General features: G+C 66.6%; 105 protein-coding genes (2 of these 105 cut by a window edge). 53 read left to right on the plus strand and 52 right to left on the minus strand.

Annotation, left to right across the window (positions count from 1 at the left end; genetic code table 11):
• From QE444_RS22525 to pilG, 7 genes are all read right to left on the minus strand, one after another.
• A protein-coding gene (locus QE444_RS22525) for a chemotaxis protein CheB (protein WP_273860884.1) crosses the window boundary here: on the minus strand, positions 1-623 show its 5' portion. It extends 397 nt beyond the left edge of the window; only the first 623 of its 1020 coding nucleotides appear in the window; its start codon is at positions 621-623; the stop codon falls past the left edge of the window.
• A complete protein-coding gene (locus QE444_RS22530; protein WP_309741770.1) occupies positions 616-7761 on the minus strand; it encodes an Hpt domain-containing protein in 7146 nt (2381 codons plus the stop codon). Before QE444_RS22530 ends, QE444_RS22525 begins: the two co-directional genes overlap by 8 nt.
• An 11-nt stretch (positions 7762-7772) precedes the next feature.
• Complete coding sequence (locus tag QE444_RS22535; RefSeq protein WP_273860886.1) at positions 7773-8621, minus strand: protein-glutamate O-methyltransferase CheR; 849 nt, start codon at positions 8619-8621, stop codon at positions 7773-7775.
• A gap of 61 nt (positions 8622-8682) precedes the next feature.
• Entirely contained in the window at positions 8683-10713 is a 2031-nt protein-coding gene (locus QE444_RS22540) for a methyl-accepting chemotaxis protein (protein ID WP_280308746.1), read from the minus strand.
• A 161-nt stretch (positions 10714-10874) separates the two neighbouring features.
• Positions 10875-11411 (minus strand): chemotaxis protein CheW, encoded by a 537-nt coding sequence (locus tag QE444_RS22545; RefSeq protein ID WP_273860888.1) that lies wholly within the window; start codon positions 11409-11411, stop codon positions 10875-10877.
• 49 nt (positions 11412-11460) lie between these two features.
• The gene (pilH, locus tag QE444_RS22550; RefSeq protein ID WP_007161680.1) at positions 11461-11826 is read right to left on the minus strand and encodes a twitching motility response regulator PilH; all 366 of its coding nucleotides are present in this window, start codon (positions 11824-11826) and stop codon (positions 11461-11463) included.
• 40 nt (positions 11827-11866) lie between these two features.
• Positions 11867-12274 (minus strand): twitching motility response regulator PilG, encoded by a 408-nt coding sequence (pilG, locus tag QE444_RS22555; protein WP_007161679.1) that lies wholly within the window; start codon positions 12272-12274, stop codon positions 11867-11869.
• Between the two features lie 220 nt (positions 12275-12494).
• Between pilG and gshB the strand changes: the two genes are divergently transcribed.
• From gshB to QE444_RS22590, 7 genes are all read left to right on the plus strand, one after another.
• Positions 12495-13445 carry a glutathione synthase gene (gene gshB / locus QE444_RS22560; protein ID WP_133861447.1) on the plus strand — a complete coding sequence of 317 codons (951 nt, stop codon included), beginning with the start codon at positions 12495-12497 and terminating at the stop codon, positions 13443-13445.
• Between the two features lie 103 nt (positions 13446-13548).
• Positions 13549-14427 carry an energy transducer TonB gene (locus QE444_RS22565; protein WP_187980360.1) on the plus strand — a complete coding sequence of 293 codons (879 nt, stop codon included), beginning with the start codon at positions 13549-13551 and terminating at the stop codon, positions 14425-14427.
• Positions 14428-14482: 55 nt separating this feature from the next.
• The gene (locus tag QE444_RS22570; protein ID WP_285387792.1) at positions 14483-15052 is read left to right on the plus strand and encodes a YqgE/AlgH family protein; all 570 of its coding nucleotides are present in this window, start codon (positions 14483-14485) and stop codon (positions 15050-15052) included.
• Positions 15049-15501, plus strand: a complete 453-nt coding sequence (gene ruvX, locus QE444_RS22575; RefSeq protein ID WP_133861450.1) for a Holliday junction resolvase RuvX — start codon at positions 15049-15051, stop codon at positions 15499-15501. The genes QE444_RS22570 and ruvX overlap by 4 nt, the downstream gene beginning before the upstream one ends.
• Positions 15502-15503: 2 nt before the next feature.
• Positions 15504-16013 carry a bifunctional pyr operon transcriptional regulator/uracil phosphoribosyltransferase PyrR gene (pyrR, locus tag QE444_RS22580; protein WP_133861451.1) on the plus strand — a complete coding sequence of 170 codons (510 nt, stop codon included), beginning with the start codon at positions 15504-15506 and terminating at the stop codon, positions 16011-16013.
• A gap of 15 nt (positions 16014-16028) precedes the next feature.
• A complete protein-coding gene (locus QE444_RS22585; protein ID WP_133861452.1) occupies positions 16029-17027 on the plus strand; it encodes an aspartate carbamoyltransferase catalytic subunit in 999 nt (332 codons plus the stop codon).
• Positions 17024-18301 (plus strand): dihydroorotase, encoded by a 1278-nt coding sequence (locus tag QE444_RS22590; protein WP_285387788.1) that lies wholly within the window; start codon positions 17024-17026, stop codon positions 18299-18301. Before QE444_RS22585 ends, QE444_RS22590 begins: the two co-directional genes overlap by 4 nt.
• A gap of 50 nt (positions 18302-18351) precedes the next feature.
• On the opposite strand, the gene QE444_RS22595 is transcribed toward QE444_RS22590, so the two are convergent.
• A complete protein-coding gene (locus QE444_RS22595) occupies positions 18352-18756 on the minus strand; it encodes a TM2 domain-containing protein (RefSeq protein WP_133861454.1) in 405 nt (134 codons plus the stop codon).
• A gap of 434 nt (positions 18757-19190) precedes the next feature.
• Here QE444_RS22595 and QE444_RS22600 point away from each other — a divergent pair, with 434 nt between their 5' ends.
• The 3 genes from QE444_RS22600 to QE444_RS22610 all read left to right on the plus strand — a co-directional run bounded on the left by QE444_RS22600 (position 19191) and on the right by QE444_RS22610 (position 22559).
• The gene (locus QE444_RS22600) at positions 19191-19748 is read left to right on the plus strand and encodes a C40 family peptidase (protein WP_133861455.1); all 558 of its coding nucleotides are present in this window, start codon (positions 19191-19193) and stop codon (positions 19746-19748) included.
• A gap of 132 nt (positions 19749-19880) precedes the next feature.
• Complete coding sequence (locus QE444_RS22605) at positions 19881-21092, plus strand: putative DNA modification/repair radical SAM protein (RefSeq protein WP_017640984.1); 1212 nt, start codon at positions 19881-19883, stop codon at positions 21090-21092.
• Positions 21093-22559, plus strand: a complete 1467-nt coding sequence (locus QE444_RS22610; RefSeq protein ID WP_309741784.1) for a UdgX family uracil-DNA binding protein — start codon at positions 21093-21095, stop codon at positions 22557-22559. It abuts the gene before it with no gap.
• Here QE444_RS22610 and QE444_RS22615 read toward each other — a convergent pair.
• Both QE444_RS22615 and pilT read right to left on the minus strand, forming a co-directional pair.
• Positions 22556-23698 (minus strand): PilT/PilU family type 4a pilus ATPase, encoded by a 1143-nt coding sequence (locus QE444_RS22615; protein WP_133861457.1) that lies wholly within the window; start codon positions 23696-23698, stop codon positions 22556-22558. The genes QE444_RS22610 and QE444_RS22615 overlap by 4 nt on opposite strands.
• Positions 23698-24732 carry a type IV pilus twitching motility protein PilT gene (gene pilT, locus QE444_RS22620; protein WP_007161666.1) on the minus strand — a complete coding sequence of 345 codons (1035 nt, stop codon included), beginning with the start codon at positions 24730-24732 and terminating at the stop codon, positions 23698-23700. Before pilT ends, QE444_RS22615 begins: the two co-directional genes overlap by 1 nt.
• 126 nt (positions 24733-24858) lie before the next feature.
• Between pilT and QE444_RS22625 the strand changes: the two genes are divergently transcribed.
• The 9 genes from QE444_RS22625 to QE444_RS22665 all read left to right on the plus strand — a co-directional run bounded on the left by QE444_RS22625 (position 24859) and on the right by QE444_RS22665 (position 33102).
• Positions 24859-25554 carry a YggS family pyridoxal phosphate-dependent enzyme gene (locus tag QE444_RS22625; RefSeq protein WP_187980364.1) on the plus strand — a complete coding sequence of 232 codons (696 nt, stop codon included), beginning with the start codon at positions 24859-24861 and terminating at the stop codon, positions 25552-25554.
• A 9-nt stretch (positions 25555-25563) separates the two neighbouring features.
• Positions 25564-26382: a pyrroline-5-carboxylate reductase gene (gene proC, locus QE444_RS22630; RefSeq protein ID WP_285387780.1), complete on the plus strand. Its 819-nt coding sequence runs from the start codon at positions 25564-25566 to the stop codon at positions 26380-26382.
• 9 nt (positions 26383-26391) lie between these two features.
• Entirely contained in the window at positions 26392-26985 is a 594-nt protein-coding gene (locus QE444_RS22635) for a YggT family protein (protein ID WP_017640989.1), read from the plus strand.
• Between the two features lie 118 nt (positions 26986-27103).
• Positions 27104-29062: a dynamin family protein gene (locus tag QE444_RS22640; protein WP_133861460.1), complete on the plus strand. Its 1959-nt coding sequence runs from the start codon at positions 27104-27106 to the stop codon at positions 29060-29062.
• A gap of 108 nt (positions 29063-29170) precedes the next feature.
• Entirely contained in the window at positions 29171-30310 is a 1140-nt protein-coding gene (locus tag QE444_RS22645; RefSeq protein ID WP_133861461.1) for a homoserine O-acetyltransferase, read from the plus strand.
• Between the two features lie 5 nt (positions 30311-30315).
• A complete protein-coding gene (gene metW / locus QE444_RS22650) occupies positions 30316-30936 on the plus strand; it encodes a methionine biosynthesis protein MetW (protein WP_133861462.1) in 621 nt (206 codons plus the stop codon).
• Positions 30937-31019: 83 nt separating this feature from the next.
• Positions 31020-31613 (plus strand): RdgB/HAM1 family non-canonical purine NTP pyrophosphatase, encoded by a 594-nt coding sequence (rdgB, locus tag QE444_RS22655; protein ID WP_285387776.1) that lies wholly within the window; start codon positions 31020-31022, stop codon positions 31611-31613.
• Positions 31610-32761 (plus strand): radical SAM family heme chaperone HemW, encoded by a 1152-nt coding sequence (gene hemW, locus QE444_RS22660; RefSeq protein ID WP_280308709.1) that lies wholly within the window; start codon positions 31610-31612, stop codon positions 32759-32761. Before rdgB ends, hemW begins: the two co-directional genes overlap by 4 nt.
• 14 nt (positions 32762-32775) lie before the next feature.
• On the plus strand, positions 32776-33102 hold the full coding sequence (locus QE444_RS22665; RefSeq protein WP_133861465.1) for a DUF3392 family protein: 327 nt from the start codon (positions 32776-32778) through the stop codon (positions 33100-33102).
• Here the strand turns inward: QE444_RS22665 and QE444_RS22670 are convergent.
• From QE444_RS22670 to QE444_RS22690, 5 genes are all read right to left on the minus strand, one after another.
• The gene (locus QE444_RS22670; protein ID WP_273860898.1) at positions 33099-34832 is read right to left on the minus strand and encodes a bifunctional diguanylate cyclase/phosphodiesterase; all 1734 of its coding nucleotides are present in this window, start codon (positions 34830-34832) and stop codon (positions 33099-33101) included. The two genes, QE444_RS22665 and QE444_RS22670, sit on opposite strands and share 4 nt — an antisense overlap.
• A 169-nt stretch (positions 34833-35001) precedes the next feature.
• On the minus strand, positions 35002-35712 hold the full coding sequence (gene trmB / locus QE444_RS22675; RefSeq protein WP_285387767.1) for a tRNA (guanosine(46)-N7)-methyltransferase TrmB: 711 nt from the start codon (positions 35710-35712) through the stop codon (positions 35002-35004).
• A gap of 68 nt (positions 35713-35780) precedes the next feature.
• Positions 35781-36563, minus strand: a complete 783-nt coding sequence (locus QE444_RS22680; protein ID WP_133861468.1) for a thiazole synthase — start codon at positions 36561-36563, stop codon at positions 35781-35783.
• A 19-nt stretch (positions 36564-36582) separates the two neighbouring features.
• Positions 36583-36783 carry a sulfur carrier protein ThiS gene (thiS, locus tag QE444_RS22685; RefSeq protein ID WP_017640999.1) on the minus strand — a complete coding sequence of 67 codons (201 nt, stop codon included), beginning with the start codon at positions 36781-36783 and terminating at the stop codon, positions 36583-36585.
• 93 nt (positions 36784-36876) lie between these two features.
• Positions 36877-37254, minus strand: a complete 378-nt coding sequence (locus tag QE444_RS22690) for a DUF423 domain-containing protein (protein WP_133861469.1) — start codon at positions 37252-37254, stop codon at positions 36877-36879.
• A 68-nt stretch (positions 37255-37322) separates the two neighbouring features.
• Here QE444_RS22690 and mtgA point away from each other — a divergent pair, with 68 nt between their 5' ends.
• The gene (gene mtgA / locus QE444_RS22695; RefSeq protein ID WP_285387761.1) at positions 37323-38024 is read left to right on the plus strand and encodes a monofunctional biosynthetic peptidoglycan transglycosylase; all 702 of its coding nucleotides are present in this window, start codon (positions 37323-37325) and stop codon (positions 38022-38024) included.
• A 174-nt stretch (positions 38025-38198) separates the two neighbouring features.
• Here the strand turns inward: mtgA and rpoH are convergent, their stop codons facing one another.
• From rpoH to ftsY, 4 genes are all read right to left on the minus strand, one after another.
• On the minus strand, positions 38199-39053 hold the full coding sequence (rpoH, locus tag QE444_RS22700) for an RNA polymerase sigma factor RpoH (protein ID WP_064309252.1): 855 nt from the start codon (positions 39051-39053) through the stop codon (positions 38199-38201).
• A 161-nt stretch (positions 39054-39214) separates the two neighbouring features.
• Positions 39215-40225: a permease-like cell division protein FtsX gene (gene ftsX / locus QE444_RS22705; protein ID WP_285387759.1), complete on the minus strand. Its 1011-nt coding sequence runs from the start codon at positions 40223-40225 to the stop codon at positions 39215-39217.
• A complete protein-coding gene (ftsE, locus tag QE444_RS22710) occupies positions 40222-40896 on the minus strand; it encodes a cell division ATP-binding protein FtsE (RefSeq protein ID WP_183633667.1) in 675 nt (224 codons plus the stop codon). The genes ftsX and ftsE overlap by 4 nt, the downstream gene beginning before the upstream one ends.
• Positions 40893-42347: a signal recognition particle-docking protein FtsY gene (gene ftsY / locus QE444_RS22715; protein ID WP_285387754.1), complete on the minus strand. Its 1455-nt coding sequence runs from the start codon at positions 42345-42347 to the stop codon at positions 40893-40895. Before ftsY ends, ftsE begins: the two co-directional genes overlap by 4 nt.
• Before the next feature lie 202 nt (positions 42348-42549).
• On the opposite strand from ftsY, the gene QE444_RS22720 reads away from it, so the two are divergent.
• The 6 genes from QE444_RS22720 (at position 42550) to QE444_RS22745 (ending at position 47855) form a co-directional block, all read left to right on the plus strand.
• Positions 42550-43911 (plus strand): pitrilysin family protein, encoded by a 1362-nt coding sequence (locus QE444_RS22720; protein ID WP_285387752.1) that lies wholly within the window; start codon positions 42550-42552, stop codon positions 43909-43911.
• The gene (locus QE444_RS22725) at positions 43908-45347 is read left to right on the plus strand and encodes a pitrilysin family protein (protein ID WP_285387750.1); all 1440 of its coding nucleotides are present in this window, start codon (positions 43908-43910) and stop codon (positions 45345-45347) included. Before QE444_RS22720 ends, QE444_RS22725 begins: the two co-directional genes overlap by 4 nt.
• Position 45348: 1 nt before the next feature.
• On the plus strand, positions 45349-45918 hold the full coding sequence (gene rsmD, locus QE444_RS22730) for a 16S rRNA (guanine(966)-N(2))-methyltransferase RsmD (RefSeq protein ID WP_187980370.1): 570 nt from the start codon (positions 45349-45351) through the stop codon (positions 45916-45918).
• The gene (locus QE444_RS22735; protein ID WP_285387748.1) at positions 45915-46919 is read left to right on the plus strand and encodes a hydrolase; all 1005 of its coding nucleotides are present in this window, start codon (positions 45915-45917) and stop codon (positions 46917-46919) included. The genes rsmD and QE444_RS22735 overlap by 4 nt, the downstream gene beginning before the upstream one ends.
• A 99-nt stretch (positions 46920-47018) precedes the next feature.
• The gene (gene coaD / locus QE444_RS22740) at positions 47019-47504 is read left to right on the plus strand and encodes a pantetheine-phosphate adenylyltransferase (protein ID WP_145007602.1); all 486 of its coding nucleotides are present in this window, start codon (positions 47019-47021) and stop codon (positions 47502-47504) included.
• A 99-nt stretch (positions 47505-47603) separates the two neighbouring features.
• Positions 47604-47855, plus strand: a complete 252-nt coding sequence (locus QE444_RS22745; protein WP_007161640.1) for a YfhL family 4Fe-4S dicluster ferredoxin — start codon at positions 47604-47606, stop codon at positions 47853-47855.
• 23 nt (positions 47856-47878) lie between these two features.
• Here QE444_RS22745 and QE444_RS22750 read toward each other — a convergent pair whose 3' ends face one another.
• The 18 genes from QE444_RS22750 to QE444_RS22835 all read right to left on the minus strand — a co-directional run bounded on the left by QE444_RS22750 (position 47879) and on the right by QE444_RS22835 (position 71829).
• The gene (locus QE444_RS22750; protein ID WP_133861480.1) at positions 47879-48235 is read right to left on the minus strand and encodes a multidrug transporter; all 357 of its coding nucleotides are present in this window, start codon (positions 48233-48235) and stop codon (positions 47879-47881) included.
• 85 nt (positions 48236-48320) lie between these two features.
• Positions 48321-49133 (minus strand): prolipoprotein diacylglyceryl transferase, encoded by an 813-nt coding sequence (gene lgt / locus QE444_RS22755; protein WP_280308684.1) that lies wholly within the window; start codon positions 49131-49133, stop codon positions 48321-48323.
• A gap of 19 nt (positions 49134-49152) precedes the next feature.
• Entirely contained in the window at positions 49153-49935 is a 783-nt protein-coding gene (locus QE444_RS22760; RefSeq protein WP_285387832.1) for a sulfite exporter TauE/SafE family protein, read from the minus strand.
• 76 nt (positions 49936-50011) lie between these two features.
• Positions 50012-52291: a phosphoenolpyruvate--protein phosphotransferase gene (gene ptsP, locus QE444_RS22765; RefSeq protein WP_133861481.1), complete on the minus strand. Its 2280-nt coding sequence runs from the start codon at positions 52289-52291 to the stop codon at positions 50012-50014.
• Between the two features lie 111 nt (positions 52292-52402).
• Positions 52403-52876 carry an RNA pyrophosphohydrolase gene (locus tag QE444_RS22770; protein ID WP_007161635.1) on the minus strand — a complete coding sequence of 158 codons (474 nt, stop codon included), beginning with the start codon at positions 52874-52876 and terminating at the stop codon, positions 52403-52405.
• Between the two features lie 191 nt (positions 52877-53067).
• On the minus strand, positions 53068-54591 hold the full coding sequence (locus QE444_RS22775; RefSeq protein ID WP_285387735.1) for an MFS transporter: 1524 nt from the start codon (positions 54589-54591) through the stop codon (positions 53068-53070).
• Between the two features lie 110 nt (positions 54592-54701).
• The gene (locus QE444_RS22780; protein WP_273861870.1) at positions 54702-55715 is read right to left on the minus strand and encodes an Ldh family oxidoreductase; all 1014 of its coding nucleotides are present in this window, start codon (positions 55713-55715) and stop codon (positions 54702-54704) included.
• A gap of 92 nt (positions 55716-55807) precedes the next feature.
• Positions 55808-56875: a uroporphyrinogen decarboxylase gene (gene hemE, locus QE444_RS22785; RefSeq protein ID WP_273861871.1), complete on the minus strand. Its 1068-nt coding sequence runs from the start codon at positions 56873-56875 to the stop codon at positions 55808-55810.
• Between the two features lie 421 nt (positions 56876-57296).
• The gene (locus QE444_RS22790) at positions 57297-58715 is read right to left on the minus strand and encodes an FAD-dependent oxidoreductase (protein WP_133861485.1); all 1419 of its coding nucleotides are present in this window, start codon (positions 58713-58715) and stop codon (positions 57297-57299) included.
• A 90-nt stretch (positions 58716-58805) separates the two neighbouring features.
• Positions 58806-63254 (minus strand): glutamate synthase large subunit, encoded by a 4449-nt coding sequence (gene gltB, locus QE444_RS22795; RefSeq protein ID WP_285387732.1) that lies wholly within the window; start codon positions 63252-63254, stop codon positions 58806-58808.
• 216 nt (positions 63255-63470) lie between these two features.
• The gene (locus QE444_RS22800; RefSeq protein WP_285387730.1) at positions 63471-65069 is read right to left on the minus strand and encodes an AAA family ATPase; all 1599 of its coding nucleotides are present in this window, start codon (positions 65067-65069) and stop codon (positions 63471-63473) included.
• 18 nt (positions 65070-65087) lie between these two features.
• Positions 65088-66182: a 3-dehydroquinate synthase gene (aroB, locus tag QE444_RS22805; RefSeq protein ID WP_285387728.1), complete on the minus strand. Its 1095-nt coding sequence runs from the start codon at positions 66180-66182 to the stop codon at positions 65088-65090.
• Between the two features lie 52 nt (positions 66183-66234).
• Entirely contained in the window at positions 66235-66753 is a 519-nt protein-coding gene (aroK, locus tag QE444_RS22810; protein WP_133861489.1) for a shikimate kinase AroK, read from the minus strand.
• 5 nt (positions 66754-66758) lie between these two features.
• Entirely contained in the window at positions 66759-69008 is a 2250-nt protein-coding gene (gene pilQ / locus QE444_RS22815) for a type IV pilus secretin PilQ (protein WP_285387725.1), read from the minus strand.
• On the minus strand, positions 69009-69527 hold the full coding sequence (locus QE444_RS22820; protein ID WP_133861491.1) for a pilus assembly protein PilP: 519 nt from the start codon (positions 69525-69527) through the stop codon (positions 69009-69011).
• Positions 69524-70177, minus strand: coding sequence for a type 4a pilus biogenesis protein PilO (gene pilO / locus QE444_RS22825; RefSeq protein ID WP_133861492.1), 654 nt, complete (start codon positions 70175-70177; stop codon positions 69524-69526). The genes QE444_RS22820 and pilO overlap by 4 nt, the downstream gene beginning before the upstream one ends.
• Positions 70174-70764, minus strand: coding sequence for a PilN domain-containing protein (locus QE444_RS22830; RefSeq protein ID WP_133861493.1), 591 nt, complete (start codon positions 70762-70764; stop codon positions 70174-70176). Before QE444_RS22830 ends, pilO begins: the two co-directional genes overlap by 4 nt.
• Complete coding sequence (locus QE444_RS22835) at positions 70765-71829, minus strand: pilus assembly protein PilM (protein WP_133861494.1); 1065 nt, start codon at positions 71827-71829, stop codon at positions 70765-70767.
• 167 nt (positions 71830-71996) lie between these two features.
• Between QE444_RS22835 and QE444_RS22840 the strand changes: the two genes are divergently transcribed.
• Positions 71997-74417 carry a penicillin-binding protein 1A gene (locus QE444_RS22840; protein WP_285387720.1) on the plus strand — a complete coding sequence of 807 codons (2421 nt, stop codon included), beginning with the start codon at positions 71997-71999 and terminating at the stop codon, positions 74415-74417.
• A gap of 52 nt (positions 74418-74469) precedes the next feature.
• On the opposite strand, the gene QE444_RS22845 is transcribed toward QE444_RS22840, so the two are convergent.
• The 3 genes from QE444_RS22845 to rpmE form a co-directional block, all read right to left on the minus strand.
• Complete coding sequence (locus tag QE444_RS22845) at positions 74470-75738, minus strand: malic enzyme-like NAD(P)-binding protein (RefSeq protein ID WP_133861496.1); 1269 nt, start codon at positions 75736-75738, stop codon at positions 74470-74472.
• A 112-nt stretch (positions 75739-75850) separates the two neighbouring features.
• Entirely contained in the window at positions 75851-76678 is an 828-nt protein-coding gene (locus QE444_RS22850) for a thermonuclease family protein (RefSeq protein ID WP_285387718.1), read from the minus strand.
• A complete protein-coding gene (rpmE, locus tag QE444_RS22855; RefSeq protein WP_133861498.1) occupies positions 76678-76893 on the minus strand; it encodes a 50S ribosomal protein L31 in 216 nt (71 codons plus the stop codon). Before rpmE ends, QE444_RS22850 begins: the two co-directional genes overlap by 1 nt.
• Positions 76894-77050: 157 nt before the next feature.
• Here rpmE and QE444_RS22860 point away from each other — a divergent pair, with 157 nt between their 5' ends.
• The 6 genes from QE444_RS22860 to QE444_RS22885 all read left to right on the plus strand — a co-directional run bounded on the left by QE444_RS22860 (position 77051) and on the right by QE444_RS22885 (position 84523).
• Positions 77051-79264, plus strand: a complete 2214-nt coding sequence (locus QE444_RS22860) for a primosomal protein N' (RefSeq protein WP_187980382.1) — start codon at positions 77051-77053, stop codon at positions 79262-79264.
• A 96-nt stretch (positions 79265-79360) separates the two neighbouring features.
• Positions 79361-81118 (plus strand): arginine--tRNA ligase, encoded by a 1758-nt coding sequence (gene argS / locus QE444_RS22865; protein WP_285387714.1) that lies wholly within the window; start codon positions 79361-79363, stop codon positions 81116-81118.
• A gap of 18 nt (positions 81119-81136) precedes the next feature.
• Positions 81137-81874, plus strand: a complete 738-nt coding sequence (locus tag QE444_RS22870) for an SPOR domain-containing protein (RefSeq protein ID WP_187980384.1) — start codon at positions 81137-81139, stop codon at positions 81872-81874.
• A 245-nt stretch (positions 81875-82119) separates the two neighbouring features.
• Positions 82120-82653 (plus strand): ATP-dependent protease subunit HslV, encoded by a 534-nt coding sequence (gene hslV, locus QE444_RS22875; protein ID WP_017641034.1) that lies wholly within the window; start codon positions 82120-82122, stop codon positions 82651-82653.
• Positions 82654-82672: 19 nt separating this feature from the next.
• Positions 82673-84022, plus strand: coding sequence for an ATP-dependent protease ATPase subunit HslU (gene hslU, locus QE444_RS22880; RefSeq protein ID WP_042136625.1), 1350 nt, complete (start codon positions 82673-82675; stop codon positions 84020-84022).
• A gap of 129 nt (positions 84023-84151) precedes the next feature.
• Positions 84152-84523: a gamma-butyrobetaine hydroxylase-like domain-containing protein gene (locus tag QE444_RS22885; RefSeq protein WP_133861502.1), complete on the plus strand. Its 372-nt coding sequence runs from the start codon at positions 84152-84154 to the stop codon at positions 84521-84523.
• A gap of 7 nt (positions 84524-84530) precedes the next feature.
• Here QE444_RS22885 and QE444_RS22890 read toward each other — a convergent pair whose 3' ends face one another.
• Positions 84531-84809 carry a polyhydroxyalkanoic acid system family protein gene (locus tag QE444_RS22890; protein ID WP_133861503.1) on the minus strand — a complete coding sequence of 93 codons (279 nt, stop codon included), beginning with the start codon at positions 84807-84809 and terminating at the stop codon, positions 84531-84533.
• A gap of 151 nt (positions 84810-84960) precedes the next feature.
• Between QE444_RS22890 and ubiE the strand changes: the two genes are divergently transcribed.
• From ubiE to QE444_RS22935, 9 genes are all read left to right on the plus strand, one after another.
• Positions 84961-85731: a bifunctional demethylmenaquinone methyltransferase/2-methoxy-6-polyprenyl-1,4-benzoquinol methylase UbiE gene (gene ubiE / locus QE444_RS22895; RefSeq protein WP_285387706.1), complete on the plus strand. Its 771-nt coding sequence runs from the start codon at positions 84961-84963 to the stop codon at positions 85729-85731.
• A complete protein-coding gene (locus tag QE444_RS22900) occupies positions 85731-86366 on the plus strand; it encodes an SCP2 domain-containing protein (RefSeq protein WP_285387702.1) in 636 nt (211 codons plus the stop codon). Before ubiE ends, QE444_RS22900 begins: the two co-directional genes overlap by 1 nt.
• Positions 86363-87961: a ubiquinone biosynthesis regulatory protein kinase UbiB gene (gene ubiB, locus QE444_RS22905; RefSeq protein ID WP_285387699.1), complete on the plus strand. Its 1599-nt coding sequence runs from the start codon at positions 86363-86365 to the stop codon at positions 87959-87961. The genes QE444_RS22900 and ubiB overlap by 4 nt, the downstream gene beginning before the upstream one ends.
• Positions 87962-88295: 334 nt before the next feature.
• Positions 88296-88697 (plus strand): phosphoribosyl-AMP cyclohydrolase, encoded by a 402-nt coding sequence (gene hisI / locus QE444_RS22910; protein ID WP_133861506.1) that lies wholly within the window; start codon positions 88296-88298, stop codon positions 88695-88697.
• Entirely contained in the window at positions 88690-89022 is a 333-nt protein-coding gene (locus tag QE444_RS22915; protein WP_007161606.1) for a phosphoribosyl-ATP diphosphatase, read from the plus strand. The genes hisI and QE444_RS22915 overlap by 8 nt, the downstream gene beginning before the upstream one ends.
• 27 nt (positions 89023-89049) lie before the next feature.
• Positions 89050-89316: a twin-arginine translocase TatA/TatE family subunit gene (locus tag QE444_RS22920; RefSeq protein WP_059230854.1), complete on the plus strand. Its 267-nt coding sequence runs from the start codon at positions 89050-89052 to the stop codon at positions 89314-89316.
• A 9-nt stretch (positions 89317-89325) separates the two neighbouring features.
• Positions 89326-89682: a Sec-independent protein translocase protein TatB gene (gene tatB / locus QE444_RS22925; RefSeq protein WP_208693831.1), complete on the plus strand. Its 357-nt coding sequence runs from the start codon at positions 89326-89328 to the stop codon at positions 89680-89682.
• On the plus strand, positions 89679-90476 hold the full coding sequence (tatC, locus tag QE444_RS22930; protein WP_187980386.1) for a twin-arginine translocase subunit TatC: 798 nt from the start codon (positions 89679-89681) through the stop codon (positions 90474-90476). Before tatB ends, tatC begins: the two co-directional genes overlap by 4 nt.
• Positions 90473-91183, plus strand: coding sequence for a 16S rRNA (uracil(1498)-N(3))-methyltransferase (locus QE444_RS22935; protein ID WP_187980387.1), 711 nt, complete (start codon positions 90473-90475; stop codon positions 91181-91183). The genes tatC and QE444_RS22935 overlap by 4 nt, the downstream gene beginning before the upstream one ends.
• A gap of 70 nt (positions 91184-91253) precedes the next feature.
• Here the strand turns inward: QE444_RS22935 and mdoH are convergent, their stop codons facing one another.
• From mdoH to pip, 4 genes are all read right to left on the minus strand, one after another.
• A complete protein-coding gene (gene mdoH, locus QE444_RS22940) occupies positions 91254-93851 on the minus strand; it encodes a glucans biosynthesis glucosyltransferase MdoH (protein ID WP_187980388.1) in 2598 nt (865 codons plus the stop codon).
• The gene (locus QE444_RS22945) at positions 93844-95349 is read right to left on the minus strand and encodes a glucan biosynthesis protein G (protein WP_273861917.1); all 1506 of its coding nucleotides are present in this window, start codon (positions 95347-95349) and stop codon (positions 93844-93846) included. Before QE444_RS22945 ends, mdoH begins: the two co-directional genes overlap by 8 nt.
• Before the next feature lie 228 nt (positions 95350-95577).
• The gene (gene dtd, locus QE444_RS22950) at positions 95578-96015 is read right to left on the minus strand and encodes a D-aminoacyl-tRNA deacylase (protein ID WP_133861513.1); all 438 of its coding nucleotides are present in this window, start codon (positions 96013-96015) and stop codon (positions 95578-95580) included.
• Positions 96012-96977, minus strand: coding sequence for a prolyl aminopeptidase (gene pip, locus QE444_RS22955; RefSeq protein WP_133861514.1), 966 nt, complete (start codon positions 96975-96977; stop codon positions 96012-96014). The genes dtd and pip overlap by 4 nt, the downstream gene beginning before the upstream one ends.
• A 131-nt stretch (positions 96978-97108) precedes the next feature.
• On the opposite strand from pip, the gene QE444_RS22960 reads away from it, so the two are divergent.
• A complete protein-coding gene (locus QE444_RS22960) occupies positions 97109-97912 on the plus strand; it encodes a hypothetical protein (RefSeq protein ID WP_285387686.1) in 804 nt (267 codons plus the stop codon).
• 17 nt (positions 97913-97929) lie between these two features.
• Here QE444_RS22960 and QE444_RS22965 read toward each other — a convergent pair whose 3' ends face one another.
• The 7 genes from QE444_RS22965 to QE444_RS22995 all read right to left on the minus strand — a co-directional run bounded on the left by QE444_RS22965 (position 97930) and on the right by QE444_RS22995 (position 103519).
• A complete protein-coding gene (locus tag QE444_RS22965) occupies positions 97930-98424 on the minus strand; it encodes a YbhB/YbcL family Raf kinase inhibitor-like protein (RefSeq protein WP_252977208.1) in 495 nt (164 codons plus the stop codon).
• Positions 98425-98441: 17 nt separating this feature from the next.
• Positions 98442-99005 carry a lipocalin family protein gene (locus QE444_RS22970; RefSeq protein WP_133861517.1) on the minus strand — a complete coding sequence of 188 codons (564 nt, stop codon included), beginning with the start codon at positions 99003-99005 and terminating at the stop codon, positions 98442-98444.
• Positions 99002-99256, minus strand: a complete 255-nt coding sequence (locus QE444_RS22975) for a hypothetical protein (protein WP_133861518.1) — start codon at positions 99254-99256, stop codon at positions 99002-99004. Before QE444_RS22975 ends, QE444_RS22970 begins: the two co-directional genes overlap by 4 nt.
• A gap of 207 nt (positions 99257-99463) precedes the next feature.
• The gene (gene speA, locus QE444_RS22980; RefSeq protein ID WP_133861519.1) at positions 99464-101377 is read right to left on the minus strand and encodes an arginine decarboxylase; all 1914 of its coding nucleotides are present in this window, start codon (positions 101375-101377) and stop codon (positions 99464-99466) included.
• A gap of 86 nt (positions 101378-101463) precedes the next feature.
• Complete coding sequence (locus QE444_RS22985) at positions 101464-101808, minus strand: translation initiation factor Sui1 (protein WP_285387828.1); 345 nt, start codon at positions 101806-101808, stop codon at positions 101464-101466.
• Positions 101809-101951: 143 nt separating this feature from the next.
• Entirely contained in the window at positions 101952-102503 is a 552-nt protein-coding gene (locus tag QE444_RS22990; protein ID WP_285387680.1) for an NUDIX hydrolase, read from the minus strand.
• Entirely contained in the window at positions 102503-103519 is a 1017-nt protein-coding gene (locus tag QE444_RS22995) for a DUF2333 family protein (RefSeq protein WP_133861522.1), read from the minus strand. The genes QE444_RS22990 and QE444_RS22995 overlap by 1 nt, the downstream gene beginning before the upstream one ends.
• 268 nt (positions 103520-103787) lie before the next feature.
• Here QE444_RS22995 and QE444_RS23000 point away from each other — a divergent pair, with 268 nt between their 5' ends.
• The 10 genes from QE444_RS23000 to purH form a co-directional block, all read left to right on the plus strand.
• Complete coding sequence (locus tag QE444_RS23000; RefSeq protein ID WP_133861523.1) at positions 103788-105401, plus strand: PleD family two-component system response regulator; 1614 nt, start codon at positions 103788-103790, stop codon at positions 105399-105401.
• Between the two features lie 56 nt (positions 105402-105457).
• Positions 105458-107221, plus strand: a complete 1764-nt coding sequence (gene dsbD, locus QE444_RS23005; protein ID WP_285387676.1) for a protein-disulfide reductase DsbD — start codon at positions 105458-105460, stop codon at positions 107219-107221.
• 116 nt (positions 107222-107337) lie between these two features.
• The gene (gene aroQ / locus QE444_RS23010) at positions 107338-107784 is read left to right on the plus strand and encodes a type II 3-dehydroquinate dehydratase (protein ID WP_017641056.1); all 447 of its coding nucleotides are present in this window, start codon (positions 107338-107340) and stop codon (positions 107782-107784) included.
• Between the two features lie 53 nt (positions 107785-107837).
• Complete coding sequence (gene accB / locus QE444_RS23015; protein ID WP_187980397.1) at positions 107838-108302, plus strand: acetyl-CoA carboxylase biotin carboxyl carrier protein; 465 nt, start codon at positions 107838-107840, stop codon at positions 108300-108302.
• Between the two features lie 16 nt (positions 108303-108318).
• The gene (accC, locus tag QE444_RS23020) at positions 108319-109665 is read left to right on the plus strand and encodes an acetyl-CoA carboxylase biotin carboxylase subunit (protein ID WP_187980398.1); all 1347 of its coding nucleotides are present in this window, start codon (positions 108319-108321) and stop codon (positions 109663-109665) included.
• Between the two features lie 239 nt (positions 109666-109904).
• Entirely contained in the window at positions 109905-110780 is an 876-nt protein-coding gene (gene prmA / locus QE444_RS23025; RefSeq protein ID WP_158890978.1) for a 50S ribosomal protein L11 methyltransferase, read from the plus strand.
• Positions 110781-110889: 109 nt separating this feature from the next.
• A complete protein-coding gene (locus QE444_RS23030; protein WP_309741841.1) occupies positions 110890-112329 on the plus strand; it encodes a DUF3426 domain-containing protein in 1440 nt (479 codons plus the stop codon).
• Between the two features lie 155 nt (positions 112330-112484).
• Positions 112485-113477: a tRNA dihydrouridine synthase DusB gene (gene dusB / locus QE444_RS23035; RefSeq protein ID WP_187980400.1), complete on the plus strand. Its 993-nt coding sequence runs from the start codon at positions 112485-112487 to the stop codon at positions 113475-113477.
• On the plus strand, positions 113474-113791 hold the full coding sequence (fis, locus tag QE444_RS23040) for a DNA-binding transcriptional regulator Fis (RefSeq protein WP_026083845.1): 318 nt from the start codon (positions 113474-113476) through the stop codon (positions 113789-113791). The genes dusB and fis overlap by 4 nt, the downstream gene beginning before the upstream one ends.
• A gap of 66 nt (positions 113792-113857) precedes the next feature.
• A protein-coding gene (purH, locus tag QE444_RS23045) for a bifunctional phosphoribosylaminoimidazolecarboxamide formyltransferase/IMP cyclohydrolase (RefSeq protein WP_187980401.1) crosses the window boundary here: on the plus strand, positions 113858-114435 show its 5' end (the start). The gene runs 1015 nt beyond the window's last position; the window shows 578 of its 1593 coding nt (coding positions 1-578); it begins with the start codon at positions 113858-113860; its stop codon lies beyond the right edge, outside the window.

A 114435-nucleotide genomic window follows, 5' to 3' on the forward strand; every position in this document is an offset into this window, starting at 1 on the left:
TGGATATGCCATTGGCTGTGCCGGCCGACCGCGCGCAGCAGGCTGGCGGCAAAGCCGTCGCCGATGTGCTGGGCATAGAGGAAGCCGACCGGCAGACCGCCCGGCAGGGCATCGAGAAAGGCCTTCACCGCCGCCGGACCGCCCAGGGACGCGGCCAGCAACCAGACCTCGGGGGCCGGATCGCCGGCTGGCAGCGGCAGATTGGCCAGGGGTTCCGGCAGGGTCAGGCGCGGCGGTCGCGGCTGGTCCTGCAGCAGGGTTTCCAGGGCCGGGCCGACCGCCGCCACCGGATCGCCGATCAGCCGCTTGAGCTTGCCGATCAGGCGCTTTTCCCACTGGGTGAAGGGGTCGGTGAAACGCTCGGGAGCCTGGCCTTCGCCGAACAGGATGGGCACCTCGGCCCCCTCCAGCAGCGCGTCCACCAGTGGCGACTCCTCCGTCTGGCTCAGGTCGATCAGCCACAGGTCGGTCGCGACCGTGGGCCAGGCCGCTTCGTCGAAGCGCTCCGGATCGCTGTTGAGGACGACGTGATAGCCATTGTCGGCCAGCACCTGCTGCAGCACGTGGCGCTGCAGCGGACTGTCGGCCAGGATGGCGACGCGGGCGGTGTGCATCTCAGTCATCTTGCCTGACCAACCGATGGATGTGGGCCAGGAGTTCGCTCTCCTGGTAGGGCTTGCCCAGGTATTCGTTCACGCCCAGGCTCAGCGCCCGCTCGCGGTGCTTTTCCCCGGTTCGGGAGGTGATCATCACGATCGGCAGGTCCTTGAGGCGCGGGTCATGGCGCACCAGGGTCGCCACCTCGAAGCCGTCCATGCGTGGCATCTCGATGTCCAGCAGCAGGATGTCCGGCTGCCGCTCCTGCAACTGGGCGATGGCATCCACCCCGTCCTTGGCGGTGAAGACTTCCATGCCGTGGCGTTCCAGCAGGCGGCTGGTGACCTTGCGCACCGTGACCGAATCGTCCACCACCATGACCAGCGCCGGCCGGGTGACCTCGGCCACCGTGGCCGGGCCCTGCGCCAGCCGGGCGAGCTCTTCGCCGCTGGCGCGCTGGCTGCGGATCATCGCCAGCAGGTCGAGAATCACCACCACGCGCCCGTCCCCCAGCAGGGTGGCACCGGACAGGCCCGGTACCCCGGCGAATTGCGGACCGAGGCTCTTCACCACGATCTCCCGCGAGCCGGCCACCGCATCCACCTGCACGGCGACCGCGTATTCGGCGGAACGCACCAGCACTACCGGCAGCGGCAGGCTCTGGCCGCTCAGCTTGGGCTGCTGGCCGTTGTTGAGCAGATGGCCCAGGTAGCGCAGGTCATAGTGCTGGCCGCCGTATTCGAAGGTCGTCGCCCCCGGGCGGTAATAGCGCTCGAGATCGGCCGCGGTCACCCGCACGATACCCTCGATGGTGTTCAGCGGCACGGCATAGAGGTCATCGCCGGCATGCACCATGAGCGCGCGGTTCACCGACACGGTGAACGGCAGGCGGATGGTGAAGCGCGTCCCCTCGCCCGCCACGCTGTGGATGTCCATGTTGCCGCCGAGTTGCTTCACCTCCTGGTGCACCACGTCCATGCCCACGCCCCGCCCGGAAATCTGGGTGACGGTCGGCGCCGTGGAGAAGCCGGATTCGAGGATGAACTGCAGCAGGTCCTGATCGGTGAGTTGCGCGTCCTCCGCCATCAGGCCGCGCTCGATGGCCTTGCGGCGCACCGCGGCCAGGTCGATGCCCCGGCCGTCATCGGCCAGGGTCAGGATGATGTCGCCGCCTTCACGGCGCAGATCCAGGCTGATCACGCCCTCGGCCGGTTTGCCGGCGCGCTGGCGCCCGGCGGCGTCCTCGACCCCGTGGTCGATGGCGTTGCGCAGCATGTGCTCCAGCGGCGGAATGATCCGCTCCAGCACCGTGCGGTCCAGCTCGCCTTCGGCGTTGTCGACGCGCAGCTCGATCGGCTTGTCCAGTTCGGCGCTGACCTGGCGTACCACCCGGTGCAGTCGCGGCACCATGCGCTCGAAAGGCACCATGCGGGTCTGCATGAGGCTTTCCTGCAACTCGGTGTTGACCCGCGCCTGTTGCAGCAGCAGGGTCTCGGCATCGCGATTGCGCTGGCCCAGGGTGTTCTTCAGATCCAGGAGGTCGGAAGCCGATTCGAACAGCGCCCGGGACAGCTGCTGCAGCTGGGAATAGCGATCCAGCTCCAGGGGGTCGAAATCCTCGTAGCCGGCGCGATCCACGTCTTCGTGGTGGCGACTGATGATCTGCGCCTGGGTCTCGGTATCCAGCCGGCGCAGCTGATCGCGGACCCGCTCGATGGTGGCTTCCATCTCGCCGAGGGTGGTACCGATGTCGCTGACCTGCTGTTCGACGCGGCCGCGGAAGATCGAGGTCTCGCCCGCCAGGTTGACCAGCTGTTCCAGCAACGCGGCCGGTACCCGCACCAGTTCCTGGGAAGAGCGCCGCTGCGCCGCCTGCTGGCGGACCTGCTGCAGGCGCTGCACGAACGGCAGCGGCGCAGCCGCTGGCGCAGGCGTCTCGGCCGCCACCATGACCGGTGCCGTGGTACTGGTCGGCTCAGGCGATGCGGCGAACGGGCTCGCGACGCCGGACTCGGCGTCTGGGCCTGGCGTCTCGTCATCCCCGGCCAGGTCCGCGGCCGCCGGCAGATCAGACTCGATCGCGACTTCGGCTTCGGCTTCGGCTTCGGCTTCGGCTTCGGCCGTCTCGACCGGCACCGGGGACGTACTCGCCGGAGCGGCGGCCGGTAGTGCCAGCTGGGCGACCGCCAGCTGCAGTCCGTCGACCCCCTGGGTCGCCAGGGCGCGTACCCGCTCGCGATCGTCCTCGCTCAATCCCACGGCGAGCGAGCGCAATTCCGCCAGTTGCTGTTCCAGCTCATGGGCCTGCTCACCCAGGCCGTGCAGACCGGCCAGGCGCGCACCACCCTTGAGGGTATGCAGGCAGCGCAGCAACTCGTCCACCGCCACGTCGGGCGCGGCCGGCCAGTTCGCCAGGGCCTCGTCCATGCTGACCAGCAGGTCCTGGGCTTCCTCCATGAAGATTTCGAGGATTTCCGCATCGGTGTCGGCGTCGAAGACCGGTGCGGCAACCACGGGCGCGGCCGTCACGCCGGCCGCCAGCGGCTCGCCGCGGTAGTCACGCAAGGCCTCGATCAGGTCGCCAGCCGGCGCCGAAGCCTGCCCCTGGGCCAGGGCTTCGAGTTGTTCGTGCAGACGATCGTGGCAGCGCTGCAGCAGACTGCCCAGGTCGGCACCGGGCTTGATCCTTCCCCGCGCCAGACCCTCGTAGAAGGCCTCCAGGGCATGGGCCAGATCGCCGATGGCATCCACCTCGGCCAGGCGCGCACCGCCCTTGAGGGTATGCAGGTCGCGCAGCAGGGATTCCAGTTCGAGACTGTTGTGCGGTTCGGCTTCCCAGGCGCGCAGCGAGTTCGCCATGCTGTCGAGCAGGTCGCGACTCTCTTCGATGTAGATGGCCAGCAACTCGGCGTCGGGTCCCTCGTCCGACTCCGGCGCGGCGGCCAGGGGCGTCGGCGCACACAGCGACGACTCCGCAGCCGTCGGCTGGTCCGCGATGGCTTCGCCGAGCTCAAACTCGCCTGGGGTAGACCCGGCGGCGTCCGACCCCAGCCGTTCATCGAGATGGCCGGTACGGATGCGCTGCAGGCGCTCGACCTGCTCGCCATGCTCACTGACCGGGTCACCCGCCGCCAGCTCTTCGAGCTGCGCGGCGAGGCAGCCATGGGCGTCACGCAGGGGGTTGCCCAGTTCGGCGCCACCGGCGAGACGGCCATCGAGCAGGCCTTCGTAGATGGCGTCCAGCTCCGTCGCCAGACGCGCGACCGGCATCACCCCGGCGAGATGGGCGCCGCCCTTGAGGGTATGCAGATCGCGCTGCAGGGTGCCAAGGTGGAAGCGCTGCTGCGGCTCCACCAGCCAACGCTTCAGGGCCCGGTCGGCGCTGTCCAGCAGATCCTGGGCTTCCTCGAGGAAGATCAGCTGCATCTCCGGATCGACGGGCTCGGCAGCCTCGGGCTCGACCTCGACGGCATCCGCCGGCTCGCTGTCCACCAAAGGTGGCAGCAGCTCTTCCGGCTGATCCAGCGACTCCAGCTCAGGCTCGGCTTCGGCTTCGGCTTCGGCTTCGGCTTCGGCTTCGGCTTCGGCTTCGGCTTCGGCTTCGGCTTCGGCGGGCAATTCGACGTCCAGCGCCAGCTCGGGTGCGACCAGCGTGGCCGTTGCCGGATCGAAAAGCTCTTCGGGTTCGGGCTCGGCCAGCAGGTTGGTGGCCGCCATGGGCAACCCGGCGAGAATGCCGGCCAGCAGGCCGCGCAGGCCCTGGATCCGCTCTTCGCTCGGCGTGGCCCGCATGCCACCGGCCAGTTGGTTGAGCATGCTGATCAGGGCTTCCTGGGCCTCTGCCGCTTCGCGGAAGAAGGCGTCGTCGGCGGGCAGCGAGCCGCTCGCCGCGGCGGCATAGACTACCTGTAGCGCTTCAGCAAGTTGCTCGACATCGGCCAGCCCGACCCGGGCGGCCCCATCGGCAAAGGTATTCAGCCGCTCGGCCAGCAGATCCGCGCAGGCCGCCTGGTCACCACCGGTCCGCCAGGCATGCAGGCGCTCATCGGCCTCCAGCAACAGGTCCATTCCGGGCATGAGGAAATCGGTCAGCCGCAGGATGTCACGCTGCTCCGGCAGCGGTGCCTCGGGCAGCGGCAACTGGGGATCCAGCTCCTCCAGCAGCGCTTCGCAGGACGAGATGACGTCCGGCGCGCCTGCCAGCGGCGTTGCCAGCGCCCCTTCGTCGAGTTCGCCCAGGCGCTGCTCCAGCAACTCGGCACCCCGGGCCAGCAAGGCGCACTCGGGTTCGGCGAAGGCGATATGGGCGAGCTTGTATTCCTTGGCCAGCCGTTCCAGCGCGGACGCCAGCTCGGCCATCGGCGAACTGCCCGCCATATGGGCACTGCCCTTGAGGGTGTGCAGGGCACGCAACAGATTGTCGGAGACCGGCTGGGCACTGCCGGCTTCGGACTGCTCGAGAAAGCGGCGCACGGTTTCCAGGTGCGCCTGGGCCTCGGTGCGGAAGATATCCAGCAGCTGGGTATCGGCTTCGGCGGCGACGGGTGCCGCGACCTCAGGCTCAAGCACCTCCGCTTCGGGGAGCGTCGCCGGCGCGGAGGCGGCTGCGCTGCCCGGTGAGGTACGCTCGGGCAAGGCTTCGTTACGGGCCAGCGCATGAGCGGCGTGGGCCAGCCAGTCGACGTCGTCGCGCTGCCGCTGACGATTTTCGGCGTACTCCTCGACCAGCTCCGGCAGCAGGGCGCAGGTCTGCTCGACCACCGTCTGCAGGGCGGTGCTGTGGGCGACGCTGTGGTCCAGCCGGCGATTGAACAGATTTTCCAGGGCCCAGGCCAATTCGCCGATGACCAGTGCCTGGACCATGCGGCCACTGCCCTTGAGGGTGTGAAAATTGCGCCGCAATTCACTCAGGGCGGTGCGCTGCTCGGGCTCGGCCTCCCAGATCGGCAGCAAGCGTTCCAGCTCCGCCTGGACCTCGCCGGCCTCTTCGATAAAGACCTCGCGCAGTTCGTCCTCGACCGGCTCGGCGTCGGCGGCGGGCGGCAGCAGCGCGTGCGGCACCTGCGCTGCCGGGGGGTTGATGGGACTGACCGGCGCGGCCAATACCTCGGCGATCACATCGGCATCGGCATCGGCGGTCGCCAGCGACAGGCTGTCCGCCTCGCTGTCGGCCAGCAGCGCCTCGGGTTCGTCATGCGCGGGCGCGGTCTCGCCGAGCGGCTCGTCATCCGCCCCCTCGGCCGCCGCGTCTGCCTCCAGAAGATCGGCGGTCAGCGGCGCTTCCGCTGCGATTGACTCGAACTCGGCCGGCGAAGCTTCGCCGGCGTATACATGTTCCTCGACCGGCAGCGCGGTAAATTCCAGCGCCTCTTCGGTCACCGGTTCGGCAACCAGGGGCTGGTCTTCCGGCAGATCCAGAGCCGGCGGCGCGACCTCACCGGAGGCCAGGGGCGCTGCCGCCGCCTCGCCGTCGCCAGCCGCCCTGGGCGGATAGCCGAGGGCGATGAGACTCTCGTCGGCGATGTCGAGGATCATGTCGTGGGGCGTGGAGGGATCTTCCGCCAGGCGCTCCAGGTAGTACTCGACGCTGGTGATGGCGTCGGCAAGGGTGTCCAGGCTCTGCCAGTCCGGCACGGCCTGCTTGCCCAGCAGCTGCTGGCAGATATAGTCGTTGGCCGCCTGCACCTGGGCCGCGGCCCGCTCCAGCGGGATCATCGCCAGGCCGCCGCGGACCTGGGTCAGCAACAGGGGCACCGACTCCAGGTGGACATGGTTCCACTGGGAGGCGATGAACTCGATGATGGCGTCCTTGGATTGCTCCAGGCCATTGCGCGCCTCGCGCACCACCACCCGATGCAGCTGATCGATATCGGTGGTGGGCAAGCGGCTCTCTTCGGCATCACCCACCTCGTTGCCGCTGACCATGCCGGCCAGGGTGGCTTCGACATAGAGCAGCGCCCCGGCGATATCCATCAAGGCGGCGTCGCTGGCCTCGCGCACGCCATCGGCCAGTTCGGCGACGGCTTCGTGCTGCTCGAGCACCACCTTGCGCGGCTGACCGAAGCCCAGCACCGCCAGGGTATCGGCGATCTGCTTGAGCGGCGCCAGCAGCCCGCGCAGGCTGGCGGGCTGCTGGCGATCGCTGCGCACGAACAGGTCCAGGCTGTCCTTGATCTGCACCAGCTCTTCGCACAGCGCAGTCACCACCGAGCGCATGGCTTCGCGATCCGGACCGACGATGCGCGAGCGCTCGAAGCCCACCAGCTCGGCATCCGGCAGGGCCTCGTCGAGGCGATAGTGCGCCTTGAGCGCGGCGATGCGCGGACTCTGCACCGGCGCCTTGGCCAGGTAGAACAGCAGATTCTTCAGCAGATCGGCCGGCGCCGGCTGGTTGAGGGTGGTCACCCCATCGCTGATGAGTCGCTTGAGTTCGCGATCCAGTTGCCGCAACAGGCCGCGGATCGAACTGCTGTTGTCCAGCTCGCCGGCCTGCAGCAATTCGGTGAGGCCTGCCGCCACCGGCCAGAGTGCGCCAAAGGGCGAACCGGCGCAGAGCTGGTCCAGGCGCTCGAACACCCGCAGCAGGTAATCCAGGTGCAGCTGGACATCGCGGTCGCGGAACAGCCCGACCTGGGCGCCCTGCAGCGCCTGGCGCAACTTGCGCAAGCGCGGCAGCCAGTCCGGCGCGGCGCGGTCGGCCAGTTCGGCGTCGCTCAGCGACAGCGGCGTGGCGGAGAGATCCGGAGAGAACAGGCTGGTCTCGGAGAGCAGCTTCTCGCCGCGCGCCGAACGCAGGTCGTTGAGGAGTGGCAGGATGGCCAGAGGCAGATCGCGGCGGGCTTCAAGAACCCGATCCAGATAGGGCGGTACCTGCAGGATGGCCTGCATCAGCACTTCCAGCGCCTCGTCGGAGCTGTTCACCCGCTCTTCATGGAGGGCCTGCAGCAACAGCTCCATCTCTTCGGCGAGCAGCGCGGCGCCGTAGAACTCCACCATCTGCAAGGTGCCGTAGACCTGATGCACATAGGTCCGACAAAAACCCAGGCGGCTACGGTCGTGCGGGTTGTCGACGAACGCCTCGAGCGCCTTGCGGGCCTGCTGCAAGGTTTCGGCGATCTCTCCCTTGACCCACTCGAGGGCTACGTAGTCGTGTCGATCGATCATCTCGGCTCCTGTCATGCCGGGTGGTCCAGCTGGCGGGTGAACGCCAGGACTTCGGGATGATCGACGGGTATCAGTTGCGGGTGGCTCCAATTGCTCACCTCACCGACACCCAGGACCAAGAGCCCACCCGGTGCAAGCCGCTGGACCAGCTGGTTGAGCAGGTCTCGACGCAGCCAGCGGCGGAAATAAATCAGCAAGTTCTGACAAAAAATGACGTTGAGCCCCTGCAAGGGGGCCTGGCCCAGTTCCAGCACATTGAGCCGGGCAAAGCACAGTCGCTCCATCAAGCCGGCGGCGACCTCGAAGTTGCCATCGCTGCGCGGACGAAAATACCGCTCGCGCAGGGCGGGCGGCACCCCGGCCAGGCGCTGCAGGCTGTAGGTGCCCTGCCGCGCCTGGCGCAGGGCTTCGCTGCTGATGTCGGTACCGGTCAGGGCGAACGTCAGCGGGCGCGTCTGCCGCGTGAGCACTTCGGCGGTGCTGATGGCCATCGAAAAGGCTTCCTCGCCACTGGCACACCCCAGGCTCCAGAGGGTCAGGCTATCGCCCTCGGCGGTCTTGGCGAACTCGTTCACATAGGTTTCCAGCAGCGCGAAGGACGGCGGATGGCGAAAGAAGCGGGTGGCCTGGATGGTCAGGCGGTCGAGCAGCCGAACCCATTCGATGCGCCCGCCGATGCCGGCGCAGACGACCTGGTAGTAGCTGTCGTAGTCCGCGATCGTCAGTTCGCGCATGCGCGCGGCCAGCTGGATCTGCAGAAAGCTGCGCTGGCGATCGTCCAGCACCATGCCGGCGCGGGTTTCCAGCAACTGTCGCCAACGCTCGAAGTCCGCATCCGGCAGCTCGGGAGCACGGCGCAACGCCCAACTCGACTCCCCCACCCCGTCTCCCCCTCGCCACACCACGATGTGGCCGCTGTGTTCAGCCCAGCGGCTGCTCGTTCGGCAGATTGAAGCCCGAAACCGAACGCCGCATCTCGCTGGCCAGCTTGGCCAGCTCGCCGATGCTGCGCGCGGTGGCGGTGGTACCGGTCGAGGTCTGCGAGGTGATCTCCTGAATCACGTTCATGGTGCTGGAGATGTGGCTGGCGGACGAGGACTGCTGGCGCGCGGCGTTGGAGATGTTCTGAATCAGCCCGGCCAGGCTCTGGGAAACCTTCTCGATCTCTTCCAGGGCCACACCGGCGTCCTGGGCCAGGGCGGCCCCGCGTACCACTTCCGAGGTGGTCTGCTCCATGGAGATGACCGCTTCGTTGGTGTCGGTCTGGATCGCCTTGACCAGGGCCTCGATCTGCTTGGTGGCGCCCGAGGAACGCTCGGCGAGGCGCTGGACCTCGTCGGCGACCACGGCGAAGCCGCGGCCGGCGTCACCGGCCATGGAGGCCTGGATGGCGGCGTTCAGGGCCAGGATGTTGGTCTGGTCGGCGATGTCGTTGATCAGGCCGACGATGTCGCCGATCTCCTGGGACGATTCGCCCAGGCGCTTGATCCGCTTGGCGGTGTCCTGGATCTGCTCGCGAATGCTGTCCATGCCGATGATGGTGTTGTGCACGACCTGGTTGCCCTTGTTGGCAATGGCCACGGAGCGCTCCGCCACCGCGGTGGATTCGGAGGCGTTGGTGGATACCTGGTCGATGGACACGGCCATCTCGTTGATCGCCGCGGAAGCCCCGGCGATTTCCTGGGCCTGGTGTTCCGAGGCCTCGGCCAGCACCGTGGCGGTGTCCTGGGACTCCTGGGCGGCGGCGGCCACCTGGACAGCGGTCTGGTTGATGGTTTCCACCAGTTCGCGCAGCTGGTCGATGGAGTAGTTGATGGAGTCGGCGATGGCGCCGGTGAAGTCTTCGGTCACCGTGGCCTGCACGGTCAGGTCACCGTCGGCCAGGTCGGCGATCTCGTCCAGCAGGCGCAGAATGGCGGTCTGGTTGCGCTGGTTCTTCTCGTCGGTCTCGGCCAGGCGGCGGCGGGTGTCGCGGACCAGGATATAGCCGATGCAGAGGATGGCGCCGAGGGCGATGAACACCAGCAGGTAGCTGCCCACGGTGTTGATCTTGCGGCTCTGGGCCAGGGAGGCATAACTGCCACTGAGGTCGGAGGCGGAACCGAGCAGCGCCTGGGAGCCGCGATAGATCAGGCCCACGGCGGAACGGATCTGCAGCAGCTCGGGTGAGGTGGCGAGAATCTCGTCGACGTTGCCGGAGACGAATTCGAACAGCTTGTTGGCTTCGTTGAGGCGGCCGACCGCCTCGGGGTCGGTGATCTTGGTGATGCCCATGGAGGCATTGCCTTCACGCATGGCCTTGAGCACCCGGCCGAACAGGCTGGCGTCGCGACCAAAGCTGTCGGCAGCCTGCACAGCGGCTTCGTCGCCGGTGAGGATCTTGTTGATGGCGCCGAGGATTCGCTCGGCGAGCAGTGCCTGACGCTGGGCCACCACCACCTGACTGGCGGGCGCGCCGCGCTCGATCAGGATGTCGACGATCTCTTCGTTCTCGACCTGCAATTGGGGAATGGTATCGGCCAGGGCGCCGGACAGCTGGTGCAGGGACAGCACGGTCTGCTCGCTGCCGAGCATGCTGTCGACCTGCTTGCGCTGGTTCTCCCACTGGGACTCCAGGGTATCCAGACGCGGACCGAGGATCGCCGGCGAAGGCGGCAGGCCGGTCTGCGGATCACCGCTGCGCAGGATGTTCAGGCGGCGCTCGAACTCGGCACGCGCCTGACGCAGGTCCTTGAAGGCCTCGGCCTTGCCGGTGGCGGCCTCACTGGCGCTCTTGGCCAGCTGCTGCGAGAGGATGCGCAGCTCGGTGGCCTGGCCCTGGTACTGGTTGTCGTAGTTGGTCTGGGTGCCCAGGTACGCGAAGTTGGCGAACAGCAGCACGATCGCGACGATCAGCACCACGAACATGCCCGCGACCCACGCGTTGAGTTTCCCGGTATTGAGTTTGTTCATCAGCGGCCCCCGCCTGGACCTTGGTTCCTTTAGTTCTATCCTTGTCGGACGCCAGACCGGTTCGCTTGAAGCCGGTGTTCGGCGCCCTACCCCCACCCGTCGGCGACGGCTCCTGCCATCCCGACCCCGATCCGCCTTGCAGCGTCCGGACGTCTGGCGACCTAGGCCGCGACGTCCATGAATTCGGGATGCTCGACCAAGGCGCGCGGGCTGCAGACCAGCCAGGGCACGTCGCGTTGGAAGACACCTTCCAGAAAGAAGTGCAGGCCCGACGGCACGCTGTCGGCGTGCTCGCGATAGGCCTCGATGTCGAAATGCTGCATACCCAGGACTTCGTCAACCGCCAATCCGACGAAGAGGTCGCCATGGTCGACGATCAGGATCCGCCGCTGTTTGCGCAGGGCCTGGATCTTCACGCCGAGGAACTGCCCCAGGTCGGCGATCGGCAGCAGGCGACCGCGCACATTGGCTACGCCCTTGAGCCATGGCTTGACGCCGGGCAGAGCGGTGAAACGCGGCTCCGGCAGAATCTCGCTGACCTCGCCCATGGGAATCACGAAGCGCAATTCACCGAGACGAAAGCCGATGCCACTCCAGCTGCGCTGGTTTTCCTGTTGCGCCGGCAGACCGGCTGCCCGCTCGCGGCAGCGCAGATCGATCAGGCGCAAGAGCTCGTAGGGCGTGGAGGCGTCGCTCATAGGATTCCCTGCCCAGTGGGGCGCTGCCGCGAGAAACGGACGAAAGACCTCAGCCTTGCAGGACACCCGCCAGGGTGCGCAACAGGGTGTCTTCGTCGATGGGCTTGGTGAGGTAGTCCTTGGCGCCCTGGCGCTTGCCCCAGACCTTGTCGGTTTCCTGGTCCTTGGTGGTGACGATGACCACCGGGATATGGCTGGTCTCGGCATCCTTGGTCAGCTGCCGGGTCGCCTGGAAGCCGTTGAGGCCGGGCATGACGATATCCATCAGGACCGCGTCGGGCTTCTCCTGGCGGGCCAGGGCGACGCCGTCGGCGCCGTTCTCGGCCTTGAGCACCTGATGACCATGCTTTTCCAGCATGGCGGTGAGCTTGTACATCTCGGTGGGAGAGTCGTCGACGATCAGAATTCGAGCCATGAAAATTTCCTACTAGATAGAATCGCCCGCCTCAGGACACTCAGGACGCTTGTTCGAGCGGAGTGAAACTGGGGACGTGGGTCTTGATCGCACCGATCAGCTCTTCTTTGCTGAAGGGTTTGGTGAGGTACTGGTCAGAGCCGACGATGCGGCCCTTGGCCTTGTCGAAGAGTCCGTCACGGGAAGAGAGCATGATGACGGGCGTCGCGCGGAAGGCGCTGTTGTTCTTGATCAGCGCGCAGGTCTGATAGCCATCCAGTCGCGGCATCATGATGTCCACGAAGATGATGTGGGGATGACTATCGGCGATCTTGGCGAGCGCATCGAATCCATCGATGGCAGTGATGACTTCGCAGCCAACTTTCTTGAGCAGGGTCTCGGCGGTCCGACGAATCGTCTTCGAGTCGTCGATCACCATGACCTTCAGCCCTTCCGAATACTGTTCCATGTTCAAGCTACCAGCTCATCGTCGATGCAACGTGAATGATGTCGATCCGGGCACTTTGGCGGCGCCTCTTTGTAGCACACAATACCGTGACGTACCACGCAGATCCCCTGGTGGCGGACCACCGGCCCGCCCACCACGACGATCGCGCAAGCATTGGCACTGAAGGGGATCGAAGGGCTATTCTGACGCCTTGCCCACGTAGAACCGAGGTCTAGCGTCAATGAGTATCCGTCTGGGGATCGTCATGGATCCCATCGAACGCATCTCCTATAAGAAGGACAGCTCCATGGCCATGCTGTGGGCGGCCAAGGCGCGCGGCTGGACCCTGCACTATTTCGAGATGCAGGACCTGTACCAGGTCGATGGCGAGGCCCGCGGTCGCGGTCGGCAGCTGGACGTGTTCCAGGATCCGGAGCGCTGGTTCGCCTTTGGCGAAGACGTCGACCTGCCGCTGCGCGAGCTGGACGTGATCCTGATGCGCAAGGATCCGCCCTTCGACAACGAATTCGTCTATGCCACCTACCTGCTGGAGCAGGCCGAGCGTGGCGGCACGCTGGTGGTCAACCGTCCCGCCAGCCTGCGCGACTGCAACGAGAAGTTCTTCGCCACCCTGTTCCCCGAGCTGGCGCCGCCAACCCTGGTCAGCCGCCGCGCCGACATCATCCGCGAATTCGCCCGCACCCACGGCGACGTCATTCTCAAGCCGCTGGACGGCATGGGTGGCAGCTCGGTGTTCCGTCACCGCGAAGGCGACCCGAATCTTTCGGTGATCCTCGAGACCCTGACCGCCCACGGTACCCAGCAGATCATCGCCCAGCGCTATCTGCCCGGTATCAAGGACGGTGACAAGCGCATCCTGATGATCGACGGCGAACCCGTGGACTATTGCCTGGCGCGCATTCCGGCCCAGGGCGAGACCCGCGGCAACCTGGCCGCCGGTGGCCGCGGCGTCGCCCAGCCGCTGTCGGCACGGGACCGCGAGATCGCCGCGACGGTGGGTCCGGAATTGCGCAAGCGCGGCCTGCTCTTCGTCGGTCTGGACGTGATCGGCGAGCACCTGACCGAGATCAACGTCACCAGCCCGACCTGCATCCGCGAGATCGATGCGGCCTACGACACCCGCATCGCCGAACGCCTGATGGACGTGATCGCGCAGCAACGCGCGGGCTGAGGCGCGCGTCCATGCCGCCCGCGGCGGCATGGACAACCGCGGATACAATCCGCAGACTGGCGCCAGCCCTGCCGCGCGTCCTCTGCCCTTGCCGACCCAGTCAATGCCCAGCACCGCCTCCTCCCCCGCCGCCCAGGTTCGTCCCGCCGACCGCCTGGGCTTCACGCTGCTCATCGCGACCCTGCTGCACGTCGTGCTGATTCTCGGCGTCGGCTTTTCGCTGCCCGAGCCTACCCAGATCAGTCGCACCCTGGAGGTGACGCTGGCCAGCTTCAAGAGCGACGAGGCGCCCAAGCAGGCCGACTTCCTGGCCCAGGAAAACCAGCAGGGCAGCGGTACGCTGGACAAGGCGGCGGCGCCGAGCACCCCGGTGCAGGCGCCTTTCCACGACAGCGAGATCCGCCAGGCCGCGCCTCCGGCTCGCCCGCCGGCGGCGGATCGCGCCCAGGCGCCCAAGGCCGCGGTGACCACCCGCGCCGCGCGGCCGACCAAGGCCGAACCCAGTCGCGAGACGCCGGAGCGGGAGCAGCGCGATGCGCCCAGCCCCGAGTCCGACAGCCAGGCCGCCGAACTCGCCAGCCTGGAAGCCCAGCTCGCCGAGGAACGCCAGCAATACGCCAAGCGGCCGAAGATCTGGCGGATCAATGCCGCCTCGACGCAAAAGGACAAGGGCGCCCGTTACAAGGAAGAATGGCGGCGCAAGATCGAACGCATCGGCAATCTCAACTACCCCGAGCAGGCCAAGCGCGACCGCCTCTACGGCAGCCTGCGTCTGCTGGTGGCCATCAACAAGGACGGCTCGCTCTACGAGGTCCAGGTGCTGGAGTCCTCGGGACGCCAGGTGCTGGACCAGGCGGCGCTGCGCATCGTCCGGCTGGCGGCACCCTTCGCTCCCTTCAGCGGCGATCTGGCCGACATCGACCGGCTGGAGATCATCCGCACCTGGCGCTTCGAGCGTGGCGACCGCCTGTCCAGTCAATAGTCCGGGACGCCGTTGGACTTGAAGCCGGACCGCGCAACCGGGAAACTTGCCGGTCATGAAGCCGACCTGCAGCACCACCCTACAGCACCAGCTCCTGATCGCCATGCCGCAGATGGACGATCCCCATTTCGCCGAGACGGTGATCTACCTCGTCGACCACGGCCCGGATGGCGCCATGGGCCTGGTGATCAACCGCCCCAATGGCCTGCACCTGGACGACCTGCTCGAACAGCTGCGCCCCGAGATACCGGTCACCCAGGAAGATGCCCAGGTCGTGCTCTATGCCGGTGGCCCGGTGCAGACCGATCGGGGCTTCGTCCTGCATGACGCCGGCCCGGTGTTCCAGAACACCCTGGAACTCGAAGAACTGAGCCTGACCACCTCGCCGGACGTGCTCTTCGCCCTCTCCGACGGCACCGGCCCGAGCCGCCACCTGATCACCCTCGGCTACAGCGGCTGGGGCCCCGGCCAGCTGGAAGAGGAACTGGCGGCCAATCTCTGGCTCACCACCCCGGCCACCAGCGCCCTGCTGTTCGAGACGCCGAGCGAGCAGCGCCTCGGCGCGGCCGCCGCCCTGCTGGGGGTCGACCTGCGGCTGCTCTCGCGTCAGGCGGGTCACGCATGAGCGCGCCCAGCGGGCTCTATCTGGGATTCGACTATGGCAGCCGCCAGATCGGCGTCGCCGTCGGCCAGGCCGTGACCGGCCAGGCCCGTGAACTGCTCACCCTCAAGGCGCAGAACGGCGTACCCGACTGGCAGCAGATCCAGCGCCTGCTGGACGAGTGGCGCCCCACCGCCCTGGTGGTCGGTCTGCCACTGAACATGGACGGTACGCCCAGCGAGATGAGCGAGCGCGCCGAACGTTTCGCCCGCCGCCTGCAGGGGCGCTACGGCCTGCCCGTGCATACCCATGACGAGCGCCTCACCACCTATGCCGCCAAGGGCGAGCGCCTGCAGGGCGGTCAGCGCGACGGTTATCGCGAACGCCCGGTGGACGCCCTTGCCGCCGCCCTCCTCCTGGAAGGCTGGCTGACCCAACAACTGGAACGGGCCGCGCGCCCGCAATCGGAGTAGCCATGCACCTGCCCTCTCCCGCCGAGCTCCTGCCGCGGCTGGCCGCCGACCTGCGTCTGTCGCTGAATCGCCGCGGCATCACCGATCCCGGCTTCGTCGGCATCCACACCGGCGGCCTCTGGGTCGCCGAGGCCCTGCTGGCCGAACTCGGCCTGGACACCCCGCTGGGCAGCCTGGACGTCTCCTTCTACCGCGACGACTTCACCCAGAAGGGCCTGCACCCGCAGGTGCGCCCCTCGGCCCTGCCGTTCGAGATCGATGGTCGCCACCTGGTGCTGGTGGACGATGTGCTGATGAGCGGTCGCACCGTGCGCGCGGCGCTCAACGAACTCTTCGACTATGGCCGTCCCGCCAGTGTGACCCTGGTCTGCCTGCTGGACGTCAATGCCCGCGAATTGCCGATCCAGCCCGACGTGGTGGGCGCCACCCTGAGCCTGGCCCCCACCCAGCGCGTCAAGCTGACCGGCCCCTCGCCGCTCGCCCTCGAATACCGCGACGTCCCCGCCGCCTGACCTGGATTCGCTGCCATGACCGACGCTACGCGCTCGCTGCAACTCAACGCCCAGGGCCAATTGCGCCATTTCCTGTCACTCGACGACCTGCCTGCCGAACTCCTCACCGAATTGCTCGATACCGCCGACTCCTTTCTGGAGGTCGGAGCCCGGGCGGTGAAGAAGGTGCCACTGCTGCGCGGCAAGACCGTGTGCAACGTCTTCTTCGAGAATTCGACCCGCACCCGCACCACCTTCGAGCTGGCGGCCAAGCGGCTGTCGGCGGACGTCATCACCCTCAACGTCTCCACCTCTTCCACCAGCAAGGGCGAGACGCTGTTCGACACCCTGCGCAACCTGGAGGCCATGGCCGCCGACATGTTCGTGGTGCGCCATGCCGACTCCGGCGCTGCCCACTTCATCGCCGAGCACGTCTGCCCGGATGTGGCCATCATCAATGGCGGTGACGGGCGCCATGCGCACCCCACCCAGGGCATGCTCGACATGCTGACCATCCGCCGCCACAAGGGCGACTTCGCCAACCTCTCGGTGGCCATCGTCGGCGACATCCTGCACTCCCGGGTCGCCCGCTCCGACATGCTGGCGCTGCGCACCCTGGGCTGCCGCGACATCCGCGTGGTCGCGCCGCGCACTCTGCTGCCGGTCGGCCTCGAAGAGCTCTATGGCGTGCGCACCTGTACCGACCTGGCCGAGGGCCTGGACGGCGTGGACGTAGTGATCATGCTGCGCCTGCAGCGCGAGCGCATGCAGGGTGGCCTGCTGCCCAGCGAAGGAGAGTACTACCGGCTGTTCGGCCTGACCCGCCAGCGCCTGGCCCGCGCCAAGCCCGATGCCATCGTCATGCACCCCGGCCCGATCAACCGCGGCGTGGAGATCGAATCGGCGGTCGCCGATGGCGAGCAGTCGGTCATCCTGAACCAGGTCACCTACGGCATCGCGGTCCGCATGGCGGTGCTGTCGATGACCATGAGCGGGCAGACGGCCCAGCGTCAGCTACAGGAGAATGCGCAGTGAGCCTGAGCATCCGCAATGCCCGGGTGATCGACCCGGCCACCGGTCTCGACCAGATCAGCGATGTCCATGTCGACCAGGGTCGCATCCTGGCCCTCGGTGAAGCGCCCCAGGGCTTTCAGGCCGACGAGCAGCTGGACGCCAGCGGCCTGATCCTGGCCCCCGGCCTGGTCGACCTGGATGTCGCCCTGTGCGAACCGGGCCTGACCCGCAAGGGCAATGTCGACAGCGAGACCCGCGCCGCTGCGGCCGGAGGCGTCACCAGCCTGTGCTGCCCGCCCACCACCCGTCCGGTGCTGGACACCACCGCGGTGGCCGAACTCATCCTCGATCGGGCGCGCACCGCCGATCACGCCCGCGTCTACCCCATCGGCGCCCTGACCAAGGGCCTGGCCGGCGAGCAGCTGTCGGAGCTGATGGCCTTGCGCGACGCCGGTTGCGTCGCCTTTACCAACGGTCTGCAGCCCTTCGAGAATCTGCGGGTACAGCGGCGCGCGCTGGAATATGCCGCCACCTTCAACCTCACTGTGGTCTTTACCGCCCTCGACGCCGATCTGGCCCATGGCGGGCTGGCCCATGAAGGCCCCACCGCCAGCTTCCTGGGGCTCACCGGGATTCCGGAGACGGCGGAGACCATCGCCCTGGCCCGCGACCTGCTGCTGGTGGAGCAGAGCGGCGTACGCGCCCACTTCGGGCAGCTGACCAGTGCTCGCGCGGTGGAGATGATCGCCGCCGCCCAGGCCCGTGGCCTGCCGGTGACCGCCGATGTGGCGCTCTACCAGCTGCTGCTCACCGACGAGGCGCTGCAGGGCTTTTCCAGCCTCTACCACGTCAAGCCGCCGCTGCGTACCGCGCGAGATCGCGACGCCCTGAGAGCCGGGGTGCGAGACGGCGTGATCGGTGCCATCTCCAGCCACCACCAGCCCCATGAGGCGGATGCCAAGCTGGCCCCCTTCGCCGCCACCGAGCCGGGCATCAGCAGTGTCGAACTGCTGCTGCCGCTGGCCCTGACGCTGGTGGAAGACGGCCTGCTGGATCTGCCGACCCTGCTGGCCCGCCTGACCCAGGGTCCGGCCCAGGCCCTGCGCCTCGACGCGGGCCGCCTGGCCAAGGACCTGCCGGCCGACCTGGTGCTGTTCGCCCAGCAGCCGACCGCCCAGGCAGCGACGCCCTGGCTGTCCCGCGGCCGCAACTGCCCCTTCCGGGGCCCCATCCTGGCGGGACGCGTCGAGCGCACCCTGGTGGGTGGTCGCACCACCTACCGGCGCGATGCCTGAATAGCAGAAGGGGCTCCGCGGAGCCCCTTCTGCTTGTCGCCCAACCGAACCTAGCGCACCAGCCGCCGGCGGTTCTCCTCGGAGATCTGCGAGTTGAGCGTCCAGAAGTCGTAGAGCACGCCCAGCAGGAAGAAACCCGCCGTAAAGAAATAGAGGATGGCGGTGATCCACTTGCCCAGGTAGAGACGGTGGACGCCGAAGAGGCCGAGAAAGGTCAGCAGGATCCAGCCGAGGCTGTAGTTGAGGGAGCCGGACTGGAAGCGCAGATCCGCCTCGCGATCCATGGCCGGGATCAGGAACAGATCGATCAGCCAGCCAATACCCAGCAGGCCCAGGGTGCAGAACCAGATCGTGCCGGTGACCGGCTTGCCATAGTAGAAGCGATGGGCGCCGAGAAAACCGAAGATCCACAGCAGATAGCCCATGACCTTGCTGTGGGTGTCCTGATACCGCATGCCTACGACCTCGCGACTTAAGGAAAAGACCCGCCTTACCTACACCCTTACCTTCACCGTGACTTTATGTCGAAAACTGGATGAATGCCCAGGGAGTCTCACTGGTTGGCGCTCAAGGGACCTCACTTTCCGCTAAAAATTACATAATTTCTTGATGAGAGGTGCACAAAATATCCACAGGGTTGGTATAGAATCCCTCGCTTCGATCTTCAGACACCCCTACGACAATGCGTTTATTTCTTCTGACATGGCTCTCCGCCTGTCTTGTACTGCCAGCGGCAGTGCAAGCGAAAGAGAACTCTGCAGCGCGCACTGCCGCTCCGGTCCACAAGGTCGCAGCCCGGCATGTCACCGCCGCTTCAGCTCCCAAGACCGCCGCCCGGCACGCCTCCGCCGCTCCCGCACCCAAGGCCGCCGCTCGCCGCGTCGCGAAGGTGGACCCTACCCAGGCCGCCTCCGCCGCCCGCGCCAAGCACGCCGCCCGCGCCACCAGCGCCCTGCACCGTAAGCAGGCCACCGCCCAGGCTGCCACCCGCAACGTCGGTGCCCAGGTCGCGACCCGCGCCATGGACCTGGTCGGTACGCCCTATCGCTTCGGCGGTACCAATCCGCAGAACGGCCTGGATTGCAGCGGCCTGGTGAACTACGTCTATCGCGACGTACACAACGTCAAGCTGCCGCGTACCTCCCGTGAGCTGTCCCAGCTCAAGGGCCCCAAGGTCGCTCGTGGCGATCTCAAGGCCGGCGACCTGGTGTTCTTCAAGACCGGACAGCGCAGCGGCATCGATCACGTCGCCATCTATCTGGGCAACGATCGTTTCGTCCATGCCCCGCGCAGTGGCGAGAGCGTGCGCGTCGACCACCTGAGCAAGCCCTACTGGACCAAGAGGTTCGCGTCGGCCAAGCGCGTACTGCAGCAGCCCAATACCCTGGCGGCGGAAACCGATCCCGTCGCGGACAAGCCGCGTACCAAGCGCACCCGCAAGTCCTGATCCCGCCCCTCGCTCCGCCGGGTCGCTACCGCCCGGCGGAGTGTCGCTCCACTCGGCGCCGCCCGGCGCAAAGCCATTGAACGACGCTCCGCTTCCTGGATACTGTATGCAATCACAGTCCAGGAGATCTCGATGGAGCTCGCCGACAAGCTGATCATTCTCGCCGATGCCGCCAAGTACGACGTGTCCTGCGCCAGCAGCGGTGCGCCCAAACGCAGCTCGAAGGGCAAGGACGGCCTGGGCTCGACCGATGGCATGGGCATCTGCCACAGCTTCACCCCCGATGGGCGCTGCGTAGCGCTGCTCAAGGTGCTGCTGACCAACTTCTGCCAGTACGACTGCCAGTACTGCGTCAATCGTCGTAGCAGCAACGTGCCGCGGGCGCGCTTCACGCCCGAGGAAGTGGTGCAGCTGACCCTCGACTTCTACCGGCGCAATGTCATCAGCGGATTGTTCCTCAGCTCCGGCATCATCCGCTCCTCCAACTACACCATGGAGCAGATGACCCGGGTGGCCCAACTGTTGCGCGAACAGCACCAGTTCCGCGGCTACATCCACCTCAAGACCATTCCCGACGCAGATCCCGAGATCATCGCCCAGGCGGGTCTCTATGCCGACCGCCTATCGGTCAACATCGAGCTGCCCACCGAGAGCAGCCTGATCAAGCTGGCGCCGGAAAAGAACGGCAGCAGCATCCGCAAGACCATGGGCAATATCCGCCTGGGCCTGGAGGAAGCCGAGGCCGAAGCCAAGGCACCGCGTTTCGCCCCGGCGGGCCAGAGCACCCAGATGATCGTGGGTGCCGATGCCACCGACGACCGCACCATCCTCGACACCGCCCAGACCCTGTATGGCGCCTATCGCCTCAAGCGCGTCTACTACTCGGCCTTCAGCCCCATTCCGGAAAGCCCGGGCACGGTGCCGCTGCAACCGCCACCCCTGCTGCGCGAGCACCGCCTGTACCAGGCCGACTTCCTCATGCGTGGCTATGGCTTCCAGGCGGAGGAATTGCCTACCGAAGACGGCCAGCTGCCGCTGGACGTGGACCCCAAGCTGGCCTGGGCGCTGCACAACCGGGCCATCTTCCCGCTGGATCTCAATCGGGCCGACCAGGCGCTGATCGCCCGGGTGCCCGGCATCGGCGTGCTCTCGGCCAAGCGGCTGGTGGAGCTCAGGCGCGAGCGGCGCATCCGCTACGCCGATCTGATCCGCCTGAAATGCAGCGTCGAGAAGGCGCGGCCCTTCATCATCACCCAGGACTACCGGCCACAGCCGCGCCTGGCCGAGTCCCTCGACCTGCGCCGGCAACTCGCCGAACCGCCCGCTCAGCTCGCCCTGCTCTAGATGCAGAGAGTCGATTTCGACGGCACCTTCGCCGGCTGGCGCAAGGAAGCGCGCCGGTTGCTCCAGGCGGGTATCGCCCCGGCCCAGGTGAGCTGGCAGGAGAGTCGTGGGCTGGGCGATCTGTTCGACGAACCGGTCGAGGCCACGGCACCGCCGTCGAGTGGCGCCATACGCATTCCGCCCCAACTGGCCGAGGCCCTGAACTACGCCGCCTGCTTTCGCAGCGATGATCGCTGGGCTCTGCTCTACCAGGTGCTCTGGCGGGTCGCGCGGGGGGAACGGGCGGCCATGCTGGCCGGTGACGAGGATGGCAGCGAATTGCAGCGCCGGGTCAAGGCGATCCGCCGCGAGATCCACCATGTGCATGCCTTCCTGCGCTTTCGGCCGCGGGCGGAAAGTGCCGGTCCGCCGGCCTGGGTGGCCTGGCACCAGCCGGCCCACGACGTCCTGGCCCTGGCGGCGCCGCATTTCTGCGACCGCATGGGCAACAGCAGCTGGCTGATCGCGACCCCCGAGGCGGCCGCGCTCTGGGACGGCCAGGCGCTGCAACTGGTGGAGCCCTGCCCCGCCGAGCTACAGCAGCTGGCGCGGCAGACCCCGGAAGACGATGACCGCAACGCCGGCGATGAACTCTGGCGCGCCTATTACCGCAGCACCTTCAATCCGGCGCGGGCCAATCCGCGCACCCTGAGGGGCAACATGCCGGCGCGCTTCTGGAAGGATCTGCCGGAAGGGTCGCTGATCCCGGCGCTGCTCAGCGAAGCCCGCGCTGGCGCCCAGCGCCTGGCTCAGGCCGAGGCCGTGGGTCGCCAGAGCGGTCGCGAGGTATTGATCGCCGCGGAACGTGCGCAGCCGGAGCGACCGCTGCCCACCACCCTCGATGACTGCCGCCGCTGCGAGCTATGGGAAAAGGCCACCCAGCCGGTGGCCGGCGAAGGCCCGCGCACCGCGCGCATCCTGCTGCTGGGCGAACAGCCCGGTGATCAGGAAGACCTGGCGGGTCGGCCCTTCGTCGGCCCGGCCGGGCAGGTGCTGATGGCGGCGCTGGCCGAGGCCGGCCTCGAGCGCAGCGAGGTGTTCCTGACCAATGCGGTCAAGCACTTCAAGTGGATTCCCCAGGGGCGCAGACGCAAGCACGTCACCCCGGGACCGGAGATCGCCCCCTGCCGCTACTGGCTGGAGCAGGAATTGCGCGACATCCAGCCGATGGTGGTGGTGGCCCTGGGCTCGACTGCCCTGGAAGCCCTGCTCAAGCGCAAGCCCCGGGGCCTGGCGCAGTTCATGGGACGACCGCTGCGGCTGGACGAGCGCTGGATCATCGCCACCTATCACCCTTCCTACATCCTGCGCACCCCGGACGCCGAGCAACAGGAGCAGGCGCGCCAGGCCCTGGTGGCGGCCCTGCGCGAGGCCAGGACCCTGGCAGCCGAAGGCGAAGGCGAAGGCGAAGGCGAAGGCGAAGGCTAGCGGAAGCGCTTGGGCGGATCGTCGCCCATGTCCACCGAGAGATTGCGGGTGGTCTGATTGAGGTGATCGGCATCCGTCTCCGACCCCAGCTTGATCATCAGCCGCAGGTCATTGGCGGAATCGGCGTGGGCCAGGGCCGCTTCGTAGCTGATCTCACCGTCACGATAGAGGCTGTAGAGCGACTGGTCGAAGGTCTGCATGCCCAGTTCGCCGGACTTCTTCATCAGCGCCTTGAGTTCATGCACCTCGCCCTTGCGGATCAGGTCGGCGACCAGCGGGGTATTGAGCAGCACCTCGATCACCGCGCGCCGCCCCTGGCCGTCGGTGGTGGGCACCAGCTGCTGAGCGACGATGCCCTTGAGGTTGAGCGACAGGTCCATCCAGGTCTGGCCGTGCCGATCGGCCGGGAAGAAGTGGATGATGCGATCCAGCGCCTGGTTGGCGTTGTTGGCGTGCAGGGTGGCCAGGCACAGGTGACCGGTCTCGGCGAAGGCCAGGGCGTGCTCCATGGTGTCGCGACTGCGGATCTCGCCGATCATGATGACGTCCGGTGCCTGGCGCAGGGTGTTCTTCAGCGCCACCTCGAAGGACTCGGTGTCGATGCCCACCTCGCGCTGGGTGACGATGCAGCCCTGGTGCTGGTGGATGTATTCGATGGGGTCCTCGATGGAGATGATGTGCCCCGCCGAGTTCTTGTTGCGGTGGCCGATCATGGCCGCCAGCGAAGTGGACTTGCCGGTGCCGGTGGCGCCGACGAAGATCACCAGGCCACGCTTGGTCATGGCCAGCTTCTTGATGATCTCCGGCAGGCGCAGCTGCTCGACCGTGGGGATGTTGACCTCGATGCGGCGCAGCACCATGCCCACCAGGTTGCGCTGATAGAAGGCGCTGACCCGGAAGCGGCCGATGCCGCGGGCGCTGATGGCGAAGTTGCACTCGCGCTTCTGCTGGAATTCCTGGCGCTGCTCGTCGTTCATCACCCCCAGCACGATGGCTCGGCACTGATCCGGCGTGAGCGAATCCTTGGTGACCGGCGTCATGCGCCCGTTGATCTTCATCGAGGGGGGCACGCCGGTGGTGATGAAGAGGTCGGACGCCCCCTTGTCCACCATCAGCTGCAGGAACCTGTCGAAATCCATCAGAAGTTCTCCGGCGTCTTGGCCTTCTCGCGGGCCGCGTCGCGGCTGATCAATCCCTTGGCCAGCAGCGCCTTGAGGCACATGTCCAGGGTCTGCATGCCCAGGCCGCCCCCGGTCTGGATCGAGGAATACATCTGCGCCACCTTGTCCTCGCGGATCAGGTTACGGATGGCCGGGGTGCCGATCATGATCTCGTGGGCCGCCACCCGGCCGCCGCCGACCTTCTTCAGCAAGGTCTGGGAGACCACCGCCTGCAGGGATTCGGACAGCATGGAGCGCACCATGGACTTTTCTTCCGCCGGAAAGACGTCCACCACCCGGTCGATGGTCTTGGCCGCCGAGGTGGTGTGCAGGGTGCCGAACACCAGGTGCCCGGTCTCGGCCGCGGTCAGCGCCAGGCGGATGGTCTCCAGGTCGCGCAGCTCGCCGACCAGGATGATGTCCGGGTCTTCGCGCAGCGCCGAGCGCAGGGCCTCGGAGAAGCCCAGGGTGTCGCGGTGCACCTCGCGCTGGTTGACCAGGCACTTCTTGGATTCGTGGACGAATTCGATGGGGTCCTCGATGGTGAGGATGTGGTGGTACTTGGTGTTGTTGAGATAGTCGAGCATGGCCGCCAGGGTAGTGGACTTGCCCGAACCGGTGGGCCCGGTCACCAGCACCAGGCCGCGCGGAACGTCGGTGATCTTCTTGAACACCTCGCCCATGCCCAGCTCTTCCATGCTCAGCACCTTGGAAGGGATGGTCCGGAACACCGCGCCGGCGCCACGATTCTGGTTGAAGGCATTGACCCGGAAGCGCGCCACGCCCGGCACCTCGAAGGAGAAGTCGGTCTCCAGGAATTCCTCGAAGTCCTTGCGCTGCTTGTCGTTCATGATGTCGTAGATCAGCGCGTGCACCTGCTTGTGCTCGAAGGCCGGCAGGTTGATGCGGCGCACGTCGCCGTCGACGCGGATCATCGGCGGCAGGCCGGCGGACAGGTGCAGGTCGGAGGCGCCTTGCCGCGCGGAAAAGGCCAGCAATTCGGTGATATCCATGGGACTCCCAGATGTCGAGCAAGCAGGTAGAATGCCGCGCAGCACTGGCGGTCTGACCTGGTCACCGCCACTCACTCATCCGGTACGCCGAGGCCTGCCGGATGCGCCGACGCAAGCAGGGGCTGAATGTCCACGATAGCCGAGAATAGCGCAACCGTACTCGAACGCATCGCCGCCGCCAGCCGGACGGCAGGCCGCGATCCCGCGACTGTCGGCCTGCTGGCGGTGAGCAAGACCAAGCCCGCCGCCGCCTTGCGCGAGGCCGCCGCCGCGGGCCTGCGCGACTTCGGCGAGAACTACCTGCAGGAGGCGCTGGACAAGCAGCCGGCGCTGGCCGACCTGCCACTGGTGTGGCATTTCATCGGCCCCATCCAGTCCAACAAGACCCGCGCCATCGCCTGCCATTTCGACTGGGTGCATTCGGTGGATCGCCTGAAGATCGCCCAGCGCCTGGCCGAACAGCGTCCGCCCGAGCGCGGGCCGCTGAACATCTGCCTGCAGGTCAACGTCAGTGGCGAGGCCAGCAAGTCCGGCTGCCACCCCGACGACCTGCCGGCCCTGGCCGCCGCGGTCAGCCAGTTGCCCAACCTGCGCCTGCGTGGCCTGATGGCCATCCCCGAACCCACCGAGGACCCGGCCAGCCAGCGCGCCGCCTTCGCCCGACTGCGCACCTTGAGCGAAGCCCTGAACCTGGGCCTGGACACCCTGTCCATGGGCATGAGCCAGGATCTGGAAGCCGCCATCGCCGAAGGGGCCACCTGGGTCCGCGTCGGTACCGCCCTCTTTGGCGCCCGTGACTACGGCGCCACCCCTTCAACCTAGGAAGTCTCGATGAAAGACACCCGCATCGCCTTCATCGGCGCCGGCAACATGGCCGGCGCCATCATCGGCGGGCTGCTCGCCCAGGGCATGCCGGCCCGGCAGCTCAGCGCCAGCAATCGCAACCCGGCCAAGCGCGAAGCCCTGGCCCGGGACCATGGCATCCGCGTCGAGGCCAGCAACAGCGCCGTGCTCGCGGATGCCGACGTGGTGGTGCTGGGGGTGAAGCCCCAGGTGATGAGCGAGGTCTGCCAGGAGCTGGCGCCCCATCTGCGCCCGGACCAGTTGATCGTCTCGGTCGCCGCCGGCATCACCTGCGCCAGCCTGACACTCTGGCTGGGCCAGCGCGCCCTGGTACGCTGCATGCCCAACGTGCCTTCGCAGCTGCGCCTGGGTGCCAGCGGCCTGTTCGGCAATGACCAGGTCACTGCCGAACAGCGCGCCCGCGCCCAGGAGATCCTCGCCGCGGTCGGCCTGGCCCTCTGGGTCGAGGAAGAACAGCAGCTGGACGCGGTCACCGCCGTCTCCGGCAGCGGTCCGGCCTATTTCTTCCTGCTGATGGAAGCCATGACCGAGGCCGGCACCAAGCTCGGCCTGCCGGCCGAGGTCGCCCAGCAGCTGACGCTGCACACCGCCCGCGGCGCCGCCGCCATGGCCTGTCAGGGCGACCGCAGCCCCGAACAATTGCGCCGCTCGGTGATGTCCCCCAAGGGCACCACCGAACGCGCCATCGAAACCTTCCAAGCCGGGGCCTTCGCGGACCTGGTGGAAGAAGCCCTCACCGCCGCGGCCGACCGGGCTGCGGAACTGGCCCAGTTGCCGGATCGATAAGGAGTATCCATGTCCGCTTTCGCCCAAGCTCTCGTCTACGTCATCCAGACCCTCGGCAGCCTCTATCTGCTGATCATCCTGCTGCGCTTCATCCTGCAGCTGGTGCGGGCCGACTTCTACAATCCGCTGTCGCAATTCACCGTGCGCGCCACCCAGCCGCTGCTCAAGCCGGTACGGCGCATCATTCCCGGCTTCGGCGGCGTCGATCTGGCGGCCCTGGTGCTGGCGATCCTGGTCCAGCTGGCGCTGATGATGGTCGTGGTGGTGCTGCTCGGCGCCAGCATCGGCGGCCTGTTCCCTGCCCTGCTGATCTGGGCGCTGCTGGGCGTGGCGTCGCTGTTCCTCAAGGTGTTCTTCTTCGCCCTGATCGTCAGCGTCATCCTCTCCTGGGTCGCGCCCCAGACCCACAACCCGGCGGCCGAGCTGGTCAACCAGATCTGTGAGCCGTTGCTGGCGCCTTTCCGCCGCATCCTCCCGAGCCTGGGTGGCCTGGATCTGTCGCCGATCTTCGCCTTCATCGTGATCAATCTGCTGGACCGCTTCGTCATCGGCCAGCTGGCCGCGGCCACCGGCATGCCGCAGATTCTCGCCCCCTTCCTCTGACGCACCACTCGCGCACCCGCCACGACCGCCTGCCGCGTCGTGGCGGAGGCGGCATTGACGTCCCGCTGGACGCTGGGGCACCGTCCAGCCTTTGCTGTTCAGGTCAAGGAAGTCCCCTATGGAACGCCTGTTCCGCCACGTCGATGCCTATGCCACGTGGAAAGCCGAACTCGATACCCAATTGGGCCGCTACCGCGACTGGTTGCAGCGTAATCGTCTCGCCTCCCCCGCGCTGGACGCCGCCCTGGCGACCTGCCAGAGCGAACTGCAGGCCGACGGCATCACCCTCGCCTTCGCCGGCGAGTTCTCGCGCGGCAAGACCGAGCTGATCAACGCCCTCTTTTTCGCCGACTACGGCCAGCGCATGCTGCCGTCCCAGGCCGGGCGCACCACCATGTGCCCCACCGAGATCTTCTATGACGCCGCGGCCGACGGTCCCTATCTGCAGCTGCTGCCCATCGACAGCCGCCTGGACGAGCGCAGCCTGACCGCCTGGCGCAAGGCGCCCGAGGCCTGGCAGCGCTTCGCCCTGGACGACCGTCACCCGGACGCCATGGCCGCCCTGCTGGCCAAGGTCACCGAGACCCGCGAGGTGGAAACCGCCGCCGCCGTGCAGCTGGGCTTCGATCCCGAGCAGCTGGAACAACTCGACAGCGACGGCCTGGTCAGCATCCCGGCCTGGCGCCACGCGCTGATCAGCATCGACCATCCGCTGCTGCGCCAGGGCCTGCGCATCCTCGACACCCCCGGCCTCAACGCCCTGGGCGCCGAGCCGGAACTGACCCTGTCGCTGCTGCCCCACGCCCAGGCCGTGCTCTTTCTGATCGGTGCCGACACCGGCGTGACCGCCTCGGATCTCGCGCTCTGGGAGCAGTGCGTCAAGCCCTCGCTGGGCGATGCCCCGGAGCGGCTGTTCGCGGTGATGAACAAGATCGACAGCCTCTGGGACGACCTCGGCGGGGTCGCCCATGTCGCCCAGTCCCTGGAAAACGTCCGCCAGGCCAGCGCCCGGCAACTGGCGCTGCCGGCCGAACACATCCTGCCGCTGTCGGCCAAGCAGGCGCTGCTGGGCAAGGTCCGCGGCGATCTGGAACTGCTCGCGCGCAGCCAGCTGGACAGCCTCGAACAGCTGCTCGCCGAACGCATCGTCGGCGCCCGCGAGCGTCTGTTGCAGCAGCGCATCGTGCAGCAGGCCAGTGGTCTGCTCGGCGCCAGCCGGACGCTTATCGAACAGCGCCTGGAGGCCATTCGCGCCCAGTACGCGCAACTGGCCGACGAGGAACTGCCCGGTGCCGGCCTGGAGTTGCAGACCGCTCGCACGCGCCAGGAGTACGACCTCTACCACCGCCGCCTGCTGGATCTGCGCACCACCCAGAACATGCTGGCCGGGCAGCGCAAGCTGCTGACCGACCTGGTCGCGCCGGAGCGCCTGGACGCCCACCTGGACACCGCCCGCCGGGAATTTCGCACCAGCCTGACCACCGTCGGCATCAACCAGTCCATCACCCGTTTCTTCCGCGTGGTCGAGCATGACCTGCTGGCCCTGGACAACGAGGCGGATCGGGCCAACAAGGTGCTCGGCGCGGTCTACCAGCGGCACAATGTGGAGAATCCGCTGCATCCCCTGGAAGCGCCGCGACTGCGCATCCGCCCCTATGTCCGCGAGCTGCGCCAGCTGCAACTCAAGACCGAGGAGGTGCAGCGCCAGGTCAAGACCCTGCTCACCGAGCAGAGCGCCCTGGGCCGCCGCTTCTTCGCCACCGTCGCCCAGGAGGTCCAGGCGCTGCAGGAAGGCGCCCACGCCCAGGTGCTGCGCTGGAACGACGGCGCCCTGACCCCGCTGGTGCAGCACACCCGCGAGCAGAAGCAGTTGCTGGAAACCAGCATGCTGGCGCTCAAGCAGCTCACCCAGCAGAACCTCAACAGCCAGGAGCAGGTGCGTCGGCTGCAGGTGCACGAGGACGTCCTGCACGGGCAGCTCAGCGAGGTCAGCGACATGCTCAAGCAGATCAACCGGCCGGCACCGTCCCAACGCCACGACAACGTAGTCGCCCTGCCGCTGGCGCGGGTCGGCTAGCCCCACCCGCCACGCGCGGCGCGATCCCTGGCCGCCGCGCCACGCCTGCCCTTGCCGCTCCCGGCGGTGCTCTTTAGACTGGCGAGCCCCGCCCCGGACGAGCCGTCAATGCCCAGCGTCATTCCCGAAGATTCCGTCGGCCTGGTCACCCCCGAGCTGCTGCACTTCAACGAGCCCCTGGCCCTGGCCTGTGGTCGCACCCTGCCGGCCTACGACCTGATGGTCGAGACCTATGGCGAACTCAACGCCAGTCGCAGCAACGCCGTGCTGATCTGCCACGCGCTCTCGGGCCATCACCACGCGGCCGGCTACCACAGCATGGACGACCGCAAGCCGGGCTGGTGGGATAGCTGCATCGGTCCCGGCAAGCCCATCGACACCCGCAAGTTCTTTGTCGTCGCCCTCAACAACCTGGGCGGCTGCAACGGCTCCACCGGCCCCAGCAGTCCGAACCCCGAGACCGGTCGGGCCTATGGCGCGGACTTCCCGGTGCTGACCGTGGAGGACTGGGTCAACAGCCAGGCCCGGCTGGCCGATCGCCTGGGTATCGGGCAGTGGGCGGCGGTGATCGGCGGCAGCCTGGGCGGCATGCAGGCGCTGCAGTGGACCATAAGCTATCCCGAGCGCATCCGCCACTGCCTGGCCATCGCCTCGGCACCCAAGCTGTCGGCGGAAAACATCGCCTTCAACGAGGTGGCGCGCCAGGCCATCCTTTCGGACCCGGATTTCCACGCCGGCCACTTCCAGGAAAAGGGCGTGATCCCCAAGCGCGGCCTGATGCTGGCGCGCATGGTCGGCCACATCACCTACCTGTCCGACGAGGCCATGGGCGAGAAATTCGGTCGTGAACTCAAGACCGACCAGCTCAACTACGACTTCCACAGTGTCGAATTCCAGGTGGAGAGCTACCTGCGCTACCAGGGCGAGGAATTCTCCGGCCGCTTCGACGCCAACACCTACCTGCTGATGACCAAGGCGCTGGACTATTTCGATCCGGCCCATGCCCAGGGCGGCGACCTGGCCAAGACCCTGGCCGGAGTGCAGGCGCGCTTCCTGATCGTCTCCTTCACCACCGACTGGCGCTTTTCGCCGGCGCGCTCCAAGGAGATCGTTAACGCCCTGATGGCCGCGCGCAAGGACGTCAGCTACCTGGAGGTCGACGCGCCCCAGGGGCATGACGCCTTCCTCATCCCCATCCCGCGCTATCTGCAGGCCTTCTCCCACTACATGACCCGCATCGAGGTATAGCTGCCGTGCGCGCCGATCTGGACATCATTCAGGAATGGATCCCCGCCGGCAGCCGGGTCCTCGACCTCGGTTGCGGCACCGGCGAGTTGCTCGCCTGGCTGCGCGATCACAAGCAGGTCACCGGCTACGGCCTGGAGATCGACCCGGACAAGATCGCCGAATGCCTGCTCAAGGACGTCAACGTCATCGAGCAGGATCTCGACGGCGGCCTGGCCAACTTCGCCAGCGACAGCTTCGACGTGGTGGTCATGACCCAGTCGCTGCAGGCCATGCAGTACCCGGATCGCATCCTCCAGGAGATGCTCAGGGTCGGCCGCCAGTGCATCATCACCTTTCCCAACTTCGGTCACTGGCGTTGCCGGCTGTACCTGGGCGGCCGGGGACGGATGCCGGTCTCGGACTTCCTGCCCTACACCTGGTACAACACGCCGAATATCCACTTCTGCACCTTCGAGGACTTCGAACGCCTCTGCCGCGAGCAGCGCGCCCAGGTGCTGGATCGTCTCGCCGTGGACCGCCTGCATCGTCATGGCTGGGCCAGCAAGCTATGGCCGAACCTGCTCGGCGAGATCGGCATCTACCGGGTCAGCGCGCCGCACCTGCACGACCTGCGCGTCGCGATATGACGTAAGGCACGGGTGGCGCAGCCAGCCTTGGCACGGCTTCGCGTACAATACGCCGCCCTTCTCAACGCGACGCGGTGTCTCCCATGTCCGACCTTACCGAACTGGTTCTCGCCAGCCACAACGCCGGCAAGCTCAAGGAACTCCAAGCCATGCTCGGCGACCGGGTGCGGGTGCGCTCGGTGGGCGAATTCAGCCAGGTGGAACCCGAGGAAACCGGGCTGTCCTTTGTCGAGAACGCCATCCTCAAGGCGCGCAACGCGGCGCGCCTGTCCGGCCTGCCGGCCCTGGCCGACGATTCGGGCCTGGCGGTGGATGCCCTTGGCGGTGCTCCCGGCATCTATTCCGCCCGCTACGCCGACGGTAAGGGCGATGCCGCCAACAACGCCAAGCTGCTCGACGTGCTGCGTAACGTTCCCGACGCCGAGCGTACCGGCCAGTTCGTCTGCGTATTGGCCCTGGTGCGCCACGCCGACGATCCCTTGCCGATCCTCTGCGAGGGCCTCTGGCCCGGGCGCATCCTCCATGCCGCCCAGGGCGAGCATGGCTTCGGCTACGACCCGCTGTTCCAGCCCGATGGCGAGGCGGTCTCCGCGGCCGAACTGGCGCCGGCGGAAAAGAACCAGCGCAGCCATCGCGCCCGCGCCATGGCCCAGCTCAAGCAACGGCTCGGCCTGTGACCCAGGTGTTCGCCCTGCCGCCACTGGCGCTCTACATCCATATCCCCTGGTGCGTGCGCAAGTGCCCCTATTGCGACTTCAACTCCCATGCGGCCGGCCCGACCCTGCCGGAGGCCGAGTATGTCGATGCCCTGCTGGCGGATCTGGACAACGACCTGGCGCACGTCCATGGCCGCCCGCTGACCTCGATCTTCTTCGGCGGCGGCACGCCCAGTCTGTTTTCCGCCGCGGCCCTGGGCCGTCTGCTGGATGGCGTGGCCCGGCGGCTGAGCTTCGCGCCGGATATCGAGATCACCCTGGAGGCCAATCCCGGCACCTTCGAGCAGGCCAAGTTCGTCGCCTACCGCGGGCTGGGCATCAATCGGCTGTCGATCGGCATCCAGAGCTTCCAGGACGCCAAGCTCAAGGCCCTGGGGCGCATCCACGGCCGCGATGAAGCCATTCGCGCCGCCGACCGGGCGCGCGCCGCCGGCTTCGATAATTTCAACCTGGACCTGATGCACGGCCTGCCCGAGCAGAGCGTGGCCGATGCCCTCGGCGATCTGGAGCAGGCCATCGCGCTCGCGCCCACCCACCTGTCCTGGTACCAGCTGACCATGGAGCCCAACACGGTGTTCTGGAGCCAGCCGCCGGAGCTGCCCGAAGACGATACCCTCTGGGACATCCAGGAAGCCGGCCAGGCGCGGCTGGCGGCCGCCGGTTACCACCAGTACGAGACCTCCGCCTATGCCCAGCCCGGGCGCCAGGCGCGGCACAATCTCAACTACTGGGGCTTCGGCGACTTCCTCGGCATCGGCGCCGGCGCCCACGCCAAGCTCAGCGCCCCGGACGGCACTCTGCAGCGCACCTGGAAGACCCGCCTGCCCAAGGACTATCTGGACCCGGCCAAGACCTTCCAGGCCGGCGCGAAACCCCTGGCGCCGGCCGACCTGCCCTTCGATTTCATGATGAACGCCCTGCGCCTGGTGGACGGGGTGCCCGCCGCCTGGTATCCGCAGCGGACCGGTCAGTCCCTGGACAGCCTGGCGCCCGCACTGGCCGCGGCGCGCCGCGCCGGCCTGCTGGCCGAGGATGAACAGCGGCTGCGCCCCACCGCCCGCGGCCAGCTGTTCCTGAACGACCTCTTGCAATCCTTTCTGCCTGACTGACGAGGAGCTCTGCCTTGGACTTCGTACTCGACCATATCGCCGACCTCTCCCGCTGGAGCCGCAGCCACCTGGACGAGGTGGCCCTGGCGGTCACCGCCACCCTGCTGGTGCTGTTCGGCAGCCAGGTCAACGCCTTCATCCAGGCGCGGCTGGGCAGCCTGCCGACCGCCGTTCGGATACCGGCCTTCGCCCTGGCCTGCCTGGCCATCTATGGCGCCGCCATGACCTTCCTGACCCCCTGGGTGGTCAAGGGCCTGGCGCAGTTCAACAACTATGCCCTGGCCCCGGTGCTGCTGATCGGCGTCTGCCTGCTGGGCGTGCTGGCCGAACGCCGTAGCTAGCGGCAGCGGGCGCGGATACCGTCCAGCAGGCACTCCAGGGATTGCGGGCGACCCAGCAGGAAGCCCTGGAAGGTGTCCACGCCCAGGTCCTTGAGCAATTCGAACTGGGCTTGGGTTTCCACCCCTTCGGCGACGATCTGCATGTCCAGTGCGCGGCACAGGCTGACGATGCCCGCCAGCAACTGCCGGGATCGGTCGTCGGCGTCCACCGCCAGCAGAAAGCTGCGGTCGATCTTGATGGTGTCGAAGGGCAGGCGGTGCAGATAGCCCAGCGACGAATAGCCGGTGCCGAAATCGTCCATCGCCACCCGAAAGCCCTGCTCGCGCAAGGCGGCCAGGCGCCGCTCCGGCGTGCCCTGCTGCAGGAATACCGATTCGGTCACCTCCAGCTCCAGCGCCCTGGGCTCGATGCCGAATTCGGCGCAGGCGGCCGCGAGAACCTCGGCCAGTTCATCATCGGCCACCTGCAGCGGCGAGATGTTGACTGCCACCGGGATCTGCAGACCGGCGTCCTGCAGGGCCCGGGCGCAAGCGGCTGCGCGGCGGATCGCCAACCGCCCGAGGGCCGAGGCCATGCCGTTCTGCTCGGCCAGGGCGACGAAGACGTTGGGCGGCACCGCGCCGACGCCCGGACAGTTCCAGCGCGCCAGCAACTCGGCGCTGACCATGCGCTGGCGGGCATCGAACTTGGGCTGCAGGACGAAGGTGATGAGCTCCGCCTCGATGGCGCCGTGCAGATGGGCCAGCAGGGTCACCTTGCTGCGCGCCTCGCAGGTCAGCTGCGGATCGTAGCAGCGCACCCGGCTCTTGCCGGCCGCCTTGGCCGCGTACATGGCGGCATCGGCATTGCGCAGCAGGGTCTCCACATCCAGTCCCTCTTCGGGCGCCAGACTCAGACCGATGCTGGCCGATACGCGGATATCGTGGCCGGCGATGCACTGCTGCCGGCCCACCGCCTGCACCAGTTGCTCGGCGACCTGACGGGCCTGATCGCGATCGCTCACGTCCAGCAGGGCGACGAATTCATCGCCACCCCAGCGCGCCAGCACCTCACCGGCCCCCAGTACCTGGCGCAACTCGCGCACCAGGGCGCAGAGCAATTCGTCACCGGCGGCGTGGCCCAGGGAGTCGTTGACCTCCTTGAAGCCGTCCACATCGATGAACAGCACCGCGAGGTTGCCGGTCTCTTCGAGGTCCTGCAGGCGCGCCTCGAAGTCCTGGTAGAAGGAGGTGCGATTGGGCAACTGGGTCAGGGCGTCGCTGAGCGCCATGCGCTCCAGCGCCTGCTCGGCGCGCTTGCGCTCGGTGATGTCCCTCAGACTGGCGACCACGTAGCCTTCGCGATCCGCCTCGCCGGCGAAGCGACTCAGACTGATCTCCACCGGCGTGATCCGCTTGGCGGAGACGTGGAACTGGGCTTCGCACAGGGCATAGCCGTCGCGCTCGAAGGTGCGGATGGCCGCCTCGGGCAACTTGATGTAGTGCGACAGGTACTGGCCGCTGACACTGCGCTCCGCACTGAGCATCAGGGCGCGCAGGGCGTCATTGGCTTCGATGATCTGCCCGCTTTCGGTCAGCACGGCCATGGCGTCGCGGCAGAGGGCGAAGGCCGAAGCGATGAGGTGCAGCGAGCGCTCGGTGCGCTGGCGAGCGCTACGCTCGACTTCGAGCCAGCGGCGTACGGCGTGCAACTCGGCCGTCGGCGAATCGGGACGGACCAGATCCCTCATGGAATCCGCCGCTCACGAAGGGCGGCACGGGACCGGTTGACGTTCTTGAAGAGGACTGACATCCAGGTGTCTCTGTGAATTCGACTGCAACCGCCATCACAGCAGGGCAATTGGCCATCATGCCAATTGCCCGTCGGCAGCTCAAGATCGATTCGTCAGAGATACACGGTCAGCTCTGGCGTTCGAACTTGAGATCCCAGACGCCATGCCCTAGTCGCTCGCCACGGCGTTCGAACTTGGTGATGGGTCTTTCCTCGGGGCGCGGCACATAGCCCGAGGCGTCGCCGAGGTTACGGTAACCCGGGGCGGCGTTCATGACTTCGAGCATGTGCTCGGCATAGGCCTGCCAGTCGGTGGCCATGTGCAGCACCCCGCCGACCCTGAGCTTCTGCCGGACCAGTTCGGCGAAGGCCGGCTGGACGATACGGCGCTTGTGGTGACGGCTCTTGTGCCAGGGATCGGGAAAGAACAGCAGCACCCGGTCCAGACTGGCATCGGCCACGCACTGCCGCAGCACCTCGAGGGCATCGCAGCTGTAGACCCGCAGATTGGTCAGGCCCTGGGTCATGGCGCCATTGAGCAGCGCGCCCACGCCCGGGCGATGCACCTCGACGCCGATGAAATCCTGCTCGGGCGCGGCGGCGGCCATTTCCAGGGTGGAATGGCCCATGCCGAAACCGATCTCGAAGGTACGTGGCGCCTGGCGCCCGAACACCTGGTCGAAATCCTGCAGGCCGTCGGTCAGCTCCACACCGAAGCGTGGCCAACCCTGGTCGAGACCGCGTTGCTGGCCTTCGGTCATGCGGCCGGCGCGCATCACGAAGCTCTTGATGGTGCGCCGGGGGCGGTCGGGGGTCTGGTCGTCTTGATGATCGGTCATGGCGTTATCGATAGTGGGAAAAAGAGACGCCCGGCAGAGGCCGGGCGCGTGATGGAAGGCGCCAGGTCCTAGTTGACCAGGCCGTCCAGCGGCGAGGAGGCCGTGGCATAGAGCTTGCGCGGCATGCGCCCGGCCAGATAGGCCAGGCGACCGGCGACGATGGCGTGCTTCATGGCTTCGGCCATCAGCACCGGCTCGCGGGCATGGGCGATGGCGCTGTTCATCAGCACCGCTTCGCAACCCAGTTCCATGGCGATGGTGGCGTCTGAGGCGGTACCCACCCCGGCATCCACCAGCACCGGCACCTTGGCCTCTTCGAGGATGATGCGCAGGTTGTAGGGATTGCAGATGCCCAGGCCCGAGCCGATCAGACCGGCCAGCGGCATGACGGCGATACAGCCGATGGCCTCCAGCTGGCGGGCGACGATGGGATCGTCACTGGTGTAGACCATGACGTCGAAGCCATCGGCGACCAGCGTCTCGGCAGCCTTGAGCGTCTCGATGACGTTGGGGAACAGGGTCTTCTGGTCGGCCAGGACCTCCAGCTTGACCAGGTTGTGACCGTCGAGCAGCTCGCGCGCCAGGCGGCAGGTGCGTACCGCTTCCACCGCGTCATAGCAGCCGGCGGTGTTCGGCAGGATGGTGTAGCGCTCGGGCGAGATCACGTCGAGCAGATTGGGCTCGCCGGGCGTCTGGCCGATGTTGGTACGGCGCACCGCCACGGTGACGATCTCGGCGCCGGAGGCCTCGATGGCCACGCGGGTCTCTTCGAGATCGCGGTACTTGCCGGTGCCGACCAGCAGGCGCGACTCATAGGTGCGCCCGGCCAGGGTAAAGGGAGTGTCTTTCATCTGGATTCCTCTTGCGCGGCTAGCCGCCGCCGATGGCGTGGACCACTTCCAGCCGGTCGCCGTCCACCAGGGCGGTGGTGGCGTGCTGGCTGCGCGGCACGATGTCGAGGTTGCGTTCCACCGCTACCCGCCGCCCGGTCAGGTCGAGACGCACGAGCAGGTCGGCGACGGTGGCGCCGTCCGGCAATTCAAGGGATTCGCCGTTCAACAGAATCTGCATGGCAAAGGCATCGTCACGGGGTGAGCCGGCATTCTACGCCGGTCGGGCGTGCATTGCAGCGGCGCTGGGCCGGGAACGACGGCCAGTGCGCGGTCAGAGACTGCTCAGTCGCCAGGCGAGGATGGCCAGGCAGGCCCAGCCGGCGAGAAAGCACAGCCCGCCGAAGGGAGTGATGATGCCCAGCCGCGCGATGCCGGTCAGCGTCAGCAGATAGAGGCTGCCGGAAAACAGCAGGATGCCGGCGATGAAAAAGCCACCGGCCCAGGCCACCAGGCGCCCCTGGAAGTGCAGCGACAAGAGGGCGACGCCGAACAGCGCCAGGGCATGGATGAGCTGATAGAGCACACCGGTCTGGAACACGGCCAGGTAGTCGGCGGTCAGTCGGCCCTTGAGTCCATGGGCGGCGAAGGCGCCGAGTCCGACACCGGTGAAGCCGGCCAGGGCGGCGAACAGCAGGAAGAGACGCAACATGGGTTTTACCGGGCGATGGAAGAGAAGCGCTGGTTATAATGGCCCGCTAACCGCCAAAGACCAAGCCGATGCTGCTCACCCTCCTCCGCCGTCTCCTGCGTATCGCCCTCTGGTTCGTCGTCCTCAGCGCCGCTCTGGTGCTGATCCTGCGCTGGGTGCCGCCGCCGGGCAGCATGCTGATGGTGGAGCGCAAGGTCGAGTCCTGGATCGACGGCAAGCCCATCGATCTGCAGCGCGACTGGCGACCCTGGAAGGAGCTGCCGGACGATCTCAAGATGGCGGTGATCGCCGGTGAAGACCAGCACTTCGCCGAGCACTGGGGCTTCGACATGGCAGCGATCCGCCAGGCCTTCAGCCACAACGAAGCCGGTGGTTCCCTGCGCGGCGCCAGCACCATCAGCCAGCAGACCGCCAAGAACCTCTTTCTCTGGAGCGGCCGCAGCTATCTGCGCAAGGCCTTCGAAGCCTGGTTCACCGTGCTGCTGGAAACCTTCTGGTCCAAGCAGCGCATCCTCGAGGTCTATCTCAACAGCGTGGAATGGGACGACGGCGTGTTCGGCGCCGAGGCCGCGGCCCGTCACCATTTCGGCATAGGCGCGCCCTACCTCTCCGACCGCCAGGCCAGCCTGCTGGCCGCCGTGCTGCCCAATCCCCGCGAATGGAGCCCGAGTCGCCCCAGCGCCTACGTCGCCGAACGCGCCGCCTGGATCCGCCAGCAGGAGCGCCAGTTGGGCGGTAGCGACTATCTCAGGCAGATGACCGAGCGGTAGCCAGGCAACTGGAAAACGCTGCGCGGTTTTCCACTCTACCGGCTCAAGTTGATTGATGCGGTCGTGCCTTGATGCCCCATGGCCGCGATACGCTGGGTCCGTCCACAACAGGGTAAGGATTTTCGGACATAAAAAAACCGCACCCGGAGGTGCGGTCTTTGGTCAGCGACCGGATCAGGCGGCGATGTTGCCCTTGAGCTTGTTCATCGCGTTCTTTTCCAGCTGACGGATACGCTCCGCCGAGACGTTGTACTTGGCCGCCAGCTCGTGCAGCGTCGCCTTTTCCTCGGCCAGCCAGCGCTGGTAGAGGATATCGCGGCTGCGGTCGTCCAGATGCTCCAGGGCCTCGTGCAGATTGGCCGTGGAACTGTCGGTCCAGTCGGCTTCCTCCAGCTGACGCGCCGGATCGTAACGGCTGTCTTCCAGATACTGGGCCGGCGACTGATAGGCCGCATCGTCATCGGCATCGCTGGCCGGGTCGAAGGCCATGTCATGCCCGGTCAGACGACTTTCCATCTCGCGCACTTCCCGGGGTTCGACACCCAGGGTTTCGGCCACGCGATGGACCTCGTCGTTGTTCAGCCAGGCCAGTCGCTTCTTCTGACTGCGCAGGTTGAAGAACAACTTGCGCTGCGCCTTGGTGGTGGCGACCTTGACGATGCGCCAGTTGCGCAGGATGAATTCGTGGATTTCGGCCTTGATCCAGTGCACGGCAAAGGACACCAGGCGTACGCCCATTTCGGGATTGAAGCGCTTCACGGCCTTCATCAGGCCGACATTGCCTTCCTGGACCAGGTCGGCCTGGGCCAGACCATAGCCGGAATAGCTCTTGGCGATATGCACCACGAAACGCAGATGCGCGAGCACCAACTGCCGGGCGGCCTCGACGTCTTCCTTGTAGAAGAGGCGCTCAGCCAGTTCACGCTCCCGCTCCGGCGTGAGCAGCGGAATGCTGTTCACCGAATGCACATAGGCTTCCAGGCTGGCGCCGGGAACCAATGTGGGAACAGGTTGCAACGAAGTGGTCATGCGAATCCTCCGATTCACTAAGCACTGGGCAGTCTAGCACTGATTTTTTGGACAGCGCCAGACTAGCCGAGGTTCCCTTAACCCCAGCTGAAAACCACCGCGAAATGCTTGTGCCATCAGGGGTTTAGACCGTTTCCGCAGGTTTCGGAAACGGCCGTTCGTCAGCGCGGAGCGAGTTCGCGCAGGTGGCGGGCAACCGCCAGCCAGGCGCCGATGTAGCCGAGCAGCACGGCGCCGATCAGCAGCTGCAGCCCGTCCTCGACGGCGACGCTGCCCAGGGCGAAATCACTGCCGTAGAGGCCGGCCAGATCCAGCACTGCGGCGTTGAGCCAGCTCAGGCCGAACACCAGCAGGGCCCAGGCGGCGATGCCGGCGCCCAGGCCGAACAGCGCGCCCATGTAGAGGAAGGGCCGGCGCACATAGCCGTCGGTGCCACCCACCAGCTTGACCACCTCGATCTCGGTACGGCGATTCTCGATGGCCAGGCGGATGGTATTGCCGATCACCAGCAGCAAGGCGATCACCAGCACCACGGTCAGGCCGAAGACGAAGCGCTCGCCGAGCTTGAGGATGGCGGTGAGCCGCTCGACCCACTGCATGTCCAGCTGCACCTGCTGCACGCCGTTCATCTCGGTCAGCTGGCTGCGCAGCATGTCGAGACGACTCTTGTCGATTTCCCTGGGCGTCACGGCGATGACGCCGGGCAGCGGATTCTGCGGCAATTCGCGCAGCGCCTCACCCAGGCCGGCATCCTGCTGCAACTCCTTCAGGGCATCGTCCGGACTGATCCAGCGCGCCTTGGCCACATCGGGCAGGACCTTGATCTGGCTCATCAGCACCTCGGCCTGGTCCTGACCGGTGCGCAGGTCGAGAAACACCGAGATCTGCGCCGCGCGCTGCCAGGACCCGCCGAGTCGCTCGACGTTCTTCAGCAGCAGCGACACGCCCATGGGCAGCGCCAGGGCGATGCCCATCACCAGGCAGGTAAGGAAGGTGCCTATGGGCTGCTGCACCATGCGCCTGAGGCTGTCCCTCAGGCCGGTGCGGTGGGCTTCGAGGTAGGCATGCAGCGGACTGCGCCAGTCGCTCTTGGGTTTCTGCGGGGCCTGGCGCTGCGGACGCTGGGGTTTGCCGCCCTGTTCCTGGCCACGGGGCAGTTCGTTGCCACTCATGACTGGCTCTCCTCTTCGTCACCGATCAGGCGACCGCGCTGCAGGGTCAGCATGCGATGGTGCAGGCGGGCGATGAGCGCATGGTCGTGGCTGGCGATCAGCACCGTGGTGCCGAGACTGTTGATGTCCTCGAAGACGCCCATGATCTCCGAGGCCAGGCGCGGATCGAGGTTGCCGGTGGGTTCGTCGGCGAGCAGCAGGGCCGGCCGATGCACCACGGCGCGGGCGATGCCGACCCGCTGTTGCTGGCCGGTGGACAGCTCCGCCGGATAGTCGTCGAGCTTGTCCTTGAGGCTGACCCGCTCCAGCGCCGCGGCCACGCGCTTGGCGATCTCGGGCTTGGACAGGCCGAGGATCTGCAGCGGCAGGGCGACGTTGTCGAACACGGTGCGGTCATGGAGCAGCTGGTGGTTCTGGAAGACCACGCCGATCTGCCGGCGCAGAAAGGGAATCTGCGCATTGGTAATGCGCGAGATGTCCTGGCCGGCCAGGGTCAGCTTGCCGCCGGTGGGCCTTTCCATGGCCAGGATCAGCCGCATCAGGGTGCTCTTGCCGGCGCCGGAATGACCGGTGACGAAGAGGATCTCGCCGCGTTCGGCACGGAAGCTCAGTTCCTGCAGGCCGACGTGACCGTTGGGATAGCGCTTGGAGACGCGGTCGAACTGGATCATGAGACGCCCCGCTCCGCGAACAGGGCCTGGACGAAGGGCCGCGCCTCGAAGGGCCGCAGGTCGTCGATGCCTTCGCCGACGCCGACATAGCGGATCGGCAGGGCGCTCTGCTTGGCCAGGGCGAAGATCACCCCACCCTTGGCGGTACCATCGAGCTTGGTCAGCGCCAGGCCGGTCAGGGGCACCGCATTGTGGAACTGCTTGGCCTGGTTGAGGGCGTTCTGGCCGGTACCGGCGTCCAGCACCAGCAGGGTCTCGTGGGGCGCCGCCGCGTCCAGCTTGCCGATCACCCGGCGCACCTTGCGCAGCTCTTCCATGAGGTTGTCCTTGGTGTGCAGGCGGCCGGCGGTGTCGGCGATCAGCACGTCGATGCCGCGGGCCTTGGCGGCCTGGACCGCATCGAAGATCACCGAGGCGGAATCGGCGCCGGTGTGCTGGGCGATCACCGGGATGCGGTTGCGCTCGCCCCAGACCTGCAACTGCTCGACCGCCGCGGCGCGGAAGGTATCGCCGGCCGCCAGCATGACCTTCTTGCCGTCGTTCTGCAGCCGCTTGGCCAGCTTGCCGATGGTGGTGGTCTTGCCGGCGCCGTTCACGCCGACCACCAGGATGACGTAGGGCTTGTGCGAGGTATCGATCACCAGCGGCTGTTCCACCGGCAGCAGCATCTCGGTGAGCTCCTGCTGCAGCGCCTGGTAGAGCGCCTCGCTGTCGGCCAGCTGCTTGCGTGCCACCTTCTGGGTCAGGTTGCGCATGATGACGCCGGTGGCCTCGACGCCGACGTCGGCGGTCAGCAGGCGGGTCTCCAGCTCTTCGAGCAGGTCGTCGTCGATGACCTTCTTGCCGAGGAACAGGCTGGCCATGCCCTCGCCGAGACTGGCGCTGGTCTTGGACAGGCCCTGGCGCAGGCGGGCGAAGAAGCCCAGCTTGGCGGGTTCGGTCGGCGTGGCGGCGACGGCTGGCGGAGCAGGTTCGGGCTCGGGCGCCACCACCGCGGGCTCGGAACGGACCGGAGCAAGGGGCGCTACCGGTACGACCGGGGCGGGAGCAGGCTCAGGAGCGGGCGCCGGCACAACCGGAGGTAGCGGTGTGACCGGCACGGCCACCGGGTCGGGCTCCACCTCGGGCGCCATCACCGGCTCGACCTCGACCGGCGGCACGATGGGATCGGCCACCAGCGGCTCGACCAGCGCCGTGAGCGCCACCGGCGACGGCGCCTCCTCTTCGGCGACCGGCACCGGGGTCAGCGAGGGGATCGCCTCCGGCGGTTCGGGCACCGGCTCCGGGTGCTGCACCGGCTCACTGGCCAGCGGCTCGGACAGGCGCGCCTCGGCGTCGGGCGCGGGGGCTTCGGCAGGCGTCTCTACGGGTTCGGCAGTCTTCTTGCGGAACCAGCCGAACAGGCCTTTCTTCTCCGTGGGGGGAGACTTCTTGTCGTCGGATCCAAACATGCGGGGCTCTGTATCGAACGGACGAACCGGCTGCGGGAGCTCCGCCAGGCGGGGCTCGACCGTCAGGCATGGCCGTCGGGAAAAGGGATGCGTATCCTAGCAGCCTGCCGGGCGGAAGACCTCCCCGTCGGCGAAAAACGCGCGACCGTCCCCAGGACGCAGCCGCTTCGTCCCCTACTGCGCTACAAGGCCTGCTCTCGCGATGTCCGCCTCCCGCTCCCGTCGGACCGCCCTGGTCGTCCTGCTCAGCCTGCTCCCCACCCTCGCCCTGGCCACGGCCAACCGGCAGAACACCGAGGAATTCACCCTCGACAACGGCCTCAAGCTGGTGGTCCGCGAAGATCACCGGGCGCCGGTCGCCGTGGTGCAACTCTGGTACCGCGTGGGTTCGAGCCTGGAGGCGCCCGGTGCGACCGGCTTGTCCCATGCCCTGGAACACCTGATGTTCAAGGGCAGTCGCAAGCTTGACGCCGGCGAGGCCTCGCACCTGCTGCGCGACTTGGGCGCCGAGGAAAATGCCTTCACCACCGACGACTACACCGTCTATTACCAGCTGCTCGCCCGTGATCGCCTGCCGGTGGCCCTGGAGCTGGAAGCCGATCGCATGCAGCACCTGCGGCTGGCGCCCGACGAGGTCAGTCGCGAGCTGGAGGTGATCAAGGAGGAACGCCGGCTGCGCACCGACGACCGCCCCGAGGCACTGTCCTTCGAGCGCTTCAAGGCCGCCGCCTACCCGGCCAGCGGCTATCGCAATCCCACCATCGGCTGGCCCCAGGACCTGCAGCGCCTCGGCGTGGATGACCTGCGCCGCTGGTACCAGACCTGGTACGCGCCCAACAACGCCACCCTGGTGGTGGTCGGTGACGTCAACCCCCAGGCGATCCATGCCGAGGTGCAGCGCTGGTTCGGCACTCTCCCGCGCAGCGACCTGCCCGCGCCGCGCCGCCCGCTGGAACTGCTGGCGCCGGGCGAGCGCCGCCTGGACCTGCAGGCCCGCGAACTGCCCAGCCTGCTGATGGGCTTCAACGTGCCCAGCCTGGCCACCGCCGCCCAGCCGCGCGATGCCTACGCGCTGCAACTGCTGGCCGCCCTGCTCGGCGGCGGTTCGGGGGCGCGCCTGCCCAGCCGTCTCGAACGCGGCGTGGAAGTGGCCAGCAGCGTGCGCGCCGCCTATGGTGCCTACACCCGTGGCGACAGCCTCTTCCTGCTCAGTGGCACCCCCAACACCCAGCGCGGCAAGACCCTCGACCAGCTGGAAGCGGCCTTCTGGGCGCAACTGGACCTGCTCAAGCGCGAGCCGCCCAGCACCGAGGAGCTGGCCCGGGTCCGCGCCCTGCTGGTGGCCGGGCTGGTCTATGGCCGCGACTCCATCACCGCCCAGGCCAGCAGCATCGGTCAGCTGGAAAGCGTCGGCCTCGGCTGGCGTCAGGGCGATCGGCTGCTTGACGAACTGGGCCGGGTCACCCCCGACGACCTGCGCCGGGTGGCGCGCACCTACTTCACCCGCGAGCGCCTGACCCTGGCCCAGCTCAAGCCCGCAGCCACCGCGGAGAATCGTCCATGAAGCCGCTGCTCTGGCTGTCGCTGTGCCTGCTCGCCGGTTGCCAGTCCCCTACTCCGGTCGGCGACCTGGCGCGCGCCTATCCCGCCGTGGACAGCCTCAGGACGCTCAAGGACGCACCGCCCCTGGGTCGCCAGCTGGACATCCAGCGCTGGCGCACCGCCGAGGGCGCTCAGGTGCTGTTCGTGCCGGCGCCGGAATTGCCGATGTTCGACGTGCGCCTGATCTTCGCCGCCGGCAGCAGCCAGGACGGCACCACCCCGGGTCTGGCCATGCTGACCAACGGCCTGCTCAACGAAGGCACCCCGGGACGCGATGCCGGCGCCATCGCCGACGGCTTCGAGCGCCTGGGCGCCGATTTCAGCAATGGCGCCTATCGTGATCAGGCGGTGGTCGGACTGCGCACCCTCGCCGATCCGGCCCACAGCGAACCGGCCCTGGCGCTGCTGGCCGAGGTGGTCGGTCGCCCGACCTTTCCCGCCGAGGCCATCCAGCGCATCCGTGACCAGTTGCTGACGCTGATCGCCGCCAGCCGCCGCGAACCGGCCAGCCTGGCCGGCGAAGCCCTGCAGGAGCGTCTCTACGGTAATCACCCCTATGCCCATTCGCCACGGGGCACCGCAGCCGGAGTGACCCCTCTCGATGCGGCCAGCCTCAGGGCCTTCCATGCCCGTGCCTATGCCGCCGGCAATGCGGTGATCGCCCTCACTGGCGACCTGGATCGAACGCGCGCCGAACAGATCGCCGCCCGGCTGTCGCGCGCCCTGCCCCGCGGTCCGGCCCTGCCGCCACTGCCGGTGCCAGCGCCTGCCGCACCGGCAGTGGTGCAGCTGGAGGTCCCGGCCCAGCAGACGCGTCTGCTGCTCGGCCAACTCGGCATCACCCGCCGCGATCCCGACTACGCCGCCCTCTTCGTCGGCAACCAGATCCTCGGTGGCGGCGGCTTCGGCAGTCGGCTGATGACCGAGTTGCGCGAACGCCGTGGTCTCACCTACGGCGTCAGCTCGGGCTTCACCCCCATGCGTCAGCCCGGTCCCTTCACCATCGGCCTGCAGACCCGCGCCGAACTGGGCGATGCCACCCTGGCGCTGGTCCGCGAACTGCTGCGCGACTACCTGGCCCAGGGCCCCACCCAGGCCGAACTGGACCGCGCCAAGCGGCAGATCGAAGGCAGCTTCCCGCTGGCCAACGCCAGCAACGGCGCCATCGTCGCCCAACTGGGCAACATCGGCTTCTACGACCTGCCCAGCAGTTACCTGGACGACTTCCTCCAGCAGGTCCGCCGCCTGACGGTGGAACAGGTGCATGCCGCCCTGCGGCGCCATCTGGACCCGGAAAGGCTCGTCGTGGTCAGCGCCGGCCCACGGGTCGCCCAGCAGCCGCTGCCGCCACCCCGCCCTCTTCCCAACCTGCCGCCCAGCGGCGTTCCGGAGCACTAGCATGGCCCAGAAAACCGCCAACCAACTGCGCATCATCGGTGGCGACTGGCGCAGCCGGCGCTTCGTCTTTCCCGATGCCCTGGGCCTGAGACCCACCCCGGACCGGGTCCGCGAGACCCTGTTCAACTGGCTGGCCGCCGTCACCCCGGGCGCGCGGGTGCTGGATCCCTTCGCCGGCAGTGGCGCCCTGCTGCTGGAAGCCCTGTCCCGCGGCGCCGGCCCGGCGCTGGCCTTCGACCTCAATGCCCAGGCCGCCAATGCCCTGCGCGGCCATCTGCAGGCCCTCGGCTGCGCCCACGCCGAGGTGCGCCAGACCGACGCCCTGCAGGCGCTGGCCAAGCCGGCGGCGACGCCCTTCGACCTGGTGTTTCTCGATCCGCCCTTTGCCAAGGACCTGCTGGAGCCGGCCTGCGCGGCTCTGGAGGCCCAGGGCTGGCTGGCCGCGGACGCCTGGATCTACACCGAGAGCGAGACCCAGCCCTCGCGCCTGGCCCTGCCCGCGACCTGGCAGCTGCACCGCGAGAAGAAGACCGGCAACGTCCACTACGCCCTCTGGCGCCGCCAGGCGTGAACAGCGCACCCTTTCGCCCGGCGCGCTGGCTGCCCGGCCCGCACCTGCAGACCCTCTGGGGCTCGCTGTGGCGCCGCCTGCCACCCATCACCCGGCCGCGGGAGCGGCTGTGGCTGGAGGATGGCGACTTCCTCGATCTGGACTGGTACCACGCCGAGAATCCGCGCGCGCCGCTGGTGCTGATCGCCCACGGCCTCACCGGCAGCTCCGGCTCCCACTACGTACTCGGCCTGCAATTCGCCCTCGCCGCCCGCGGCTGGGCCAGCGTCGGCCTCAACTGGCGCGGCTGCTCCGGCGAACCCAACCGCCTGCCGCGCGGCTATCACTCCGGCGTCAGCGAAGACCTGGCGGCAGTGGTGCGCCATCTGCAGGCCAGTCGTCCGCACGCGCCGCTGTATGCGGTGGGCTTTTCCCTGGGTGGCAATGTGCTGCTCAAGTATCTCGGTGAGCGCGGCGCGGACAGTGGTCTCACCGCCGCAGCCGCGGTCTCGGTGCCCTTTCGTCTGGACCTTTGCGCCGATCGCATCGGCCTCGGCTTCTCGCGCATCTACCAGCGGCACTTCATCCGTGAACTGGCGCGCTACGTGCGCGACAAGCAAGCGCTGTTCGACCGCGAGCGCCACCCCGAGCAGCACGAGATCCTCGCACGCCTGGGGCCGCCCGAGGGGCTCAAGACCTTCTGGGACTTCGACGACCGCTACACCGCGCCCCTGCACGGCTTTCGCGATGCCCGGGACTATTACCGCCAGGCCTCCAGTCGCTACTACCTGGGGGGAGTCCGCATCCCCACCCTGCTGATCCAGGCCGAGGACGATCCCTTCATCGGCACCGACGCCCTGCCCGCCCGCGCCGAACTGGCGCCCGATACCCTGTTCGAGCGCCTGCCCCACGGCGGCCACGTGGGTTTCGTCGGCGGCGCCTTCCGCGATCCGGACTACTATCTGGAAAGACGCATCCCCGACTGGCTGGTCAGCCAGCGGGCAGCGCCATCCGGCCGATAAACGCCCACGGGTCGGCGATCCCGGCGGCTGTCGCCTTGGCCTCACTCCGCCCCTGAGCTACCATCCAAGCCCCAACAGCTTCGCCCCCAGGACAGCGTCATGAACCGAGTGCTATACCCCGGCACCTTCGACCCCATCACCAAGGGCCATGGCGATCTGGTGGAGCGCGCCTCGCGGCTGTTCGACGAAGTCGTGGTGGCGGTGGCGGCCAGCCCCAAGAAGAATCCGCTGTTTCCGCTGGAGCGCCGGGTCGAGCTGGCCAAGGCGGTGACCGCGCACCTGCCCAACGTCGAGGTGATCGGTTTCAGCTGCCTGCTGGCCACCCTGGTGGAGCAGCAGCAGGCGACCATCATCCTGCGCGGCTTGCGCGCCGTGTCGGATTTCGAATTCGAATTCCAGCTGGCCAACATGAACCGGGTGCTCGCGCCCCAGGCGGAAAGCATGTTCCTGACCCCGTCGGAACACTATTCCTACCTGTCCTCCACCCTGGTGCGGGAGATCGCGGCGCTCGGCGGTGACGTGACCAAGTTCGTCCATCCCACCGTGCATCAGGCGCTGCTGGAGCGTTTTGCCCCGGCCAGCTGATTAACCCCAAGGACTGTCGGGTGCAGCCGGCGCGCGGATGGGGCAAAATGCGCGCCTGACTTTTGGATCGCTGCGCGTTCGCGCGGCGTGGAGCCGACGATGTCCCTCATCATTACCGACGATTGCATCAACTGCGACGTGTGCGAGCCCGAGTGCCCGAACGGCGCCATCTCCCAGGGTGCGGAGATCTATGTGATCGATCCGAACCTGTGCACCGAGTGCGTGGGCCACTACGACGAACCCCAGTGCCAGCAGGTCTGCCCGGTGGACTGCATCCCCCTCGACGAGAACCATGTCGAGACCAAGGAGCAGCTGCACGACAAGTATCTGAAGATCAGCGGCCAGGCCTAAGCGACCTGGCCTGGCGCCAGGGCCTATTCGGTACGCCCGTATCCGCTCTGGGTGCAGCCCAGGCAGCGCACGAAGGCCGCCTTGCCCGGCTCGACCACCAGCGCCTTGCCGGCCTTGCCGATGTTACCGCCGGCGGCGGTGAACGGCAGACTGACCACGAACGCGCCCGCGCCGATCACGGTGGCGGCGATCAGTAGCGGTCGCGCGATCAGCAGATCGCCGATCATGGAAAAGGCGGCGGGAGCCTGGGCTTCACCGAACGCCTGGTCGGCGGTCTGATATTCGGTGACGTCACCCTGGGCCTGCTGTGCCTGCGCCGGCAGGACCTGCATCGTCAGGGCCAGCGCCAGCACGGCGGCCAGGCTACGGAACGGATTCATACGGCTGATCCCTTGCGCGGTTGTAATGGTGGTCCCTGAACTATAACAGGCCGCCCGCACTTGTCATGCGGGCGGCCCCCAGACGTCATTCGGCGCGGACGACCGGCTGCGGCGCACGGCGGTAGGCATAGACCATCAGCGCGACACCGCCGAGCACCATGGGTACGCAGAGTACCTGCCCCATGGTCAGCCAGCCCCAGGCCAGATAGCCGAGCTGGGCGTCGGGCACCCGGACGAATTCGACGATGAAGCGGAAGATGCCGTAGCAGAGCACGAACAGGCCGGACACGGCCATGGTCGGCCGCGGCTTGCGCGAGTACAGCCAGAGAATGACGAACAGCGCCACGCCTTCCAGGGCGAACTGATAGAGCTGCGACGGATGGCGCGGCAGCTGGGCCGGATCGCTGTAGGGCGGGAAGATCATCGCCCAAGGGACATCGGTAGGCTTGCCCCAGAGCTCGGCGTTGATGAAGTTGCCGATGCGACCGGCACCGAGGCCGATGGGTACCAGCGGCGCGATGAAGTCCATCAGCTCGAAGAAGCCCTTGTTGTGGCGCTTGCCGAACCACCAGACCGCCAGGATCACCCCGAGCAGGCCGCCGTGGAAGGACATGCCGCCCTTCCAGACCTCGAAGATCAGCGTCGGATTGGCGATGTACTCCGCCAGGTTGTAGAACAGCACGTAGCCGAGTCGCCCCCCGGCGATGACCCCCAGCGCCACCCAGAACACCAGATCCGACAGCGTCTCGCTGGTCCAGCGCGGATCGAAGCGATTGAGCCGACGCTTGGCCAGCCACCAGGCGCCGCCGATCCCCACCAGGTACATGAGGCCGTACCAGTGGATCTTCAGCGGCCCCAGCGACAGGGCCACCGGGTCTATTTGCGGATACGGCAGCATGGTGCCTCCTTGAAAGGGATCAGAGTAGGAAGTTGAGACCGACGCCGAACAGCAGCAGGGCGAACAGGCGCTTGAGCAGCCGGGGCGAGAGGCGATGGGCCAGTCGCGCACCGAAACGGGCCGAGAACATGCTGGTCAGGGCGATGCCCAGCACGGCCGGCAGATAGACATAGCCCAGACTCCAGGCGGGCAGACCCGGCTGCTGCCAGCCGACCAGGATGAAGGACAGCGCCCCGGACAGGGCGATGGGCAGGCCACAGGCCGCCGAGGTGGCCACCGCCTGCTGCATCGACAGGCTACGCCAGACCAGGAAGGGCACGGTGAGCGAGCCGCCGCCGATGCCGAAGATCGCCGAGGCCCAGCCGATCACCACCCCCGCCACCGTCAGCGTCGGCTTGCCGGGCTCGCCGGCCTGGCGCCTGGGGCGCAGGTCCAGCGCCAGCTGGAGGGCAATGAGAATGGCGAAGGTGCCGATGATCTTCTGCAGCAGCGGGCCATGGATGGCAGCGGCGGTCAGGGCGCCCAAGGCGCTGCCGAAGACGATGCCCAGGGCCATCCAGGCGAACAGCCGCCAGCGCACGGCGCCGAGTCGATGGTGGGCCCAGACGGAATTCAGCGAGGTGAAGACGATGGTGGCCAGCGAGGTGCCCACCGCCAGGTGGGTGAGGATGTCCGGATCGAGGCCCTTGGCGGTAAAGCTGTAGACCAGCACCGGCACGATGATCAGGCCACCGCCGACCCCGAACAGACCGGCCAGCAGCCCGGCGCAGGCGCCGAGCACCAGGAAGAGCAAGAGATCCATCATCACCTCGGGCGCAAGAGGCGGCATGGTACGCCGCTACCTGTCAGGCGGGAAGCAGCCTTCCCGCCTGACACGCTCAGCTCTGGACGCTGGCTGCCGGGTTGATCACCCGGCCCAGTCCGAGATTGCGCAAGGCCAGGTGCAGGGCGCTGTGGATGACCTGGGGATTGTCGATCTGGCGCATCTGCTGCACCAGCTCGCGGGCCTTTTCCAGGGTGACCTGGCGCAGCAGCCACTTCACCTTGGGCAGGTTGGTGGCGTTCATCGACAGGGTATCGAAGCCCATGCCCATGAGCAGCACCGCCGCCGCCGGATCGCCGGCCATCTCGCCGCAGATGCTGACCGGCACCCCTTCGGCATGGGCGCCGTCCACTACCTGTTGCAGCGCCTGCAACACCGCCGGGTGGAAGTAGTCGTAGAGATCGGCCACCCGCGGGTTGTTGCGATCCACCGCCAGCAGGTACTGGGTCAGGTCGTTGGAACCCACCGAGATGAAGTCCACCTGGCGCGCCAGATCACGGGCCTGGTAGACCGCCGAGGGGACCTCGACCATGACACCCACCGGCGGCATGGGAATGTCGACGCCTTCGTCACGCACCTCGCACCAGGCGCGGTGCAGCAGATGCTGGGACTCCTCCACCTCGTGCACACCGGAAATCATCGGCAGCATGATGCGCAGGTTGTTCAGGCCTTCGCTGGCCTTGAGCATGGCGCGGGTCTGCACCAGGAAGATTTCCGGATGGTCCAGGGTGACGCGGATCCCGCGCCAGCCGAGGAAGGGATTGTCTTCCTTGATCGGGAAATAGGACAGCGCCTTGTCCCCGCCGACGTCCAGGGTGCGCATGGTCACCGGCGCCGGATGGAAGGCGGCCAGCTGCTCGCGATAGATGGAGAGCTGTTCCTTCTCGCTGGGAAAGCGCTCGTTGACCATGAAGGGCACTTCGGTGCGATACAGCCCGACCCCTTCGGCGCCGCGCTGCTGGGCACGGGCCACGTCGGCCATCAGGCCGGTGTTGACCCACAGCGGCATGCGGTGACCGTCGAGGGTCTCGCAGGGCAGGCTGCGCAGGGCGTCGAGGCCCTGGGTCAGCTGGCGCTCCTCTTCCACCACGTCGCCATACTGCTTGATCAGCGTCGGCGACGGATTGGTGAAGATCTCGCCGTGGTAGCCATCGACGATGAGGTCGATGCCGTCCACCTTGGAATACGGCAGATCCACCGCGCCCATGACGGTGGGCACGCCCATGGCGCGCGCCAGGATGGCGACGTGGGAGTTGCCCGAGCCAAGCACCGAGATCAGGCCGACCAGGCGCCCTTCGGGCACCTCGCCGAGCATGGCCGGCGAGAGCTCCTCGCTGACCAGGATGGTGTTTTCCGGATAGATCAGGCAGGCCTGGTGGGCCTGCTGCAGATAGGCCAGCAACCGGCGACCGAGGTCGCGCACGTCGGCGGCGCGTTCGCGCAGATAGGCGTCGTCCATCAGCTCGAAGCGCTGGACGTGCTCCATCACCACCTGGCGCAAGGCACCCTGGGCCCACTGGCCGCTCTTGATGATGGTGGTCACCTCGTTACCGAGGGCGGCGTCGTCGAGCATCATCAGATAGACGTCGAACAGCGCCTGCTCTTCCTTGCGCAACTGGGTGGACAGGCGCTTGGACAGCGCCTTCATGTCCGCCCGTACGCCTTCGATGGCGGTGCGGAACAGCTGCAACTCGGCGTCGATGTCGGTCACGGTCTTGTCCGGGACCACTTCCAGGTCGGCCGGTGGCAGGACCACCACCGCCTTGCCGACGCCCACCCCGGGCGAACCGGGGATGCCGACGAAACGGGCCTCCTGGATACCCCGGCCCTGCCGGTCCAGCCCGCGGATGGTCCCGGTGGCCTCGGCATGGGCGATCACCCCGGCGAGCTGGGCGCTCATGGTCACCAGGAAGGCCTCCTCACCCTCGTCGAACTGGCGACGCTCCTTCTGCTGCACCACCAGCACGCCCATGACGCGCCGGTGGTGGATGATGGGCGCGCCGAGAAAGGAGGCATAGCGTTCTTCGCCAGTCTCGGCAAAGTAGCGAAAGCGCGGGTGACTGGCGGCGTCTTCGAGATTGAGCGGCTCTTCGCGGGTCCCGACCAGGCCGACCAGGCCCTCGTTGGGGGCCATGCTGACGCGACCGATGGACTTCTTGTTGAGGCCTTCGGTGGCCATAAGCACGAAACGGTTGGTATCCGGATCCAGCAGATAGACGGAGCAGACCTGCGACTGCATGGCCGCGCGGACGCGCTGCACGATGATGGACAGTGCCGACCCCAGATCCTTGGCGGCATTGACCTCCTGGACGATCTTGCGCAGAACTGCAAGCATCTAGCGCCTCCGCAGCCGACGCCCGGCGGAGCCGCCGGCGTGCATCACGTGTCGTTCATCCTGCATGACCACAGCTTCTCCTCACCTCTTTCGCACCGGCCGTACCGGTAATCAGGCCAGCAAGCGGGGTGCCAACTCCTTGAGCGCCCGCCGATAGACCTCTCGCTTGAAGGTCACCACCTGGCCCAGTGGGTACCAGTAGCTTACCCAGCGCCAGCCATCGAATTCCGGCTTGCCCGTCACATCCATCCGCACCCGCTGCTCTTCCGCGGTCAGCCGCAGCAGAAACCACTTCTGCTTCTGGCCGATGCACAGCGGACGGCTGTGGGTGCGCACCATGCGCTGCGGCAGACGATAGCGCAACCAGCCCCGGGTACAGGCCAGGATGCGGACGTCATCGGGGCTCAGCCCCACTTCTTCGTTCAGCTCCCGGTACAGCGCCTCTTCGGGCGTTTCCCGGTCATCTATCCCACCCTGGGGGAACTGCCAGGCATCCTGATTGATGCGGCGAGCCCACAGTACTTGGCCGGCATCGTTGGCGAGAATGATGCCGACATTGGGGCGAAAACCATCAGCGTCGATCACGGCTGCCACCCTTGAAAAATGTCGTTGCCCGCATTGTTCCACAAAGCCCGACAGCCCAGCAATGCAAGCTCCGGACCGACTGGGGCGCGGCCGACCGGCGCAGGCGCCCGACAGCTGCCGCGACCTGCAAAAGCCCGCATTATGGTGGTCGCTAGCTGAACGTCGGCTTAAGGGCCGGCAAACGTCGCGCCTCAGCGAAAATGCCGTTGCACGGCCATGTAGAGGGCCAGTGCCAGACCGATCCAGCCGACCAGCCAGAAATAGTCGAGATAGCCCAGCACCTGGCTCTGGCGGGTGACCAGACTGGAGATCTGCGCCAGGGCGCTGTCGGCGCCGGTGGCTTGCCGATAGCGTTCGCCATAGGCCTGGTAGGTCTGCGCATAGGGATTGACCGCGGCGCTGAGCACCGCGGCGTGAAAGGCGTCGCGCCACTGCAGGAAGACGTTGGAGAGCACGATGCCCATGGGCATGACCAGTTGCTGGGTCATGTTCTTGATCTGGTAGGCCTGGCTGAAATAGGCCGGCTCGACGCGCATGAAGGTGTACATGATGATCACCGCGAAGGTGCCGATCAGGTAGGTGCCATGCATCATCAGCCCCGGGACCAGTTGCTGGTAGAGGGGCACGTCGGCGTGCTGGCGCACCATCCAGAAGCCGTAGCCGGCCAGCAGCAGATAGCCCGCCACCAGGTACTTGCGAAAGCCGCCCCAGGGAAAGCGCTCGCGCAGCCGCACCGAGGTGATCATCAGCAGCGGGGCCAGACCGCACAGCCAGCCCAGCGCCATGACGCCCCCGGCGGTATAGACCGGCAGTTGCAGGCCGTTGACCACGTACTGGGGGATGATGAAGTTGTAGGCGCCGAGCAGGAAGTAGTTGAGCATCATGAACAGCATGCCGGCGAGAAAGCCCGGGGTGATGGCGTGCTTGAAGTCCAGCGTCGGCCGCGCCAGGCCGCGCTCGTAGTAGACATAGAGTCCGAGGATGGCCGTTCCCAGCAGCAGCTCCAGGGCCAGCCACAGCCCGTCGCTGAAGAAGTCGAAGGCCAGGCGCTGGGTGGTGGTGGTCAGCAGCAGGCTGCCCACCGCCAGCAACACCATGGACAGCAGCGAAGGCGCTCCGGAATTCTGCAGCGGATGGGAGCGCCGCGGCAGCGACAGCCAGACGCACACCGCCACCAGCGCGCAGGCCAGCGCCGGCACCATGAAGATGGCGCGCCACTGATGACCTTCCAGTAATTCCGCAGTGGTAAAGGACGCGAGCGCACCACCCAGGGGCACGCCGGAGGCGAAGGCGCGGATCCCGGTCGGCAACTGGGAACCGGAGAAATACATCTGCACCAGTACCCGTGCCCCGGCAAAGAAGGTGGCGGCGCCGGCGCCCATCAGTACTCGCCCGACGATGAAGGTCGGCAGATCGGTGGCCACCAGGCAGCACACCTGGCCGACCAGGTGGATGCCGACGGCGGTGAAGATCAGGTTGCGATAGCCCAGGCGCTGGGCGAACCACTGGTGCGGGGCACTGGTGACGATGACCGCGGCACTGTAGCAGGCCGTGGCCAGGGTGTAGCTGCGCGGGTCGATACCCAGGCCGCCGTAGACATAGCGGTTGGCCAGGGCGATCGACAGGTTGTCGAGAAAGTACACCAGCACCATCAGGGTGATGCTCAGCAGCAACAGGCCGCGGTGGTGAGGGCGATCGGTGTCGTCGGCGTACATGAAGACCCAGGCTGGCACTAAGGGGGCCAGTCGTGGACCGTGCGTCCGGGGCGGGGTTCAGAGACCGCGTTGTCGCAGTCTCCTCCAGGTGATACGGATCGCGTCCCGACTCAGCCGGGCAGCAGGGCCCGGACGTCGGCCAGGAGTTCGTCCGGCACCTCCACCCAGCCACGAGTGGTGTTACGAGTCCGTGCCTGATAGCGCCGTTGCGACGGCAGGCGGGCGCCCTGGGCCTCGATGCCGGCGAACAGCTGCTCGGCGCGCTGCTGATAGTCGGCCACTGCGGCGCCGAGAAAGCGCTGGGGATCGAAGGCCAGGATGAGTTCGCCGTGATAGGGCAACCCGCCCGCGCCGGCGTCGACCACGGAGGACTCCGGACTGGTGAGATCGCCGATCAGGGGACCGGCGAGCAATTCGATCATGGCCGACAGCGCCGAGCCCTTGTGGCCACCAAAGGTGAGCATGGCGCCCTCCTCCAGCACGGTGCGGGCATCGCTGCTGGGAGCACCCTCGGCATCCACCCCCCAGCCCTCGGGCAGGGCCTTGCCGGCGCGTCGATGCAATTCGATTTCGCCGCGGGCAACGGCGCTGGTGGCGAAGTCGAAGACGAAGGGCTGCCCTTCCGGCCGTGGCCAGCCGAAGGCGATGGGATTGGTACCGAACAGGGGACGACGCCCACCGGCCGGGGCGACATAGGCCTGGGTCGGATTGCAGGCCAAGGCCACCAGGCCCCTGGCGGTGAGGGCTTCCATCTCCACCCAGAGCGCCGAGAAGTGCACGCAGTTGTTGATCGCCAGGGCTGCCAGACCGCACTTGCGCGCCTTGGCTTCCAGCAGCGGCAGACCCGTATGAAAGGCCAGCGGCGAGAAGCCGCCCCCGGCATCGACCCGGACAATGGCCGGTGCCACGTCTTCGACGCGAGGCTCGGCATCTGCCACCACCTTGCCGGCCTTGAGCGTCTTGACGATGCCCAGGAGCCGATAGATGCCATGGGAGGCGCAGTCGTCACGCTGGCCGGCCACCATCATGGCGGCGATGGCCGCGCCCTGCGGCTGACTGAAGCCATGGGCCGCGAGCACCTCTTCGGCCAGGTGCTGCAGTTCTTCCGGGGTCATCTGGGCCATGGCGGCGCTCCGTCGGGAAAACCCCGACTATGCCGTAACCGGCCACGCCCCGCTCGCTCGACTTGGGACCGGTCGTGCCGATCCCGGCACAGTCAGCCTTGGTGGTAGCGCCCCGACAACTCGTGGACGGCTTCGATGAAGGCACCGGCATGGGCCGGATCCACCTCGGGGGTGATGCCATGGCCCAGGTTGAAGACGTGGCCGCTGCCCTGGCCGTAGCTTTCCAGGATGCGCCCAACCTCGGCGCGGATGGCCGACGGCTTGGCGTAGAGCACGCTGGGGTCCATGTTGCCTTGCAGGGCAACCTTGGCACCCACACGGCGGCGCGCTTCGCCGATGTCGCAGGTCCAGTCCAGGCCCAGGGCCTCGGCCCCGCTGTCGGCCAGGCTTTCCAGCCAGAGACCGCCATTCTTGGTGAAGAGGATCACCGGTACCTGGCGCCCTTCATGCTCGCGGATTAGCCCGGCGACGATCTTGCGCATGTAGGCCAGGGAAAATTCCTGGTAGGCCGCGGCGGACAGGTTGCCGCCCCAGGTATCGAAGATCTGCACCGCCTGGGCGCCGGCGCGGATCTGGCCGTTGAGGTAGGCGGTGACCGCCTGGGCCAGCTTGTCCAGCAGCAGGTGCAGGGCCTCGGGGGTGTCGTAGAGCATGGCCTTGGCCTTGCGGAAATCCTTGCTGGAGCCGCCTTCGATCATGTAGGTGGCGAGGGTCCAGGGGCTGCCGGAAAAGCCGATCAGGGGTACCCGGCCGTCCAGCGCCGTGCGGATGGTGCGCACGGCGTCCATCACATAGCCCAGGTCGGATTCGGCATCGGGGATCGGCAGCGCCTCGATGTCGGCAGGCGTGTCGATCACCTTGCGAAAGCGCGGCCCCTCGCCGGTCTCGAAATAGAGGCCCTGACCCATGGCGTCGGGGATGGTGAGGATGTCGGAAAAGAGGATGGCGGCATCCAGCGGATAGCGCTCCAGCGGCTGCAGGGTCACCTCGCAGGCGAATTGTGGGTTCTTGCACAGACTCATGAAGTCCCCGGCGCGGGCCCGGCTGGCGCGGTACTCGGGCAGATAGCGCCCGGCCTGGCGCATCATCCACACCGGGGTGACGTCCACCGGCTGCTTGAGCAGGGCACGCAGGAAACGGTCGTTCTTCAGGGCAGTCATGGCGACATCCGGCAGCAAAAGTGCCGGCATTGTCGCAAAGCGGCTGGCAAAAGGCACGGCAGCGGGTCGTGCCTTTTGTCTATCGGGGCGATGGGGTGGCGGTTGTGACTGGCAAGGGATAGCCGCGTGGAAAACGCTGTGCGGTTTTCCACCCTACGCATCGGTGGCGGCGTGAAGCCGTAGGGTGGGTAACGGCGCGGCCTTACCCACCGTCGAGCCCAGCACATTACAGCCACCCTCGAGAGGACGGATTCAACGAGCTAATCGCGGCCATGCCGGTGCGCCGTAGCGACCGCTCCTACAAGAGCGTCATGCCAGGCAGGAGCGGTCGCATCGGCGAACCGCCATGACCTCGATAATCTTTCAGCAACAAAAAAGCCGACCGGCTTGCACCGGTCGGCTCCTGTCCAGCGGCCTGGGCTCAGACGCCCAGGTAGTCGAGGATGCCCTCGGCGGCGTTGCGGCCTTCGAAGATGGCGGTCACCACCAGGTCGGAGCCACGCACCATGTCGCCACCGGCAAAGATCTTCGGATTGCTGGTCTGGTGCTTGAATTCGTGCAGCCCTGGCGCGACCACGCGCCCCTGGCTGTCGAGATCGATGCCGAACTGCTCGAACCAGGGCGCGGGACTCGGGCGGAAACCAAAGGCGATGACCACCGCATCGGCCGGCAGGATTTCCTCGGAACCGGGAATCGGCTCGGGACTGCGGCGACCACGGGCATCGGGCTCGCCCAGACGGGTCTCCACCACCTTGACGCCTTCCACCTTGTCTTCGCCAATGATGGCGATGGGCTGGCGGTTGAAGAGGAACTTCACGCCCTCTTCCTTGGCGTTCTTCACTTCCTTGCGCGAGCCCGGCATGTTGGCGGCGTCGCGGCGGTAGGCGCAGGTCACGCTCTTGGCGCCCTGGCGGATGGAGGTGCGGTTGCAGTCCATGGCGGTGTCACCACCGCCCAGGACCACCACGCGCTTGCCCTTCATGTCGACGAAGTCGGCCGCATCCTTTTCGAAACCCAGGTTGCGATTGACGTTGGCCACCAGGAAATCCAGGGCGTCGTGCACGCCGGGCAGGTCTTCGCCAGGGAAGCCGCCCTTCATGTAGGTGTAGGTGCCCATGCCCAGGAAGACCGCATCGAATTCCTCGAGCAACTGGTCCATGGTCACGTCCTTGCCCACCTCGGTGTTGAGGCGGAATTCCACACCCATCCCGCCGAAGACCTCGCGGCGGCGGCTGAGCACGGTCTTTTCCAGCTTGAATTCGGGGATGCCGAAGGTCAGCAGGCCACCGATCTCGGGATGCTTGTCGAACACCACCGGGGTCACGCCGTTGCGTACCAGGATGTCGGCACAGCCCAGGCCGGCCGGACCGGCACCGATCACGGCGACGCGCTTTCCGGTCGGCTTGACCTTGGACATGTCCGGGCGCCAGCCCATGGCGAAGGCGGTGTCGGTGATGTATTTCTCCACCGAACCGATGGTCACCGCGCCGAAACCGTCATTGAGGGTACAGGCGCCCTCGCAGAGCCGATCCTGCGGGCAGACCCGGCCACAGACCTCGGGCAGGGTGTTGGTCTGGTGCGCCAGCTCCGCCGCCGCCAGGATGTTGCCTTCGGAGACCAGCTTGAGCCAGTTGGGAATGAAGTTGTGCACCGGGCACTTCCATTCGCAATAGGGGTTGCCGCAACCCAGGCAGCGGTGCGCCTGCTCGGCGGCCTGCTGGGGCTTGAAGGGATCGTGGATCTCGACGAATTCCTTCTTGCGCTGGCGCAGCAGCTTCTTCTTCGGATCCTTGCGACCGACCTCGATGAACTGGAAGTCGTTGTTCAGACGTTCAGCCATTTCCAAACCTCTTGAAGCGACGCCCCTTCAGCAGGGCGCCACGAGCTATCACGGTGAAACCGGCGCCCTGGGGAGCCGGCATCGAAGTCGTTATTCCGGACGGGCGCGGGTGCTGACCAGCAGCGACGCCAGGCTGGCCGCCTTGGGCTTCACCAGCCAGAACTTGCGCAGGTAGTCGTCCAGATTCTCATGGAGATGGCTGCCCCAGGCACTGCCGGTCTCGCGCACGTATTCGGCCAGCACCCCTTCCAGGTGGCTGCGATAGGCTTCCATGGCCTCGCTGTTGATGCGCTGGATCTCCACCAGTTCGTGGTTGACCCGGTCATAGAAACCGTTGTCCAGGTCCAGCACATAGGCGAAGCCGCCGGTCATGCCCGAGCCGAAGTTGTAGCCGGTCTTGCCCAGCACGCAGACGAAGCCGCCGGTCATGTACTCGCAGCAGTGGTCGCCGGTGCCTTCCACCACCGTGTGGGCCCCGGAGTTGCGCACCCCGAAGCGCTCACCGGCGGTGCCGGCGGCGAACAGCTTGCCACCGGTGGCGCCATAGAGGCAGGTGTTGCCGATGATGGCCGATTCCTGGCTCTTGAAGCCCGCGTCCTGGGGCGGGGTGATGACCAGCTTGCCGCCGGTCATGCCCTTGCCCACATAGTCGTTGGCATCGCCTTCCAGATACATATGCAGGCCGCCGGCGTTCCAGACGCCGAAGCTCTGGCCAGCGGTGCCCTTGAAGCGGAAGGTCAGCGGCGCCTTGACCATGCCCTGGTTGCCGTGACGCCGGGCGATTTCACCGGAGACACGGGCACCGATGGAGCGGTCGCAGTTGCCGATGCTCAGGCTGAAGTCACCGCCTTCGAGCTTTTCGATCCCGGGCAGCGACAGGCGTACCATTTCCTCGGCCAGCAGGCCCTGGTCGAACGGCGGGTTCTTTTCCACCTGGCAGTACTGCGGCTTCTCGGCCGGAATGTGATCGCTACCCAGCAGCGGGGTGAGATCCAGGTGCTGTTGCTTGGCGGTCTCGCCCGGCAGGATTTCCAGCAGATCGGTACGGCCGATCAGCTCGCCCAGGCTGCGCACGCCCAGCCTAGCCAGCCACTCGCGGGTTTCCTCGGCGATGAAGGTGAAGAAATTCATCACCATCTCCACCGTGCCGATGAAGTGTTCCTTGCGCAGGCGGTCGTTCTGGGTGGCGACGCCGGTGGCGCAGTTGTTCAGGTGGCAGATGCGCAGGTACTTACAACCCAGGGCGATCATCGGCGCGGTGCCGAAGCCGAAGCTCTCGGCGCCGAGGATGGCCGCCTTGATCACGTCCAGACCGGTCTTCAGACCGCCGTCGGTCTGCACCCGCACCTTGCCGCGCAGGTCGTTACCGCGCAGGGTCTGGTGCGCCTCGGCCAGGCCCAGTTCCCAGGGCGAACCGGCGTACTTGATGGAGGTCACCGGCGAAGCACCGGTGCCGCCGTCGTAGCCGGAGATGGTGATGAGGTCGGCATAGGCCTTGGCCACACCAGCCGCTACCGTCCCCACGCCGGGCTCGGACACCAGCTTGACCGATACCAGCGCCTTGGGGTTGACCTGCTTGAGGTCGAAGATCAGCTGCGACAGGTCTTCGATGGAATAGATGTCGTGGTGCGGCGGCGGCGAGATCAGGGTCACGCCGGGTACCGCATAGCGCAGCTTGGCGATCAGGCCGTTGACCTTGCCACCGGGCAGCTGGCCGCCCTCGCCCGGCTTGGCGCCCTGGGCCACCTTGATCTGCAGGACCTCGGCATTGACCAGGTACTCGGGGGTGACGCCGAAGCGGCCGGTGGCCACCTGCTTGATCTTGGAGCTCTTGATGGTGCCGTAGCGCGCCGGGTCCTCGCCGCCCTCACCTGAGTTGGAGCGCCCACCCAGGCGGTTCATGGCCTCGGCCAGGGCCTCGTGGGCCTCCGGCGAGAGGGCGCCCAGGGAGATGCCGGCCGCGTCGAAGCGGGTGAAGATGTTGGCCAGCGGCTCGATCTCGTCCAGCGCCAGGGGCTGGTCGCTGGTCTTGACCTTGAGCAGGTCGCGGATCATGGCCACCGGACGCTGGTCCACCAGCGCGGTGTATTCGCGGAACTTGGCGTAGTCGCCCTGTTGCACGGCGGCCTGCAGCAGATTGACCACGTCCGGGTTGTAGGCGTGGTACTCGCCGCCATAGACGAACTTGAGCAGGCCACCCGGCTGGATCGGCTTGCGGTTGTTCCAGGCCTCGCCGGCCAGCAGCTTCTGCTCGGCTTCCAAGTCGACGAAGCGCGCGCCCTTGATGCGGCTGGTGACCCCGGGGAAGCAGAGGTCGGTGACCTCGTCCGCCAGGCCCACGGCCTCGAACAGCTGGGCGCCGCGATAGGAGGCGACGGTGGAGATGCCCATCTTGGAGATCACCTTGAGCAGGCCCTTGGTGATGCCCTTGCGGTAGTACTTGAACACCTCGTAGAGATCGCCCAGCACCTCGCCGGTGCGGATCAGGTCGCCCAGCACCTCGTAGGCCAGGAACGGATAGACCGCGGTGGCGCCAAAGCCCAGCAGCACGGCGAAGTGGTGCGGATCGCGGGCGGTGGCGGTCTCCACCAGGATGTTGCTGCTGGTGCGCAGCCCCAGGTTGACCAGGTGATGGTGCACGGCGCCGGTGGCCAGCACCGCGTGTACCGGCAGCTTGCCCGGCTCGATGTGGCGGTCGGTCAGCACCAGCAGCACCTTGCCGGCGCGCACGGCCTCCTCGGCCTGCTCGACGATGTTGCGCAAGGCCGCCTCGAGGCCCATGGACTCGGGGTAGTTGAGGTCGATCTTGACATGCTCGAAGCCGGGCTTGGGCATGTTGAGGATGGTCCGCCACTTGGCCGGCGAGACCACCGGACTGCTCAGGATGGCGCGATCGGCGTGCTCGGCGGTTTCCTCGAAGACATTGCGCTCGGCGCCCAGGCAGGTCTCCAAGGACATGACGATGGACTCGCGCAGCGGGTCGATCGGCGGGTTGGTGACCTGGGCGAATTGCTGGCGGAAATAGTCGTAGGGGGAACGGATGCGCCGCGACAGCACCGCCATCGGGGTGTCGTCACCCATGGAGCCCACGGCTTCCTGGCCCTGCTCGCCCAGCGGGCGCAGCACCTGATCACGCTCCTCGAAGGTGACCTGGAACATCTTCATGTACTGGCGCAGCTGATCCTGGTCGTAGAAGGCCGAACCGTGATCGTTGTCGTCCAGGGTCGCCTGGATGCGCATGGCGTTCTTGCGCAGCCACTGCTTGTACGGATGACGCGCCTTGAGGCGATTGTCGATGTCGTCGGTCTGCAGCACCTCGCCGGTCTCGGTGTCCACGGCGAGGATCTGGCCCGGGCCGACCCGGCCCTTGGCGATGACGTCGTCGGGCTGGTAGTTCCAGACGCCGACTTCCGAAGCCAGGGTGATGTAACCGTTCTTGGTGGTCACCCAGCGCGCCGGGCGCAGGCCGTTGCGGTCGAGCAGGCAGACCGCGTAACGACCCTCGGTCAGGACCACGCCGGCCGGACCGTCCCAGGGCTCCATGTGCATGGAGTTGAATTCGTAGAAGGCGCGCAGATCGGCGTCCATGGTCTCGACGTTCTGCCAGGCCGGCGGAATGATCATGCGCACGGCGCGGAACAGATCCATGCCGCCGGTCACCAGCAGTTCCAGCATGTTGTCCATGCTGGAGGAGTCGGAACCGACGCGGTTGACCAGCGGACCGAGCTGGTCGAGATCCGGGATCAGTTCGTTGACGAACTTGGTCCGCCGCGCCTGGGCCCAGTTGCGGTTGCCGGTGATGGTGTTGATCTCGCCGTTGTGGGCGAGATAGCGGAAGGGCTGCGCCAGCGGCCACTTCGGCAGGGTGTTGGTGGAGAAGCGCTGGTGGAAGACGCAGATGGCGGTGGCCAGACGCGGATCGCCGAGGTCCGGATAGAAGGCGGCGAGATCCGCCGGCATCATCAGGCCCTTGTAGACGATGACCCGGGACGACAGGCTGCAGATGTAGTGCTCGGCGTCCTCGGCATTGCGCACCGAGGAACGGCGGCGGGCGGAGAACAGCTTGACGCCGAACTGCTGGTCGTCGAGACCCGGACCGGCGACGAACACCTGCTCGATGCGCGGCAGGCGGGCCAGGGCCAGTTCACCCAGCACCGAAGTGTCGATGGGCACCTTGCGCCAGCCGACCAGGGTCAGGCCGGCGGCCTCGATCTCCAGGTTCATGTTGGCACGGGCCCGTTCGGCACGGGCCTCGTCCTGGTTGAAGAACACCACGCCGGCAGCGTACTGCTCGGGCAATTCGGCACCGAACTGCTCCTGGGCGATGGCGCGCAGGAAGGCGTCCGGCTTCTGCATGAGCAGACCGCAACCGTCACCGGTCTTGCCGTCCGCGTTGATACCGCCCCGGTGGGTCATGCAGGTCAGGGCTTCAATGGCCGTTTCCAGCAGGTCGTGGCTGGGCTCGCCCTGCATATGGGCGATCAGGCCGAAGCCGCAGTTGTCCTTGAAGCTATCGGGATTGAACAGGCCTGCTTTCATAGCGCTCTCACCGGCAATCAGGTTATTGCGAAGGCATCACAAAACGGTCCGCTTATTTGAACTTTTTTCGGACAGTCAAAGGCTGACCAGTGTAGCGAAAAAATCGCTTACGACAAACACTGATGACACCTGATGAAAATTTGGTGACGCAAAAAAGAAAGCCCCGGCATCACGCTCGTGATAGCACCGGGGCTTTATTTGCATTTCAGGCAAGAATCAGCGACTGGTGGCGATGTCCTGCTGGATGCTGGCGAAGGTCCGCGGCCAGGGTTTGCTGGCCTGCACCTTGGCCGGCAGCTGCTTGACCGCCGCTTCCGCCGCCGCCCGATTGGCGAAGTTGCCGTAGGTCACCACATAGAGCGCCTTGCCCTGGTAGCTCTTCTTGAAATAGCGGAAGTTGCCACTGTCGGACTGGCCGGCGATGAAGTCCTGCGCGGCCTTTTCGGTGCTGGTGCCCACCACCTGCAAGGCGTATTTGCTACCGGACTGGCTGCCGTACCAGCCCGCCGCGGCACTGCCGGCGTGGGCAGGCGCCGCCGTCGGGGCCGGCTTGGCCGGTGCCGGCGCGGCGATAGGCGCAGGCGCGGTATGCCGGGGCGCCGGGGCAGCCACTGCCGGCGCACTGGGCGCTGGCGTGCGTGCCGGTGTCCGGCTGGGCAGTTCGTCTTCGTCACTGACCGGCGGGGCCTCGGTGGTCACGGTCGGCGGCACGCCGCCAGCGCCCATGTCGTTACCGGCCGCGGTACCCGCCTGCCGGCCACCAGCCGCTTCCGCCAGGGGTTCACGGATGACCGGCTGCGACTCACCCACCAGCGGCAGGGGCAGCGGCTTGGAAGAGCCGTCGAACTGGATGGGCGCCCCTTGGGCGTCCTTGCCGGCAGAGGCGGTGTTCTGGCCACCCATGGGCAGGTCCTGTCCGGCCGTGCCGGTGGCCGGGGCCTCGCTCTTGCCGCCCTTCAGCGACAGCGCCGCGGCGCCGACTGCCAGCACCACCACCCCGAGAATGACCAGGTGCTTGCGCGGCAGCGCCGCCAGCAGATTGCGCGAGCCCTTCGCCGGTGCGGCGGCCTTCTTGCGCCGGGCGCTCATGCCCGCCACCAGGACATCCCGGGCTTCTTCGTTGAGCCGACCGGGCCAGCCGCCGGAGCGCTGGTGGATGGTCGCGAGTTGCTCGTCGGTAAAGATCTCCAGGCCCTGGCCAGCACCCTCCAGGCGCTGGGCCAGATATTCCTCGGCCTCGCTCTCGCTGTAGGGCAGCAACTCGATGGCGTGATAGCGCTCTTCGCCCTGGGCGATGTCTTCCAGGCGCATCACCACTTCCGCTTCGCCGAACAGGAAGACGTGCAGGCGCTCCTTTTCGCCGCCACCGGCCAGTTCCAGCAGGGCTTCCAGCGCGGGGGTGGCCAGCGCCTCGGCGTCATCCACCAGGATGTAGACCTCCTGCCCCGCCAGGCGCACTTCCGCCGCCTGCGCGAGAATGGCCGCCGGCGTCTGGCTGTCGGCGCCCACGCCCTTGGCGACCTGGGCCAGCACGGTACGGGCGTCGCCGCCGTTCTGCGCGGAAATCACCACGCAGTGCACGGCCTCCTTCTTGGTACTGGCCGCCAGCGCCTGGCGCAGCAGCGTCTTGCCACTGCCCTCGGGGCCGCTGACTACCAGCAGCAGCTGGCTGTAGCGGGCCAGATGATGCAACTGGCCCAGCACCGGCTTGCGCTGCGCCGGAAAGAATTTGAAACCGGGAACGCGGGCGGCGAACGGGTCGTGAGTGAACTGATAGTGACCGAGGAAGGCTTCGTCGGCGTGCAGATTGGACATGGGACTCTCTTGTTCTCCTTACTGGGCGGTCAGCGCTTGGTAATCGGTACGCAGCGTCTGCTCGAGAATGTCGCGGGCGAAGTCGGCGGTCACCACGGCCTGGCCCAGGTCACTGAGCAGTACCAGCCGGAGTTGTCCATCCAGGACCTTCTTGTCCACCGCCATGAGGCGTTCGAAATCGGCCGGCTGCATGTCCGCCGGCGGTACCACGGGAAGCCCCGCCCGGACCAGCAGGCGCAGGGCGCGGTCGCGCTGGGCAGCCGTGAGCCAGCCCAGCAGCAGGGACATCTGCAACGCCATGACCATGCCGGCGGAAACCGCCTCGCCATGCAGCCAGACGCCATAGCCCTGGTGGGTCTCGATGGCGTGACCGAAGGTATGGCCGAGATTGAGGATGGCACGCAGGCCCGACTCGCGCTCGTCGCTGCCGACCACCTGGGCCTTGGCCGCGCAGGAACGCTCGATGGCTTGGGTGAGGGCCTGCTGGTCCAGCGCCAGCAGCGCCTCGACATGCTCTTCGAGCCAGCCGAGGAAGGGTTCGTCGCAGATCAGGCCGTACTTGATGACCTCGGCCAGACCCGCCGACAGTTCGCGCGCCGGCAGGGTCGCCAGGCTGTCGGTATCGATGACCACGGCCTTGGGCTGGTAGAAGGCGCCGATCATGTTCTTGCCCAGCGGGTGGTTGATGCCGGTCTTGCCACCCACCGAGGAATCGACCTGGGACAGCAGCGTGGTCGGCACCTGAATGAAGTCCACCCCGCGCTGATAGCAGGCCGCGGCGAATCCGCCCATGTCGCCGATCACCCCGCCACCGAGGGCGATGAGGGTGGTCTTGCGATCATGGCGATCCTGCAGCAGGCCGTCGAAGATCAGCTGCAGGGTTTCCCAGTTCTTGTGCGCCTCGCCATCGGGCAGCACGATCGAGCTGACCTGGCGGTCGCTCAGGGTGCGCAGCAGGCGCTCCAGATAGAGCGGCGCGATGGTTTCATTGGTGACGATCGCCACCTTGCGCCCGGCGAGATGGGGCAGGAAGCAGTCCGGCCGATCCAGGAGGCCCTGGCCGATGTAGATCGGGTAGCTGCGCTCACCGAGCTCGACGTGAAGAGTCCGCATGCCGTCACCTTGATTCAAAGGGCGCCTAGCATAGCGCAGAACGCACGCGGCTTTAATGCGGCGCCAGGGCTTTCAGACGGTCGAGTATCTGCAGCACGACCAGCCGGGGTGGCCGCTCGTCGGTCTCGATGATGATATCGGCGATCTCGCGGTACAGCGGGTCGCGCATGGCCATGAGATTGCGCAGCACCGCCGCGGGATCGGCGGTCTGCAGGAGGGGACGGTTGCGATCGCGGGAGGTGCGTTCGATCTGCTGCTCGATGGAGGCATGCAGATAGATGACCCGTCCGCCGTGCTTGAGCGCCTGGCGATTGTCCTCGCGCAGCACGGCGCCCCCGCCGGTGGCCATTACCAGGCCGTTTTCCGCGCACAGCTCGGCGATCGCGGCGCGTTCGCGCTCGCGAAAGCCCTGCTCGCCTTCCACATCGAAGATCCAGGGGATGTCGGCACCGGTACGTTCTTCGATTACCTTGTCGGAATCCTTGAACGGCAGCCGCAATTCCTTCGCCAGGAGCCGGCCGATGGTGCTCTTGCCCGAGCCCATCGGTCCTACGAGAAACAGATTACGCACTTATGTCATCGACCAACCGCTATCGCCTGGTTGTTCATGATACGCGGCGTGAGGAAGATCAGCAGCTCGACTTTGCTGTCGGTGACCGAATCCCGGCGGAACAGTCGGCCGACATAGGGAATATCCCCCAGCATCGGCACCTTGGTGGTGGACTTGGTCTGGGTATTGGAGAACACCCCGCCCAGCACGATGGTCTCGCCATCGCTCACCAGCACCTTGGCATTGACCTCGTTCTTGCTGATCGGCGGCACGCCGTTGAGGGCATTCTGGTAGTCAGGGGCATCCTTGTTGACCTTGACCTCCATGATGATGCGGTTGTCCGGGGTGATCTGCGGTGTGACCTCCAGCGACAGGGCAGCCTGCTTGAAGCTGGTGCTGGTGGCACCGCTGGAGCTGGCTTCCTGGTAGGGGATCTCGGTACCGCGCAGGATCTTGGCGGTCTCCTTGTCCGAGGTCACCACCTTGGGCTGGGAGATGATCTCGCCATTGCCACTGGATTGCAGCGCGGACAGCTGCAGGTCGAGCATCTTGCCACCGACCATGAAGCCGACGCCGATGCCCGAGGTGCTGCCGGAAACGCCCATGTCGACGAAGGGCGTGGGCGCGACGCCGTTGGTAGAAGTGAAATTACCCACGGTACTGGTGCCCGGCAGGAAGGCCTGACCGGTAGTAGGATCGACCGTGGTGGCGCCGTCCTTGCCATAGACCGCGAAGTTGCCCGAACTGGCGTTACCGCCCCAGCGCACGCCCAGCTGCTTGCTGTAGTCGACGTTGGCCTCCACCAGCCGCGCCTCGATCATCACCTGGCGCACCGGGATGTCCAGTTGCGAGACGATGCGCCGGAGTTCGTCCAGGCGATTCTGGGTCTGGTAGGCAATGATGCTGTTGGTGCGCTCGTCCACCGAGATGGAGCCGCGCTCGTCGGCGGTCTTGTCGGCGCTGGTCACCGACTGGAACAGCTTGGCGATATCGGCGGCCTTGGCGTAGTTGACCTGGATCAGGTCGCGACGCAGCGGGGCCAGCTGCTGGATCTGCTTCTGGGATTCCAGCTCCTGACGCTCGCGGGCGGCGATCTCGTCGGCCGGTGCAACCAGCAGCACGTTGCCGATCTGGCGCTTGTCGAGACCCTTGGTCTTGAGGATCAGATCCAGCGCCTGGTCCCAGGGCACGTTCTGCAGGCGCAGGGTGATGTTGCCCTGCACGGTGTCGCTCGCCACCAGGTTGAGATTGGTGAAATCGGCGATCAGCTGCAGCACCGAGCGGACGTCGATGTCCTGGAAATTCAGCGACAGTTTTTCACCGGTATAGGTGAAGCGATCGGCTGCGCGCTTTTCCTTTTCCTCGGTGGTGAGCGGCTTGACGCTCAGGGTCAGACGATTGTTGGTCTGGTAGGCCAGGTAGTCGTAGGTCCCGGTCGGCTCGATGACGATGGACGCCCCGCCGCTGTCAGCGGAGGCGTTGACGAACTGCACCGGGGTGGCGAAGTCCTTGACGTCCAGGCGCACGCGCAGCTCTTCGGGCAGCTGGGTACCGGCGAAGGTCAGGCGGATCTTGCCGCCCTGCTCCTGGATGTCCGGGTTGATGCCGGTCTCGCTCAGGTCGATGACCACGTTGCCCTCGCCCTGGGGACCCCGCTGGAAATCGATATGGCGAATCGCCTTGCCGCGCAGTTGTGGCCGCGGCGCGGTCATGGCCGCCACGGTGGAGGTGGCCTGGGTCGGCGGCAGCGGCGTGCGGGCGACCGCACCGGGCAGGGGGGCGGACGAGGGTGCGGTCACGGTGGCCGGCGCGGCGGCGCGCGGCAGGTTGGGCGTCAGATTGGCCTGGGCGCTGGCAGTCTGGCGACCGGCGGTGCCGCCGATGGTGACGAACAGATTGCGGCCGTCGGCCCGGGTGTCGTAGCTGGCCAGGTTGGTGAGGTTGATGATCAGGCGGGTGCGATTTCCCGCCTCGACCACCGTCACGCTGCGAGCATTGCCATTGCCCAGCTCGCGGCTCTTGGTACCCAGCTTGTTGGCCACGCCGGGCAGATCCAGGGCAATCCGCGCCGGCTGCTCGATGGTGTAGCCCTTGGGCACCGGCACCGGCTGATCGAAGGTCAGCTTGAGTTCGATGCGATCCCCGGGCAGGGAGGCGACGTTCAAGGCCTGCAGATCGGCTGCCAGGGCCTGACCGGCCAGGCTGCTCAGCAGCAGGGCCAGTCCCAGTCCCAGTCGTCCCGCGATAGTAGTGTTCACAGTGCTCGCCCTGCCCATTTAAGTCTTTTCCTTCAAGGTGATGGTGCGCGGCCGTTCCAGCCAGCCACCCTCGCCATCCGGGACGATTTCGATCACGTCGATCTCGCCATCGGTAATCTTGGTGATGCGCCCGTCGTTGCGCCCCAGGTAGTCCCCTACCTTGACGCGATGCACGCCCCCGGCACCGTTGACCAAAGCATAGCGGCCACTGGCATTGGCCAGGATGCCGACCATGCTGAAGGTCTCGATGTTGAAGCCTTCGAGAAACTGCTTGGGCCGATTCGCGTCCGGCTTGATGTTGCCGGTTCCGCGCTGGCGCACCGTGGGATCGATGCGCACCGGCGCCTGGAAGGGGCTGCGCAGGGCCGCGGCGGCGTAGGTGAAGGGTTCGTAGGCGCGAAACTGCGGCAGCGGCTCGATGGAACCGCGCGGCTTGGCCCGGGTTTCGTCCATGAAGGCCTGCAGATCGCTGGTATCGCTGGAACCACAGCCGACCAGCACGCCGGTCAGCAGGCAAAGCAACAGGGGCGTCCTCATTTGCCGAGCCCCTTGTCGTTGTACCTGTAGGTCTTGGCCAGGACGTTCATGCGCAACTTGCCGCCGCCTCCGGAGACCGTACCGCCGCCATTGGCATTCTTGTCGTCCACCGGCTTGAGATCGAAGTCGTGCAGGGTGACGATGCGCGGCAGGCTGGAGACGCTGCTGACGAAGGTCGCCAGGTCGTGATAGTTGCCCACCACGGTGATCTGGATCGGCAACTCGACGTAGAACTGCTGGGTGACTTCGGGCAGCAGCTTGATCTGCTCGAATTCCAGACCGCTGCCGAGACCGGTGCGGGTGATGTCTTCCAGCAGCGCCGGCACCTCCGTATCGCCGGGCAGTTGCCGCAGCAGAGCACCGAAGGACTCCTCCATCTCCACCATCTGCTGCTTGTAGGCATCCAGATTGGCGGCCTGGAAGGCCTTGCTGGCGTATTGCTGCTTGAGCGTCTCTTCCTGATTGCGCTGACTGTCCAGCTGGGCCTGCATGTCGCTGAGATGGAACTGATAGCCGAGCAGGAGCACCACCAGCACGATCAGCAGGCAGGCGATGACCTTGACCGGCTTGGGCCAGGAACCGAGGTTCTCCAGGCTGAGTTCGTTGATGTCAACCTTGCGCAGGCTGGCCAGGGAATCGGCGAGACTCATGGTTTGCCTCCCTTGGCAAGCGGGGCCGGGGCAACGGGGGCGCCGGGCTGGGTCTGCTTGACAGTGAGCTGGAAGGTGTTGGCCTGGTCCACCGCTCCGGCAGTGGTCGCCTTGACCTCGATCAGCGTAGGCGACGCGAACCAGTCGGAGGCATCCAAGTTACGCATCAGGTTGGAGACGCGGTTGTTGGATTCCGCCTCGCCGCTGATCGACAGGGTGTCGCCCTGCATCTTCAGCTCGCGGAAGTAGACGCCGTCCGGCAGGGTACGCACCAACTGGTCGAAGACGTGGCCGATGACCGGGCGGTTGCCTTGCAGGTCCTGGATGATCTTCATCCGCGCCAGCAGCTGCTGACGACGGGTCTTGAGTTCGCTGATCTCCTTGATGCGCACGTCCAGCTGGGCGATGTTCTGCTGGATGAAGGCGTTGCGCGCCTCCTGCCGGGTGATCTCGCCGGACAGGTACTGATCCCCGAGAAATACGGCGCCGCACGACAGCACGAAGATACCGCCCAGGATCACCAGGAACTGCTTGCGCCTTTCTTCGCGCAGCTGCTCCCGCCAGGGCAAGAGGTTGATGCGGGCCATCTAGTCGAAACTCCTCATGGCCAGGCCGCAGGCGATCATCAGCGCCGGGGCGTCACCCGCCAGGGCTGCCGCATTGACCTTGTTGCTGACGGTCATGTCGGCGAAGGGATTGGCCAGGACCGTGGGGGTGCCGATTTTCTGCTGGATCAAGCGGTCGAGTCCGGAAATTGACGCGGTTCCTCCAGCAAGCAAGATGTAGTCCACATCATTGTACTGCCCGGCGGCGAAAAAGAACTGCAGCGAACGCGCCACCTGCTGCACCACGGCCTCGCGGAAAGGCGTCAGCACCTCGCTCTGGTAGTCGTCCGGCAATCCGCCCTGCTTCTTGGCCAGACCGGCCTCCTCCACCGAGAGGCCGTAGCGGCGCTGGATCTCCTCGGTGAGCTGACGACCGCCGAACAGCTGCTCGCGGGTATAGATGGTCTTGCCGTTGTGCAGCACGCTCAGGGTGGTCATGGTGGCGCCGATGTCGACCACGGCCACGGTCAGGTCGTCGACATGGCCGCCGAGCTGGTTGGCCAGCAACTGGTAGGCGCGCTCCAGGGCATAGGCCTCGACGTCGACCACCTTGGCCGCGACACCGGCCAGCGCCAGGGCCGCCTCGCGAACCTCGACGTTTTCCTTCCGGCAGGCGGCCAGCAGCACCTCGACGCGCTCGGCGTTGCGCGGCGACGGCCCCTGCACCTCGAAGTCGATGGCGACCTCGTCCAGCGGATAGGGAATGTACTGGTCGGCTTCCAGCTTGATCTGGTTTTCCAGCTCGTCGTCGGTCAGGCCGGCATCCATCTCGATGGTCTTGGCGATCACCGCCGAGCCGGAGACGGCCACGGCAGCGCTGCGCGCGGAGCTGCGCGCCTTGACCAGCACCCGGCCGATGGCCAGGCCCACGCCTTCGAGTTCGGCGATGTTCTTTTCCACCACGGCATTGGCCGGCAGGGGCTCGACCGCATAGGCCTCCACCCGGTAGCGTCCGCCTGAACGGCTCAACTCGATGAGTTTCACGGATGTCGAACTGACGTCGATACCCAGCAGCGTATTCGCCTTCTTTCTGAATAGCCCTAGCACATCAGTTCCCTATGAGCGACGGTGGTCTTCCGCGGACGGGCATTAGATAACAGACTTGACACCCGAGCAAATAGCGGCCAACCGCCAAACGCGCCTATAATGGCGACGCCGTGTAGGCTGACCCTCACCTGTCGCCCTTTCCTTCTTTCCATTCGAAAAGTCTCTTGATGCGTGTTCTGAAATTTTTCTGGTGGTCGTTGGTCGCCCTGGTCTGCAGCCTTTTGCTGGGTCTCAGCGGTGCCTTCCTCTACCTCAGCCCCAGCCTGCCCTCCATCGACGCCCTGCGAAACGTGCAACTGCAGATCCCTCTGCGGGTGTACAGCGCGGACGGCAAACTCATCGCCGAATTCGGCGAAATGCGCCGCTCGCCGCTGCGGTTCAACGAGATACCGCCCAACTTCATCCATGCCCTGCTCTCCGCCGAGGATGACAACTTCGCCAATCACTATGGCGTGGATGTGAAAAGCCTGGCGCGCGCGGTGAGCCAGCTGGTCAAGACCGGACACATCCAGACCGGCGGCAGCACCATCACCATGCAGGTCGCCAAGAACTACTTCCTGACCAGCGAACGCAGCTTCTCGCGCAAATTCACCGAGATCCTCCTGGCGCTGCAAATCGAGCGCCAACTGAGCAAGGACGAGATCCTCGAGCTCTACGTCAACAAGATCTACCTGGGCAACCGCGCCTACGGTATCGAGGCCGCCGCCCAGGTCTACTACGGCAAGTCCATCAAGGACCTGACCGTCGCCCAGATGGCGATGATCGCCGGTCTGCCCAAGGCGCCATCGCGCTACAACCCGGTCGCTAATCCTGAGCGTAGCCTGGAAAGACGCAACTGGATCCTCGAACGCATGTTCAAGCTCGGTTATATCGATCAGGCGGCCTACCAGGCCGGCATCGCCGAGCCGCTCGAGGCCTACCACCACGTCGCCGTGCCTGAACTCAATGCCCCCTACATCGCCGAAATGGCTCGGGCGGAAATGGTCGGGCGCTACGGCGGCGACGCCTATACCGACGGTTATCAGGTCTATACCACCATCGACAGCCGGCTGCAGACGGACGCCTTCAACGCCGTGCGCGACGGCCTGACCGACTATGACCGCCGCCATGGCTATCGCGGCCCCGAGGCCCAGTGGCCCAACCGCAGCCGCGCCGAGTGGACCGCGCTGATCCAGAAGCAGCGTATCGTCGGCGGCCAGGATCCGGCTCTCGTCACCCAGGTGGAGAAGAGCGGCATCCTGGTCCTGACCCGCGAGGGCAAGGAAGAGGCGGTCTCCTGGGACTCGATGAAGTGGGCACGCCCCTACCTCAGCGCCAACAGCCTGGGGCCGCGCCCGAACGGTCCGGCCGACGTGGTCAAGGTCGGCGACCTGATCCGGGTGCAGCGCCAGGACGATGGCAGCCTGAAGTTCTCGCAGATCCCCAAGGCGCAGAGCGCCCTGGTGTCGCTTGATCCCCAGGATGGCGCCATCCGCGCCCTGATCGGTGGTTTCTCCTTCGAGCAGAGCAACTACAACCGCGCGACCCAGGCCCGCCGCCAGCCCGGCTCCAGCTTCAAGCCGTTCATCTATAGCGCGGCCCTGGAGAAGGGCTTCACCGCCGCCAGCCTGGTCAACGATGCGCCCATCGTCTTCATGGACGAGAATCCCGACGAAGCCTGGCGACCGAAGAACGACAACAACACCTTCCTCGGCCCCATCCGCCTGCGCGAGGCGCTGTATCGCTCGCGCAACCTGGTGTCCATCCGGGTGCTGCAGGCCATCGGCATCGACTATGCGCTGGATTACGTCAGTCGCTTCGGCTTCGAGCGCGATCAGTTGCCGCGCAACCTGTCCCTCGCCCTCGGCACCCCGGGCCTGACGCCGCTGGAGGTGGCCACCGGCTGGTCGGTGTTCGCCAACGAAGGCTACAAGGTGACGCCCTACGTGGTCGATCACGTGACCGATCGCGACGGCAAGGTGGTCTATCGCACTGCCGCGCCGCGGGTGCCCCAGCAGGTGCAGGCCAAGGCCGCAGCCGGCGTCGAGGTCACACCGGTGGCCGATACCACCGCTGCCGATCCGGCCAATCCGCCGCCGGTGTTCGCGCCCCAGGTCATCGACCCGCGCAACGCCTTCATCATGAACAGCATGCTGCAGGACGTGATCAAGCGCGGTACCGGGCGCAAGGCGCTGGAACTGGGTCGCAACGACCTGGCCGGCAAGACCGGCACCACCAACGAATCCAAGGACACCTGGTTCTCCGGCTACAACGGGGACTACGTGACCACGGTCTGGGCCGGCTTCGATCAGCCTGAAACCCTGGGTCGCCAGGAATTCGGTGGCACCGTGGCCCTGCCGATCTGGATGAGCTACATGGGCGCGGCGCTCAAGGACAAGCCGCCGCATCAGCTCAAGGAACCGGACGGCATCGTCTCCATCCGCGTCGATCCCACCACGGGTCGCGCCGCGCCGCCCGGCACGCCCAACGCCTATTTCGAGCTGTTCAAGAGCGAGGACACCCCGCCGAGCCTGGACGAGCTGCCGCCCGGCGTCGCGCCCGGCACGCCACTGCCCTCCAGCGAAAACGTGCCCATGGACATCTTCTGATCCGCGCCCAATAAAAAACCCCGCCTTGGCGGGGTTTTTTTTGCTTCGGGCCTTACTTGGCGAAGACGTCATCCACCGACTTCAGCGGATAGTTCGCCGGATAGGGCAGCGTGGCCACGCCGGTCTCGATGGCGGCCTTGGCCACGGCATCGGATACCAGGGTGATCAGGCGCGCGTCCATCGGCTTGGGAATGATGTACTCGCGACCGAAGCTCAGGCTGTCGACGTTGTAGGCGGCGCAGACTTCCTTGGGCACCGGCAGCTTGGCCAGATCACGCAGGGCCAGGGCCGCGGCGATCTTCATCTCTTCGTTGATCACCCGGGCGCGAACGTCCAGGGCACCGCGGAAAATGAAGGGGAAGCCCAGCACGTTGTTGACCTGGTTCGGATAGTCGGAGCGACCGGTGGCCATGATCACGTCGTCGCGGGTGGCGTGGGCCAGCTCGGGGGTGATTTCCGGATCCGGGTTGGAGCAGGCGAAGACGATGGGGTTGGCCGCCATGCGCTTGAGGCCTTCCGCCGACAACAGGTTCGGACCGGACAGACCGACGAAGACATCGGCGCCTTCGAGGGCGTCGTCCAGGGTGCGCTTGCTGGTCTCGGTGGCGAAGGCCGCCTTGTACTGATTCAGGTCGCTGCGACCGCTGTGGACCACGCCCTGACGGTCGATCATGTAGATGTTCTCGACCTTGGCGCCCATGCTGGCCAGGAGGCGCATGCAGGAGATGGCGGCAGCGCCGGCACCCAGGCAGACGATCTTGGCGTCTTCCAGACGCTTGCCGGCGATTTCCAGGGCGTTGAGCATGCCGGCGGCGGTGACGATGGCGGTGCCATGCTGGTCATCGTGGAAGACCGGGATGTCGCACTGCTCGATCAGGGCGCGCTCGATCTCGAAGCACTCGGGCGCCTTGATGTCTTCGAGGTTGATGCCGCCGAAGGTGATGGAGATGCGCTTGACGGTGTCGATGAAGGCCTGGGGGCTCTCGGCGTCCACCTCGATGTCGAAGACGTCCACACCGGCGAAGCGCTTGAACAGCACGCCCTTGCCTTCCATCACCGGCTTGGAGGCCAGCGGGCCGAGGTTGCCCAGGCCGAGGATGGCGGTACCGTCGGAGATCACGGCGACCAGGTTGCCCTTGCCGGTGTAACGGTAGGCCAGTTCGGGATCGCGACCGATCTCGCGGACCGGTTCGGCGACACCGGGACTGTAGGCCAGGGACAGGTCACGGGCGGTCGCGGTGGGCTTGGTCAGCTCGACGCTGAGTTTGCCGGGACGCGGCTGAGCATGGTATTCGAGGGCGGCGGTTTTGAGATCAGACATTATTGGTATATCCGCGTGGTGTGGGTCTTGGGTCGGGCGAGAATACGCAAAGACTCAAGGTGCCACAAGCAATCGGCCATATGCCTGAAATCAATCGCAATACGACTTTCGGCTAAAACGATTCAACCCGCAAACCCAGCATGTGCGGGTCGCTCAGGGTCATCAGCCAGCGCCCGTGGCCCGCTTCCTGGCGCCGACTGCGATCGACGATCCAGCCTCGGGCTTCGAGATCGCGCCCTGTCCACTGGCGCAGCGGCACCTCGTCGAAGGCCGCGACGAAGCGCTCGGGGACATTAACCACCAGATCGCCTTCGAACTGCAGCCAGAGGCCGCCACGATTGCGCTCGACGTCCAGCAGACGCCCCCGCACCACGGCGAAACCACTCTCTTCCAAGCGGGTCGAGGCGATGGTCGGATCCTGCTTCCAGACGCCCCGTCGCGCCTTGCGCGCCTGGCTTTCCGCGGCGGCCTGACAGGCGGCCAGCCGGGTATTGGGCGCGATGGCGACGGCATAGCCGAAGCCCTCGGCTATCAGCCGGGCTTCCAGGTTGCCGCCCTGGCGATCATAGAGATGCGCCAGGGTGCGACCATAGTGGTCGGTCGCCTCGCTGCCCGGCACCAGCCGCAGGCGCTCGTCGCTGGCCGCGACCAGCTCCTGCAGCCGCCGACGCGCCGCCTCGGCATAGGGCTGGGCGGTACCGCCGGACGTGCCCAGCTCCGGGGCATTGACGCCGATCAGGCGCACCGAACGGCCGTCGACCAGGCGCAGGGTATCGCCATCCACCACCTGGCGGACCACGACCTCCTGCCCACCCGGCAGCAGCGGACAGTCCGCCGCCTGGGCCGCTGGCGCGCCAACCAGGCCACAAACAAAAAAGGCGCCCCAGAGGGACGCCTTTTTCAGTGTCGAACCATGCAGAGATGGCCGACGGCAGCGCATTACTTGTTGCTGCCGAACACGCCGAAGCGCTGCTTGAAGCGATCGATACGGCCGCCAGCGTCCAGGACCTTCTGCTTGCCAGTGTAGAACGGGTGGCATTCGGAGCAGACGTCCAGGTGAATGTTCTTGCTCAGGGTCGAGCGGGTCTTGATGACGTTGCCGCAGCTGCAGGTGGCTTCGATGGCATCGTACTGCGGATGGATATCAGCTTTCATGGGACTATCCTCGGGGTCTAGCTGTGCCGCCACCCGGCGCCATTGCCGGATACCGCACAGATTTGGGCTGCAAATCATACCAGAGCAGATAGGAGGTGCAAGCAGCCCCCTCACCGCCCGTCTGCTACCATCGGGCTTTCCTCCTGCGAGCCCTGCCGTGCCCCTGATCCTGCGCCTGGCGCTGCCCTCCCCACTGCGCCGCCTGTTCGACTATCTGCCGCCCAAGGGAGTGGTCGAGGAGCAGTTGCGCCCGGGCGTGCGGCTGCGGGTACCCTTCGGTCGCCGCGAGGTGGTCGGGGTGCTGATCGAGGTGGCCCGGGAAACCGAGGTGCCGCCGGACAAGCTGCGCAAGGCACTGCAACTGCTCGACGAGCGTCCGCCGCTGCCCAGCGCGCTGTTCGAGCTCTGCCAGTGGTCTGCCCAGTACTATCAGCACAGCCTCGGCGACACCCTGAGCTGGGCACTTCCTGCCCTTTTGCGTCAGGGGGAGCCGGCCGAGCGACGACTGCAGCGCTTCTGGATCGCCCAGCCCGATGCGCGCCCGGAAGATCCACGCCTGGCCCGCGCGCCGCGCCAGCGCGAGGCACTCAAGACCCTGCGCCAGCACCCCCACGGGGTGCTGCACGAATTGCTCGGTCAGCTCGGCCTGGTCAAGGACAGTCTCGATCTGCTGCAGGCCAAGGGCCTGGTCACGGTGGAGACCCGCTATCACCAGCCGACGCGGCACCAGGGTTCCTGGCTGGCCCAGGCCGAGTTGCCACTCAACAGCGAGCAGCGCCTGGCCTACGAAGCGGTCCGCGCCGGCAGCGGCTTCCACTGCCATCTCCTGGAAGGGGTGACCGGCAGCGGCAAGACCGAGGTCTATCTGCAACTGATCCGCGCCACCCTGGAAGCGGGGCGCCAGGCGCTGCTACTGATCCCCGAGATCAACCTGGGCCCGCAGACCCTGGGGCGTTTCGAGCAGCGCTTCAATGCCCGCATCGCCCTGCTGCACTCGGCGCTGACCGATCGCGAGCGCATGGATATCTGGCTGGCCGCCCGCGATGGCGAACTGGACATCGTGGTCGGCACCCGCTCGGCGCTGTTCACCCCACTCAAACACCCTGGGCTGATCATCGTCGATGAGGAACACGACGCCTCCTATAAACAGCAGGAAGGCCTGAGGTACCACGCTCGCGACCTGGCGGTGGTTCGCGCGCGCTTCGAGAATCTGCCGGTGGTGCTGGGCTCGGCCACGCCCTCGCTGGAAAGCCTGCACAACGCCGACCAGGGGCGCTATGCCCACCTGCGCCTGTCGCTCCGTGCCGGTGGCGCCCAGCCGCCGCGCTTCGAGCGCCTGGACGTGCGCAGCCGTCCGCTGGACAGCGGCCTCTCCCAGCCACTGCTCAAGGCCATGGGCGCGACCCTGGAGCGCGGTCAGCAGGTGCTGGTGTTCCTCAATCGTCGCGGCTTCGCCCCCACCCTGCTTTGCCACGACTGCGGCTGGCTGGCCCAGTGCCCGCGCTGCGATGCGCGCATGACCTATCACCGCGGCTCCGGCGAATTGCGCTGCCACCACTGTGATCAGCGCCAGACGCCGCCGCGGCATTGCCCGTCCTGCGGCAAGCTCGACCTGCGCCCGGTGGGTGCCGGTACCGAACGCGCCGAGGAACGCCTGCAGCTGCTGTTTCCGGACGTCCCGGTGCTGCGCATCGACCGCGACACCACGGCACGCAAGGACGCCTTGGGCAAACTCCTGCGCACCATCCACAGTGGGGTGCCCTGCATCCTGGTCGGCACCCAGATGCTCGCCAAGGGGCACCACTTTCCAAAGGTGACCTTGGTGGCCGTGCTGGACGCCGACAGCGGGCTGTTTTCCGCCGACTTCCGCGCCAGCGAGCGCATGGCCCAGCAGATCGTCCAGGTGGCCGGTCGCGCCGGTCGCGCCGAGGAGCCGGGGCAGGTGCTGATCCAGACCCATCTGGCCGATCATCCGCTGATGGTGCAGCTGGCCGAGGAGGGTTATCCGGCCTTTGCCCGCCAGGCTCTGCAGGAGCGCCGCGCCGCCGGGCTGCCGCCCTTCGCCTATCTGGCGCTGCTGCGCGCCGATGCCCATCGCCAGGACCAGGTGGAGAATTTCCTGGAGGCGGCCTATCACGTCGCCGAGGGCCTGGCGGTCAATCTCGCCCTGCCTCAGGTGGAGTTGCTGGGGCCGGTACCGGCGCCGATGGAGCGCCGCGCCGGTCGCCACCGGGCCCAGTTGCTGCTGCAAAGCAGCAGCCGCGCGCCTCTGCATCGCCTGCTGGGCATCTGGGTCGTCCAGCTGGAAAGCCTGCCTGAAGCCCGTCAGGTGCGCTGGTCGCTGGACGTGGATCCCATCGATCTCTTCTAGTGGCATTGGCTTACCATTGGCAAGGCCGGGCTCGCCACGGATAATGCCGGGTTTTCATCGCAGTGCGCGCTCGGCGCACGCCGAAGGCCAATGATCATGAAAGACAGCATCCGCCAGCTCATCCAGCACGCCCTCGACCGCCTGATCGCCGACGGCACCCTGCCGGCCGACGTGGCTCCGGCCATCCAGGTCGAAAACACCAAGGACAAGAGCCACGGCGACTTCGCCAGCAACGTCGCCCTGCTGCTGGCCAAGCCGGCCCGCGCCAAGCCCCGCGACCTGGCCGAAAAGCTGCTCGCCGCCCTGCCCGCCGATCCGGCGGTCAGCAAGGTGGAAATCGCCGGCCCCGGCTTTCTCAATTTCTTCCAGAATCACGCGCAACTGGCCGCGCGCCTGGATGCGGCCTTCGCCGATCCGCACCTGGGGGTGCCCAGGCACGAGCCGCGTCAGCGCGTGGTGGTGGACCTCTCCTCGCCGAACCTGGCCAAGGAGATGCACGTCGGTCACCTGAGATCCACCATCATCGGTGACGCCGTGGCGCGGGTGCTGGAATTCCTCGGCGACGAGGTGATCCGCCAGAACCACGTGGGTGACTGGGGCACCCAGTTCGGCATGCTGCTGGCCTACATGGAAGAGCAGCCGCAAGCCGCCGAAGGCGAGCTGGCCGATCTCGAGGTGTTCTATCGCGCCGCCAAGGGGCGCTTCGACGCCTCGCCGGAATTCGCCGCCCGCGCGCGCGAACTGGTGGTGGCGCTGCAGGCCGGCGATGCCCACTGCCTGCGGCTCTGGGAACGCTTCAATGCCGTCTCCCTGTCCCATTGCCAGGAAGTCTACGACCGCCTCAACGTCTGCCTGACCCCGGCCGACGTCAAGGGCGAGAGCGCCTACAACGACGACCTGGCCCAGGTGGTGAGCGATCTGGACGCCGCCGGCCTGCTCACCGAGAGCGACGGCGCCCGCTGCGTCTTTCTCGACGAATTCAAGAACGCCGAGGGCAATCCGCTGCCGGTGATCGTGCAGAAGGCCGGTGGCGGCTATCTCTATTCCACCACCGACCTGGCCGCCATGCGCTACCGCAGCCGCCAGCTGCACGCCGATCGGGCGCTGTACTTCGTCGACCAGCGCCAGGCCCTGCACTTCCAGATGGCCTTCGAAGTGGCGCGCCGCGCCGGCTTCGTCGCGCCGACCATGCAACTCGAGCACATGGGCTTCGGCACCATGAACGGCGCCGACGGCCGTCCGTTCAAGACCCGTGACGGCGGTACCGTCAAGCTGGTCGACCTGCTCGACGAAGCCGAGGAACGTGCCTACCAGTTGGTCAAGGAGCGCAATGCCGGTCGCGCCGAGCGCGGCGAGGTACCCTTCAGCGAGGACGAATTGCGCCATATCGGCCGCGTGGTAGGCATCGCCTCGGTCAAGTACGCCGACCTGTCCAAGCACCGCACCAGCGACTACAGCTTCAACTTCGAACAGATGCTCAGCTTCGAGGGCAATACCGCGCCCTATTTGCTGTACGCCTACACCCGCGTCGCCAGCGTGCTGCGCAAGGCCGAGCAGAGCGAACCCGCCGGCAGCATCCGCCTGGATGCCCCGCAGGAGCAGGATCTGGGCGGTCGCCTGGCGCAATTCGGCGAAATCCTCACCAGCGTTGCCGACAAGGGTACCCCGCACCTGCTGTGCAGCTACCTCTATGACTTGGCCGGCCTGTTCTCCAGCTTCTACGAGAACTGCCCGATCCTGACCGCCGAGGACCCCGCGCTGCGCCAGAGCCGCCTGCGGCTGGCCGCCCTCACCGGGCGCACCCTCAAGCAGGGTCTGGAACTGCTCGGCCTGCACACCCTGGAACGCATGTAAGAGACGGATCACCGCCTGATGGCTACCAAGAAAGCCCCACCCAAGCGCGGCGCCAGTCGCAACACCTCGGCCCCCAAGAAACAGCCCCTGCCCGGCTGGGTCTGGCTCGCGTCGGGTCTGGCCATCGGGGCCTTCGTGGTGTTCCTGATGAAGCTCGAACCAGGCAACAAGGCGGTGCAGCGTGCCAAGCCGGAAGAGGGCCGCCCGGCCGCCACGGCGGGCAATGGCAAGTCGTCGACCGCTACCGGCAAGACCGAGGGCACGCCGCCCACGCCGATCAAGCCCAAGTACGACTTCTATACCCTGCTGCCCGAATCCGAGGTAATCGTGCCGCCGGACGCCGTGCCGCGCAATCCGGCCGCCAAGCCGACCACCCCGGCCAAAGCGGATGCCGCCGCGACCCCGGCGCAACCTGGCCAGCCGGCGACCGCGACGTCGGCCACGCCCGCGACCACCCCGGGCCAGCCGGCCGCCACGCCGCCCAAGGAAGCCACCACCAAGGCCCAGCCGCCGGTAACCCTGTTCTTCCTCCAGGCCGGCTCCTTCCGCACCCAGGCCGATGCCGACCGGGTCCGCGCCCAGATCATCATGCTCGGCCAGGACGTGCGCGTGGAATCGGGCAAGGTCAAAGACGACACCTGGTACCGGGTACTGGTCGGTCCCTACAGCGATCGCGACCAGCTGACCCAGGCGCAGAAACAGCTCGCCGGCAGCGGCTTCAAGAATCTGTTGCTGCAGCAGCGACGCGGTCACTAAAGAGTCTGCCCATGGCCTGCTGCGCGTCGGCCAAACAGCGCTGAAAATTCTCTCGGAATGCTCATTTACCACGCGTAAACTGCGCTTCCTCGAGAATTCTCGCCTGGTTTGGCGCTAGCTCGCGAGGCCGTGAACAGACTCTCACCTGCCGAATCCCCCCGCCGCGACGCTTGAAGGGCGCCGCGGCCATCCCCATATCTCCGCTTAACCGGGGCCGACGCCCCAAGCAACGCGGAGAGATTCCCTTGACCACCATCGTTTCTGTACGCCGCAACGGCAAGGTCGTGATCGGCGGCGACGGCCAGGTTTCCCTGGGCAACACCGTCATGAAAGGCAACGCCAAGAAAGTCCGGCGGCTGTACCGGGGCGAGGTGCTGGCCGGTTTCGCCGGCGGTACCGCCGACGCCTTCACCCTTTTCGAGCGCTTCGAGGCGCAACTCGAGAAGCACCAGGGCCACCTGGTCCGCGCCGCCGTCGAGCTGGCCAAGGACTGGCGTACCGACCGTGCCCTGCGCCGTCTGGAAGCCATGCTGGCGGTCGCCAACAAGGACGCCTCCCTGATCATCACCGGCAACGGCGACGTGGTGGAACCCGAAGAAGGCCTGATCGCCATGGGCTCCGGTGGCGCCTATGCCCAGGCCGCCGCTCGCGCCCTGCTCATGCACACCGACCTCAGTGCCCGCGAGATCGCCGAGACCTCCCTGAATATCGCCGGTGACATCTGCGTGTTCACCAACCGCAACCTGACCATCGAGGAGCTGGACGCGCCCCAGGCGTGATCCGGTTTAGAGACTGCCCATGTCCATGACCCCCCGCGAGATCGTCCACGAACTCAATCGCCACATCATCGGCCAGGACGACGCCAAGCGCGCCGTGGCCATCGCCCTGCGCAACCGCTGGCGGCGCATGCAGCTGCCCGTCGAGCTGCGTCCCGAGGTCACCCCCAAGAACATCCTGATGATAGGTCCCACGGGTGTGGGCAAGACCGAAATCGCCCGGCGCCTGGCCAAGCTGGCCAATGCGCCCTTCCTCAAGGTGGAAGCCACCAAGTTCACCGAGGTCGGCTATGTCGGCCGCGACGTCGAGTCCATCATCCGTGACCTCGCCGACGCCGCGGTGAAGATGCTGCGCGAACAGGAAATGGTGCGTAACCGCCATCGCGCCGAAGACGCCGCCGAAGAGCGCATCCTCGATGCCCTGCTGCCGCCGGCGCGGCCGTCGGTGGGCTTCAGCAACGAGCCCCAGCCGGCATCGACCGATAGCAACACCCGTCAGCTGTTCCGCAAGCGTCTGCGCGAAGGCCAGCTGGACGACAAGGAAATCGACATCGAGGTGGCCGATGCCCCCGCTGGCGTCGAGATCATGACCCCGCCCGGCATGGAGGAGATGACCAGCCAACTGCAGAATCTCTTCGCCGGCATGCACAAGGGCAAGACCAAGCAGCGCAAGCTCAAGGTCAAGGAAGCGCTCAAGCTGGTGCGCGACGAAGAAGCCGCGCGCCTGGTCAACGAGGAAGAACTCAAGGGCCGCGCCCTGGAAGCCGTCGAGCAGCACGGCATCGTCTTCATCGACGAGATCGACAAGGTCGCCAAGCGTGGCAACACCAGCGGTGCCGATGTCTCCCGCGAGGGTGTGCAGCGTGACCTGCTGCCGCTGATCGAAGGCTGCACCGTCAACACCAAGCTGGGCATGGTCAAGACCGACCATATCCTGTTCATCGCCTCGGGCGCCTTCCACCTGTCCAAGCCCAGCGATCTGGTGCCGGAGCTGCAGGGTCGTCTGCCGATTCGCGTCGAACTCAAGGCGCTGACCCCGCAGGACTTCGAGCGCATCCTCACCGAGCCGCATGCCTCCCTCACCGAGCAGTATCGCGAACTGCTCAAGACTGAGGGGCTGCTGGTGGAATTCGCCGCCGACGGCATCACCCGCATCGCCGAGATCGCCTGGCAGGTCAACGAGAAGACCGAGAACATTGGTGCCCGGCGCCTGCACACCCTGCTGGAACGCCTGCTGGAAGAGGTGTCCTTCAGCGCCGCTGACCTCGCTGGCCAGCAGAATGGCGAGCCCATCGTCATCGACGCGGCCTATGTGAACGGCCACCTGGGCGAACTGGCGCAGGACGAAGACCTGTCGCGCTATATACTGTAACGGTAGGTTTGGTGCATTCGTAATCGCGGCCATGGGCCGCTCCTACAGGAGACATCGAACCCTGTAGGAGCGGCCCATGGCCGCGATGGCCTCAGGCAAAGACTGCAAAACCGCTCAGAGAACCTCACCATGCGTACTCCCACCGCCATCCAGCTCCACAAGGCTTCCAAGACCCTCAGCGTCAGCTATGGCGCGGAAACCTTCGAGCTGCCCGCCGAATTCCTGCGGGTGCACTCGCCTTCGGCCGAGGTCCAGGGACACGGCAATCCGGTATTGCAGTGGGGCAAGCAGCAGGTCGGCATCAGCGCCGTCGAACCGGCGGGGCGCTACGCCATCAAGCTGACCTTCGATGACGGCCACGACAGTGGTCTGTTCAGCTGGGACTATCTCTATGAACTGGGCAGTCGCCGCGACGAACTCTGGGCCGACTACCTGGAACAGCTGGCCCGCGCCGGCAAGACGCGGGACCCACACGTCAGCGCGGTCAAGCTGATGCTCTAGCCCTGGCTCAGGCCGCCAGGGCCTTGTCCAGCTTGCGCTCGATCTCTTTCTCGATCTGGCCACTGAGCATCGAGAACATCATGCCCAGGGTCGCCAGCACCCGCACCCGGTCTTCACCGACCTCGATCCGTCCATCCACGCCGCTGCGCGTGAATGTCAGGGTATCGCCTTCCCAGGCGCAGGCCACCCCATAGTCACGCGTGAGTTTTTCGGCCAGTTGATCGGCCTTCTGGCGAACGCCTTCCAAGCCAAGCGAATGGCTGCGTTCGATGGTGATCTGGGACATCGGGGAACTCCGGATAAGGGGCCCTGACTATAGCGAGGGCCCGCCACGTCGCCAATCGCGAGAACCGAGCGGTCAGCCCCGGTTTTAGCCGGGCATGCCGGGCGATCGGCCTGCTAGAATGCCCTCTTGTCCCTGTCCCAGGTGTAGCCCCATGAGCGATCCGCGCAAAGGCCCCGAGGCCGAATCCCAGACCCACTTCGGCTACCAGAGCGTTCCGGAGAGCCAGAAGGCTTACAAGGTCGCGGAGGTCTTCCATTCGGTGGCGGCCAAGTACGATGTGATGAACGACCTGATGTCGGCGGGCATCCACCGGCTGTGGAAGAGATTCACCATCGAGCTGTCCGGCGTGCGCCGCGGCAACCGCGTGCTGGACATCGCTGGCGGCACCGGCGACCTGACCAAGCAGTTCGCCCGTCTGGTCGGCCCCACCGGCGAGGTGGTCCTGGCCGACATCAACGATTCCATGCTCCGGGTCGGCCGCGACCGCCTGCTCGACGAAGGCGTCGCCAGCAATGTGCGCTTCGTCCAGGCGGATGCCGAGAAGCTGCCCTTCCCCGATAACCATTTCGACTGCATCACCATCGCCTTCGGCCTGCGCAACGTCACCCACAAGGACCAGGCCCTGGCCTCGATGCTGCGCGTGCTCAAGCCGGGTGGCCGGCTGCTGGTGCTGGAGTTCTCCAAGCCCACCAATCCGCTGGTGTCCAAGGCCTATGACGCCTACTCCTTCGGCTTCCTGCCCCTGATGGGCAAGCTGGTGGCCGGTGACGCCGAAAGCTATCGCTACCTGGCCGAATCCATCCGCATGCACCCCGATCAGCAGACCCTCAAGGCCATAATGGAAGAGACCGGTTTCGCCCGGGTCACCTTCCACAACATGACCGGCGGCGTGGTCGCCCTGCATCGCGGCATCAAGCCCTGATGGCCCTCGTCACCCAGGCATTGCTGGCCGCGCTGGAGCGTGGCCTGAATCCACTACTGGCGCTCGACCCCGTGGCCTTGCCGCGGCTGGCCGGCCTGACCGGCCGGGTGATCGCGGTGCAGACCCGGCAACCGGAGCTGCGCCTGTACGTCCTGCCCGCGGGTGACGGCCTGCATTTCGCCGCCCATCACGAAGGCGATATCGACTGCACCCTGAGTGCCCCGGCGACACGTCTGGCCGAACTGGCCCTGGCCCGTGACAAGCAGCGGGTGCTGCACCAGCCGGACGTGCGTCTGGAAGGCGACAGCACCCTGCTGATCGAGCTGGCCGACATCCTGCAGAAGCTGGAGCTGGACTGGCAGCACGAGGTCAGTCGCTGGCTCGGCCCGCTGCCGGCGGCGCTGCTGGGCGATCTGGCCCGGCGCGGCCAGGCGCTCGGTGAACAGAGCCGTGACAGCCTGCAACTGACGCTGTCCAACTGGCTGAACGAGGAGAGCCGCCAGCTGGTGGGTCGTCTCGAAGGTGAGGCCCGCTTCGCCGAGATCGATGCCCTGCGCCTGGACGTGGATCGTCTCGACGCCCGTCTCGCCCGCCTGGGCACCGCCCGCAACACCAGGGATAACCCCGACGAATGAAGCTGTTCGCTGCCCTCAACCGCCTGTTGCGGATCTTCTTCGTGGTCATCCGCTATCGGCTTGACGACATCGTCTATGCCCTGCCGCTGCCCTGGTACCTGCGTGCCACCCGCTACGTGCTGCCCTGGCGCTGGTTGCCACGTCCGAGCAAGACCCTGCCGCGCGGCGCCCGTCTGCGCCTGGCGCTGGAAGGTCTGGGACCGGTGTTCGTCAAATTCGGGCAGATCCTTTCCACCCGGCGCGACCTCATGCCGGAGGATATCGCCGACGAACTGATGTTCCTGCAGGACAAGGTCCCGCCCTTTCCGCCGGAAAAGGCCGTGGCGCTCATCGAGTCCCAGCTCGGCGTACCCATCAAGCAGGCCTTCGCCCGCTTCGATCACCAGCCGCTGGCCTCGGCCTCGGTGGCCCAGGTCCATGCCGCCCAGCTGCGGACTGGCGAAGAGGTGGTGGTCAAGGTGGTGCGCCCGGGGCTTAAGAACATCATCAGCCAGGACATCGCCTGGCTGTTCCTGCTGGCGCGCCTGGCCGAACGGCTGTCCGCCGAAGCCCGCCGCCTGCACCCGATGGACGTGGTCAGCGACTACGAGAAGACCATCTACGACGAGCTGGACCTTTTGCGCGAAGCGGCCAACTCCAGCCAGCTCAGACGCAATTTCGACGGCTCCGAGCGCCTCTATGTGCCCCAGGTGTACTGGGACTGGTGCCGCGAGCGGGTGCTGGTCATGGAGCGCATCTACGGCATCCCGGTAACCGACCTGGCCGCCCTGCGCGACCAGGGCACCGACTTCAAGCTGCTGGCCGAGCGAGGGGTGGAGATCTTCTTCACCCAGGTCTTCCGCGACAGCTTCTTCCACGCCGACATGCACCCGGGCAACATCTTCGTCAGCACCGCCAAGCCCTGGGATCCGCTCTACATCGCGGTGGACTGCGGCATCATCGGCAGCCTGACCCCCGAGGACCAGGACTATCTGGCGCGCAACCTCTGGGCCTTCTTCCAGCGCGACTACCGCAAGGTCGCGCAGTTGCACATCGACTCCGGCTGGGTACCGGCCAACACCCAGGTCAACGAACTGGAAGCGGCCATCCGCACCGTCTGCGAACCCATCTTCGAGAAGCCGCTCAAGGACATTTCCTTCGGCCAGCTGCTGTTGCGGCTGTTCCAGGTGGCGCGCCGCTTCAACATGGAGATCCAGCCGCAACTGGTGCTCCTGCAGAAGACCCTGCTCAACATCGAAGGCCTGGGCCGCCAGCTCTATCCGGACCTGGATCTCTGGTCCACCGCCAAGCCCTACCTGGAAAAGTGGATGCGCAAGCGGCTGAGTCCGCCGCAGGTCGCCCGCAATATCCAGCAGCAACTGGAGCAGATCCCCCATCTGGCGCAGATGGCGCGCGATACCCTGGAACGCATCACCCAGCCGCATCGCAAGGATCCGCCCAATCCCTGGGGCAGACGCAACGACGACTGGATCGTGCGGGTGGTCGGCGCGGTCCTGCTGGTGGGTGCGGCACAACTGGGTCTCGAACCCCAGCCCTACGCCTGGCCGGCCTGGGCCATGCTGGTCGGCGGCCTGGTTCTGGTGATCAGGCGCTGAACTCCTTAAGCTGTAACCGTCCTGTCATTTTTATCGGGCGAAATACACGCCCTCAGCCACTGGTGCCCTGCCGCTGTATTCGAGTTGCGTCTTGTGCGAGGCTAGGGCCTGTCTGAAAAGTCACCGAGCGAAGGTCAGGCAAGGCGCAACGACCAACGGGAGTAACAGCCAAGGGCTGGCCCGAAGGGTGAGCGCCAGCGAATCAAATCCGTGAGGAAGCGGAGTTTACGAACGGTAAATGAGCATTCCGAACGGATTTTTAACGCCACATGACCGAGCGCAGGCAATTTTCGGACAGAGCCCAGTACCCTAATTCGTAGTATTGAACAGACTCATGAGCGACTGGTTAGACGAGATCCACTGGAACAGCGACGGCTTGGTACCGGCTATCGCCCAGGACCCCACCTCGGGGCGCATCCTGATGATGGCCTGGATGAACCGCGAATCCCTGGCCCTGACCGCCGCCGAAGGCCGTGCGGTCTACTGGTCGCGCTCGCGCAACCGCCTGTGGCGCAAGGGCGAGGAGTCCGGTCACGTACAGCGCGTCATCGAACTGCGCCTGGATTGCGACGCCGACGTGGTGGTGCTGCAGGTGGAGCAACTTGGCGGCATCGCCTGCCACACCGGTCGGGAGAGCTGCTTCTATCGCGTGCTGCGCGATGGCGAGTGGACGACCGTCGACCCGGTGGTCAAGGATCCCCAAGCCATCTATGCCGGAGGGCACGGCCATGACTGACACCCTGGCGCGTCTGGCGCAGGTACTGGAAGAACGCAAGCAGGCCGCCCCGGATTCCTCCTATGTGGCCAGCCTCTATCACAAGGGCCTGAACAAGATCCTGGAAAAGGTCGGCGAAGAAAGCGTCGAGACCATTCTCGCGGCGAAAGACGCCGCCATCAGCCAGCAGTACGACGACGTCATCTACGAGACCGCCGACCTCTGGTTCCACAGCCTGATCATGCTCTCGGCCCTCGGCCAGCATCCCCAGGCCGTGCTGGACGAACTGGATCGTCGTTTCGGCCTCTCCGGGCACGCCGAAAAGGCCGCCCGCACTCAATCCTGACCCCAAGCTTCGCAACGAGGAAAGACCATGGGTATCTTCGACTGGAAACACTGGATCGTCATCCTGCTCGTCGTGGTGATCGTCTTTGGCACCAAACGCTTGAAGCATCTGGGCTCCGACGTGGGCGAGGCCATCAAGGGCTTTCGCAAGGCCATGCACACCGACGAGGACGACAAGGCCGAACAGCCGACGCCTACCACCAGCACGGCCAACCCGAATGCTCCCCTGAATCGCCCCCAGACCTTCGACGCCGAGCACCGCAAGGTCGAAGAGCCGGTGGTACGCAAGGACTAAGGCCCCGCCATGTTCGGAATCAGCTTTCCCGAAATGATGCTGGTGGGGTTCGTCGCCCTGCTGGTGCTGGGCCCGGAACGCCTGCCGGGTGCCGCACGCACCGCGGGGCTGTGGATCGGTCGCCTGAGGCGCAGCTTCAACAGCATCCGCCAGGAAGTGGAGCGCGAGATCGGCGCTGACGAAATTCGCCAGCAATTGCGCAACGAGCATATCCTGTCCATGGAACAGCGCGACAACCGGCCCAAGCCTGCCGCTTCCACGCCGGAGGTCCAGACACCGCCCGCCGCCGCTGCTCCGCCCATGCCCCAGGACGTGGTTGCCGAACGCCCGCAGGATCCGCCCCAGACGCCGCCAAGAGCACCATGAGCGACAAGCCCTCCGAACACGATGACCAGGAAATGCCCCTGGTCTCGCACCTCACCGAATTGCGCACCCGTATCCTCAGATGCGTGCTGGCGACCTTTCTGATCTTCCTCGGCCTGTTCTACTTCGCCCAGAAGATCTATGCCTTCGCTTCCGAGCCGATCCGCCGCGTCCTTCCCGAAGGCGCGACCATGATCTCCACGGACGTCACCTCGCCGTTCCTCGCACCCTTCAAGCTGACCCTGGTGGTGTCGCTGTTCATCGCCATGCCGGTGATCCTGCACCAGGTCTGGGGCTTCATCGCGCCGGGTCTTTATCGTCACGAGAAGAAGGTCGCCATCCCGCTGTTGATCTCCAGCATCGTGCTGTTCTACACCGGCATGGCCTTCGCCTACTTCCTGGTGTTCCCGATCATCTTCCACTTCTTCAGCAGCATCACGCCGGAAGGCGCTGTGATGATGCCGGATCTGAATGCCTACCTGGACTTCATCCTGACGCTGTTCTTCGCCTTTGGCGTGGCCTTCGAGATTCCGGTGGCCACCGTGCTGCTGATCTGGATCGGCGTGGTCGACGTCGCCTACCTGAAGAAGATCCGCCCCTACGTCATCATCGGCTGCTTCGTGGTCGGCATGATCCTGACCCCGCCGGATGTCTTCTCCCAGACCATGCTGGCCGTGCCCATGTGGCTGCTGTTCGAGATCGGCCTGCTGTTCGGTCGCTTCGTGCAGAAGCGCGAGCGCCCGCTCAGCGACGAAGATGCCAGTCCCGACGTCCAGCCGCCCGCCGAACGCCCGTGAATCTGATCCTGCTCGAGGCGGCCGACTTCACGGCCGCTGACCGGGTCGTGCTGCGCGATCCGCGCCGTCTCGCCCATCTGCGCGAGGTCCACCAGGCGGCCGCCGGCGACCGGATGCGCGTTGGCCTGCTGAACGGCCTGATGGGTACCGGCCACATCGAATCCCTCGATGCCGGCCAGGCCTGCCTGATCGTCACCCTCGATCAGCCGCCGCCGGCCAAGCTGCCGCTCACCCTGCTGCTGGCCCTGCCCCGCCCCAAGATGCTGCGCCGGGTGTTGCAGACCGTATCCGCCATGGGCGTCGCGCGACTGGTACTGCTCAACAGCTATCGCGTGGAAAAGAGCTTCTGGCAGACGCCGTTCCTAGCGCCCGAGGCCATCGAGGAGCAACTGCGTCTCGGGCTGGAGCAGGCCCGGGACACTGTGCTGCCGGAGGTTTTGATCGAAAAGAGATTCAAGCCCTTCGTCGAGGATCGCCTGCCCGCACTCGCCGCCGGCACCCGTGGCCTGGTCGGGCATCCGGGCAGCTATCCCGCCTGCCCTCGTGCCCTCGAAGAGCCCGTGACGCTGGCGATCGGGCCCGAGGGTGGCTGGATACCCTACGAGGTCGAGAAGCTGCAGGAAGCGGGCCTGGCGCCCGTGCAGCTCGGTGAACGCATCCTGCGCGTCGAGAACGCGGTACCCGCCCTCCTCGCCCGTCTGTTCTAGCCGGATCACGTACAAGAAAAAGCCCCGGTGTCCTGCGACACCGGGGCTTTTTCGTGGGCGGAGCGCCTCCTCAGGAGGCGGGCCGCGGGATCATGCTGGCCGGACTGGCTGGGGCATCCGCAGCGGAATCGCTGTGGGAGCGTGGCCGCAGGGTGGCATAGGCTTCTCGCCAATTGCGGTGCTCTTCGGCCTTCCAGACCTGCAGGTGCAGTTGCGCCATGCCGTCCGGATCGCTGAGCAGACGCCACTGGTCGTCGCCCTTGGTCTTCTCGGGACCGGCGGCCAGGACCCGCGCCACCCGCTCTTCGCGCAGCCGACGGGCCGGCTCCACCACCTTGCCATGGCGACCGCGGGCCATGCCGATGGCCAGGGCATTGAGCACCGGATCGACAGTGGCGCGCAGGAAGCCCTTGGTCAGGGCGTTGCGGTTGTTCAGGTGCAGGTACTCGTCGGTCGCCACCAGTTCGCGCGGCGGTGCGTACTCTTCCGGGATCAGGAACAGATGATGACGACGACTGCCCAGCCCTAGGTTGGTCCGACTGGAGATCACCGACACCGGCGCCGACAGGATCAGCGACACCACGATGGGCGACAGCCACCAGAGGAAGCGCGGGTCCAGCCAGGCCACGCCGGCGGTCCAGATCAGGCCGAGCAGCATCTGCGAACCATGGCGGCGGAAGGCTTCGCTCCAGGGCGTGTCGTTGTCGTCCCGCTGGGGCGAATTCCACTGCACCGACCAGCCGAGGAAGGCGGCCGTCACGAACACCGTGTGGAAGAGCATCCGTACCGGTGCCAGCAGCACCGAGAAGAGCATCTCCAGCATCATGGAGAGGAACAGCCGCAACCCACCGCCGAATTCCTTCGCGCCCTTGGCGATGATCAGCACCACGCTGAGCAGCTTGGGCAGGAACAGTAGGATCAGGGTGGTGGAGAACAGGGCTATGGCCTGCTCCGGATGCCACTGGGGCCAGACCGGAAACAGCTGGCGAGGCTGGAAGAAGTACTGGGGCTCCAGCAACTTGTGGATCGCCAGCAGCGCCGTGGACAGCACCAGGAAGAGGAACCACAGCGGCGCCGACAGATAGGACATCACCCCGGTGAGGAACACCGCACGGTGCACCGGGTGCATGCCCTTGACCAGGAACAGCCGGAAGTTCATCAGGTTGCCATGGCACCAGCGGCGGTCACGCTTGAGTTCGTCCAGCAGGTTGGGCGGCAGTTCTTCGTAGCTACCCGGGAGGTCGTAGGCGATCCACACGCCCCAGCCGGAGCGCCGCATCAGGGCGGCTTCGACGAAGTCGTGGGAGAGAATCGCACCGGCGAACGAACCCGTGCCCGGCAGCGGAGCCAGGGCGCAATGGTCGATGAACGGCTTGACCCGGATGATGGCGTTGTGGCCCCAGTAGTGGGATTCACCGAGTTGCCAGAAGTGCAGACCGGCGGTGAACAGCGGTCCGTACACCCGGGTGGCGAACTGCTGCAGACGCGCGTACAGGGTATCCATGCCGGACGCCTTGGGCGCGGTCTGGATGATGCCGGCACGGGGATTGGCTTCCATCAGCCGGACCAGGCTGGACAGGCATTCGCCACTCATCACGCTGTCGGCGTCGAGCACTACCATGTACTTGTACTGGCTGCCCCAGCGACGGCAGAAGTCGTCGATGTTGCCGCTCTTGCGCTTCACCCGACGGCGGCGGCGGCGATAGAAGATGTGTCCGAAGCCGCCGACCTCGCGGCACAGCTCCAGCCAGGCCTTCTCTTCGGCCACGCATTTGTCGGGGTCGTTGCTGTCGCTGAGGATGAAGAAATCGAAGTGCTCCAGCTCGCCGCTGGCGCGGACCGACTCGTAGGTCGCGCGCAGACCGGCAAAGACCCGCGGCACGTCTTCGTTGGCGATGGGCATCACCAGGGCGGTACGCGACTGGGGATCGATCGGCTCGGTGCCGGTGGAGCTGGCCGAGATGCTGTACTTGTCACGTCCGCTGAGCAGTTGCCAGAAGCCCATCAGGGCGGTCCAGAAACCGGCGGAGACCCAGCAGAACAGCAGGGCGAAGAGCAACAGGATGCTGGTCTGCACCACATAGGGCAGCACCTGGCGGATGGACTCGCCCCAGCCCTGGCGGTAGACCTCGCTGAGATCGACCAGCGCCCAGCCCTGATAGGGCAGCACGGCCTTCATGTACCAGGTGGCGATACCGGTCTGCACCAGCATCAGGATGAGCAGGATGAAGCGCCGGAAGGAACCCACCTTGCGCCAGTGCGCATGGGCATCGGCTTCGGGATCGGGCTGCCAGCGACTGTGGTCCTTGCGGCCGAGCAGACGCTTCCAGCTCCGCGCCACGGGATTGGTGCGCCAGGGATCGGGCACCATCATGGAGCGGGTCATGGGCGGGGTGGCCTTGATGAAGACACGCCCCTGGGCATCACTGCCCAGCAGCTCGCCGTCGTCCAGCGTCTCGTCCCAACCGGCGGCCAGACGCGCCTCGGTGGAGGCGATCACCGCGTCGGCGCCCTGGGCGCCCTCGCCGCGGGCACCGGCCAGTTGCCGATGCAGCGACTCGACATCGGTCGTCTGGTCCAGCGCCTGCCGCTGCCCGGTGGGCAACGGCAGGTGTTCGAGGTAGTCGCCAGTGGCGGCGACCGAGGTATCGCGGGTGGTGTTATTCATTGGCAGGTAGCTGGTAAGTCCAGGTTTCGCTGAGCGGTTTGTCACCCTGGGCGAGGTTGGCGCGCATTTCCACCGGCTTGGTCTGATCCTTGACCTTGAGTCTCAAGGTCAGACGATAGCCCTTGGTAACCGGGTTGTAGCGCACAGAGTTCTCGACCAGCTCACCGTTGGCGTCCAGGCTGACCTGGGAGCCGACCTGCGAATCCTCGGGCAGATCGTCGAGATTCGGCCCTTCGAAATCGATGATGTAGGCCAGGCTGCCATCGGTCTGACGGACCAGGTTGGACTGCCGCACATCGCCGGTGGACAGGCGCGTCTGAGCGACCCAGGCCAGGTCCTTGGTGTGCAGGTTGGGTTCGTCGGTGGTGAAGTGCAGGCGATAGCTGACATCGATCGGCTGGCCCTTCTCCGGCAGGGTGTCCGGCGTCCAGAAGGCCACGATGTTGTCGTTGGTCTCGTCCGGGGTGGGGATTTCCACCAGTTCGACATGACCCTTGCCCCAGTCGCCCTTGGGCTCGACCCAGCCACTGGGACGCTTGTCGTAGCGCTCGTCCAGGTCCTGGTACTTGTAGAACTCGTGACCGCGCTGCAGCAGACCGAAACCGCGCGGATTCTCGATGGTGTAGGTGCTGACCGAGAGCCGACGCGGGTTGTTCAGCGGACGCCACAGCCACTCGCCGTTGCCGGCGTGGATCGCCAGGCCATTGGAGTCGTGCAGGGCCGGACGATAGTTGACCTGGGCGCTCGGCTGGTTGGGACCGAACAGGTACATGCTGGTCAGCGGCGCGATGCCGAGCTTGTTGACGTTGTCGCGCAGGAACACCTTGGCTTCGACGTCGACGGTGCTGTCCTTGCCAGGCGTCAGCACGAAGCGATAGGCACCGGTGGCCCGCGGCGAATCGAGCAGTGCATAGATCACCAGGTTGCGACGATCCGACTGGGGTTGTTCGACCCAGAACTCGGTGAAGCGCGGGAACTCCTCGCCGGACGGCAGGGCGGTGTCGATGGCCAGACCACGGGCGGACAGGCCATAGACCTGGTTCTTGCCGATCACGCGGAAATAGCTGGCGCCGAGCATGGTCATCAGCTCGTCATGCTTGTCCGCCTTGTTCAGCGGATAGAGCACCTTGAATCCGGCGAAGCCGAGATCCTTGAGCTGGGCCTGATCGATCTGCAGATTGCCGAAGTTGAACATCGAGGGATCGTATTTGATCTCTTCGACGTTGTTGGCGGTGACCTCGTTGATCTTCACCGGCACGCTGTAGTGCATGCCCTCGTGATAGAAATTCAGCCGGAAGGGCGTCTTGGCGTCCTTCCAGTAGGCCTTGTCCTGATTGAAGGTGATCTGCTGATAGTCGGCATACTTCATGCCGCTGAAGGATGCGGGCAGGTTGCTCTTGGGCGCGACGAACTTCTGGCCGGAGAGCTCTTTGGCCTTGGCGGCCACGTCGTCCAGGCTGAAGGCCAGGGCCTGGGCACTGAACAGGCCCAGTGCGATGGAGAGCCCGACAAGGGCGAAGCCCTGCTTGCCCGGCTTAACTTTGGAATGAGATAACACGCAGCCTCCTAAATCAGCGTACGAATACGTTTGGCGACGGGTAGTCGCGAAACGGATAGGCAGTGGTCCGACTCCCTCGGGGGTCAATGATTCCCCAGTTGGACGACCGTTCAAACTCGAACTGCGCAATCATAGACACTTGGCAGGGCGCTGTAAGGGGCGCCCTCACTAAATCGACAATAAAAATGTCACCGGTCCGTCGTTGACCAGGGAAACCTGCATGTCCGCACCGAAACGCCCGGTCTGGACCTCGGGCTGGAGATCACGGGCGAGGCCCACCAGGTGACCGAACAGCCGTTCGCCCTGGGCCGGAGGCGCGGCGGTGGAAAAGCTCGGCCGCCGCCCGCTGCGGGTATCGGCAGCGAGGGTGAACTGGGAGACCAGCAGCAGACCGCCGCCGACATCCTGCAGGGACAGATTCATGCGCTGTTCGCCGTCGGCGAATACCCGGTATTCCAGCAGCCGCTTGAGCATCCGAGCACAGGCCGCTTCGTCATCCGCGGGTTCGATGCCGACAAAGACCAGCAGCCCCGGGCCTATGGCGCCGACCGTCTCTCCCTCCACCTCGACGCTGGCGCGGATGACCCTTTGCAGCAGCGCCTTCACTCGGCCTCCTGGGGCAGATCGAGCAGTTCACGGGCGATCTGGTCGGTCGCCCGCACCAGGGCGTCGCAGATACCGGGCTCGCTGGCCGCATGACCGGCGTCGCGGATGATCTGCAATTCGCTGCCTGGCCAGGCGTGGTGCAGGGCCCAGGCATTGTCCAGGGGGCAGACCATGTCGTAGCGGCCGTGCACGATTACCGCCGGGATATGGGCGATCCTGGGCATGTCGCGCAAGAGCTGGTCGGGTTCGAGAAAGGCAGCGTTGATGAAGTAGTGGCACTCGATACGGGCAATGGCCAGGGCATGCTCGCTGAATTTCTCCAGCACGTCGGGATTGGGCCTCAGGGTGACCGTACGGCCCTCCCAGCAGGACCAGGCGCGGGCGGCGGACATCTGCGCCAGTTCATCCGGGCCGGTCAGGCGGCGATAGTAGGCCTGAATGAGATTGCCGCGTTCTTCCTCAGCGATGGGATGCAGATAGTCCTGCCAGAAATCGGGAAAGAGTCGGCTCGCGCCCTCCTGGTAGAACCAGTGCAGATCCACCGGGCGACAGAGAAAGATGCCGCGCAGGACCATGGCCTTGACCCGCTCGGGATGGCGCTGGGCATAGGCCAGGGCCAGGGTGGAGCCCCAGGAGCCGCCGAACAGTACCCACTGCTCGATGCCCAGGTGCTCGCGCAGGCGCTCGATGTCCTCGACCAGGTGCCAGGTGGTGTTGTTCTCCAGGCTGGCATAGGGGGTGGAGCGACCACAGCCGCGCTGATCGAAGGTGACAATGCGATAGAGATTGGGATCGAAGAAGCGCCGGCTCAGGCGATCGCATCCGGAGCCGGGTCCGCCATGGATGAACAGCACCGGCAGACCATCCGGCGAGCCACTTTCGTCGGCATAGAGCACATGGGGGGCTTCGACGGCCAGCTCGTGGCGGGCGTAAGGCTTGATTTCCGGGTACAGATTCAGCATGTCGCGCTCCGCGGGGCAGGGTCGGCCCCTTCATCATAGACCTGCACCTTACCGGGTTTCCACGCTGCCCGGGCTTGCCTCGCGTCCAGCGGCGCCCGCACCATCGACAGCCCGTCACCAAGGAGATCGCCATGCCCCATGCCAAGCTGCACTTGCTGCTGATCGATCCGCAAAACGATTTCTGCGACCTGCCGGGGGCAGCCCTGCCGGTGCCCGGCGCAGTGGCAGGGCTGCAGCGTGTCGCCGCCCTGATCGAACGCCTGGGTGCCCGACTCACCGCGGTCCGGGTGACCCTGGATTCCCACCAGCCGCTGCACATCGCCCACCCGCACGGCTGGCAGGATGCCCGGGGCGGGGCTCCGGCGCCCTTTACCCAGATCAGCGCGGACGACGTGGCCAGCGGTCGCTGGCAGACCCGCGATCCGGCCGAGCACACCCGTGCGCTGGCCTATGTGCAGGCCCTGGAGGCCGGGGGTCGCTATCGCCTGGTGATCTGGCCGGAGCACTGCCTGGTGGGTGGCTGGGGCCATGGCGTACAACAGGATGTGCACCAGGCGCTCAATGGCTGGGGACGGCAGCAGGGACGCCTGGTGGAATTCATCGCCAAGGGCGGCAATCCCCACACCGAACATTATTCGGCCCTGCGCGCCGAGGTCCTGGATCTGGCGGACCCGGGCACTGCAGTGGACGCCGGACTGATCGCCCGGTTGCAGTCCGCCGACACCCTGCTGGTGGCGGGCGAGGCGCTGTCACACTGCGTGGCCAGTACCCTGCGCGATCTGCTGGAATACTGGCCGCGGGAGCGGCGCCAGGACCTGGTGCTGCTCACCGACTGCAGTCATTCGGTGCCGGGCTTCGAAGCCCAGGGCGAGGCGTTCCTGGCCGAGATGCGTGCGGCAGGCATCCGCCTGGCGATCTCGACGGACGAGTTCTAGCCCGTCCGCCCGCTGCCTCACTTGATCTCGTAGAGACCGGTGTAGGTGGCCGAAGCCAGCTGGTTGAGGTGGATCATGAAGCGGCCGACCGCATTGGTGGCGTCCGCTGGCACCGGCAGCTGATCGACCTTGAGCGCATGCAACTGGAAGATATAGCGGTGCGGCTTGTCGCCCTTGGGCGGCGCCGCGCCACCAAAGCCACGGGTGCCGTAGTCGTTGATCAGCTGCAGCGCACCTGCGGGCAGGCCCGAACCATCGGCGCGACCGGCGTCTTCCGCCAGACCCCGGGTGCCGACCGGGATGTTGACCACCACCCAGTGCCAGAAACCGCTACCGGTAGGGGCATCGGGATCGTAAACGGTCAGCGCGAGGCTCTTGGTATCGGCGGGTAGATCGGCCCACTGCAAGGCGGGCGAGATGTTCTCTCCGTGGGCGCCGAAATCGGCCACGTCGAATTCGTGGCGCTTGGGCATGAAGGCGTTATCGGAAAAGGCGTCGGTCCAGAGTTTCACGGGGGTGCTCCTGAGGCCTAGGGCATGTGGGCGTCGGTCTCGCGCCAGACCAGACGATTGAGGTTGTAGCCTTTCTCGCGGGCGATACGCAGCAGCTTCTCGCTCTGCGCCGAGGAAATCTCGGGCTTGCGCGCCAGCAACCAGAGGTACTTGCGATCAGGGCTGCCGACCAGGGCGGTCTTGTAGTCGTCATCGACATAGAGGATCCAGTAGGGTCCCTTGGCCACATTGGGCAGCACGCCACTGAACCAGGTGTCGAAACGCACTTCCAGTCGATCGGTCACGCCCGGCTTGATCGGGGTGGCGGTACCCGTGGCTTCCTGGACCTTGCCGTCCAGGGTGCGGCAGCGATTGAACACGGCCACCGAGCCATCGGCCATGACGTGATAGTTGGCGTCGGACTGGGCGCACTTGCGCTGGAAGAACATCGGCAGCCGCGCGACCTCGTACCATTGGCCCTGGTAACGCTGCAGATCGACATTGCCCGCGGTGAGCGGCGGGACCTCGCGCGGACCGCTGGCGCAGGCCGCGAGCAGTCCGGCGGCGCCCGCCAGCAGTAGAATCTTGGTAGAGGTTTTCATCGCAGACCCTGCCCGGCGAACATCGCCACCTTGTCGTTGAGATACTGCACGCTGATGAAGGAGCCGCGATCGCCCCAGGTACAGGTGGTGACGCCCAGGGCGCCCGCGCATTCCGTGGGTGCACCCAGGACCTGCTCCACCTCGGCCTTGGTCTGGCCGGCCTTGAGCCGGGAATAGTTTTCCTGATTGACCTTGCCGCAGCCAGCCAGCAGCAGACCGCCCACCAACAACAGCGCCATGCGCCCCTTCATAACTGCCTCCTCTCATCCTGACGGCAAGGCTATAGAGCCCGCCCCGCCGCCAGGGTTCGCTTCGTCAGAAGCTGTTCACGATCTCGCGAGCTAGAGCCAAGCAAGACGGAAATGCCGGAGAAAGCGGAATTTACAGATAGTAAATGAGCATTTCGAAGGCATTTTCAACGCCGCTTGGCCGACGCGCAGCAGATCGTGAGCGGCTTCTTAGCTGGCGAGATAGGAGGAACGGGTCAGACCCAGGCGCATGGCGTCGAGGAACTGGGTGCGTTCGCGCGCGGTGAGGCGCGCGCTGGCGACCTTGTCGCGGTAGTAGGTCATCAGTTCCTCGGGCGAGAGGTGCACGTACCTGAGCATGTCCTCGATGGTGTCGTGGGTCTCGATGCCGCCGTGGCGCACGCTGCCGTCGGCGTCCTGGTAGACGTTCACCGAGTCGGTGTCACCGAACAGGTTGTGCATGTCGCCGAGGATCTCCTGATAGGCGCCCACCAGGAACACCGCCAGCAGATAGTCCTCGCCTTCGCGCACCTCGTGCACCGGCAGGCTGGTCTCGATGCTCTGCTCGTCGACGTACTGCTTGATCTTGCCGTCCGAGTCGCAGGTCAGATCCTGCAGCACGGCACGGCGCACCGGCTCCTCGTCCAGGCGGGTCAGAGGCACGATGGGCAGGATCTGGTCGATGGCCCAGGTATCGGGCAGGCTCTGGAACACCGAGAAGTTGCAGATGTACTTGTCGGCCAGCTTGTCGTTGAGCTCGTCGAGCACCTGGCGATGGGAGCGCTGGCGTGCCTTGAGCTGGTTGTAGAGGCGGCGGCAGATGGCGAAGTAGCACTGCTCGGCCAGCGCCTTGTCGCTCAGGCTCAGGGTGCCGGAGGCGTACTGGGCGGCGGCTTCGCTGACGTACTGGGTGGCGCGCCAGTAGGTCTCGGTGACCATCTCCGGATCGGTGTCGCCCAGCAGCTCGGCCAGCCACTGCACCACCTCGGCCTTGCCTTCGAAGCGCTCGCTGGCCGGCACGCTGTCGTTGTGGCGCTCGACGTCGGTGACCTGCATCACCAGCATGGCGTGGTGCGCGGTCATGGCGCGGCCACTTTCCGAGAAGATGTTGGGATGCGGCAATTCCTGCTGGTCGCAGAATTCCTTGAGCATGCCGACCACGGTACCGGCGTAGTCGTCCATGTCGTAGTTGATCGAGCTGGCATTGCGCGAATGGGTGCCGTCGTAGTCCACGCCCAGACCGCCACCGACGTCGATGTGATCCAGTGGCAGGCCCAGGGCGCGCAGCTCGGCATAGTAGCGGATGGCTTCGCGGAAACCCTGGCGATAGTCGGCCAGGTTGGCGATCTGCGAACCCATGTGGAAATGCAGCAGGCGCACGCCCTGCTCCAGGCCGGCGGCGCGGAAGCGCTCGATCACCGACAGCAACTGAGCCGCGGAGAGACCGAATTTGGACTTCTCGCCACCGGTGTCGGCCCATTTGCTCGACGCCAGGGACGACAGCCGCACCCGCAGGCCGACCTGGGGCGTGACCTTGAGCTCGGCCGCCTCCTCGATCACCAGCGGGACCTCGGACTCCTTCTCGATGACGATGAAGACACTGTGGCCCAGTTTCTGGCCCATCAGCGCCAGGCGAATGAATTCGCGGTCCTTGTAGCCGTTGCAGACGATGGTGCCGCCCTTGGGCGCCAGCGCCAGCACCGCCATCAGCTCCGGCTTGGAACCGGCTTCCAGACCGATGGAGACGTCGCGGGTGGCGATGATGTTTTCCACCACCGCTTCCTGCTGGTTGACCTTGATCGGATAGAGGGCGGTGTAGCGGCCCTGGTAGTCGAGGCGCTCGATGTTGCGATCGAAGGCACCGGTCAGGTGGCGCACCTGGCCCTGGAGAATGTCGGGGAAACGCACCAGCAGCGGCAGCGACAGACCCGCTTCGCGCAGCTGGCCGACCAGCACATGGAGGTCGATCGGCTGGCCGTCCGGGCCATGGGGGCGGACTTCGACGTTGCCGGCATCGCTGATGGCGAAGTAGCCGGCACCCCAGTGGCGAATACCATAGACGCTGCGGCTGTCCGCCACGGTCCACTGGCTGCCGTCATCTTTGCGCGTGCGTCGTGGGGACATTCGCGGGAATCTCCTGTAGGGAATCTTGCTTTGGATGGACCGCCGCCAGGGGCGGTAAGTTGTACGCGGAGGTTGGAAGGCCTGGCCTAGCCGCCCGACCGCCTGGTCTTGAAGCCGCGTTTTTCGAGTTCGCCGAGCAGCAGGTCGACATGGTCGCCCTGGATCTCGATGACGCCATCCTTGAGCGCCCCGCCGGTGCCGCAGCGGCGCTTGAGCGCGCTGGCCAGGTCCTTGAGTGCGTCCTCGTCCAGGGGGACGCCGCTGACCGTGGTCACCGTCTTGCCGCCACGGCCCTTGGTCTCGCGCCGGACCCGGGCGATGCCGTCGCCGGTCGGGACCGGTGTCTGGGGTTCTTCCGGGCGAATGCGGCCGACGTCGGTGGAGTACACCAGCCGGCTGAGATCCGCCAGCGACGAGGTTTTCTTGCTCAGGGGACGGTCCTCCCAGTCTGGTTCAGACGCCGGGCGCCTGGAGGAAACCTTGGATACAGCGCCAGCCGGCACGGGCCGCGCTGGTCCGGGGCCGCGCAATGTAGCAGCATCGCCCACGGATGCTAAGGCGCGAATGCGAGAAATTAAGGCAGGGATGCGACATCTGCCCGGCTGATGACCAGGCGCAGGGCCTCCAGCGAATCCGGGCAATAGGGCTGCTGACGAGCCTCGGCGAGAATCGCCGCCGGAGCCAGGAAGCGGGCCTCCAGTACCTCTTCCGGCTGCAGCCGCAGCGGGCCGTTCCAGTGGGCGCTGAACACGCCGCCCCAGAGGCGATTGCCCGGCTCCTCGAAATAGAAGGTGCCGTGCTCGCGCAGGGGGACGCCGCTGACCCCCAGTTCCTCGGCCAGCTCCCGGGCCGCCGACTGCGCATAGCTCTCGCCCGGCGCCACCATGCCGCCGGCGGCCACGTCCCAGTAGCCCGGGTAGAGCGCCTTGCTCAGGGTGCGCCGGTGCACGCAGAGTTCGCCGCGGTCATTGAACAGCAGGATGAAGGTGCAGCGACCGATCAGGCCGCGGGCACGCAATTCCGCCCGTGGCACCTCACCCTGGGTGCGATCGTCGCGATCGACCCAGACCACCAGCTCCCGGTCGGAGGCGGCGCGATGCGCCGCTTCGCGAGCGTCCGGCGTCATCAGCCCTGTTCCAGCAACTGGCGCAGGTCGATGATCGCGGCGTTGGCGCGGGAGATGTAGTTGGCGATCACCAGCGAATGGTTGGCCAGGATGCCGAAGCCGCTGCCGTTGAGGATCATCGGACTCCAGACCGGCTGCTGGGCCGCTTCCAGTTCGCGGATGATCTCGCGCACGTTCACCGTGGCGTTCTTCTTGGCCAGGGTGTCGGCGAAGTCCACCTCGATGGCGCGCAGGATGTGCGACAGCGCCCAGGCCTGACCGCGGGCCTCGTAGAAGACGTTGTCGATCTGCAGCCAGGGCGTCTCGACGCGCTGCTCGTGCACTTCCGGCACCTGGCCGGCGGGAATGTCCTGGTTCGGCCGTACCTCGGCGTCCAGGCGTACCCGGCCGACGCTGGCGGACAGCCGCTGGGACAGCGAACCCAGGCGGGTCTCGACGTCACCCAGCCAGTTGCGCAGGTTGTCCGAGCGCGAATAGAAGTAGGCGGTGGGCTGGCCCTGGGCATTCTGGCCACCCAGGCGCGCCAGGTAGCGATCCAGGGAAGCGATGCCGGCGCGGTATTCCGACTCCGACGAGGGCATGGCCCAGCTGTGGTTGTCGAAGTTGAAGCGCGGCTCGGCCTGGGCCAGGTCGACGTCCTCGGTGGACTGCGACTGGGAACGGGCGAAGTCCTTGCGCAGGGCGCGCGCCAGATCGCGGGTCTGCACCAGCACGCCGTATTCCCAGGACGGCATGTCGTCGAGCCAGAGGCCCGGCGGGAAGATGTCGTTGGAGAGATAGCCGCCCGGCTTGTCCAGCAGGGTGCCGGCCACCTGCTTGAGGGTCTCGACCGTGGTGTAGCCGAGCACCAGCTTGCGGCCACTGGCCGTGGCCGCCTCCTGGGCATGCTGCTGCACCGGGAAGAAATCCGGTTCGCGACTCCAGTACCAGCCTATCGCCAGGGTGACCAGCAGGTAGAGTGCGATCAGCACTGCCACCAGCCGGAGCCATCCCGACCTCAAGTTCCACTCCCGCATGGGCAATTCCTTGCAATGATTTTAAAGATGTTGGCGCTTGGACCCCCGCCGGCGACGCCGGTTGCGCCGCCATCGCCGGCAGTGCGGGCACGACGCATCTGGACAGCCGCTTTCGAGACTAGGGTAACAGGCGACGGACGCTACTCCAGAAGCGACCGACAGTGTCCATGCGAGCGGCATAGCCGCCGCTAACCAGGGTACCGCCTCTCCCCTGCCAGCCAGCAATTGGTAGCATAGGGCCACCACCTCAAGAATGACGGAACAATTCGTGAGCGAACCAGATGATCCGAGCCGGGACCGCCTCAAGCTGCACTTCGCGCAACGGGTCATCCACCAGTCGCGCCAGGTACTGGAGATCTGGCAACGGCTGCAGCGAGACGAGTGGACGGCCGGCAGCCTGGTCGAGCTGACCGACGCCAACGCGCGCCTGCTGCAATATGCCAAGCGCTTCGAGCAGCAGGGCCATGCCGAACTCGCCGAGGCCATCGGTGCCTCCCTGGCCCAGGTCACCGCCAATCGCGGTCGCCTCAACAGCCAGGCCATCACCGAACTCAGCCAGGCCATGCAGAGCCTGTCGCGCACCGGGCTGCGCCAGGGCGACCAGCTGGAGACCACCAGCCTGCCGCCGCTGCGCAAGCCGATCTACATCGCCCTGCTCGACAGCGAGCGCGCCGAGCGGCTGGCGCAGCAGATGGAATACTTCGGCGTCACCATCCAGATCATCCATGGCGCCGACGACTTCCGCGCGATGATGGACAACCGTCACCCGGCGGTCATCGTCATGGACGTGGACTTCGGCGGCGCGGGCGCCGGCATCCAGCTGGCGCTGGAAGCCCAGAGCGGTCTGGAGCGCAAGCTGCCGGTGCTGTTCTACAGCCACCAGGAAGCCGACACTCCCTTCCGTCTGGCCGCGGTGCGCGCCGGCGGTCAGGAGTTCTACACCGGCACCCTGGATTCGGCGCGGCTACTGGAAAAGATCGAGACCCTCACCCGCACCGTCTACTACGACCCGATCCGCGCCTTGGTGGTGGACGACTCCCGCGCCCAGGCCATGGCCACGGAAATGGCGCTCAACAGCGCCGGGATCGTCACCCGCACCCTGATGCAGCCCGGCGCGGTGATGGCGCACCTGGCCGAATTCGTGCCCGACCTGATCATCCTCGACATGTACATGCCCGAGTGCACCGGCACCGAGCTGGCCAAGGTCATCCGTCAGCACGAACGCTATGTCAGCGTGCCCATCATCTATCTGTCGGCCGAGGACGACCTCGACAAGCAGCTGGATGCCATGAGCGAGGGCGGCGACGACTTCCTCACCAAGCCGATCAAGCCGCGCCACCTGATCGCCACGGTGCGCACCCGCGCCGCACGGGCGCGCAGCCTGCAGGCGCGCATCGTCCAGGACAGCCTCACCGGCCTGTACAACCACACCCACACCTTGCAGCTGCTGGAAGACGCCTGCTTCCGCGCGCGGCGCAGCCAGCGGCCGATCACTTTCGCCATGCTGGACATCGACCACTTCAAGCAGGTCAACGACCACTACGGCCACCCCATGGGCGATCGGGTGATCAAGAGCCTGGCGCTGTTCCTCAAGCAGCGCCTGCGCAAGTCCGACCATATCGGCCGCTATGGCGGCGAGGAATTCGCCATCGTGCTGCCCGATACCGACCTGGCCACCGCCACTCGCCTGATCGACGAGATCCGCCAGCGCTTTGCCGAGATCCACTATCCGGCGCCGCCCAAGGAACTCAGCTGCACCTTCAGTGCCGGCGTGGCGCAACTGCAGCCCGGACAGGAGATGCCCACGCTGGCCAAGCAGGCGGACGAAGCCCTCTATGCCGCCAAGCATGCGGGACGCAATTGCGTGCGCCAGTACGTCTAGCCAGACCAACCGGATGCCTCTGCTATGATCGGCCGCTGCCGATCGCCGAGAAGCCCATGCGTGTCCTGCTGTTCCTGCTCACCCTGCTGCTGACCCTGCCCGCCGCCGCCGGCCTGTTCGATGCGCCGCGCCCGACGGCCGCATTGGGCCTGGACGGTCAGCGTCCCAGTCAGCAATTCCTGCCGGTGGACCAGGCCTTTCGCCTGGAGCAGCGTCGCGACGCCGAGGGCCGCCCCCAGGTGCGCTTCATCATCGCCGAGGGTTATTACCTCTATCGACAGCGCTTTGCCTTCGACGCCGACGCCGGCCTGCTGACCGCGCCGGTGGCCCTGCCACCTGGCGAGCCCAAGCACGACGAATGGTTCGGCGACGTCCAGGTCTATCACGCCGGCGTCGACATCCCCCTGCCCCTCGCGCCCGACCGCGGCGGCCGGATCCAGGTGACCTACCAGGGCTGCGCCGATCGCGGCCTCTGCTATCCGCCGGAAACCCGCACCCTGACTATCGCCGGCCCCGCGGCCGCCTCCGCGGCGAGCCCGGCGGTCGCCGCCCCGCCCCCTGACCAGGTGGGGTGGAACAGAATCCTGCTGGCCTTCCTCGCCGGCCTGGGACTGACCTTCACCCCCTGCGTCCTGCCGATGCTGCCCATCGTCTCGGCGGTGGTCCTGGCCGGCAAGGCGCGCCCGGGCCGTGGCCTGCTGCTGGCGCTGGCCTACGTGGTGCCCATGGCGCTGAGCTTCGCCGCCCTGGGCGCACTCATGGGCGTCTTTGGCGCCAGTCTCAACCTGCAGGCGCAATTGCAGTCGGCCTGGGTACTGATTCCCTTCGCCGCGCTGTTCGCGCTGTTCGCCCTGGCGATGTTCGGCCTCTTCGAACTGCGCCTGCCGGCGGCCCTGCGCGAGCGCCTGGAACAGCTCGCCAGCGGTACCCGTGGCGGCTCCCTGGGCGGCGCGGCCACCCTCGGCGTGCTCTCCAGCCTGATCGTCTCGCCCTGCGTCTCGGCGCCCCTGGCGGGCCTCCTGCTCTATATCAGCAGCACCGCCGACTGGCTCGGCGGCGGCCTGGCACTGTTCGCCCTGGGCCTGGGCATGGGCGCCCCGCTGATCCTCATCGCCGCCGGCGGCGGCGCCCTGCTGCCACGCAGCGGCGCCTGGCTGGTGGGCATGCGCAATGCGTTCGGCGTACTGCTGCTGGCGGTAGCCCTGTGGCTGCTTGAACGACTCCTTCCGGGCCCCCTGGCGCTGGCGGCCTGGGGCCTGCTGGCCGCCGGGGTCGGGCTGTTCCTCGGCGCCCTGGAATTCGTCCCCAAGCCGCCCTGCCAGCGCCTGTCACAACTGGCGGGCCTGGCCCTGGTGGTCTATGGCGCGGCCGCCGGCATCGGCGCCCTGCGCGGCGCCAGCGACCCCCTGCGGCCGCTGGGCGACGCCGCGGCACCCGCCGTGGCTGCCCGCGCAGAGGTCATGCGCAGCCTGAGCGATCCCGCCGCCCTGGCGAGCAGCCTCGGCAGCGGGCGACCCCTGCTGGTGGACGTCTATGCCGACTGGTGCATCAGCTGCAAGCTGATCGAGCGCGAGGTCTTCGGCAATCCCGAGATCCAGGCGCAATTGCGCGACTTCACGCTGATCCGTTTCGATATGACGCAAAGCACCCGGGAACAGCGCCAGTGGCTGGAGCAGCACGGCCTGTTCGGCCCGCCGGCGATCCTGTTCTACGATGCCAGCGGCCGGGAGCAGGCCAAGGCGCGCATCGTCGGCGAAATCGATGCCACGGGCTTTCTCGCCCGACTCGACGAAGCAAAAAGGCTTATCACCAGCGATTAAAAGAATTTCGCCCAACGTGCGGGCATTTCCGGCAAACGTCTAGCGACTGGACAGTCACCTCCGGTTGCGGCATAGTCCGCGGCCAATCTGGTTGCGAAATTGCGAGGCAAGTGGCTATGGCGCATCTGCTGGTACTGCACGGGCCCAACCTGAATCTGCTGGGTACCCGCGAGCCGGGCGTCTACGGTGCCACCACCCTGGCCCAGATCAACGCCGACCTCGAAGCCCGCGCCACCGCGGCGGGGCATCGTCTGCAGTCGCTGCAGAGCAACGCCGAACACCTGCTGATCGAACGCATCCACGCCGCGCGCGACGAAGGGGTGGATTTCATCCTGATTAATCCGGCTGCCTTCACCCATACCAGTGTCGCCCTACGTGACGCCTTGCTCGCGGTGAGCATCCCATTCATCGAAGTGCACCTGTCGAACGTGCACAAGCGCGAAGCCTTCCGCCACCACTCCTATTTTTCCGATGTGGCGGTCGGTGTCATCTGCGGGCTCGGCGCCAGTGGCTATCGCCTGGCGCTGGAAGCCGCCTGCGAACAGCTCGCCGCACGCGGCTGAGCGCGACCCAATATCCAGAACATCACCTGAACCCGAGGGGAGAGCCAACGCCAATGGACATCCGTAAAGTCAAGAAACTGATCGAGTTGCTGGAAGAGTCCGGTATCGACGAGCTGGAAATCCGCGAAGGCGAAGAGTCCGTCCGCATCAGCCGCAACACCGGCCGCAACCAGGGCATGCAGACCGTCTACGCCGCCGCTCCCGCGCCGGTCGCCGCGCCGGCCCCGGCTGCCGCTCCGGCCGCTGCTGCGCCGGCTACCGAAGCCGCCGCTCCGCAACTGACCGGTAACGTGGCTCGCTCGCCCATGGTCGGCACCTTCTACCGCGCGTCCTCGCCCACCACTCCGGCCTTCGTCGAAGTCGGCCAGCAGGTGAAGAAAGGCGACATCCTGTGCATCGTCGAAGCCATGAAGATGATGAACCACATCGAAGCCGAAGCCAGCGGCACCATCGGCCAGGTGCTGGTCGAGAACGGTCAGCCTGTCGAATTCGACCAGCCGCTGTTCACCATTGTCTAAGCCCGTGGAGCCCACGATGCTGGAAAAAGTCCTGATCGCCAACCGCGGGGAAATTGCCCTGCGCGTGGTGCGTGCCTGCAAGGAGCTGGGCATCAAGACGGTGGCGGTTCATTCCACCGCCGACCGCGAACTGATGCATCTGTCCCTCGCCGACGAATCGGTGTGCATCGGCCCGGCCCCCTCGCCCCTGTCCTACCTGAACATCCCGGCCATCATCAGTGCCGCGGAAGTCACCGGCGCCACCGCCATCCACCCCGGCTACGGCTTTCTCGCCGAGAACGCCGACTTCGCCGAGCAGGTGGAGCAGTCCGGATTCGCCTTCGTCGGCCCCACCGCCGACGTGATTCGCCTGATGGGCGACAAGGTGTCCGCCAAGAACGCCATGAAGCAGGCCGGCGTGCCCACCGTACCGGGTTCCGACGGCGCCCTGCCGGATGACGAGGCCGAGTGCCTGCGCATCGGCCGCGAAGTCGGCTATCCGGTGATCATCAAGGCCGCCGGTGGCGGTGGTGGTCGCGGCATGCGCGTGGTCGAGGACGAGGCCGAGCTGATCAAGTCGATCAAGCTGACCCAAACCGAAGCCGGCGCCGCCTTTGGCAATTCCATGGTCTACATGGAGAAGTTCCTCGGCAATCCGCGTCACGTGGAAGTCCAGGTGCTCTCCGATGGCCAGGGCAATGCCGTGCATCTCTACGACCGCGATTGCTCGCTGCAGCGCCGGCACCAGAAGGTCATCGAGGAGGCACCTGCGCCCCAGATCGACGAGAAGGCCCGCGAAGAGGTCCTGGCGCGCTGCGTCAAGGCCTGCATCGACATCGGCTACCGGGGCGCCGGCACCTTCGAGTTCCTCTACGAAGACGGCCGCTTCTACTTCATCGAGATGAACACCCGCGTGCAGGTGGAGCATCCGGTGACCGAGATGATCACTGGCGTCGACATCGTCAAGGAGATGCTCAGCATCGCCGCTGGCAACCCGCTGTCGATCAAACAGGAAGACATCAAGATCACCGGTCACGCCATCGAGTGCCGGATCAACGCCGAAGACCCCAAGACCTTCATGCCCTCCCCGGGCCTGGTCAAGCACTACCATGCACCGGGCGGCAACGGCGTACGGGTGGATTCGCACCTGTACAGCGGCTACAAGGTTCCGCCGAACTACGATTCGCTGATCGCCAAGCTGATCACCTGGGGCAAGACCCGCGAAGAGGCCATGGCCCGGATGCGCAACGCCCTGGACGAGCTGATCGTCGACGGCATCAAGACCAACGCTGATCTGCATCGGATGCTAACCCGCGACCAGGCCTTCGGCCAAGGCGCGGTGAACATCCACTATCTGGAGAAGAAGCTCGGCATGCGCCACTAAGGACGTGACGGCTGCGCGTCGGCCAGGCTGCGTTGGAAATCGCCTGGATCGCCAGCCCGGCCTGGGCGGCCTCGTCGGAATGCCCATTTACCCTAGGGAGAATGGGCCTCCTCGGCGATTTCCGCCTTGCCTGACCTGGCTCGCTCGCCCCGTCGGCTTCTTACCTAGTAAACGGGCTGCCCTCGGGCAGCCCGTTTTCATTTACCCTCCCCGCTTTGACCCGATTCAGGTAGTCCACCATGTCCTGGCTGCAAGTCCGCCTCGCCCTCACGCCCGCCCAGGCGGAAACCTACGAAGACCTCATGCTCGAACTGGGCGCCGTCTCGGTGACCTTCATGGACGCCGAGGACCAGCCGATCTTCGAACCGGATCTCGGCACCACCCCGCTGTGGTCCCAGACCCACCTGCTGGCGCTGTTCGAAGGCGATACCGACGCCGCCGCCCTGGAACAGCGCGTGCAGCTGCTGGCCAACGGCCTGACCTACGAGGTAGAGCGCCTGGAAGACCAGGAGTGGGAACGCAGCTGGATGGACAACTTCCAGCCGATGCGCTTCGGCCAGCGGCTGTGGATCGTCCCCAGCTGGCACGAGGCCCCGGAACCCGAAGCGGTCAATCTGCTGCTGGATCCGGGCCTGGCCTTTGGTACCGGCACCCATCCCACCACCTCGCTGTGCCTGCAGTGGCTGGACGGCGAACCGGTCGCCGGCCGGCAGGTGCTGGATTTCGGCTGCGGCTCGGGCATCCTCGCCATCGCCGCCCTGCTGCTGGGCGCCGAGCGCGCCGTGGGCACCGACATCGACGTCCAGGCCCTCGAAGCCTCGCGCGAGAACGCCAACCGCAACGGCATCGATCCGGCCCGCTTTCCGCTGTACCTGCCCGCCGATCTGCCAGGCGAGCAGGCCGACGTGGTGGTGGCCAACATCCTCGCCGGTCCGCTGGTCGGCCTGGCCGAGCAGATCACCCGCCTGACCCGCATCGGCGGTCGCCTGGCCCTCTCCGGCATCCTCGCCGAGCAGGCCGAGGACGTCCGCGCCGCCTACGCCGGCTGCTTCGACCTGGAACCCACCGCCACCCTCGACGGTTGGGTACGCATCAGCGGGACCCGCCGCCGCTGATGCGCAGCGGCGCCACCGGTCCGCTCACCCGGCGGCCCGGTGGAGGCCCTTCTTTCGCCAGGGCCTTCGGGTACACTAGCGCGCTTCACTCCCTGGCTGTCGCCTCGCCATGACCGAATCCCTCGTCGCCCAGTGTCCGCATTGCCATACCCGCTTCCGTGTCACCCAGGAACACCTGGCCGCCGCGGATGGCGACGTACGTTGTGGCGTCTGCCTGGAAGTGTTCAACGCCAGCAACCAGGCCGCGCCCCTGACGGCCCCTGAGCCCGCGCCACCCGTGGCCGCGCCGGCGCCCACGCCCAGCGAAGCGGCCTGGCCCCATGACGAACTGGACCTGAGCCACCTGGAGCTGGACGCCGAGGTCGCCCGCCTGGGCGCCCTGGAAGAACAGCGCCGCGCGCCGGTCGCTCCCATGGCGCCTGCCGCCTTGGCCGCACCGCTCGCCGTGACCACGCCGCAGGAAGAGCCGGCACCGGCCCTGGGGCTGGCTGCCCGTCGTCCCCAGGACGACGAAGAAACCTACGAGCTGCCGTCGCTCGGCGCCGTCTCCGCCGAGCGCGAACCCGAGCCGGAGTCGCTGCGACTGCGAGCCGCGCCCGAGGCGGAGCCTGAGTCCGAGCCCCTGTCCCTTACCGCCGCCGAGCCGGAACCGCGACTCGAACCCGAGCCCGAGCCCGAGCCGGCCTTCGCACCGGTGCCCGAGCCCGCCATCACCCCCTTGCCTGCCGTAGCGCCGGTGGCCCCGCTCGCGGCCGTGCGCGCCCCGCTGAAGCCCGCCCCGGCCACGCCGCCCGCGCCCCTCACCGCCGCGCCGGCCGAACGCCAGGAGCCCGCGCTCGGCCGGGTCGAGGCCGACGACGACGAACGCGCCGAACCCGGCCTGGGCCGCCTCGACGACTGGCAGGAGCCGGCTACCGAATCCCTCAGCGCCGCTCGCGACAGCGACGACGAGCCGCCGCCGGCCAAGGCCGCGAGCGGCCTGCGCAGCGAGCCGGAATGGCAGGACGATCCGCTGCTGGACCTGCACGACGAACCGCTGCAGCTGGACAGCCACCCGCAGCGCCCGCGCTGGGGTCGCCGCCTACTGTGGATCCTGCTCTGCCTGCTGGCACTGCTCGGCCTGGCCGGCCAGTACGTCTATTACCACTTCGACGAACTGGCGCGGCAGGACAGCTATCGCCCGCTGTTCGTCCAGGCCTGTGCCAGCCTCGGCTGCAAGGTGCCGTCCAAGGTCGATGTGCAGCAGATCCGCAGCAGCAACCTGGTGGTGCGCAGCCACCCGCAATTTTCCGGGGCGCTGCGCGTCGATGCCATTCTCTACAACCGGGCACCCTTCTCGCAGCCCTTCCCGCTGCTGGAATTGCGCTTCGCCGACCTCAATGGCCAACTGCTCGCCAGCCGCCGCTTCAAGCCGGGCGAATACCTGAATGGCGAACTGAAAGGCCAGGACGAGATGCCGCCGCAGACGCCGATCCACATCGCCCTGGACATTCTCGACCCCGGCCCGCGAGCCGTGAATTACAGCCTGAGCTTCTTCTCGCCGGAGTAGCCCCAGGGGGAATTGCTCATAAACTAGCCAACTCGCGCTTTATCCGGAGGCGGTGAGCGGGTATCATTCCCAACCCTTTTCAAGCACAGCAGCCCCTGTCCGCGGCCGGTTTCCGGCGCAGGCGGAACAGGCGCCTATTCGCCAGGGAAAAAGATATGTCGATGGTACGCATCGGCCCTTATACCTTGCCCAATCCGCTGATTCTCGCGCCCATGGCCGGGGTCACCGACCTGCCCTTCCGTCGCCTGTGCCTGGCACTCGGCGCCGGCATGGCCGTGTCGGAAATGGTGACCAGTGACGTGCGGCTCTACGACAGCCGCAAGTCGCGGCTGCGCCTGATCCACGCCAGCGAGCAGGAACCGCGTTCGGTGCAGATCGCCGGCGGCGATCCGGCGATGCTGGCCGAGGCGGCCCGGCGCAATGTCGAACTGGGTGCCCAGATCATCGACATCAACATGGGCTGCCCGGCGAAAAAGGTCTGCAACAAGGCCGCCGGCTCCGCGCTGATGAAGGATGAGGCCCTGGTGGCCGAGATCCTCGCCGCCGTGGTGGCCGCCGTCGACGTCCCCGTGACCCTGAAGATCCGCACCGGCTGGAATCCCGACAATCGCAACGGCCTGCGCATCGCGCAGCTGGCCGAAGCCGCGGGCATCCAGGCCCTCGCCGTGCATGGCCGCACCCGGGACGACCGTTTTCTCGGCGCCGCCGAGTACGACACCATCGCCGCCATCAAGCAGGCGGTCGATATCCCGGTGTTCGCCAACGGCGACATCGACAGCCCGGAAAAGGCCCGCTGGGTGCTCGAACACACCGGCTGCGACGGCCTGCTGATCGGCCGCGCCGCCCAGGGGCGCCCCTGGATCTTCCGCGAGATCGCCCACTACCTGGCGACCGGCGAGCACCTGGCGGCGCCCGGTGATGCCGAGGTGGAGGCCATCCTGCTGGAACACCTCGACGCCCTGCATGCCTTCTACGGCGCGGAAATGGGCGTACGCATCGCCCGCAAGCACGTCGGCTGGTACCTGGCCGACCGGCCGGGCGCCGCGGAATCGCGCGCCCAGTTCAACCGACTGCAAGACACCCAAGCCCAGCACGCCAGCATTCGCGCGTTCTTCGCGCAGCCCCCGACCGGGAAGCAGGTGGCATGAATTCGATGACCGAGACTTTGACTGGAACAGCGCCTGTGAGTGACAACGGCGACCTCAAGCAGCACCTGACCGCTCCCCTGCAGGAGGGTCAGACGCTGCGCGACAGCGTGGAAAAGGCGCTGCGCAACTATTTCGCCCACCTCGATGGGCAGCCGGTGACCGACGTCTACAACATGGTGCTCTGCGAAGTGGAAGCACCCCTGCTCGAAAGCGTGATGAATTACGTCAAGGGCAACCAGACCAAGGCGTCGGAGATGCTCGGGCTCAATCGCGGCACCCTGCGCAAGAAGCTTAAGCAGTACGACCTGCTCTGATCCGCCTCATCGCCGGCGGCCCAGGGGGCTTGACCGGCGGTCTTTCTCCTCCTGATGGACATGACCATGACCGACCAGACCTCTCGCCTCCCCGTCCGCCGTGCGCTGATCAGCGTGTCCGACAAGACGGGCGTCGTCGACTTCGCCCGCGAACTCGCGGCCATCGGCGTGGAAATCCTGTCCACCGGCGGTACCTACAAGCTGCTGCGCGATGAAGGCATCCCAGCGGTGGAAGTCGCCGACTACACCGGCTTCCCGGAGATGATGGACGGTCGCGTCAAGACCCTGCACCCGAAGATCCACGGCGGCATCCTCGGTCGTCGCGGCGTCGACCACGAGGTGATGAGCGAGCACGGCATCCGCCCGATCGACCTGGTCGCGGTCAACCTCTATCCCTTCGCCGCCACCGTGGCCAAGCCCGGCTGCAGCCTGGCCGACGCCATCGAGAACATCGACATCGGCGGCCCGACCATGGTCCGCAGCGCGGCGAAGAACCACAAGGACGTCGCCATCGTGGTCAATGCTAGTGACTACGCGGCCATCCTCGACGACCTCAAGGCCGGTGGCCTGACCTATGCCCAGCGCTTCGATCTGGCGCTCAAGGCCTTCGAGCACACCGCTGCCTACGACGGCATGATCGCCAA

It is taken from the genome of Pseudomonas sp. SORGH_AS_0199, assembly GCF_031453735.1.
GTDB lineage: Bacteria > Pseudomonadota > Gammaproteobacteria > Pseudomonadales > Pseudomonadaceae > Chryseomonas > Chryseomonas aestiva.

What these genes read in the sequence shown, in the direction of transcription:
- QE444_RS22530 (WP_309741770.1), bottom strand. Translation starts at nt 7,761, where the DNA reads ATGATCGATCGACACGACTACGTAGCCCTCGAGTGGGTCAAGGGAGAG.
- QE444_RS22540 (WP_280308746.1), bottom strand. Translation starts at nt 10,713, where the DNA reads ATGAACAAACTCAATACCGGGAAACTCAACGCGTGGGTCGCGGGCATG.
- QE444_RS22545 (WP_273860888.1), bottom strand. Translation starts at nt 11,411, where the DNA reads ATGAGCGACGCCTCCACGCCCTACGAGCTCTTGCGCCTGATCGATCTG.
- pilH (WP_007161680.1), bottom strand. Translation starts at nt 11,826, where the DNA reads ATGGCTCGAATTCTGATCGTCGACGACTCTCCCACCGAGATGTACAAG.
- pilG (WP_007161679.1), bottom strand. Translation starts at nt 12,274, where the DNA reads ATGGAACAGTATTCGGAAGGGCTGAAGGTCATGGTGATCGACGACTCG.
- gshB (WP_133861447.1), top strand. Translation starts at nt 12,495, where the DNA reads ATGAGTATCCGTCTGGGGATCGTCATGGATCCCATCGAACGCATCTCC.
- QE444_RS22565 (WP_187980360.1), top strand. Translation starts at nt 13,549, where the DNA reads ATGCCCAGCACCGCCTCCTCCCCCGCCGCCCAGGTTCGTCCCGCCGAC.
- QE444_RS22570 (WP_285387792.1), top strand. Translation starts at nt 14,483, where the DNA reads ATGAAGCCGACCTGCAGCACCACCCTACAGCACCAGCTCCTGATCGCC.
- ruvX (WP_133861450.1), top strand. Translation starts at nt 15,049, where the DNA reads ATGAGCGCGCCCAGCGGGCTCTATCTGGGATTCGACTATGGCAGCCGC.
- pyrR (WP_133861451.1), top strand. Translation starts at nt 15,504, where the DNA reads ATGCACCTGCCCTCTCCCGCCGAGCTCCTGCCGCGGCTGGCCGCCGAC.
- QE444_RS22585 (WP_133861452.1), top strand. Translation starts at nt 16,029, where the DNA reads ATGACCGACGCTACGCGCTCGCTGCAACTCAACGCCCAGGGCCAATTG.
- QE444_RS22595 (WP_133861454.1), bottom strand. Translation starts at nt 18,756, where the DNA reads ATGCGGTATCAGGACACCCACAGCAAGGTCATGGGCTATCTGCTGTGG.
- QE444_RS22605 (WP_017640984.1), top strand. Translation starts at nt 19,881, where the DNA reads ATGGAGCTCGCCGACAAGCTGATCATTCTCGCCGATGCCGCCAAGTAC.
- QE444_RS22610 (WP_309741784.1), top strand. Translation starts at nt 21,093, where the DNA reads ATGCAGAGAGTCGATTTCGACGGCACCTTCGCCGGCTGGCGCAAGGAA.
- QE444_RS22615 (WP_133861457.1), bottom strand. Translation starts at nt 23,698, where the DNA reads ATGGATTTCGACAGGTTCCTGCAGCTGATGGTGGACAAGGGGGCGTCC.
- pilT (WP_007161666.1), bottom strand. Translation starts at nt 24,732, where the DNA reads ATGGATATCACCGAATTGCTGGCCTTTTCCGCGCGGCAAGGCGCCTCC.
- QE444_RS22625 (WP_187980364.1), top strand. Translation starts at nt 24,859, where the DNA reads ATGTCCACGATAGCCGAGAATAGCGCAACCGTACTCGAACGCATCGCC.
- proC (WP_285387780.1), top strand. Translation starts at nt 25,564, where the DNA reads ATGAAAGACACCCGCATCGCCTTCATCGGCGCCGGCAACATGGCCGGC.
- QE444_RS22635 (WP_017640989.1), top strand. Translation starts at nt 26,392, where the DNA reads ATGTCCGCTTTCGCCCAAGCTCTCGTCTACGTCATCCAGACCCTCGGC.
- QE444_RS22640 (WP_133861460.1), top strand. Translation starts at nt 27,104, where the DNA reads ATGGAACGCCTGTTCCGCCACGTCGATGCCTATGCCACGTGGAAAGCC.
- QE444_RS22645 (WP_133861461.1), top strand. Translation starts at nt 29,171, where the DNA reads ATGCCCAGCGTCATTCCCGAAGATTCCGTCGGCCTGGTCACCCCCGAG.
- rdgB (WP_285387776.1), top strand. Translation starts at nt 31,020, where the DNA reads ATGTCCGACCTTACCGAACTGGTTCTCGCCAGCCACAACGCCGGCAAG.
- QE444_RS22670 (WP_273860898.1), bottom strand. Translation starts at nt 34,832, where the DNA reads ATGAGGGATCTGGTCCGTCCCGATTCGCCGACGGCCGAGTTGCACGCC.
- trmB (WP_285387767.1), bottom strand. Translation starts at nt 35,712, where the DNA reads ATGACCGATCATCAAGACGACCAGACCCCCGACCGCCCCCGGCGCACC.
- QE444_RS22680 (WP_133861468.1), bottom strand. Translation starts at nt 36,563, where the DNA reads ATGAAAGACACTCCCTTTACCCTGGCCGGGCGCACCTATGAGTCGCGC.
- thiS (WP_017640999.1), bottom strand. Translation starts at nt 36,783, where the DNA reads ATGCAGATTCTGTTGAACGGCGAATCCCTTGAATTGCCGGACGGCGCC.
- QE444_RS22690 (WP_133861469.1), bottom strand. Translation starts at nt 37,254, where the DNA reads ATGTTGCGTCTCTTCCTGCTGTTCGCCGCCCTGGCCGGCTTCACCGGT.
- mtgA (WP_285387761.1), top strand. Translation starts at nt 37,323, where the DNA reads ATGCTGCTCACCCTCCTCCGCCGTCTCCTGCGTATCGCCCTCTGGTTC.
- rpoH (WP_064309252.1), bottom strand. Translation starts at nt 39,053, where the DNA reads ATGACCACTTCGTTGCAACCTGTTCCCACATTGGTTCCCGGCGCCAGC.
- ftsX (WP_285387759.1), bottom strand. Translation starts at nt 40,225, where the DNA reads ATGAGTGGCAACGAACTGCCCCGTGGCCAGGAACAGGGCGGCAAACCC.
- ftsE (WP_183633667.1), bottom strand. Translation starts at nt 40,896, where the DNA reads ATGATCCAGTTCGACCGCGTCTCCAAGCGCTATCCCAACGGTCACGTC.
- ftsY (WP_285387754.1), bottom strand. Translation starts at nt 42,347, where the DNA reads ATGTTTGGATCCGACGACAAGAAGTCTCCCCCCACGGAGAAGAAAGGC.
- QE444_RS22720 (WP_285387752.1), top strand. Translation starts at nt 42,550, where the DNA reads ATGTCCGCCTCCCGCTCCCGTCGGACCGCCCTGGTCGTCCTGCTCAGC.
- QE444_RS22725 (WP_285387750.1), top strand. Translation starts at nt 43,908, where the DNA reads ATGAAGCCGCTGCTCTGGCTGTCGCTGTGCCTGCTCGCCGGTTGCCAG.
- rsmD (WP_187980370.1), top strand. Translation starts at nt 45,349, where the DNA reads ATGGCCCAGAAAACCGCCAACCAACTGCGCATCATCGGTGGCGACTGG.
- coaD (WP_145007602.1), top strand. Translation starts at nt 47,019, where the DNA reads ATGAACCGAGTGCTATACCCCGGCACCTTCGACCCCATCACCAAGGGC.
- QE444_RS22745 (WP_007161640.1), top strand. Translation starts at nt 47,604, where the DNA reads ATGTCCCTCATCATTACCGACGATTGCATCAACTGCGACGTGTGCGAG.
- QE444_RS22750 (WP_133861480.1), bottom strand. Translation starts at nt 48,235, where the DNA reads ATGAATCCGTTCCGTAGCCTGGCCGCCGTGCTGGCGCTGGCCCTGACG.
- lgt (WP_280308684.1), bottom strand. Translation starts at nt 49,133, where the DNA reads ATGCTGCCGTATCCGCAAATAGACCCGGTGGCCCTGTCGCTGGGGCCG.
- QE444_RS22760 (WP_285387832.1), bottom strand. Translation starts at nt 49,935, where the DNA reads ATGGATCTCTTGCTCTTCCTGGTGCTCGGCGCCTGCGCCGGGCTGCTG.
- ptsP (WP_133861481.1), bottom strand. Translation starts at nt 52,291, where the DNA reads ATGCTTGCAGTTCTGCGCAAGATCGTCCAGGAGGTCAATGCCGCCAAG.
- QE444_RS22775 (WP_285387735.1), bottom strand. Translation starts at nt 54,591, where the DNA reads ATGTACGCCGACGACACCGATCGCCCTCACCACCGCGGCCTGTTGCTG.
- QE444_RS22780 (WP_273861870.1), bottom strand. Translation starts at nt 55,715, where the DNA reads ATGGCCCAGATGACCCCGGAAGAACTGCAGCACCTGGCCGAAGAGGTG.
- hemE (WP_273861871.1), bottom strand. Translation starts at nt 56,875, where the DNA reads ATGACTGCCCTGAAGAACGACCGTTTCCTGCGTGCCCTGCTCAAGCAG.
- QE444_RS22790 (WP_133861485.1), bottom strand. Translation starts at nt 58,715, where the DNA reads ATGGCTGAACGTCTGAACAACGACTTCCAGTTCATCGAGGTCGGTCGC.
- gltB (WP_285387732.1), bottom strand. Translation starts at nt 63,254, where the DNA reads ATGAAAGCAGGCCTGTTCAATCCCGATAGCTTCAAGGACAACTGCGGC.
- QE444_RS22800 (WP_285387730.1), bottom strand. Translation starts at nt 65,069, where the DNA reads ATGTCCAATCTGCACGCCGACGAAGCCTTCCTCGGTCACTATCAGTTC.
- aroB (WP_285387728.1), bottom strand. Translation starts at nt 66,182, where the DNA reads ATGCGGACTCTTCACGTCGAGCTCGGTGAGCGCAGCTACCCGATCTAC.
- pilQ (WP_285387725.1), bottom strand. Translation starts at nt 69,008, where the DNA reads ATGGGCAGGGCGAGCACTGTGAACACTACTATCGCGGGACGACTGGGA.
- QE444_RS22820 (WP_133861491.1), bottom strand. Translation starts at nt 69,527, where the DNA reads ATGAGGACGCCCCTGTTGCTTTGCCTGCTGACCGGCGTGCTGGTCGGC.
- pilO (WP_133861492.1), bottom strand. Translation starts at nt 70,177, where the DNA reads ATGAGTCTCGCCGATTCCCTGGCCAGCCTGCGCAAGGTTGACATCAAC.
- QE444_RS22830 (WP_133861493.1), bottom strand. Translation starts at nt 70,764, where the DNA reads ATGGCCCGCATCAACCTCTTGCCCTGGCGGGAGCAGCTGCGCGAAGAA.
- QE444_RS22840 (WP_285387720.1), top strand. Translation starts at nt 71,997, where the DNA reads ATGCGTGTTCTGAAATTTTTCTGGTGGTCGTTGGTCGCCCTGGTCTGC.
- QE444_RS22845 (WP_133861496.1), bottom strand. Translation starts at nt 75,738, where the DNA reads ATGTCTGATCTCAAAACCGCCGCCCTCGAATACCATGCTCAGCCGCGT.
- QE444_RS22850 (WP_285387718.1), bottom strand. Translation starts at nt 76,678, where the DNA reads ATGCGCTGCCGTCGGCCATCTCTGCATGGTTCGACACTGAAAAAGGCG.
- rpmE (WP_133861498.1), bottom strand. Translation starts at nt 76,893, where the DNA reads ATGAAAGCTGATATCCATCCGCAGTACGATGCCATCGAAGCCACCTGC.
- argS (WP_285387714.1), top strand. Translation starts at nt 79,361, where the DNA reads ATGAAAGACAGCATCCGCCAGCTCATCCAGCACGCCCTCGACCGCCTG.
- QE444_RS22870 (WP_187980384.1), top strand. Translation starts at nt 81,137, where the DNA reads ATGGCTACCAAGAAAGCCCCACCCAAGCGCGGCGCCAGTCGCAACACC.
- hslU (WP_042136625.1), top strand. Translation starts at nt 82,673, where the DNA reads ATGTCCATGACCCCCCGCGAGATCGTCCACGAACTCAATCGCCACATC.
- QE444_RS22885 (WP_133861502.1), top strand. Translation starts at nt 84,152, where the DNA reads ATGCGTACTCCCACCGCCATCCAGCTCCACAAGGCTTCCAAGACCCTC.
- QE444_RS22890 (WP_133861503.1), bottom strand. Translation starts at nt 84,809, where the DNA reads ATGTCCCAGATCACCATCGAACGCAGCCATTCGCTTGGCTTGGAAGGC.
- ubiE (WP_285387706.1), top strand. Translation starts at nt 84,961, where the DNA reads ATGAGCGATCCGCGCAAAGGCCCCGAGGCCGAATCCCAGACCCACTTC.
- QE444_RS22900 (WP_285387702.1), top strand. Translation starts at nt 85,731, where the DNA reads ATGGCCCTCGTCACCCAGGCATTGCTGGCCGCGCTGGAGCGTGGCCTG.
- ubiB (WP_285387699.1), top strand. Translation starts at nt 86,363, where the DNA reads ATGAAGCTGTTCGCTGCCCTCAACCGCCTGTTGCGGATCTTCTTCGTG.
- hisI (WP_133861506.1), top strand. Translation starts at nt 88,296, where the DNA reads ATGAGCGACTGGTTAGACGAGATCCACTGGAACAGCGACGGCTTGGTA.
- QE444_RS22915 (WP_007161606.1), top strand. Translation starts at nt 88,690, where the DNA reads ATGACTGACACCCTGGCGCGTCTGGCGCAGGTACTGGAAGAACGCAAG.
- QE444_RS22920 (WP_059230854.1), top strand. Translation starts at nt 89,050, where the DNA reads ATGGGTATCTTCGACTGGAAACACTGGATCGTCATCCTGCTCGTCGTG.
- tatB (WP_208693831.1), top strand. Translation starts at nt 89,326, where the DNA reads ATGTTCGGAATCAGCTTTCCCGAAATGATGCTGGTGGGGTTCGTCGCC.
- tatC (WP_187980386.1), top strand. Translation starts at nt 89,679, where the DNA reads ATGAGCGACAAGCCCTCCGAACACGATGACCAGGAAATGCCCCTGGTC.
- mdoH (WP_187980388.1), bottom strand. Translation starts at nt 93,851, where the DNA reads ATGAATAACACCACCCGCGATACCTCGGTCGCCGCCACTGGCGACTAC.
- pip (WP_133861514.1), bottom strand. Translation starts at nt 96,977, where the DNA reads ATGCTGAATCTGTACCCGGAAATCAAGCCTTACGCCCGCCACGAGCTG.
- QE444_RS22960 (WP_285387686.1), top strand. Translation starts at nt 97,109, where the DNA reads ATGCCCCATGCCAAGCTGCACTTGCTGCTGATCGATCCGCAAAACGAT.
- QE444_RS22970 (WP_133861517.1), bottom strand. Translation starts at nt 99,005, where the DNA reads ATGAAAACCTCTACCAAGATTCTACTGCTGGCGGGCGCCGCCGGACTG.
- QE444_RS22975 (WP_133861518.1), bottom strand. Translation starts at nt 99,256, where the DNA reads ATGAAGGGGCGCATGGCGCTGTTGTTGGTGGGCGGTCTGCTGCTGGCT.
- speA (WP_133861519.1), bottom strand. Translation starts at nt 101,377, where the DNA reads ATGTCCCCACGACGCACGCGCAAAGATGACGGCAGCCAGTGGACCGTG.
- QE444_RS22990 (WP_285387680.1), bottom strand. Translation starts at nt 102,503, where the DNA reads ATGACGCCGGACGCTCGCGAAGCGGCGCATCGCGCCGCCTCCGACCGG.
- QE444_RS22995 (WP_133861522.1), bottom strand. Translation starts at nt 103,519, where the DNA reads ATGCGGGAGTGGAACTTGAGGTCGGGATGGCTCCGGCTGGTGGCAGTG.
- dsbD (WP_285387676.1), top strand. Translation starts at nt 105,458, where the DNA reads ATGCGTGTCCTGCTGTTCCTGCTCACCCTGCTGCTGACCCTGCCCGCC.
- aroQ (WP_017641056.1), top strand. Translation starts at nt 107,338, where the DNA reads ATGGCGCATCTGCTGGTACTGCACGGGCCCAACCTGAATCTGCTGGGT.
- accB (WP_187980397.1), top strand. Translation starts at nt 107,838, where the DNA reads ATGGACATCCGTAAAGTCAAGAAACTGATCGAGTTGCTGGAAGAGTCC.
- accC (WP_187980398.1), top strand. Translation starts at nt 108,319, where the DNA reads ATGCTGGAAAAAGTCCTGATCGCCAACCGCGGGGAAATTGCCCTGCGC.
- prmA (WP_158890978.1), top strand. Translation starts at nt 109,905, where the DNA reads ATGTCCTGGCTGCAAGTCCGCCTCGCCCTCACGCCCGCCCAGGCGGAA.
- QE444_RS23030 (WP_309741841.1), top strand. Translation starts at nt 110,890, where the DNA reads ATGACCGAATCCCTCGTCGCCCAGTGTCCGCATTGCCATACCCGCTTC.
- dusB (WP_187980400.1), top strand. Translation starts at nt 112,485, where the DNA reads ATGTCGATGGTACGCATCGGCCCTTATACCTTGCCCAATCCGCTGATT.
- fis (WP_026083845.1), top strand. Translation starts at nt 113,474, where the DNA reads ATGAATTCGATGACCGAGACTTTGACTGGAACAGCGCCTGTGAGTGAC.